At 47.4% G+C, this 84,786-nt stretch carries 80 protein-coding genes and 2 pseudogenes (1 of these 82 only partly in view); 26 read left to right on the forward strand and 56 right to left on the reverse strand.

Translation table 11 applies throughout. The features are described 5' to 3' along the window. A protein-coding gene (locus DFQ01_RS14055; protein WP_110044518.1) for a deoxyribonuclease IV crosses the window boundary here: on the reverse strand, positions 1–38 show its start. The gene continues 1,090 nt to the left of window position 1, outside the view; the window shows 38 of its 1,128 coding nt (coding positions 1–38); it begins with the start codon at positions 36–38; its stop codon lies beyond the left edge, outside the window. Positions 39–241: 203 nt separating this feature from the next. Between DFQ01_RS14055 and DFQ01_RS14060 the strand changes: the two genes are divergently transcribed. From DFQ01_RS14060 to DFQ01_RS14070, 3 genes are all read left to right on the forward strand, one after another. After that, complete coding sequence (locus DFQ01_RS14060; protein WP_110044519.1) at positions 242–676, forward strand: DUF2621 family protein; 435 nt, start codon at positions 242–244, stop codon at positions 674–676. A gap of 70 nt (positions 677–746) precedes the next feature. Further along, a complete protein-coding gene (locus DFQ01_RS14065) occupies positions 747–1,235 on the forward strand; it encodes a hypothetical protein (protein ID WP_110044520.1) in 489 nt (162 codons plus the stop codon). Between the two features lie 75 nt (positions 1,236–1,310). Next, positions 1,311–2,213 carry a TIGR01777 family oxidoreductase gene (locus tag DFQ01_RS14070; protein WP_110044521.1) on the forward strand — a complete coding sequence of 301 codons (903 nt, stop codon included), beginning with the start codon at positions 1,311–1,313 and terminating at the stop codon, positions 2,211–2,213. A 106-nt stretch (positions 2,214–2,319) separates the two neighbouring features. On the opposite strand, the gene DFQ01_RS14075 is transcribed toward DFQ01_RS14070, so the two are convergent. The 10 genes from DFQ01_RS14075 to DFQ01_RS14125 all read right to left on the reverse strand — a co-directional run bounded on the left by DFQ01_RS14075 (position 2,320) and on the right by DFQ01_RS14125 (position 12,559). Further along, on the reverse strand, positions 2,320–4,077 hold the full coding sequence (locus DFQ01_RS14075) for a DUF6382 and FHA domain-containing protein (protein WP_110044522.1): 1,758 nt from the start codon (positions 4,075–4,077) through the stop codon (positions 2,320–2,322). A gap of 32 nt (positions 4,078–4,109) precedes the next feature. Continuing rightward, the gene (locus tag DFQ01_RS14080; protein ID WP_110044523.1) at positions 4,110–4,601 is read right to left on the reverse strand and encodes an A24 family peptidase; all 492 of its coding nucleotides are present in this window, start codon (positions 4,599–4,601) and stop codon (positions 4,110–4,112) included. Between the two features lie 32 nt (positions 4,602–4,633). Then, positions 4,634–5,680, reverse strand: coding sequence for a hypothetical protein (locus tag DFQ01_RS14085; RefSeq protein WP_146216870.1), 1,047 nt, complete (start codon positions 5,678–5,680; stop codon positions 4,634–4,636). After that, positions 5,646–7,955: a TadE/TadG family type IV pilus assembly protein gene (locus DFQ01_RS14090; RefSeq protein ID WP_219993698.1), complete on the reverse strand. Its 2,310-nt coding sequence runs from the start codon at positions 7,953–7,955 to the stop codon at positions 5,646–5,648. The genes DFQ01_RS14085 and DFQ01_RS14090 overlap by 35 nt, the downstream gene beginning before the upstream one ends. A gap of 19 nt (positions 7,956–7,974) precedes the next feature. Further along, on the reverse strand, positions 7,975–8,694 hold the full coding sequence (locus tag DFQ01_RS14095; protein ID WP_110044526.1) for a TadE/TadG family type IV pilus assembly protein: 720 nt from the start codon (positions 8,692–8,694) through the stop codon (positions 7,975–7,977). Further along, positions 8,694–8,918 carry a Flp1 family type IVb pilin gene (locus DFQ01_RS14100; protein ID WP_245946678.1) on the reverse strand — a complete coding sequence of 75 codons (225 nt, stop codon included), beginning with the start codon at positions 8,916–8,918 and terminating at the stop codon, positions 8,694–8,696. Before DFQ01_RS14100 ends, DFQ01_RS14095 begins: the two co-directional genes overlap by 1 nt. 49 nt (positions 8,919–8,967) lie before the next feature. Continuing rightward, complete coding sequence (locus tag DFQ01_RS14105) at positions 8,968–9,921, reverse strand: type II secretion system F family protein (RefSeq protein WP_110044527.1); 954 nt, start codon at positions 9,919–9,921, stop codon at positions 8,968–8,970. A 41-nt stretch (positions 9,922–9,962) separates the two neighbouring features. Then, positions 9,963–10,835, reverse strand: a complete 873-nt coding sequence (locus DFQ01_RS14110) for a type II secretion system F family protein (protein ID WP_245946679.1) — start codon at positions 10,833–10,835, stop codon at positions 9,963–9,965. Next, positions 10,807–11,226 (reverse strand): ATPase, T2SS/T4P/T4SS family, encoded by a 420-nt coding sequence (locus tag DFQ01_RS14115; RefSeq protein WP_425452394.1) that lies wholly within the window; start codon positions 11,224–11,226, stop codon positions 10,807–10,809. The genes DFQ01_RS14110 and DFQ01_RS14115 overlap by 29 nt, the downstream gene beginning before the upstream one ends. 499 nt (positions 11,227–11,725) lie before the next feature. Then, a complete protein-coding gene (locus DFQ01_RS14125) occupies positions 11,726–12,559 on the reverse strand; it encodes a hypothetical protein (protein WP_110044530.1) in 834 nt (277 codons plus the stop codon). Positions 12,560–12,718: 159 nt separating this feature from the next. On the opposite strand from DFQ01_RS14125, the gene DFQ01_RS14130 reads away from it, so the two are divergent. Continuing rightward, on the forward strand, positions 12,719–13,054 hold the full coding sequence (locus tag DFQ01_RS14130; protein ID WP_110044531.1) for a helix-turn-helix domain-containing protein: 336 nt from the start codon (positions 12,719–12,721) through the stop codon (positions 13,052–13,054). A gap of 144 nt (positions 13,055–13,198) precedes the next feature. On the opposite strand, the gene DFQ01_RS14135 is transcribed toward DFQ01_RS14130, so the two are convergent. Together DFQ01_RS14135 and DFQ01_RS14140 are read right to left on the reverse strand one after the other, a co-directional pair. Further along, positions 13,199–13,480, reverse strand: coding sequence for a hypothetical protein (locus DFQ01_RS14135; protein WP_110044532.1), 282 nt, complete (start codon positions 13,478–13,480; stop codon positions 13,199–13,201). Positions 13,481–13,618: 138 nt separating this feature from the next. Continuing rightward, positions 13,619–14,194, reverse strand: coding sequence for a recombinase family protein (locus DFQ01_RS14140; RefSeq protein WP_110044533.1), 576 nt, complete (start codon positions 14,192–14,194; stop codon positions 13,619–13,621). Between the two features lie 263 nt (positions 14,195–14,457). Between DFQ01_RS14140 and DFQ01_RS14145 the strand changes: the two genes are divergently transcribed. After that, complete coding sequence (locus DFQ01_RS14145) at positions 14,458–15,003, forward strand: hypothetical protein (RefSeq protein ID WP_110044534.1); 546 nt, start codon at positions 14,458–14,460, stop codon at positions 15,001–15,003. 1,029 nt (positions 15,004–16,032) lie between these two features. Here the strand turns inward: DFQ01_RS14145 and DFQ01_RS14155 are convergent. Then, entirely contained in the window at positions 16,033–16,734 is a 702-nt protein-coding gene (locus tag DFQ01_RS14155) for a hypothetical protein (RefSeq protein WP_110044536.1), read from the reverse strand. An 82-nt stretch (positions 16,735–16,816) separates the two neighbouring features. Further along, positions 16,817–17,527 carry a stalk domain-containing protein gene (locus DFQ01_RS14160; protein ID WP_110044537.1) on the reverse strand — a complete coding sequence of 237 codons (711 nt, stop codon included), beginning with the start codon at positions 17,525–17,527 and terminating at the stop codon, positions 16,817–16,819. A gap of 147 nt (positions 17,528–17,674) precedes the next feature. Here DFQ01_RS14160 and DFQ01_RS14165 point away from each other — a divergent pair, with 147 nt between their 5' ends. Next, positions 17,675–18,853 (forward strand): teicoplanin resistance protein VanZ, encoded by a 1,179-nt coding sequence (locus DFQ01_RS14165; RefSeq protein ID WP_110044538.1) that lies wholly within the window; start codon positions 17,675–17,677, stop codon positions 18,851–18,853. Positions 18,854–19,264: 411 nt separating this feature from the next. Here DFQ01_RS14165 and DFQ01_RS14170 read toward each other — a convergent pair whose 3' ends face one another. Then, a complete protein-coding gene (locus DFQ01_RS14170) occupies positions 19,265–21,118 on the reverse strand; it encodes an NACHT domain-containing protein (RefSeq protein WP_110044539.1) in 1,854 nt (617 codons plus the stop codon). 203 nt (positions 21,119–21,321) lie between these two features. Here DFQ01_RS14170 and DFQ01_RS14175 point away from each other — a divergent pair, with 203 nt between their 5' ends. After that, a complete protein-coding gene (locus tag DFQ01_RS14175) occupies positions 21,322–22,101 on the forward strand; it encodes a restriction endonuclease (protein ID WP_110044540.1) in 780 nt (259 codons plus the stop codon). A gap of 43 nt (positions 22,102–22,144) precedes the next feature. After that, complete coding sequence (locus tag DFQ01_RS14180; protein ID WP_110044541.1) at positions 22,145–22,438, forward strand: hypothetical protein; 294 nt, start codon at positions 22,145–22,147, stop codon at positions 22,436–22,438. A gap of 860 nt (positions 22,439–23,298) precedes the next feature. Here the strand turns inward: DFQ01_RS14180 and DFQ01_RS14185 are convergent. After that, the gene (locus DFQ01_RS14185; protein WP_219993699.1) at positions 23,299–23,505 is read right to left on the reverse strand and encodes a helix-turn-helix domain-containing protein; all 207 of its coding nucleotides are present in this window, start codon (positions 23,503–23,505) and stop codon (positions 23,299–23,301) included. A 135-nt stretch (positions 23,506–23,640) separates the two neighbouring features. Here DFQ01_RS14185 and DFQ01_RS14190 point away from each other — a divergent pair, with 135 nt between their 5' ends. After that, positions 23,641–23,979: a hypothetical protein gene (locus tag DFQ01_RS14190; RefSeq protein ID WP_110044543.1), complete on the forward strand. Its 339-nt coding sequence runs from the start codon at positions 23,641–23,643 to the stop codon at positions 23,977–23,979. Between the two features lie 217 nt (positions 23,980–24,196). Here the strand turns inward: DFQ01_RS14190 and DFQ01_RS14195 are convergent, their stop codons facing one another. Then, complete coding sequence (locus DFQ01_RS14195) at positions 24,197–25,039, reverse strand: hypothetical protein (RefSeq protein ID WP_146216871.1); 843 nt, start codon at positions 25,037–25,039, stop codon at positions 24,197–24,199. A gap of 821 nt (positions 25,040–25,860) precedes the next feature. Between DFQ01_RS14195 and DFQ01_RS14205 the strand changes: the two genes are divergently transcribed. Next, positions 25,861–26,607, forward strand: a complete 747-nt coding sequence (locus DFQ01_RS14205; RefSeq protein ID WP_110044546.1) for a hypothetical protein — start codon at positions 25,861–25,863, stop codon at positions 26,605–26,607. A 278-nt stretch (positions 26,608–26,885) separates the two neighbouring features. Here DFQ01_RS14205 and DFQ01_RS14210 read toward each other — a convergent pair whose 3' ends face one another. The 6 genes from DFQ01_RS14210 to DFQ01_RS14240 all read right to left on the reverse strand — a co-directional run bounded on the left by DFQ01_RS14210 (position 26,886) and on the right by DFQ01_RS14240 (position 30,722). Further along, positions 26,886–27,842, reverse strand: a complete 957-nt coding sequence (locus DFQ01_RS14210; RefSeq protein ID WP_110044547.1) for a hypothetical protein — start codon at positions 27,840–27,842, stop codon at positions 26,886–26,888. A 278-nt stretch (positions 27,843–28,120) separates the two neighbouring features. After that, positions 28,121–28,576: a hypothetical protein gene (locus tag DFQ01_RS14220; RefSeq protein WP_110044549.1), complete on the reverse strand. Its 456-nt coding sequence runs from the start codon at positions 28,574–28,576 to the stop codon at positions 28,121–28,123. Continuing rightward, positions 28,573–29,190: an Ntn hydrolase family protein gene (locus DFQ01_RS14225; protein WP_110044550.1), complete on the reverse strand. Its 618-nt coding sequence runs from the start codon at positions 29,188–29,190 to the stop codon at positions 28,573–28,575. The genes DFQ01_RS14220 and DFQ01_RS14225 overlap by 4 nt, the downstream gene beginning before the upstream one ends. Then, positions 29,187–29,375, reverse strand: coding sequence for a helix-turn-helix domain-containing protein (locus DFQ01_RS31935; protein WP_110044614.1), 189 nt, complete (start codon positions 29,373–29,375; stop codon positions 29,187–29,189). Before DFQ01_RS31935 ends, DFQ01_RS14225 begins: the two co-directional genes overlap by 4 nt. 214 nt (positions 29,376–29,589) lie before the next feature. Then, positions 29,590–30,006 (reverse strand): hypothetical protein, encoded by a 417-nt coding sequence (locus DFQ01_RS14235; RefSeq protein ID WP_110044551.1) that lies wholly within the window; start codon positions 30,004–30,006, stop codon positions 29,590–29,592. A gap of 29 nt (positions 30,007–30,035) precedes the next feature. Beyond that, positions 30,036–30,722 carry a helix-turn-helix domain-containing protein gene (locus DFQ01_RS14240; protein ID WP_110044552.1) on the reverse strand — a complete coding sequence of 229 codons (687 nt, stop codon included), beginning with the start codon at positions 30,720–30,722 and terminating at the stop codon, positions 30,036–30,038. Between the two features lie 200 nt (positions 30,723–30,922). Here DFQ01_RS14240 and DFQ01_RS14245 point away from each other — a divergent pair, with 200 nt between their 5' ends. Continuing rightward, complete coding sequence (locus DFQ01_RS14245; RefSeq protein WP_174812814.1) at positions 30,923–32,764, forward strand: recombinase family protein; 1,842 nt, start codon at positions 30,923–30,925, stop codon at positions 32,762–32,764. A gap of 29 nt (positions 32,765–32,793) precedes the next feature. Here the strand turns inward: DFQ01_RS14245 and DFQ01_RS14250 are convergent. From DFQ01_RS14250 to DFQ01_RS14290, 8 genes and pseudogenes are all read right to left on the reverse strand, one after another. Further along, positions 32,794–33,657, reverse strand: a pseudogene (locus DFQ01_RS14250) (TadA family conjugal transfer-associated ATPase); the annotation flags it as partial. After that, the gene (locus DFQ01_RS14255) at positions 33,657–34,832 is read right to left on the reverse strand and encodes a P-loop NTPase family protein (RefSeq protein WP_110044555.1); all 1,176 of its coding nucleotides are present in this window, start codon (positions 34,830–34,832) and stop codon (positions 33,657–33,659) included. The gene DFQ01_RS14255 and the pseudogene DFQ01_RS14250, both read right to left, overlap by 1 nt. Positions 34,833–35,049: 217 nt before the next feature. Then, entirely contained in the window at positions 35,050–36,711 is a 1,662-nt protein-coding gene (locus tag DFQ01_RS14260) for a DUF3502 domain-containing protein (RefSeq protein WP_110044556.1), read from the reverse strand. A 76-nt stretch (positions 36,712–36,787) separates the two neighbouring features. Continuing rightward, on the reverse strand, positions 36,788–37,687 hold the full coding sequence (locus tag DFQ01_RS14265; protein ID WP_110044557.1) for a carbohydrate ABC transporter permease: 900 nt from the start codon (positions 37,685–37,687) through the stop codon (positions 36,788–36,790). A gap of 43 nt (positions 37,688–37,730) precedes the next feature. Beyond that, positions 37,731–38,633 carry an ABC transporter permease gene (locus tag DFQ01_RS14270; RefSeq protein ID WP_110044558.1) on the reverse strand — a complete coding sequence of 301 codons (903 nt, stop codon included), beginning with the start codon at positions 38,631–38,633 and terminating at the stop codon, positions 37,731–37,733. A 635-nt stretch (positions 38,634–39,268) separates the two neighbouring features. Beyond that, positions 39,269–40,834, reverse strand: a complete 1,566-nt coding sequence (locus DFQ01_RS14280; RefSeq protein WP_110044560.1) for an extracellular solute-binding protein — start codon at positions 40,832–40,834, stop codon at positions 39,269–39,271. Positions 40,835–40,857: 23 nt separating this feature from the next. Beyond that, positions 40,858–42,648 carry a cache domain-containing sensor histidine kinase gene (locus tag DFQ01_RS14285; RefSeq protein WP_110044561.1) on the reverse strand — a complete coding sequence of 597 codons (1,791 nt, stop codon included), beginning with the start codon at positions 42,646–42,648 and terminating at the stop codon, positions 40,858–40,860. Next, positions 42,645–44,237: a response regulator gene (locus tag DFQ01_RS14290; RefSeq protein ID WP_110044562.1), complete on the reverse strand. Its 1,593-nt coding sequence runs from the start codon at positions 44,235–44,237 to the stop codon at positions 42,645–42,647. The genes DFQ01_RS14285 and DFQ01_RS14290 overlap by 4 nt, the downstream gene beginning before the upstream one ends. A 589-nt stretch (positions 44,238–44,826) precedes the next feature. Between DFQ01_RS14290 and DFQ01_RS14295 the strand changes: the two genes are divergently transcribed. After that, positions 44,827–45,900 carry a hypothetical protein gene (locus DFQ01_RS14295; RefSeq protein WP_110044563.1) on the forward strand — a complete coding sequence of 358 codons (1,074 nt, stop codon included), beginning with the start codon at positions 44,827–44,829 and terminating at the stop codon, positions 45,898–45,900. A gap of 233 nt (positions 45,901–46,133) precedes the next feature. On the opposite strand, the gene fsa is transcribed toward DFQ01_RS14295, so the two are convergent. The 6 genes from fsa to DFQ01_RS14325 all read right to left on the reverse strand — a co-directional run bounded on the left by fsa (position 46,134) and on the right by DFQ01_RS14325 (position 51,055). Continuing rightward, complete coding sequence (fsa, locus tag DFQ01_RS14300) at positions 46,134–46,778, reverse strand: fructose-6-phosphate aldolase (protein ID WP_110044564.1); 645 nt, start codon at positions 46,776–46,778, stop codon at positions 46,134–46,136. A 29-nt stretch (positions 46,779–46,807) separates the two neighbouring features. Then, positions 46,808–47,221 (reverse strand): nucleoside-diphosphate kinase, encoded by a 414-nt coding sequence (gene ndk, locus DFQ01_RS14305; RefSeq protein WP_110044565.1) that lies wholly within the window; start codon positions 47,219–47,221, stop codon positions 46,808–46,810. A gap of 131 nt (positions 47,222–47,352) precedes the next feature. Next, positions 47,353–48,321, reverse strand: a complete 969-nt coding sequence (gene glpX / locus DFQ01_RS14310; RefSeq protein WP_110044566.1) for a class II fructose-bisphosphatase — start codon at positions 48,319–48,321, stop codon at positions 47,353–47,355. A gap of 47 nt (positions 48,322–48,368) precedes the next feature. Further along, the gene (locus DFQ01_RS14315; RefSeq protein WP_110044567.1) at positions 48,369–49,193 is read right to left on the reverse strand and encodes a pyruvate, water dikinase regulatory protein; all 825 of its coding nucleotides are present in this window, start codon (positions 49,191–49,193) and stop codon (positions 48,369–48,371) included. A gap of 17 nt (positions 49,194–49,210) precedes the next feature. Next, positions 49,211–49,822, reverse strand: coding sequence for a helix-turn-helix transcriptional regulator (locus DFQ01_RS14320; RefSeq protein ID WP_110044568.1), 612 nt, complete (start codon positions 49,820–49,822; stop codon positions 49,211–49,213). A 627-nt stretch (positions 49,823–50,449) separates the two neighbouring features. Beyond that, positions 50,450–51,055: a TetR/AcrR family transcriptional regulator gene (locus DFQ01_RS14325; protein WP_110044569.1), complete on the reverse strand. Its 606-nt coding sequence runs from the start codon at positions 51,053–51,055 to the stop codon at positions 50,450–50,452. Positions 51,056–51,283: 228 nt separating this feature from the next. Here DFQ01_RS14325 and DFQ01_RS14330 point away from each other — a divergent pair, with 228 nt between their 5' ends. Then, positions 51,284–52,174, forward strand: a complete 891-nt coding sequence (locus DFQ01_RS14330; RefSeq protein ID WP_110044570.1) for an ABC transporter ATP-binding protein — start codon at positions 51,284–51,286, stop codon at positions 52,172–52,174. Then, complete coding sequence (locus tag DFQ01_RS14335) at positions 52,171–52,983, forward strand: ABC transporter permease subunit (RefSeq protein ID WP_110044571.1); 813 nt, start codon at positions 52,171–52,173, stop codon at positions 52,981–52,983. The genes DFQ01_RS14330 and DFQ01_RS14335 overlap by 4 nt, the downstream gene beginning before the upstream one ends. A gap of 296 nt (positions 52,984–53,279) precedes the next feature. Here the strand turns inward: DFQ01_RS14335 and DFQ01_RS14340 are convergent, their stop codons facing one another. The 3 genes from DFQ01_RS14340 to DFQ01_RS14350 all read right to left on the reverse strand — a co-directional run bounded on the left by DFQ01_RS14340 (position 53,280) and on the right by DFQ01_RS14350 (position 55,176). Next, positions 53,280–53,849 carry a hypothetical protein gene (locus DFQ01_RS14340; protein WP_110044572.1) on the reverse strand — a complete coding sequence of 190 codons (570 nt, stop codon included), beginning with the start codon at positions 53,847–53,849 and terminating at the stop codon, positions 53,280–53,282. Positions 53,850–53,998: 149 nt separating this feature from the next. Then, the gene (locus DFQ01_RS14345; RefSeq protein WP_110044573.1) at positions 53,999–54,367 is read right to left on the reverse strand and encodes a VOC family protein; all 369 of its coding nucleotides are present in this window, start codon (positions 54,365–54,367) and stop codon (positions 53,999–54,001) included. Between the two features lie 98 nt (positions 54,368–54,465). Continuing rightward, positions 54,466–55,176, reverse strand: coding sequence for an RNA polymerase sigma factor (locus DFQ01_RS14350; RefSeq protein ID WP_110044574.1), 711 nt, complete (start codon positions 55,174–55,176; stop codon positions 54,466–54,468). A 146-nt stretch (positions 55,177–55,322) separates the two neighbouring features. Here DFQ01_RS14350 and DFQ01_RS14355 point away from each other — a divergent pair, with 146 nt between their 5' ends. Next, a complete protein-coding gene (locus DFQ01_RS14355; protein ID WP_174812815.1) occupies positions 55,323–55,880 on the forward strand; it encodes a DUF2569 domain-containing protein in 558 nt (185 codons plus the stop codon). Between the two features lie 119 nt (positions 55,881–55,999). On the opposite strand, the gene DFQ01_RS14360 is transcribed toward DFQ01_RS14355, so the two are convergent. Further along, positions 56,000–57,808: a M3 family oligoendopeptidase gene (locus DFQ01_RS14360; protein WP_110044576.1), complete on the reverse strand. Its 1,809-nt coding sequence runs from the start codon at positions 57,806–57,808 to the stop codon at positions 56,000–56,002. 153 nt (positions 57,809–57,961) lie between these two features. On the opposite strand from DFQ01_RS14360, the gene DFQ01_RS14365 reads away from it, so the two are divergent. Further along, a complete protein-coding gene (locus tag DFQ01_RS14365) occupies positions 57,962–58,150 on the forward strand; it encodes a YycC family protein (RefSeq protein ID WP_110044577.1) in 189 nt (62 codons plus the stop codon). After that, positions 58,147–58,377, forward strand: coding sequence for a hypothetical protein (locus DFQ01_RS14370; RefSeq protein ID WP_110044578.1), 231 nt, complete (start codon positions 58,147–58,149; stop codon positions 58,375–58,377). Before DFQ01_RS14365 ends, DFQ01_RS14370 begins: the two co-directional genes overlap by 4 nt. Positions 58,378–58,493: 116 nt before the next feature. Here the strand turns inward: DFQ01_RS14370 and DFQ01_RS14375 are convergent, their stop codons facing one another. Continuing rightward, on the reverse strand, positions 58,494–59,171 hold the full coding sequence (locus tag DFQ01_RS14375; RefSeq protein ID WP_110044579.1) for a DUF2225 domain-containing protein: 678 nt from the start codon (positions 59,169–59,171) through the stop codon (positions 58,494–58,496). 21 nt (positions 59,172–59,192) lie between these two features. After that, positions 59,193–59,573 (reverse strand): globin domain-containing protein, encoded by a 381-nt coding sequence (locus DFQ01_RS14380; protein ID WP_425452396.1) that lies wholly within the window; start codon positions 59,571–59,573, stop codon positions 59,193–59,195. Positions 59,574–60,103: 530 nt separating this feature from the next. Between DFQ01_RS14380 and ylbJ the strand changes: the two genes are divergently transcribed. Next, positions 60,104–61,162, forward strand: a complete 1,059-nt coding sequence (gene ylbJ, locus DFQ01_RS14385; protein ID WP_110044581.1) for a sporulation integral membrane protein YlbJ — start codon at positions 60,104–60,106, stop codon at positions 61,160–61,162. Positions 61,163–61,246: 84 nt separating this feature from the next. Next, the gene (locus DFQ01_RS14390; protein WP_110044582.1) at positions 61,247–62,044 is read left to right on the forward strand and encodes an NAD kinase; all 798 of its coding nucleotides are present in this window, start codon (positions 61,247–61,249) and stop codon (positions 62,042–62,044) included. 590 nt (positions 62,045–62,634) lie between these two features. Here DFQ01_RS14390 and DFQ01_RS31645 read toward each other — a convergent pair. Both DFQ01_RS31645 and lipA read right to left on the reverse strand, forming a co-directional pair. Further along, positions 62,635–63,717, reverse strand: coding sequence for a YutD family protein (locus DFQ01_RS31645; protein WP_245946680.1), 1,083 nt, complete (start codon positions 63,715–63,717; stop codon positions 62,635–62,637). Positions 63,718–63,745: 28 nt separating this feature from the next. Further along, positions 63,746–64,645 (reverse strand): lipoyl synthase, encoded by a 900-nt coding sequence (gene lipA / locus DFQ01_RS14400; protein WP_110044583.1) that lies wholly within the window; start codon positions 64,643–64,645, stop codon positions 63,746–63,748. Between the two features lie 151 nt (positions 64,646–64,796). Here lipA and DFQ01_RS14405 point away from each other — a divergent pair, with 151 nt between their 5' ends. Then, the gene (locus DFQ01_RS14405) at positions 64,797–65,897 is read left to right on the forward strand and encodes a M23 family metallopeptidase (RefSeq protein ID WP_110044584.1); all 1,101 of its coding nucleotides are present in this window, start codon (positions 64,797–64,799) and stop codon (positions 65,895–65,897) included. 51 nt (positions 65,898–65,948) lie between these two features. On the opposite strand, the gene yunB is transcribed toward DFQ01_RS14405, so the two are convergent. Further along, entirely contained in the window at positions 65,949–67,004 is a 1,056-nt protein-coding gene (gene yunB / locus DFQ01_RS14410; protein WP_245946681.1) for a sporulation protein YunB, read from the reverse strand. A 347-nt stretch (positions 67,005–67,351) separates the two neighbouring features. Here yunB and DFQ01_RS14415 point away from each other — a divergent pair, with 347 nt between their 5' ends. Further along, positions 67,352–67,915 carry a guanylate kinase gene (locus DFQ01_RS14415; protein ID WP_174812816.1) on the forward strand — a complete coding sequence of 188 codons (564 nt, stop codon included), beginning with the start codon at positions 67,352–67,354 and terminating at the stop codon, positions 67,913–67,915. Positions 67,916–68,005: 90 nt separating this feature from the next. Here the strand turns inward: DFQ01_RS14415 and DFQ01_RS14420 are convergent, their stop codons facing one another. The 6 genes from DFQ01_RS14420 to DFQ01_RS14445 form a co-directional block, all read right to left on the reverse strand. Beyond that, a complete protein-coding gene (locus tag DFQ01_RS14420) occupies positions 68,006–68,929 on the reverse strand; it encodes a carbohydrate ABC transporter permease (protein ID WP_110044587.1) in 924 nt (307 codons plus the stop codon). Positions 68,930–68,941: 12 nt separating this feature from the next. Beyond that, positions 68,942–69,565 (reverse strand): ABC transporter permease subunit, encoded by a 624-nt coding sequence (locus DFQ01_RS32170; RefSeq protein WP_425452400.1) that lies wholly within the window; start codon positions 69,563–69,565, stop codon positions 68,942–68,944. A 431-nt stretch (positions 69,566–69,996) separates the two neighbouring features. After that, positions 69,997–71,697: a type 2 periplasmic-binding domain-containing protein gene (locus tag DFQ01_RS14430; RefSeq protein WP_110044588.1), complete on the reverse strand. Its 1,701-nt coding sequence runs from the start codon at positions 71,695–71,697 to the stop codon at positions 69,997–69,999. Between the two features lie 132 nt (positions 71,698–71,829). Then, positions 71,830–73,281 carry a response regulator transcription factor gene (locus tag DFQ01_RS14435; RefSeq protein WP_110044589.1) on the reverse strand — a complete coding sequence of 484 codons (1,452 nt, stop codon included), beginning with the start codon at positions 73,279–73,281 and terminating at the stop codon, positions 71,830–71,832. A gap of 16 nt (positions 73,282–73,297) precedes the next feature. After that, on the reverse strand, positions 73,298–75,046 hold the full coding sequence (locus tag DFQ01_RS14440) for a cache domain-containing sensor histidine kinase (protein WP_174812817.1): 1,749 nt from the start codon (positions 75,044–75,046) through the stop codon (positions 73,298–73,300). Positions 75,047–75,136: 90 nt separating this feature from the next. Then, positions 75,137–76,078 carry a glycoside hydrolase family 43 protein gene (locus DFQ01_RS14445; protein ID WP_110044591.1) on the reverse strand — a complete coding sequence of 314 codons (942 nt, stop codon included), beginning with the start codon at positions 76,076–76,078 and terminating at the stop codon, positions 75,137–75,139. 195 nt (positions 76,079–76,273) lie between these two features. Between DFQ01_RS14445 and DFQ01_RS14450 the strand changes: the two genes are divergently transcribed. The 5 genes and pseudogenes from DFQ01_RS14450 to DFQ01_RS14470 all read left to right on the forward strand — a co-directional run bounded on the left by DFQ01_RS14450 (position 76,274) and on the right by DFQ01_RS14470 (position 79,628). Beyond that, complete coding sequence (locus DFQ01_RS14450) at positions 76,274–76,960, forward strand: YjjG family noncanonical pyrimidine nucleotidase (protein ID WP_110044592.1); 687 nt, start codon at positions 76,274–76,276, stop codon at positions 76,958–76,960. A gap of 157 nt (positions 76,961–77,117) precedes the next feature. After that, a pseudogene (locus DFQ01_RS32175) lies at positions 77,118–77,312 on the forward strand (zinc-ribbon domain-containing protein); the annotation flags it as partial. A gap of 278 nt (positions 77,313–77,590) precedes the next feature. Further along, on the forward strand, positions 77,591–78,142 hold the full coding sequence (locus DFQ01_RS14460) for a hypothetical protein (RefSeq protein ID WP_110044594.1): 552 nt from the start codon (positions 77,591–77,593) through the stop codon (positions 78,140–78,142). Between the two features lie 71 nt (positions 78,143–78,213). Then, on the forward strand, positions 78,214–78,747 hold the full coding sequence (locus DFQ01_RS14465; protein ID WP_110044595.1) for a hypothetical protein: 534 nt from the start codon (positions 78,214–78,216) through the stop codon (positions 78,745–78,747). 350 nt (positions 78,748–79,097) lie between these two features. Beyond that, on the forward strand, positions 79,098–79,628 hold the full coding sequence (locus DFQ01_RS14470) for a hypothetical protein (protein ID WP_110044596.1): 531 nt from the start codon (positions 79,098–79,100) through the stop codon (positions 79,626–79,628). 130 nt (positions 79,629–79,758) lie between these two features. Here DFQ01_RS14470 and DFQ01_RS31100 read toward each other — a convergent pair whose 3' ends face one another. The 3 genes from DFQ01_RS31100 to DFQ01_RS14480 all read right to left on the reverse strand — a co-directional run bounded on the left by DFQ01_RS31100 (position 79,759) and on the right by DFQ01_RS14480 (position 84,547). Further along, positions 79,759–79,929 carry a hypothetical protein gene (locus tag DFQ01_RS31100; protein ID WP_174812818.1) on the reverse strand — a complete coding sequence of 57 codons (171 nt, stop codon included), beginning with the start codon at positions 79,927–79,929 and terminating at the stop codon, positions 79,759–79,761. A gap of 284 nt (positions 79,930–80,213) precedes the next feature. Beyond that, positions 80,214–82,316 (reverse strand): glycosyl hydrolase 115 family protein, encoded by a 2,103-nt coding sequence (locus DFQ01_RS14475; protein ID WP_110044597.1) that lies wholly within the window; start codon positions 82,314–82,316, stop codon positions 80,214–80,216. Positions 82,317–82,372: 56 nt separating this feature from the next. Beyond that, positions 82,373–84,547: a helix-turn-helix domain-containing protein gene (locus tag DFQ01_RS14480; protein WP_245946683.1), complete on the reverse strand. Its 2,175-nt coding sequence runs from the start codon at positions 84,545–84,547 to the stop codon at positions 82,373–82,375. Positions 84,548–84,786 lie beyond the last annotated feature (239 nt).

Consider the following 84,786-nt stretch of genomic DNA (forward strand, 5'->3'; position numbering starts at 1 on the left):
TTGTCGGAAAACGAAACATGGGAGCCTATTTTCAACATATAGATTGTACGCCCCTTTCTTAAATATAAGACTTTATAAGTTTCATACGTAATACGTAAGCTCATATTTCTCCGGAATGAAACGCACAGCGCCGTTTAAAGAACGGCACAGCCGTTTCACCTTGAATCACCCCTTATTGTACAAGCAATATCGAAATAAAGCTAGGAATACGGTATAATTCATCAAGAGGTGAATGCTAACCATGAGTGGACAAAGTTGGTTCATGTATTTCATTATTTTCTGGGTTGTCGTCATGATCGGATTCATGTCGATCGGCGGCTTCATGATGTTCCGTAAATTCCTAAAAGTACTGCCAAAGCGAGACGGCAAATCGAAGCTCGATTGGCAAAATTATTGGGTCGACCGCAGCCGCGGCATGTGGAGCGACGATTCCAAATCGTTTCTAGAAGAGCTCGTATCACCAGTACCGAGCGCCTTCCGCGATATTGCACGGCATTCGATTGCTGCACGAATCGCGCAGGTTGCCATTGAGAAGGGCGACGCGGAAGTATCCCGTGATCACTGCATTGAAGGCTACATTCGGGCAACACCAAAGCGCGATTATCGAAGTCTCGTCAGCTTCTTGAATAAACGAGGCATCGACTATTCCGCGTTCACGCATCTGCTGAACAAGTAAGGCTTGCGATTAGTCCGGGCCCCAGCAGGGTAATACATACAAGAATCGAACGGCCAGGAGGTATAACCAGATGAAAGAATTGATTCGTGAGAGAAAAAGTCGTACCGTACGCACCATTGCAGCTTCTATCCTACTTGCAGCGCTGATGACAACTGCAGCATGCAGCGATAAATCCAAATCGCTGGACAACGGCAGTGGCGTTGAAAGTACGACGAATGGAAGCGACTCAACAGGTGTTGTAGAGACGGGCACTGCACCCGCGGATTCCGATTCGGGATCTGGCGATCAGTCGACCCAGGCTGGTAGTGGCGATAGTGGCAATGTGGATGATACCGCTTCTGCTTCGGACAACGAAGTCAAAGAAGCGACAGGCACTTACAATGGACTTGCAGATTCCCACTCTGCCGAGATCGAGACAGACGATGGTATATTCGTCTATCAACTAACGGAACAAGCAGAGCAGCAGGCTTCGGCGATCCAGAGTAATGCAAAAGTGAAGATCGAATATACCGAAAGCGACGGCACACGTCAGTTGACGAAGATTGAGGTTGTGCAATAACACATAAGGTAAGATCATCAATTCCAGAAAATGATCGTTCATCGATCATCGATGTTGTCGGGAGTGTGTATACGGATGCGTATTGCAATTACAGGCGGGACAGGCTATATCGGAAACGCGCTCGTTGATGCGCTCGTCGCTCGGGGCGATGAAGTCGTCATCATTACTAGACGCGTACCGCCTGCGGAGAAGCAGCGTCCAGATGCAGCCTATGCTACATGGGAAGAAGCAGCCCAGCCAGGAATGATCGGGCAAGTAGACGCCGTCGTCAATCTCGCGGGAGAATCGATCAACCAGCGGTGGACTGCAGCGGGCAAGGCGCGCATCGTCGATTCGCGAGTTCGAGCGGCAGCTGGTACAGCGGCGCTGATAGCAGCACAGCCTGAGAAGCCTCGCGTTGTCGTACAAGCATCCGGCATCTCCGTATACGGCTCCTCCGAGACAGCTGTATTCGATGAAACGAGCGTTCCGCAGCCAAGTGCAGATGATTTTCTCGCGCACGTCGTGCTCAAATGGGAAGAAGCCGCGAAGGCAATCGATGCCGAACGTGTGGTCAAGCTGCGGATCGGGGTTGTCATTGATGGCCTCGGCGGAGCTTTTCCGCTCATGGCGCTGCCCTACAAGCTGTTCGTTGGCGGTCGGATCGGCAATGGCCGCCAATGGCTGCCTTGGATTCACCTGGAGGATATGGTAAGGCTGATTCTGTTCAGCCTAGATACCGAAGGCTTAGCCGGCGTCATTAATGCTTGCGCGCCTGAGGCAGCCACGAACGACCAATTTGGACGAGCCATTGCCCGCGCATTCCGGCGTCCTCATTGGATCCCGCTTCCGGCATTCGTCTTTCAGACTGCTTTCGGAGAGATGTCTGCCCTGCTTCTCAAAGGCCAGCATGTCGTGCCTCAGCGGGCATTGGAAGCCGGCTTCCAATATCGTTATCCTACCGTAGACGAGGCGCTGCAAGCGATAGCTCGGCAATAAGCATTCATCTCGTATGCAAAAGCACCGTTGAAAGATAGGCAGGCAATGCTGGCGCCTATTCATTCAACGGTGCTTTTTGGTATGCATCGCATACATCCTTACCTGTTTATCCAACCTGCCGAACGGTATAGATCGGACCCGCGTTTCCAGCAAGCTGCAGCTGATCCCCGTTGTTCAGCTTATAGCTTTTGTACGCGATCATCGGGCTGCCGTTCAATGTCGTTCCATTCCGTGATCCCATATCCTTCGCTGAACAGCCATCTTCAGAGCGGCCGAACTCCACGTGAACGCGCGAGATGCCTGGGTGTTCATCCGCAATATCAACCTTCTCAGAGAATCTACCAATAACGAGGACAGCAGACGAAGGATGATCGGAGGGCAGCAAATACTGATCACTCTTCCCCTTCCACGTTCGTTCAAGTCCCCATCTCGGCTGCTTCATCCCTTTTCCTTCTATTAAATTGTCAGCTCCTATATTCTGAGTAGCTGCACTGCCGCCCATCCATACCGTAGCATCGGATGAAACGGAAGGATGGTTAGCCGCTTCACGCTGTGCCGACATGACCGTTCCACGAGAAAGGGAGTTCCCTGTTGATGGAGCAGGAGACGATTGACCTACTTCGCCAGAGCTCAATCTTTCTTCTAATAATCGTGATTCCGGCCAATAGTTTAAGTCTGCTGCGTCGTTTGCTTGCCCTTTGGCAGCAACGGATAAATGCTGCGGTGGCTGACCCAGGACGTCATGATTCTTCTGTCTCTTCAGCAGGTAGAACAAGACCGCAGCCATACACAGTGATGCGCCAACCGCTACCAACAAATTACTAGACGATGGACGATCCGCATAGGTATATCTCCAGATTAACGCGATAACGATCGCAGCACCGCAAATCATCAACCATTTGTTACGAGACTGCTGCTGCGAAACCGCCCCATCTTCTTCTCCCAGTGTACTCAGCTGCAGCTCGTGCTGCTGCTGTATTGCAAATGATGGCTGTTCCGCTGGCGATGGAATGGATGGAACCAATTGGTTTACCTTAGCGGCCTCCAACGCTGGATAAACAGGTGCCTGCATGTCTTTGCTGCCATTGCCCATCCCAATCGATTGAGGCTGCTTGGCTGTTGAGGCTTGCTGCCATGACTGCTGCTGTACTAGTGCTTTACTAACGCTTGGAACGCCTGCTGCAGTAATTGGCGAAATCCGTTCAAGCTCGTTCCATTGGTTCATCCCCACCATCGTCTGATCCATACCAGCAGTAGATAGAGAGGCTGTTGTAGAATGCGGCGACTCCCCATTCTCTCCACCTATTAATTGAAGCAATGTACGAATAAGAGCAGGACGAACACTGCGGTGATCATTGACTTGTCTAAGAATCGTCTGCAGCCCAACGCCATCCAGCTGCTGCACATGTGCCGCAAGCCGCATCACTAATGGAACGAAGGCGGCCAGTTCGTCAGCTGCCTGCTCCTTATTCCGAAACGGAACATATAAGAGCGACACATCATCCCACCGCTCGCCTACGAAAATATACATTTCTTCAAGCATGCAGCATTCCGGTCTTAGCAAATACGATTTACATGCATCCAGCGCTTCGGTAATCGACAGCAGACACATATAAAACTGCTGCATCGTTATAGCTTGCAGCTGCAGCTGATGCGACAGCATCCTTCTACCCTCGATGCTGTATCGGAATGTGACACAGCCGTCGATCTCTATCCACTCAACCGGCAGCAGAAACGGCACTTGATTGCTGCGCAGCATTTGCAGCTCCATCGCATCAAGCTCTTCTCGCTTAATTGGCTGCTCTCGGTCGAGAATCAGCTCATGACCTCGATTCATAGCGAAATCCACACGAAATGCTTCCATTCATTCCCCTCTCCCCGCGACTCAATAGTCTATTAAAGCCAAATCATATACCAGCACGTTACAGCAGCCGGCGCAACAGCAATCATGAACGGAAATCTGACCGGGCTGCGACGTTTCTTGACGTTGTCCTGATTGGTAGAAGACTCTCGATTTAGCAGCCGCTCCGGCCATGCCCATAGCCGACAGACGGCTAGAAGCAGAAGACCAATCGCTCCCGCATATAAAATGGAATACATCATTAGATTCAAAACCTGCTGCGTGCCCAGCCACGCACCTAGTGCGCCAAACAGCTTCACGTCTCCTGCCCCTATGCCTCTGACTGCATACATAGCCAACATCGGCACAAATCCTGCTGCCGCTCCGATTATCGATACAAGCAGCCCGTGGCCGCCCGATGCGATAACCCCGTATAACAGGGCAGCAGCGAATGCTCCAGCACATAGAACATTCGGGATCCGCATGCTGCGGACATCCGTCAGCAAGGCACAAGCAATGAGTACCGATGCCCCCCAGTAAGCGATCATCTCACGTCTCCCCTTTTAACTTGCGCATACCTCTAAGACTGTGACTTCTCGACAGCCAGCGTTCTTCCCGCAGAAGTGCCATCAGCCGCTGTCACATCCAGTCGCCAAATACCCGGTGTCGTATTGCCGCCAACCAACCATGTCCACTGTACATAGCCATTAGCATCGGAGGTAGCCGGTCCAACATTCTTCGCTTGACTGTAGCCGCTCTTATATTGAATAGATAGATTCAGCTCCGTATTCGGATTGGTCCGAACGACAACTGTCGCTTTGCGTCCAGGACGAACGGGATCGGGTTGTACGGAAACAATTTGAATCGAGATTGCATCATTATTCGCCGTATATTGTGCCGGAACCGGATCCGGTTGCCATGCCCGCTCTACTGCCTTCTCACGAAGTACAAACGATTGGTTGCTGAACGGAATACGAATCGGAAACGGATACTCCGCTTCGATTTCTACATATTCATTGCTTCCACCTGAAAGGGATGGGAGTAACGCTTTGTGCAGCTCTAGTTGATCCTGCTCTAACACTGCTTGATCTGCTAGCTCGCGAAGAACAGGCGTTAGTACAGATCGACCCGCTTGCGAGACCGCAAAGTCCTCAATTGTATTCCAATCGCCCCGAAGCGCGGCAGATGAGAGCGTACCCATCGGCTCCGGCAGCTTAGCTGCAGTATCCGCGGCAATTTCTCTCCATCCTGACAGCTTCTGAGATGTTGAATCAGCTGCATCCGTTGATGCTGCCGAACTACCCGATGTAGTAGTCGACTCTGCATTGGCAAGCGAATCACTTGCTAATACAATTGGCCTCCAGTGTGTTGCAACCTGCTTCGCAAGCTGGACAGATGAAGATTGCAGCGCCATCTGGACAGAGGTCGTCCGAATGAGAATAATGAGCGCGATAACAAACATGAGGAATAACGGCACCACGATGGAAGCTTCAAGCACAATGCTTCCCGCTTCATGATCCTGCTGTCGTCTAGTCCTCCCGCTGCGATTCCGCAGCCTTCTATTCGCCGGTATTACATACGGAAGACTCTGCTTAATACGCCATTCCAGCCAGCTTAGTCGTCTCATAGCGATTGCCCGTCACCCTTCCTTGCAGCAAACCGAACGTCCCCAATACGCTCATCGCACCAGGTAGAAACAGCAGCTTTATCGATACATCAGCCGATGCCGACACAGCGGCAGGCGTGCGCGATAGATCGGTACCGGTATTCGTTTCAATAACAGCAGCAATACGAGATAAGCGTTTATCGCCTCCACTATGCAAAAGCATAAACAGCCGTAAATAATCTTTATATTGGACATCGACATCCGCAAATTTGGACAGCTTAGTTGCGCCTCGCTGCATTAAATCTTTCATATCTAACGCTGAATTACGCGCAGCGTACAGCAGAGCGCCCGACAACACAAGCAGCGGGTGTCCGAGTGATCGGCACTCGATGAAGCCCTCCATTAGTCGAATGGCAAACCGCACACCGAATATTTCCGCGATCGCAGCCGCCGCATTAGCACCTGGCTGGTCGAAACCATAAAGGATGTACTCCGCCTCTTGGTTAGCAAATGCCGTTGCATTTCCAACCGTATTACTGCCACTGCCCCCTGCTGAAGAAGCTTGCAGTTGTGCTGCATAGGTTTGGAACCGATGAAGGACGTACTCCCCTGTATAGAGCGTATCTCGCGTGCCAGAGAGCATATCTGCTAATCCGTTGAACAAAGAACCCATCATTGCATTCGAGCTCTCCTGCTGACCTTCCACATTATCCGCCCACTGTGCCGCCAGCTCTGCCGCCTCGTCAGCAGCCGAATTGAACAGCCGATTCGCATCATATCTGGCTTGTACCTGCTTGTATAGATCTCGTTCCTCATCCGTCATTCCATTCGTGGATGAGGATGGCATCAGGTTCTTCGTGTCGTTCATAATCTCCTTGGCCTCTGCCTCATCCTTCTTGCGCTGTTCGTCAACCGCATTCGCCGATTGAATGAGACTCTCCCGCTGCGAAATGACCGATGCTGGCGATATATACCGCTGAGAAAATCGAGTGTAGGCTTGCTTCATACTTGAAGCTTCCGCGGCCAGCGACGCTTCACTGCCGCCTCCTCCAGAGCCTACTTGTTGAGCGCTTGAGGCGAATCGGAAAGCAGCATCAATTACTGCCTTAAGATCAACCGCCTGCTGCTCCACCTCATTGCGAAACGCTGCAAACCACTCATCTTCCAATACAAGCTGCTCGGTGGATTGTCTGATCTTGCGCAGTTCTATGCTATTGCCTGACTGATCCGCATCCTCCGATTGGCTGGAAACCTCATCATAACCAGCGGCCGTTGCCGATTCAGCTTGTGTCACCGCTGTTTGAATTTCCCGATTATAGCCTTCAGCTTGTGCAATGAGTTCAAGTGCTGACTGCTTCAAGGATGGAAGCTCGGATTGCGCTTGCGCGGCCTGCTGATTCAAGCTTGCAGCAATAGAGCGCATGCTCGACTCGTATTGATCCATTTTGTCTTGGTATGCCTGCTTCTGCCGCCTCTTTGAACTGATCGAATCATTAAGCGCTTTTTTCTCACTATCTGATAGATTCGTTCCTGTAGATAATTGAGCTTGGACACGTGATATGGATAGAGAAATGCTCTCGATGGACGTTTTCCAATCATCGTAGCTAGCATACCCTTCTGCGAGTGACGACGCTTGTTCGCCCGTCATTGCACCAGTTGCCAGCTGTGCGATGGCACGCATTTTATCTAGGGCTTCGAGCAGCGCCTTTTGACGCTTATCGTACAATTTCCCTGCGCGCGATAGCGCATCCGAAGTCGTCGATGATTCCTTCATCAGCTGCGACATGGACGTGAATCGTGACCCGATATCGATCATGAAATCAACAGGCGCTTTAATTTTCATTTCCTCCAAAATCTGTCGGTCCAGCACATCGTATCTGCCCAAATACGCAGCATCCTCGACTGTAAACCCATCCACTTGCGGCACCACTGGTCGATAACCGCTGCCACCGCCATCGTACTCAAGCGTCCCCCGCAGGCTTCGTTCGAAAATCGTTTCGCCTGGCGTGCCGCCCCTGCCGAACAACCCATATCGTTCATACAGCGCAGCATCATAAGCAGACAGCACCGAGCGGACTGAAGTGCGAACCGCATGCTCCGTCAAGGTATTGAAAGCAGCGATGCGTGCATAATCGATCAGGATCGTACCGAGCAGCAGGATCATAGCCGTCACGACGATGAAAAATACGGTCACTGCGCCTTCGCTTCGCCGATATAGCCTTCTAACAAACCTATAGGATGTGCAAGGCTGAGGCTGTCGGTTCAACTGCGAGCTATGCGCATTTGGTTGCATCACGCTGTCTCCTTCCTTCGTCTCAACGTTTCGGCTGCGGCGACTTCTCCAGCGTCTTGCTCAGCACCTTGCCCGCTTCCTGCTTCTTGTTCGTATCCGTACCAGTATTCTCGCTTGACCCCAGCTTGCTCGTATAATAGCGAACAAGATCTACTGTCCGAATAAATTCAGCAGGATCCACAATAATTGAAGATGCCATTGACGCTTGCTCGTAATGATCGATCCGGCTGCTCAGTACATTCGACTCCATCGGCGTTCGAAGAGCAGTCTCAACGAATCGACTCGTCAGCTTCCGTTTGTACCGATTCTCGCCTATCATTACGCCTTCCAGATGCTGTGTCGTACGCTTCAACTTGAGCTCCGTGAGTGAGCCTGCATCACTAGTCGAAGAGGTAGGGGCGCTGGAGGCTGAGTCACCGATCGGGATCATCGCGTCCGCTTCATCACCTTCGCTTAGTCCGAACAACGACTGTACAAGCTCATCATCCTTAATGCGCCAATACAAGCCGTCATAATCTCCTTCTCCAGCTAATCCCGTGTTTGCATTGCGATAACTGTTATCCCACAGGAAGGCCGTCTGCTCCGATGTGACAGAAGCGGCGCCATAGAGCACCGCTTTCTCATAGATGTAGCACACGAATAGAATGACGATGACGATAACAAGGAGAAGAATCGGGAATACAAGCGTTGCTTCTAGAGTGAAGCTGCCGGAATCTTCACTAGTAAACTTCTTGCGTTTCATTATTGTGTAAACACGCGTTGTGTCTCTGTGTCAGCCGAATTAAATAATTTTTTAACTAGCGTGGATAACTGCTCCCTGAATATAAGAACTACCGTAACGATTACTGCAACAATCAAAATGATCTCCACCGTGCCCAAACCTTCCTCTGACTTTCTGAATCGAGCAGCACGCGCATTCCATCGCGCTCCCATTTCCATTCCCAAATTAGCTAGTTTTTTCATCATTACAACCATTCCTCTCAAATCTGATTTTGTGGTTTCTCATTCAAGACCCCTATGTCTGCATCATGAGGACGGCAGGCGCACCCACTGCAATCAGCAGCAAGAAGAAGATGCCGACCATCGGAAATAACAGCTTCGATGACGCCTCCTCGCCTCGCATACGCGCGGTGGCCTTGCGCTTCTCCCAGAGCGAGAATGACAATTCGCGCAGCGCCAGCGATAACTGTTCACCTCCCTTCCGATAATGAAGCAGCATAACGGTCGCAAACATCGATACCTCTTGTACCGCACAACGCTTGCTGAATGCTTCAATTGCGCTGGCGAACGAATCTCCATTCTCCAAGGCATGTACCATTCGCAGCCACTCGATTTGAAGCGGAAGCTCGGGAACGGATGGATCTGGCTTGCGCCGCTGCGATTGCAGGAGGCGCGCCTTCATCTCCATCGACTGCACATCAACGCATCTTGCAATCGCACGTTGCACGGTCTCTCCCGCACCGACGAGCAGCATCAGCTTACTGAGCACATCCGGGAGCGCCAGCACCATGTTCTGACGCCGCCGCTCCAGCTGAATCGCCGGATCACGCAGCTTGGATACGGGAAGCAATATACCGATTAACGCACTCAATCCAAGAATCATCTGCTCATGTGCCAGGCCTGCTAGAAGCGCCCCGCCAGTCCATGTCGCCCACCCGATTCCGATCATGTTGGCTGCGAACCGTTCCGTATTGGCATATTGCCAACCACTGCCCCGAAGCACGATTAGCTTGCCATGCAGACTTGCTAGCGGCAGTTGGAGACGCGTTAGCAGGCCTGTTCGGCGTGCTGCCTCAAGTGGCGCATCGATCAACCAGCGTTCCTGCATCGATGCCGAGGATTTTGCTCTCGGCGCCTGCCCTGCTCCAACAGCATCCATCTGTCCCCGATCCTTATTCCAGACAAGCAATACAGTCGCAGCCCATAACAATCCACTGACGACTGCCAATAGCAGCGCCCAATTGACCATATCGAACCACTCTCCGTGTCTGTTTGAAGTACTAGCGACCGTTACATCCGTATGGTCATGATTTTGTTAATCAGCACACCACAACCAGCGAACCCGATCATCAATCCTGTCAGCAATAGATAACCCAGCAGTCCGTTATAAAGCGGCATCATGTAATCAGGCGACATCAGATTCAACCCCGCTACGAATACAAACGGAGCGATAATGATGATGCGAGATTCAAACTTCTTTTGCGCCATCATGACCGTGATCTCTTGATGCGTATCCAGCTTCTCGCCAATCACTTGGGCTGTGCGCCTAATTACCTCCACAAGATCGCCGCCCGTCCGTTTGCATGTAGAGAACACATCTACGAACTGCGTCAAATCTTCGAGCCTCGCGCGATCAGCGAACTGCCGCAGCCCGTTCTCCAGCGTGTCGCCGTTCATCATCCGATAACGAATGGCTGCGAATTCTCTTACGATATCCGCGGACCCGCCAGGATAAAGCAGCTGCAGATCCGCCTCTGCCGCGACGAATGCATTCTCCACCGAACGCCCGGCAGCAAGCGAGGATGTGACGCTGTAGAGCGCATCTTTGAACTGCAATTGCAACCGATCCCGCCGCTTGGCAAGCAAGCTTGCCCGATAGAAGCGAGGCAGTATGACGCCAACAGCAGCGAGAATAATCGCCGCAGCAAGTGACTGATAGAATTCATAGAACAGCACAAACGCAAACCCAATACCAACAGCCATCGAGCCAAAAAACTGTTTAGAAGACAGCTCATACGAGGTGTAATCCGTCATCTGCTGTTGCTGCTGCGACTTCTGAAAGCTCCACCCCAACCAAACCGCTATCTCGTGAAAAGGAATCTTCCGCCCGCTACTTCGCTTCGCCTTCTGCTGCTTAACGGTAACAGATGCCATCGGTTTCATCCGCTCCTCCTTGAACACTGTCGCTGTCAGGCAGCGTGCCCATGCCTGCCATCCGCCACTTGTGATCTCGCAGCAGCGAACGTCCCGTCGGCTCCAAACCACCGATAACCTTGCCCGCTTGCTCGCCGCGCTCTACGAATTGATAAAGCGGCGAAAGCTCGACTTCGCCATCTTTCATGCCAATGACCTCGCAAATCTCCGTCATGCGCCGCGTACGATCCCGAAGCCGTGCCAAATGCACAATGATGTCGATGCCCGAAGCAATCTGCTGGCGGATGACAGGCAGCGGCAGTGCTGCAGCTCCGAGTGCCATCGTCTCCAGCCGGGACAGCATATCCCGAGCGCTATTGGCATGCCCGGTCGACATTGATCCGTCATGACCCGTATTCATTGCCTGTAACACGTTTATAAAATAGGTAATAAAAAGAGTTTGGACGTAATGCTCGTCCAAACTCTTTTTATTAATAATACTTCGAACATAATTTTCATGAGAGTAATAGAGTACTCTTTCCTACTCGCAATACTACATTCCCCTTCAGATAGTGACCCTCTGCAAACGTAACTACATTCTCGTTATAGCTTATCACCTTAGAAACCAAGTCAAGCTCTCCCTGAAACCAGACCTCAACTTCAACACTATTCCCTATACAAACTTCAAGTTGCTGGTTTGTTTCCACGATTACAGTTTCATTCATAAAATATACTCTCCCTTTATACTCGGAATACAAAAAAGCACTCAGCAAACAAAGAGGAATCCTCCTCATTGTTTGCGAGTGCTTCTCGCTATGAACATTGTACCGTATTTTTACATTCTTGAGAAGTATACATTTTATTTTGGGAACTTGGTTCAAATATTCAAGAAAGCGCCGCGTACTCTTTTCTCCTTTTCCTTAATAGTATTCAACTCTGACAACTTGCGCCATAAGCCCTTGATTCTTTTCAAATCTAAACTCTGGAATTACGGCTGTTGTAATTACATTCACATTCCCTTGTTTAAGTTTCTCGAACAAGGCGTTGAAGCTGTCTCTATGGAAGTACAAATACCACCTATCGGAATATGAACCATCTTCAGGAGTTACCCTTACACAAAAGTAGTCCGCTTCCATGTCACTGTCAAAGCCGTAATTATAATAGTCATCCAGTTCGGCAGTACCTGCCAATACAAAGTTTTTATCTAAGTTGTTTACCATATCAAATTGAACATCTTTTGCAGTCAATGAAATGTTATTACTCTTCATATATTTTTCAACTTTCGTTAGAGATTCAGTCTCTTCTCCACTCCCTTGATTCTCAGCCGTTTCTTGTCTAAGTTTGACTAGTGAATCAACTCGAAAGTTTTTAGGGTGTAATGCTTCATTTCCAAATGTAGTAGATATAATTTTCATAGTTTCTTTATAACTTCTACGAGATGCACAATCCTTCCCATCCAACTCTTGGCATAGTTTTTGCATTGCTAAATCATCAACGTACCCGATTATTTCCTTCTCCTCAGATGACAACTTTGAAGACTCTCTCATGGCACTAAGCTTTCCTGATAAAGCAGCCTGTTCACTTAAACTTAGAATATTTTCCCCAGTTTCAGCATCCCGCATATCAATCATCAGCGTGTATTGGATAGCAGCATCCCATACATCTTGACTTATTTCTTCAGGTCTCTCTTTTGCTCCTTCAGAACATCCCCCTAGGGTTACCACAATCAATACCAACAGAATTAACTTCTTCAAATGAAAAACCTCCATCTTCCAGTTTAGACCATTCCATCTATTCATTTTAGCACATAGTGACTAATATATGTATCAAAAGTAATGTTATTATGACTAATATGTCCGTGTGTAGTATCATCCTGTACTTGTCTACACTTTTCATTAAAAGGGGTGTAGCCAGTGAATGATGCTTTAACAAAAGTAGGAAAACGTATTCGAGAGATACGTAAAGCAAAGGGGCTTTCCCAAGAAAAATTAGGTGAAGAATGTGGCTTTACGTTCTCTTATATCGGTGGGATTGAGAGAGCTGAAAATAATGTGTCAATTCGAAATCTGGAGAAGATAGCCAACGCTCTTAATGTTGAACTTTATGAATTCTTTATTGATCTTCGTTCTGAAAGAAAGCTCGCCGCTAAAGCTAAGCAAGTCGATGAAATCGAGGAACTACTTATAAATCTCGACAACAAACAATTGGCTAAAGCAAAGACCATCTTGTTTGAGATATTTAAAAAATAGTTGGAACCAGTGCATCTTCATCTGCACTGGTTCTTTAGTTTATTAATTGAACAAATCTAGCAGCAGCGTTTCAATCCTACGCTCCTCCTGCTGATTTTTACAAGCCAGTAGCTTCTTCATTGCCACTTAAGATTGCTTCATTACCTATAAACTTTCATCTTTAAAATGATACACGGCCTTTCGACCATAACTATTAATAAACACCGTATGTTCTTTTGTACCCGCAGTCACCTCAATAAACTTCATTGCGTTTAACCTTGATATCGTGGTTCTGTATCGTGACTCAGACAAGCAACATTCTTCTTGTAGTTGAGGATTAGACATACTCTTTATTTTGGCAATCGCATCATTTTCTAAAAGAATACGAAGTACACCTAGCTCCTCAGCATTTAGGTTTTCAAGAACGTGAAACCAATAATCCTCCATCTCAAGATCACTCCTTGTTTATAATCGAAGGTCGCTGGTCGGATGTACACAGACCCTGTTTATACAATTTATTACTCGAAAAAAGTAATTACTATGCCCGTACCCCTATACAAAACAAAGAAGCCTTCCCTAAACCCTCTAGGAAGACTTCTCTTGTTGTTCAATCCTCTTGCCCAATTCCCTGTATAGCGTTGGACGAGAGATGCCAGTAAGCTCTGTTATCTCTTTCAGCGTGTATTGCCTACTTTCGTAGAGCTTGATCGCTTGAGCAACCTTCTTAACGTCAGCTGCAGGTCTTCCACCTTTTCGTCCTCTTGCTCTAGCTGCTTCCAATCCTGCCATTGTCCGTTCGCTTATGATGTCTCGTTCAAGCTCTGCAATTACGGCTAACATCCTGAACATAGCCTTGCCAACCGCACTAGTTGTATCAATGTTATCACGAATCGAGATCAACTCAATACCACGTTGCTCTAGCAGCTCACTCAACTCGATAAGTTTCTTTGTCGAACGAGCTAATCTATCCAATTTGTATACGACCAACGCATCGCCCTCACGTAGATAATCAAGAGCCTTGGCTAACTCCTCACGATCATCGTTCTTACCCGAAGCCTTCTCTTGGTATATCTTGATGCATCCTTCCTTGTTGAGCGCATCAATTTGTAGATCAAGCGATTGATCGAGTGTACTCACACGTGAATAGCCGACTTTTGCCATACATTTCCCTCCTTATCGTAAGTGCAGCCCAGACTGTACATCTCAAAAGCTAACTTGTCCAGTCTTTTTTGCTTTTGATAAAGAGAAGAGTTTTGAGACAAAAATCCGCTATAAATATGAAAGAACCGACTCTTGTTTAATAATGTCTCACAAACATTCGTTTATGAGAATATCCGCTCTATGATTAATGAAGGAAAATGAAAAATCTTGCAGAATAAAATATAGTGATACACAAATAAAAAATTCAAAGGAGTAAAATTAGCATGTCATTAACTGTATCTGTTTTATGTATTATCATTAGTTTTATTGTCGGATTCATTGTTTCATCCTTCTACAATAAATATCAAAATGAAAACCGATATGACAATATTAAAAAAATAGCGCATCTAGAGACCAGTGCGACAATAGAAACACAAATAAAAGATGGTGTTCAAGAATACAAACTTACAGAAGAGTTTAATTCGATAAAGGAAATAGAATATCGCAAAGGTATTGAAGAAGGCGAAAAAAGAACATTAAGTAGATTTTCTTTGACATATGAACCATTTGTTGAAGTAAGGGATACTTTATTAAAGAGAACCGCAGAAGTAGGCTACATAATGCAAATGACTTATAGTGGTTTTTTAATTGGCGACCCAATGAAAAGAGTAACCCAACATGAAGAAAAATTTAAAGATGAAAATGTAAAGTATCTTGTTGATTCAGTAAATGGCATATTAAACAATATTATGCTAGTGGCTGATCCGTTAGGTATACCTGTCAAAGTAAATAAAACTCCAAAGATTGAAAAGAAAAAAAAGGGAAAATGAGTTCTGAAGTCCCTAATACAACAAAGTAGCCTACCACTCTATGAAGTGGTAGGCTACTTTTGTCTCACCTGCACGTCCCTTAACAGATAATAAGTTCGTATCTTATTCCACCAATACCTCTTTAAAGAATGATATTTATTGAAATTTCCATTTCAATGTATCTACTGTAGGTTCTTTGCTAAAGAAGGTATTAGTTCCATATTCTAAACAGTATGCTCTTTGACTTTTTGTTGCTTTAAAAGTCTATGTCCTTGTTATGTTTTTCGTTGGCAAGTCCGTTAGAAGTAACACGCGGCGGTCGGAGGAACAAAAAAAGCAGAGCAGCCATTAAGATGTGGCTGCTTTGCCTATACAAATTGGCTGGTCGTATACTAACTCCCAAAACACTTGATTTTTTAAGGATTATGCTTTACCAGCTTCCCATCGGTGACCGCACTTCAAACATGTTACTATTACTTTTTTGCTACCTATTACTCCGCCAAGCAACCCTACAGGTCCTAGTAATATTCCTCCAGTTGCAGCTTTACCTAGACCAAATCCCTTATTACCAGCAGTGATTTGCGTCGATTTACATTTGGCACACATTACTGGTTCTTCTTTTATGGTTCTTATAACCATTACTAGAAAGCTTACTAGCATTCTTCATCTCAATAACTTCTAACATACATTCTCGAATACTTATACAACCATGTGCATGTATATTCAAAACAATCCGAAAGCATTGTTCTCCGATGAAGCTATGTCGCCAAACCCCAATTTGGCGACATTATAATAATCATATGACGCCTATCATCTACTTTTTTTTATGAATAATTATTCATACCTTAATGCTTAATCGACTTACAAAAAACTCAATTCCGCTTTAAGTATCCATCCTCATAAATGAAAGAGCCGATATCCGCATGTTGTAAATGGGATTCGGCTCTTTCTCTGCATAATATAACTTGTGTAGAAGAAGGTACACTAAAACTCATAAACGTTCTTATTATACAAAGCGATTTAATGATCTTCCAACTGATTAAAATGATTCTATTTCCCAACTTTTTTAAGCTCATGGGAAATTTCTTTTAGTATGTCACACAGATTTTCAACTCTATTATTACTGTTAAGAAAGATAAGTCGAATCATTTTTACAACTAAGAACACAAACAACCATAACACCGCACCGATAGCCATGAGCCTCCATACTAAATTGAACGCTTCAGTATAGACACTTTTGTCTTGAATCTCTCTTAACAATCCACTAAATCTAAATCCAACATACTCATTCCAGATTGGCAACCAAAACAATACAAGAATGGAGAAAGGCAATAATCGTTCTAATTTAGACTTTTCGTTCTTGTTATCATACATATTAATAAGATCATCCACGTTTTCAGAACTCTTGTAGCCCGAATTTTTAAGCTCAATCTTCAATAATCTTTTCTGTTCTGCCTTTATTGCATAACCGAGTGGAGAAATTGTCTTTGTACTATCGTGAAAGTTTTTTCGCACATATTTTTTCGCACCAGAATCAAGAAGAAGCGTAAACATATAAAAGTAAATTACGCAAGCAACTCCCCACAAGTCATTATTGCTAACATTGGGATTTCTAATGAAAAAATAAATTCCAATACAGAATACAGGGATTCCAGTCAAGAAGAGATACGTCGTTACCATCTTACTGTAAATCAAGCGATAAGCTGACAAGTCCTCTTTGTAATATTTAAGCACTAACTCCTGCGTGTTCATAGAAATTATTTCTCCCTAGATATGTCTCAAATTATCTTCATTAAATGGATAAATTCTTATAACCAATGTTGGAAATCAGTACTTACTTTGCTACAATATCACCTATGACCACTTTCACTTTGGGGTCATACTTACCACTTACGGGATGAACAACTACATACACTCGATCTAGTCCTCCAACTGGAACCTCCATCGTTGATGCTTCTCCACCTGTAACGGTAGTTTCTCGCATAACAGTGTTGGATTTATCTACTACGGATACCTTAAACTCATTAGTTTCATTTGCAACAGCAATATTGAATTTAAGTGTTGTGTAGCTATTAAGCAGATTCAACTGAAATGATCTATCCGAATATGCACTCGAAAAGTACAATACGTAGCCACTCTTATATGTAGTTCCATTGACGGTCAGTACTCCAGGGTCAAACGTTCTATATTGATATTCCGTAGGGGATTCATATTCATTAAACGCCTTTGCCTTGATTAAGTCTGTATACTCAGATTTCTCACCAATTACTATTTGTTTTTTTACACCATCATAAGTCACAGCAGTATCTAAAGCTTCTCCTAACGCTTTCAATGGCACGTATGCCGTGCCATCATATATAATTGGTTTTAGCTCGTTTCCTTTTGAATCTCTTAGCGCGAACTGCTTTCCGTTTAGCACCAATGTGATTCCATAATTTATTTGGGCTTTAATAGTTTTAATCACCGATTCCGCATCTACACTAGTGGTACTTATAAGTAGTGCTGCGCCCAATAAGGGAATTGCTATTTTCTGAAGTTTCATCATTATTTGACACTCCTTCTCGTTATTCTTCTACTTTCAACACAAACAGACAATATCCCTTCTAAAATCCTAGAAAATACATCCTTCATTCCTAATGTACACTACCCTAAATAATTATTTGTAAGATTTCAATCAAGGAGGAGTAAACACATGCAAGTTGTAATTAATCACAGAGAAAATCAGAACCTTACTCCATACCAATTACCAAACAAGGAACTATACCATCGTGACCTATTCAATATTGAAGGTAGTTGGACAGGGCGGATGGATGCTCAAATTGCAAATACTTTTATACATGAGGCTGTTCAGTTAATTGCCAACGCAATTCGTGTATATGAGTTTGGCTACTTTGATTGTGCGTATTACTCTTTACGACAATCTATTGAGGTATCAACATCAATTGTTTATCTTATGGAATTAGAAGGAGATAAGCGAGAAGAAGCGTTGATGAAGTGGCGAGCACAAAGTGATTTCCCAATGTTCAATGGAATGATAAAGTTCTTAAATAAAAACGCTAGAACTTTCGCAGACATAAGGAACAATATGGCCAGTTACTTCGAAGAACTTCAAGAGGTAAAGGAAAGACTCAACAAACTTGTACATAAGTTGGGGTTTAATACCTTTTATGTTTCAAGGAATCATCCGTTGAACAAATACAAAGACATGACTCCTTATCATGATGAGTTTATCTATCTTCTAGAAAGGTGTATTGGTGCTGTCTCAATTCTCCGTCTTGCAATTGACCCTTTTCCAGTTTTATTGATGGATGAAGAAATCTATATGCGAGCTGGGGATACATTGACTGAACCTTATACCGAAGAATTTGTTGTAAAATATATTGGTTCAGAAAATATTGAGGCCTACAAACGCACTGAATTATATTCAACTATACATCAAGCTATTATGAAAGAAACAAAGATGCTCCCCGCTGTAGTTGATGTAGTTAAGAACCACTATGTAGACAGAGAAATCGCAAACGAAATCCTATCTCAATCTGATTTACTAGGATATATGGACATGTTTGTTGTTCTGGCATTTGGACTTTCTAATAAGATCGCTATAATTTACGCGTATGATGGAATGAGATCATACTTTTCAAACATTAAAACCGTCAGGCAGCATATTGGCTACAATTCTCTCACATTCAAAGAAATCAAGCGTTCGAATAAACATTATAATGTTATGTTCGAAGAAGCATTCTTATCTTACATAAATGCAAATGGTGAAGACCTATATTTAGAGCATAATGAACCTTTCGACGAGGAGGAATACTCGTATATAGTGAAAATGCTCACTGATCTGAATACTCCTGTTGAAAAGGACTATTAATCAGATAATTTGTTTGTTAAAGGTTAGATAAAATTATGGTTTTATGTAAGCACTACAACGATGAACTTCCCTAATTCCGTTTCTGAAAAGTCGTTGTCTACTTTTTAAAGAAGTCCGTTAGAAGTTTAACGCTATATGTAACACATCGCGTTCGGAGGAATAGAACAGGCCCCTCGTATGAGGGGCCTGCATAATTCATTCAATCATAAACAACATACTCGACAATTCATCCATTCTAGAATGAAATAACTTATTGAACACATCTAACCTTTTTGTAGGCAAATGACTGGCATAGATAAAATTCTTAAAGGGATTATACGGAAAGTTATGTCTTTAGATTTTTGTTATCGAGTGTCGTTCATATCGTTTCTAACGACCATTCTATTAATACTTTACAACCGACCGAGTCACCTATTTATTCTTCTTTTCCAGCAATAAATTACGCAGAGATTTACTATTTTCAATAGAACTTTTAATTTTTTCATAAATCTGTTCTATACACTCTAGTTGCCAAGATAAATGTCTCGATCTTCTTAATACAATTTCAAATAACTCAGGGATAGATTTAGCCGTGTCTAAAGTCACTTTGAAACAACCCATTTGTATCTCTTCTTCAGTGCTCTCATGATACTGTTTAATAATGCTGACATCTACCGCTTCTCTGTGGTACTCCCCTTTCTCAGGTAATTTTATTATTTTAGAGTAATTATTGATTAAAAAATCAAAAAGCATACGATATTTCAAACCTTCTACTGTAAACGAAAATGCAATAGCATTTGACTCATCTTCTACCCCCTCTTCATCCATGAGTCCATAATCAAGCTCAAATGAACTAAAATGTAGTTGGTTGAAATTATAAAGCTTTTCTTCTTTTGTAGGAGCCTCTATTCTTGAAAACAGATTATCAAGTAGTTTAATAAACAAACTACGTTCGAGAATTGCACGATTCATATCAAACAACGTGACAAAAACCATATCCTGCTCTATACTATGCGGCTTTTCCTCAAAGATTTTTTCTAGAATTCCCATTCTACTATCATCATCTAAACTTGCAATGCACTTTGCAGTGAAATACTCTTGAAATGATCTATGAGAATATTTATAACTAAAGCCCTCTTCAATAAAAATACATACTGATTTCACTAAATCTTCTTTATATCCGTCCTCATCAAACGTGAGTTCTTCAATGTTCTTAGCAAAAGAAATATACTCGATTAATGTAGTGCTATTAAATTCAATTGCATTATCTAGATAGCTAGATAACGAAACATAATTCAATATTTTTTTAAACTCTGTTGAAGACAAGTTCGTATACTTTTCTCTTTTAAAGCCTTTAGTAGCATCGTGTTTGGAGTATAGCACCTCAAAGGCAGCTTCATAAAATTCATACTTCTTTTCTGGTATTTCTGCATATTGGTTATAAGTTAAAAACATTATCGTTAATAACAATGGGTTCGAAGCAAAGGACAAATGATCTTCATATAAATTTTCATCTAACGCAATCAAGAATGCTTCTTTTGTTTGTTTGTCATACTCTAATTTTTCAATCATCATTTTTGCTTGTGCAAGTGTCAATCCGTTTATATCTAACTCTCTAAAGTTTGTCCAACCACTAAACTCTGTACTTTTTCTTGATGATACGATGTAATAGTTCTCGTTATATAAGTCAGTTAAATCGATTAATTCCGATTTCATTTTATCGCGCTTATTTAGATCAACTTCATCAAATCCATCAAAAAACAATATAAACTTACCTAACTCTAAAGCTCTATGAAGATAATCTTGGGTTAAATTAAAACCCAGTTTAAAAAGAGATTTATAAATAGTATCTAGCAAACTCATTTCTGTACCATTTATATCCCTAAGTTCCACAAACAATGGTATTCGATCACTTTCTGAAAAGACATTCAAGAACATATTCTTAAGAAAAGATGTTTTCCCCATACCACCTGCTCCAGTAATCAAAAGGCACTTCCCAATTCTTAAAATATTATCTATCCTATCAGAAGCAATTACATTCTCCTTAAAACATAAACTCTGGCTTATATAGAATTTTTTTAAGAACTCTGCTTCCTTATTATAGAGTAATGTTTTTACTTTACTATATTTCGAATAGGCGTTAGTTAAATATTCTTGAAATGCTTTACCACTATTAACTTCACCTCTATTTAAACCATCTCTAGATAATTTAAAAACTCCTGTTACAATTCTCTCTATGTTTCTTTCAAATATTTCCACACCCACTTTGATTACCTCTGCATCCATCCTGTCATCCCCCTTTTATTATCTAATCTTACAACTGAGTTATTCTTACTTTGTCTTAATATAGTAATTAAATACTACCTTAGAACCTTCCTCTTAATATAGCTATTTATAACTGGCGAAAAGATGCTTCTCGTATATGTATTTACTAGTTATAATGACCTAAGTACATCCTAACATATTCCAACAGAATCGAGGTACAGATTTTGGCACGCAGACGTAAGAAAGAACCTACATTTGTTGATCTGGCAATGCAGCTCGCAGTTGGCTGTGCATTTCTATTAGCCTTTAACATCACCTTTAGCAATTATGGAGCATCAATTGGCGGTGCTTGGCTGAATCCCCTTCTGGTTGTCATCATCTTAGTCCTTACTACGAGCATTGGTTTTCGCATTTACTACGTTCAAGAGAAGCTAAAGAAAGCCAATATCCAAGAGATTGATAAAATGAGTGGTACGATGTTCGAACGCTATCTTGAGCAGTTCTTTAAGCGTAAAGGCTGGCAGGTTAAGCGTACTGGCGGCAAGGGAGACTATGGAGCTGACCTTATATTAATTTCAACTACTAAGAAGGTTGTCATTCAAGCGAAGCGCTGGAAGAAGAACGTAGGCTATGAAGCGATACAGCAAGCCTACACGAGCAAAGATGTATATAGCTGCCATGAAGCATGGGTCGTGACCAACAGTGGCTTTACAGAGCAAGCACGTGACGGAGCCAAACGTCTTGGGGTTAAGCTATGGGATAGAGAGATTTTGATCGAGCAGATGGCGAATATCAATGCAGCACAGACTATCACTGTTAAGGAAACAGAGCAGATTGATGAAAATGCTACTGAACATCTTCATGATACTCGTAAACAAGACGATGATCTATTCATTTGTGCAAGATGCGGTAAGCCTGTTACCAACAAGGTAAAGGATTATTGTCTAGCGAATCCCAAACGCTTTAATGGACGCATCTACTGCTATGATCATCAGAGATCATAGCGATAAATAAATGCACAAGCTTTTATCTTAGGAGGTACGGTAGTTGAGGAATTTCTTTAAGCACCCTATTGTAGCAGGAACAACAACGGCATTTATCACACTGGCAATAACTACACCGATTGTCGCATATACGAGATCACTTTCATTTTTGAAATCCTTACAAGCAATATGGAACTGGCTTGTAAGCATACTAACTTTTGATATCCCTATCTGGTATGTTTTACTTGCAATTGTTATTATTCTTACTATAAGACGGATCGTCCGTTCAATTCCAGTGAGTGAAATTAAACCAGCATTCCTAAATTACACAAACGACGTAATCGAAGGGGTGACGTAATCGAAGGGGTTAAGTGGGAGTGGCGATTCAATACCTACGGCGGTCAAATAGACTTCTATGTTAATTCACCAGTGCCAATATGCAATAACTGCGATGGTTACTTGGTATTAAATGAAAGAGAATATAACGTTTTGAAGCTTGAATGTGAACATTGTTCATATAAAAAGCAGTTGCCTGAGTGGGATTTCCCTAGCTATCAAGAAAAAATAAAACGCGAGATACTAAGGAGAATCAGAACAAACAGTTGGAATAACTAAACACTCAATTGTATATCTCTATGATACATAACATTCAGATTTTATCTAAGGCACATGACACTAGCTACCGTTAAGGAGCTAACGTGAATGTGCCTTATTTATTTGGTCTTTGCAGAGTAAAATATCATTATTCCTAACGCAAAAATTAACAGATAACGGACTGTTGATGTATCTGAACTCGATATTATTATTCCTATATGCTGGACTATTCAATCCACATGTGTTATTATGTATGGTGCATCATTTCGGATAAATGGGTCGTTACTCCCACTATAAGGAGGGGAGGTCGATCTTTCTGACAGATTTCTCAATTGAAGTGCATATTTCTTTATATTCACTAATTGCACTTGTAGTATTTTTGATTTCACGAACGATAGAATTAAAAGTTAAAACTTCACCATTTTTGATTGTTCTAAAGATTAGACAGAAAAGACGATCAAGCTCAAAGAAACCTTAATTAAATAACGCGTAATAGCCATTTATCCGAGTGCACTTCTTCTTCAAGGGAGGAGTGTACTCGGTTCAAAACCAAAATATGTATTCTCACAATAAAAAACCATCCACTTTATCGCGGATGGTTTTTTATTTATCCAGACTACCACATCACTTCTCAAATTGTATAAGCTCAGAAATGTCCTCAATCTTCAAAGCTGATGCAATCCTCTCAAGTATCCCGATGTTCAATTCCTTCATGTTATTGTTGCAAAGATTCGATATTTTAGATTGCGTTACGTTTGCGAGCGCCGACAACTCCATTTGAGTCATGCCTCTATCAACAAGGATTTCCTTAAGTTTGATACGAAGTCTCATCAGAATTGATCTCCCTAATTTTTTGATTATATTAGCTTGACAATATATCGATATCGGTATATTGTAGCAGCCAGCCTAGAGTATAACTTCTCTAAGGATACATTTCAACATTCACATAAATTAGGAGTGATCTCAATGAACTTCGCTTCCCGAGACTTGAAACGCAACTTAAGCTACGACCACGAACAAATGATTTCCGCTTACGCTCACGAAGGTCTAGACCGCATTCTGAAACATAACAATGTCGTGATTCGTGCAAGAAGCCTAACTCTCACGTTTGAGCAAACTGAGCCAACCCTGGATGGTTATCGGTTGGCAAGCGGAGAAGAACTAAACTGGTGGGCTTGCGTTAGCAATGAAATACCAAAGGATAAGTGTGTTCTATGTAGTGATGGAATTTTTATTTGGAGAGTTGTCGGAGAGTGCTCTTCCGAAGGATATAGTATTTCTGGTATAGGTTATGTGAAGATTTGAGGATGGATAGCTGCTTTCAAAATCGTTTCGTTACCCATTCATGTAGTGTTCGCTAATCTGGTCGAGCATTCTCTCACATTTCGAAGGGTTTTAGTAAGCTTGAAAGAGCCGCTCGAACGACTGGTATAAAAGGGAAGAAAGGGGGATTGATTAATCATTTCCCCCTTGTCAGATAAGTAATAAAAGAACCCTGAAGACTTTGACTCAGTAAGTTTATCTACTCTTCATGAAGTGCTTCATTTAGAACTATCCTCTTAAATTGTACGTTTTCATCTTCAGGATTGATAAATCTATACTCAGACTTAAACGTGAACTCCTCAATATTTATAGGTACTACAATGAAATTGTTGTTGTAAGTATCCACGACAGCATATAAAGAATTATCAATTTCGGCTGTCCAAAAAGCTGTCTCATTTGAAGCATTATTCATACCTAAAGTGTAAGCCTGCGAGTAGGAAGATAGTATGACCGCTACAACTACAATTGCAACAATGAACTTCATGCCATAAGTTAAATCTTTAATTCCAATGAGTCGATTGGATGTCCATCTGCTGAATATGAACTTATCACCTAAAAAAAGAATAAATAAAATAAGCACTAAATATACAAAAAGCGCTGCTACAACGATCAGCATCACAACAGTAAAGGGTACACTAGGTCTGATAAGCGTAAGAGTGTTTATTTCTATTAACTTATCAGGGATATGATAGAATGCCTTCATACCTGCTTCAAAACGATATGCCACAAGATAATAAAATACCGTGAAGATCAAGATCAGCATTGTAACATTAAATATTATACCTTTAAGGATGTTCTTATTATCCGCACTATCATCCGACATTCTCCCATCTCCCACCAGTGAAAAATTATCAATAATCATCTCATTTCGACAGCTAACGACACTTCCCCTTCCGAATGATATTACAAACCTACCAGGAGAATTGGACACTTGGCATCTCCTCATCAAATTTGCAATAACAGAAATATCCTCCATCCGAAAAGTCCCTTCCCTTTCCTCTCCAGATCCAAATGCCCATCCCCTTGATGCTGTTTGCTGCACAAACTAGATATTTTGTTTTAGTCTGGTTGCAAGCACCGAAAATAAGCTTACTCCGCAGAAGACAGTCCCTCCCCTTACTGATATCTTAGGCAAGCACAAAGGACTAGGGAATTTCGCCAGTATCCCTTTGTACTCCATTTGAACTTTTTCAATATTTCACATCTAATCTCAAGGGTTTTAGTGGATATTTTTGTGTAAGGCCCTTTGATTTAAGAATGATAAACCTATATTTTATGTTTATCAAACGATATACCATCATGTAATTTGCAATGTTCATGAATATTGTCAGATCTTCTCTCATATGATTTTTATGTAGGGAGAATCTTAATGAGAAAGGAGAATCGATAAGCGATGGGAATATTCGTGGGCATTTCACTCATTGTTTTAAAAGCTTCTGTTGTGCATTGTAGTATTCAGATAAACATCTTCATGCCTAATCGTAACTATTCCATCACCAGTTGTAAGAAGAAAAAGTAGTAGTAGTTGCTCAGCGAAAATCGAGTCTATTCTCTTCCTCTTTTTTTCTAAAATATCGAAAGAGGAAGAGAACACCTTTAAATATAAATTATCAAAGAACAATGAAGACAGATTAGGAAACCAAAGAAAGTACACTTCTACCTTTTCCATCGGTGTGGAGGTGATATAGGGATAAAAATAAAATATCAGAATGAAATGAAACAGCCATTCGTTCATAGCGGATGGCTGTTCAATTTTTCAGCATTTCCCTTCCCTGTCACTCCTTCTAAAATGGCTATACAAAGTTATAGGACAATTTTACCACTTCATATATTTGAATAACCAGACCATAAAGGGGATTGTCTATGCCTGACTTAAACTATAAGTGCCAAGACATTCGTTTAAACTTAATCGAACCCCTTTATACAGAAACCACTACAAAGAAGGGATTACTCACAAAGTGCAAACTGATTCGTCAGGGAAGGTTACTTGAACTCCCTCTAGTTATTCAGAAGGATATGACACAAGATATTTACTGGTTGGTTGCTGGCTACCCTGAGTTTGAAGCGTATAAGGAATGTTCAGTCGATATTGTGCCTGTTCGAGTTCAACCACTTTCAGACGTTATAGAACAAAGGCTAGTACTATTGTCTCGCATGTTTCACCATGAACGAAATACTTGGATTGATAGGCATAAACAAATAAATGAACTAGTATCAAATGGAATCAGCGAAAAGGACATAGCAAAAAGACTCGGATGTACAGAAAGCGATATTATGCATTACCTCATTCATCCTGATATTCCTGAAGAAATAGTACGATTGGCTTTTGAACGAAAACGCAGCTTCCCCAATATAGAAGACATCCGTAAGCTGGAGTTACACAAATTCGTTAAAGATAGACTTTATACAGCATTAGTTGATGGTCAATTGAGTGGTGATAAACTTCAGAAGCTTAAATGGTTATTATCGATTAGTCTTTTCAAATTTCTTAATTGGAAAGAGCAATGGGAATGCATCCAGGAGTTTGTGATTCATTATAAAGAATATCTCTTGTCCAAATGGACGCAACAACTCGAAGATCGCTTGAATGTGTTTACACAAGCAAATTAGTAACATCGAAACGCATGGCAACTCATTAAACACTTGCTGTTTATGTAGGAGTGCCGCTAACGGCACGACAGGAGCGAAGCGACATCTTACAAAAAAAAGGGTTTTAAAGACCTATGTTACAATGAAGAACAAAACTTGTTAAAATAAACAGGTATGATATTCGGGGTTAATTAAATACTGGTTGATATACTGTTGCTCTGTTCATGAATTAATCAGTGGTCTATATATGTATTTTATTAACCCCGTAATTCATACCTGTTTAATTCTTCGAGTTTTCTTTAAAAGGGTAGCGCCTCTAGTTCGTCAACCTTTATTGCCTTTATTGCCTTTTTATCACCGTTTTTTTCGTTGTACGTTTCTAAACTCAAGATTGCCCGCGGCTTACGTGTATACCATCTAGCCCCGAATTGATTGTAGTGATTTACAGAGTAAACATTAGCTTCTCTAAGATGCTCTGGTAAGTCAAATACAAAATCTTGACCATCTACATCAATCATATTGTACTTCTCTAGTGCCTTGAGGTAGATATTAAGAGACGTTTCCTTGACACCTGACTCTCCTACAAATCTTCCTCTTGAGTATTGTGCCTTTCCATAAAGGTCACATTTATGCGAAAGAAATGAATAAAGGTAAAAACCAATTGTACCTAGATCATCCTTCGACATGCAATACAGGAATACCTCAAACGGAACATGGTGGGTATTGCCAACCTCATAAAAAGTTCCATCAAGATCCCCAACATTTAGTGACTCCGTGGTTCTGTGGAAAGCTTTTAAGGGATACTTGATACAAAAATTACGATCATTGTGGCTCTTATCTACATACCCACTTTTCTTTAGATCCCCAATCGTTATGAAGTCTAAGTAGCCATCCTCATACGTGTATTCAACTGGATAATCTGTCGTCTTCAATGTGTACCCCAATTGATCAATTACACCATTCTCTTTTATGATCGGCAACAATGTCTTGTTGTCTCTTGAATACCCCAATATTTGTTTAAGGTCATCTTGAGTAATCTTGTAATCCGCATTCCATTTACACGTCCAATACAACCAGTGACAAAGATAAGTATAGGAATACGCAACTGATAATTTATCGCTTGATTTCTTCCCCTGAGTTAACTCATCACAATAAATAAGATCACTAAAAATCTCATTAGGCATGTATATCTTCGCTAGTGATTTCTCACCTTGATAAGATACACTAAGCAACTTTTCCAATTCAATCATCTTCATAATTCTCAATCCCCTTCTATTTTTTATCAACTTAGAAAAAAAAACAAAAGAGCGTTAACGTGTAACGCTCTTACTTCAATCCGTTGTTTCTATATTCTCGCAATGCGTCCTTCAATGGTTCATCACTTCTAAAAAGCCAAAACTGCTGAAACGACCTTTCGTGTAATGCTGTGCAAATGTAATTTATCTTCTTCACCATTTTCAAGAACCTAAATAGGTTCGTAGAATAGCAATAGAAATACTCCTGATTATTGTTTGTCATGAATTCTCTTCCTCTCTTATCCAAACGTAGCTGTTAAGCCTATCATATTAGCTTCACTAAAATCCCATGTACCAAGTGGAACTGCAATATTTGTCGCCCCTGAAAACCGTAGATGCTCACTTCCTAGATGTATTAATGAGGCATAGTCAATACCGTTATATATCGTAAAGTAGTTTTGGCCTTTATAGTGAAGCTGTAGATCACCAAGCTGACCACCCACCCTGACAAAATTACTAGGAAAACCTTGCTGGTAGATCTGCTCAGCAGAGAGGTTGGTTGTATTGATAAAACTGGCATCAATCTTTCCAGCTATAATTTGATCAGCTGTAATTGTCCCCGTATAAACTCCATTAGCATCGATGTGTGTTAGCCTAGTTGAGTTAGCCATCAATCCTCCTAATGTAGCTGCGGTGGGCTGGTTTGTCACTTGTGACCAGCTTAATGAAGCATTAGCACCCATTTTTACATTCATGTCTTCATCTCCTGTACATACTCATCAATTCCATCTTCACTTATCACATGAACTGCTATCGTCCCACCAACTCGACCGTCAAGCGACTCTATATGGTTGAAGGCTCCCAGAATGCTCTGTATCGATTCTGACGGGTTAAAATGCTTAGGCAGGTAATCTATTACATCTTCTTGTCGTAGCCCTCTTGCCGTCATCTTAGAGATTTTCGTGAAATGAGGTAAGAATCCATCGCTATGACAATACTCAATAAAGCCACTCTCTTTCTTCTTGGTGTCAAAGAATGCTACAACGGTAGCAAGAGCTGCTCCTTTTGGATTTAATTCGTAGAACATCGGACAAATACCAATGAACTCATCATGTATAACCTTGCTTTCGCTTTGTACAATTTTCGCTACTTCATCAATGGTTGTTTGTTCATTCACTTTACAAGCAATTCTGAAACGAAGAACCTCACAATAGCTTTGTACTCCTGATATGAATATAGAGATGTGTTCGGTTAGCCTGGTCAGTTTTTGATGATTGTTACTTACTACTTGACTTCCCTTTATCGTTCGTCCATCTCCAGCAATGATGACAAAATTACTGGGATTGTTGACGGCAATACATAGGCTCATTTCGCAGCACACACCTTCTCATTGATATAACTTCGATACATCGACACCTTTTCTTCACTCATACCATTTCTGTTGTTCTCGTAGTTGCTAATGTGTGACTTGTGACAATTCAACAAAGCTGCAAGTTCCTTTAACCGAATCCGTTTCTTGATTCTCAGTAATCTAAATTCATCTCTATCTAGCATTTCTTCTAACCCCACTTCTAAATTTGAGTAACGCAAAGAAGAGAGGATTCTATGAAAGAACCCTCTCTCTAATATGAATAAACACAAAAAAGAGCGCACCAAGTCTAGCGCCCCTCTTTATGACCATACTATTATTATATCATATTTGTAATACTTTGTCAAACAATATTATTTATGAGTTGTTTTCCGTATTTTTAATTACCATATTAACCCGTCAAACGACATCTTTGTGAATCATAATCTTATCTTCCTCTTCTTGAAAACTCGTTGGAAGTTGATATTTAACAATAGTATCCTCATCAAGTTTAAATTCACGTAATCTCTCATTACTAGGTTCAATAATTTCTTCCAGCGTAGAATGCTTGAGCCATTCATTGAGTACATCATTCATCTTTTCATGGATCAAACGTTTTCTAAACTGAATTGAAACCACCTTCTGTTCTAACTTACTTTTCTCCACTACCAGTCTTAGTAACGTGCTCTCAGCATTCTCATCGAGTTGAGGGCCAAGTATCCCAGTATCACGAAGTACATACTTTATCGCATGATTGTAGTTCTTAATTCGTTTTGCTAGAACTTTTTCTGTCTTTGTAAGTTTTGAATATTCTCTTTTCATTTCCTTCGAGGTCATTGTGTACGCTCCATTCAAATATTAGTTGGTTACATTACCCCATGCTTTATTAGTAAGTCCTTAAAATCACTATAAAATGATAATTGTTTTTCATTTGGGAACATCTCCTGGGTATACCACTTCTTACGATCAACACCATCGTAGAGATTAAAATAAGTCACAATGCTATCCAGAGTATTAATACCTTTGACATTAAATTTCTGGAGAAAGTCAAGATATGAATTCAACTTAGTTAAAATATGCTCTTCTGCACTTCTATCTTGGAACTCCGTTTGTTGATTTTCTTTGTCTAATCCTTTCAATAGTTCAATCAAAGAACTGATACGGTTCTGATATGAATCAACTTGTAAGGTTTTATTCAACTCTTTGTAGAGATAAGCAAGTTCATTCTCGTAGTCATCAACATATTCGTCTATGAGTAGGTCATCGTAATCTACTCCATTAGGAACAATAAACGGCTCATGACGATCTTCGAATTCCATTGTTTCAATTCGGTGAATTCGAATTTTCAATTCATCCACATATGTGAGTTCTTTCTGGAAATACTCTGAAGAAATCCCTCTGAATATTTTAGATAGTATTGGCAGGTACTTTGAAGGTATATCCCTTGTTCCCTTTAGCCAACTACTTATATTAGGCGCTGCGATTTTTAACTTTTCCGCTATTTCCTTCTGGTCTTTTTTATGTACCTTACAAATAAACTCCAATCCAATCATTGTGAATGAACACTCTCCTTTTGATTTTTCATCTTTATAAATTTAATTTATGTTAATTCGAGATAATTGTAAAGACTTTTGTTTAATTTTGTTTTATAATTAACAAATCCCGTCCTAGATTGAATTATACACATTACTTCATTTTAAGTGCTTCTGATCTCTGATTAGGCAACTAACATTTCTTAAAGGTGGTCTTGCGTTTGAGAGCAACATTTTACGCTAGAGTAAGCTCTGATACAGAAGAACAAAGAAGTTCAATTGATTCCCAAGTAAAGTTTTTTCAAGACTATATCAAAGAACATAAACATCAAAAAGCAGTCGGTGGAATATTTTGTAAGAGAGACGGAAGTGCCGAAGCAACTGATGGCTATTATGTTGATGAAGGTTTTTCAGGTGCAAAGTCGTTTAAATACAGAAGAGCATTCCAACAAATGATTCAAGATGCTAAAGCTAGAAAATTTGATATGATCTTCGTGAAAGATATCAAGAGATTTGGACGAAACGCTCAGGAAACCCTTAAATACATTAGCGATCTCAAAGAAGTTAATGTAGGCGTTTATTTTGACAATATCAAAGCTAACACACTTAGCAGAAACGATGATTTCCGCATTCAACTTTTTGCTTCTTTAGCCGAAGAAGAATCCACTTCGAAAAGCAAAAGTGTACAGTGGGGAAAAATGGTGAAATATAAACAAGGCATTTGGGGTGGTCGAGAGCCTTATGGTTACAATCTCAAAGAAGGCAAACTAGTCAAGAACGAAGCAGAAGAGAAGATCGTTTTGGAAGTATTCCACCTATTCCTAAACGAGAGCATGGGTCAACGGAACATTGCCAAGACACTTAACGCTAGTGGTGTACCTACAAAAAGCGGTAAGACAATTTGGGATCAAAGTTTAATTTCCAAGATGCTAAAGAATGCGGTCTACACTGGCGAGATACGTTTACATCGAACACAAAAAACAGACATCAACCGTAATCGCTTTAAGAAAATACCTTTAGAAGAACAAATCGTAACTCAAGATGAATCTCTAAGAATGATTGACGATGAAACGTTCCGACTTGTGCAGGATGAAAAGGCAAAACGTTTCGAACAGTTTGGAGACTTCAAATACAAGAACATCACTATTGAAGATGATGATGGAAACGAAGTAACTAAGAAGCAGCGCAGTATTGAACGTGGTTTGAGCAGACATTCCAGCAAGCATCTCTTCTCGAATCTATTGAAGTGTGGGAACTGCGGTGGAAGCCTAAGACGAAAAGTTCAGAAGAACCACAAGAACACGTTCCTATACTGGTTTTGCAGGAACAATGACCAATTTGGAAAACATAAGTGCGGCTACAGAAACCTTCAACATGAGGAAATGTTGATTAAGTTCGTTAAGAAAGAAATTGTAAAGTACCGTAATACCCCTAACAAACGAAAGTACTACCTTCAAACTATCTTAAAAACTAGGTACAATGCTAAAGATATTGTGGATAGGAAGCAACAACTTCAAAATGAGATTGATGAAACTAAAGCGATAAAAAAAGGCATTCTTAAACAAGTAGCATTAGAAAGCATCACCCAAGAGGATTTCGATGAACTAAATAAGGAACTAAGCGCCCAACTCTACGAAGCAGAATCGAAACTTAACCAACTTATCTACATCGACAATGAAATTGAAAAACTACAATTAAGATTCAAGCAGTTCACCACTTTCCTTGATGAACTCGATGTTGATAACTTAACTAATGTTAATCTACGAAAGATCATCCATAGTATTGTTGCTGAAACACATGAAGAAGAGATAGAAGACCCTTTTAGTGGAATGCCATACGAGAAGCATACGTTAAGAATCCATTGGAATTTCATGGGCACGACTGAACGAGAGATTCTAAAAGAAAGCGCTAAAAAAGCTCGTGAGATCATTACTACCAACTCAGCAGACTACAATCTTACGGCTGACATTATTGAAGAGATGGCTGAGAACGCTAGTAGAAGGCCAACAGAAGACGAACTACTGTACTCAATCGAAACATTTTCGGAAATGGAAACTAGCTGAGGTTTCCATTTATTGATTACCTATTTTATAGATATGCCCTGCAGCATATCGAGCGCCTCGGCCCCACGTACCTCGCCGACAATAATTCGATTTGGCCGCATCCGCAGCGACGCTCGAATAAGCTCGCGGATGGAGATTTCACCCTTGCCTTCTGTATTCGCATTGCGAGTTTCAAGGGAAACGAGATTCGGGATGGTTCGGATCTGCAGCTCGGCCGAGTCCTCAATCGTAATGACACGTTCATCCGACGGAATGAATCGAGAGAGCGCATTGAGCAGCGTCGTCTTGCCCGAGCCTGTACCACCGCTGACGAACACGTTGTATTTAGCAGCGACGAGCTGCTTCAGTAACGCCGCCGCCTCAGCGGGCAATGCTCCGAGCTGAATGAGTGATTCAATGTCGAGCGGTTTGTCCGGAAATTTCCGAATCGTCAGCGATGGTCCACCTAGCGCTACTGGCGGGAGCACAACATGCACGCGAGAGCCGTCCTTCAACCGAGCATCTACAATCGGATTAGACTCATTCACGGTACGGTTCACCCCAGCAACAATCGCTTGAATCATATCGTGGAGCCGTTCCTCACTCTCGAACGATGTCGGCCAGCGTGTCAGTTGTCCCTTCCGCTCGACGAAAATTTGCTGATGACCGTTAATCATAATCTCCGTCACTTCTGGATCATCGATGAGCGGCTGCAGCACGTCGAGTCCCCGGAACGAGTGAAACACCCGCCGGACAAGCGACGCTCTGTCCGACGCCGTAACCTGCCGGCCCATGCACCACTCGAATACGGCTTGCTCCGATGCTTGCCGCAGCCGTTCGTCCGAGACGGAACCGTTCATATCGATTCGTTGTCTCACCGATTCCTTCAGCGCCAGCACTAGCTGCTCTGTCATCACAGCGCATGCTCCTTCACGCCGATGCCGACTGCTCCAAGCACTCGTTCTGCCGCACCACGAAGCCGTGAGGACGGCAATAATCGTCCTCCTTCTCGCAGCCGCCACGTCTCAATGAACGGGAGTTCGATTGCAGCAGCATGAGCATGTACGCCGCGGCCTTTTGATGAAATTGCCTGTGCACTGGACTGCTGCACTCCTTCAACCGGTCTCCCAGCTCGCCGTACCATGAGCATCCGCTGCTCCGCTATGCGGAAAGGCTCTCCCCATTTGTTCCTAGCGTAAGCCATGAAACGATCCGTCTTGCGTTCAGAGGATGGCGAACCTTCCTCCACATAGATAAGCTGACTGCATCGCTCGAACACTGCCATATGCAGCTCATCTGCTACGCCGTCCAGGTCTACCACGATCAACTCGTATAATCCACTGCGTGCGATTGTATCAATGATCTGCCGCGCATCAGTCGTACTCAGCGATATTCGATCCTCTGGATTGCGGCACGGTTCAAAATAATCGAACCGCAGCACCACATCCGTCCGGCTGAAGCTGGGAAGCCGCGAAACCGCTTGCTCGAGATCGCTCTGCAGCGTGTACAGCAGCTGTGCAAATCCGTCCATTCCCCCATCGGGCTCCCCTTGTCCACCGAGCCATACGTCCGTTCCGTTCCATGTCTCCAAATTCAAGTAAAAGGTGCGACAGCCGCTAATCGCCGCCTGATGCGCCAGATGAATGGCCAACGTAGTCTTCCCAGCCCCGCCTGCCGCGGAGCATATAGCTGCGACATTCGCCCCCTCGCTTGGCTCAACGCGCCGCCTTGGCATTGATTGCTCCGAATAGATTGCATATAACGCATGAAAAAGCTGCGGCAGCGGTTGAAGCCGCTTCACGGCTTTCACCTCTGGCGGCACCGCCTCGCCCGGCCCATCGCACAGTGCAGCCGTAGGAATGGCTGGCCATTCTCCGGCAGCCGCCAGCTCTGCCCGCATCGTGCCGTCCAATGCAACCATGTCTGCAGGAAAGCTGCTGCGCAAATAATGGCGAAGCGCAGCACTATTGGTGAAGGCGGTCAGCTGCCATCTCGCCGCGAGCGGCGAATCTCTGACAAACTGCACCACTCGATGCACATAGTCAGCGTCTATCGAAGCGAATACGAGTTGAATCGGTTGCTCGTTCATTGCTGCTCCTTCCTTTCGCAACGCAAAAAAAAGCACCGTCAGACGACGCCTACTAAGGCGTTATCTGACGGTGCTTCCGTCACGTTCATCCTATGAAAGATTTGCCATTAATTTATCATACCTGCTAAATACTCGTCAACTATAATAATAGCGAACGATTCTCAACCTAATAGCCGCCTCTAAGCCATTATCAGCGAGAGGCGGCTGTCATTGCGATTTAGCCTTTAGCAGCAAGGAATGCGGAAGCTTGCGTCTCAAGCTCCGTCTTCACTTTGTCCACGCCAGCCGCTTGCATTTTGGACACGAGCGTATCGAACGATGCATTTACGTCTTTCACAGAACCAATCGCGAAAGGCAGGAAGTACTGCGTCGAGACGTTTTTCAAATTCGCAATCTCTGTCTTCACCTTATCCGAGTTGAACGAGAATCCGAGATACGGAATTTGGATCAGGTAATCCTTGACCTTATTATTCAGATCGATATACGAATCCGTCCAGCTTACGCTTGGTTTCAGGAAGTCTTTGTTCACGAACCAGAAGCCTGCAGCGTCCGGTGGATACGTGTTATCAGCTGCTGCAACGCCGTCCGGCAGACCAAGCTTGCCATCGGAAGTCAGAACATAGTTCTTGCCTTCGATACCGTAGTAGTCTGTCATCACATACGATTCGTCCTGCATGAGCAGATCCAACGCTTCCAGTGCGCGCTCCGGGTTCTTCGAACCGGCAGCAATCGCAACACCGTTGTTCAGCCAGCTGTTAGCCGGTGCGTGACCCGACGGCGAGAGAACCGGCATGATGTACGTGTCGATGCCTTTCTCCTTACAAGATGCGAGCGTAGCTTGAATGTCGATCGAGTTACCGAACGCAACGCCTGCTTTGCTCTCGCAGAAGTTGTCTTTGGAGCGTACTTTGTTCGAATACGGGTTTTTGTTCACATAGCCTGCATCGAACCACTGCTTCATGATGCCTGCAGCGTATTTGAACGCGCCTTGCACTGGCTCATCGGTAATGCTGAGCACTTTGCCCGATGGATCCTCAAGGTCCATGTAGTTGCCGACGCCGGACGGATCGCCAGAGTCGCCAGGAGCGCCTGCATAAGCGAATTTCTCCGATACCAACGCACCGAATGGCGCTGGCAGGTCATATTGGGAATCCAAGTTCAGCGGCGTCATGTTCGGATAGTCTTTTTTGATCTCTGCAAAATACGGCTCCAGCTCCGAAATCTTCGTCGGATTCGTCAGACCAGCCTTGTCCATAATATCCTTGCGAAGCACGATCACGTTAACCTTGCGGTCTGGCGTCGTCGTCGGAATCATGTACTGCTTGCCTTGCACTTGGGCAGCCTTGTAAGCGGATGCGTCCTGCTTCTCATAATACTTCGGCATGTACTTCTGGAGCAGATCCGTCGTAATCTCTTTGAAAGAGCCTTTGTTTGCTTCTTGTACGTAGAAGTTCCAGTCTGCTGTGAAGACGAAGTCTACATCTTCACCCGCTGCGAGAATAAGCGGATACTTGGAAGCGATGTCGCCCCAACCGATGTAGTTGATCTCAAGCGTTGCGTTAATGTCCTTTTTCAGCTTCTCGTTCAGCGCAGCCATCACTTCTGGCATGCCCTTGGGCGCTTCGCCGAGCAGGTAGCCGACGAGCTTCACTTCTTTGGAGTGATCAATGCCCGTATCCGTCGCAGCAGCAGTCGACGAATCCTTATCTGTCTTGGCAGCGTCCGTCTTCGAATCTGTATCTGTTGCCTTAGTCGTATCTGTCGTACTGCCGGAAGATTCCGTTTCTTTGTCTTTACTGCTGCCACAAGCGGCGAGCGTGAACGTCAGCATGACGGACAACGCCAGCATCAACCACATTCTTTTTCTGTTTCTTTGCACTTGAATCCCTCCCTTTCGTAGTGGCCAAGCCTAGCAAGCAAATCTATATAAATCCCGAATGATTGCGGAACTTATATCAACCTTTCACGGCGCCAATCGTAACGCCGCTGACAAAATACTTTTGAACGAACGGGAACACGAGCAAAATCGGACCTGTCGCAATAACCGTCATCGCGAGCTTGAACGTCTCCTTCGGCGCGTCCAGGTTCGTCACATGCTGCGACATTGCGGACGACAGATTAACCGAAGAGAGCATTTTGTACAGCAAATATTGCAGTGGAATGAGCGGGTCCTTGGTCGTGAACATCATGGCGGTCCACCAATCATTCCAATAAGCCAGTGCGGTAAACACCCCGATCGAAGCGAGTGCTGGCTTGCTGAGTGGAAGAATCATTTGCAGGAAAATCCGAAGATCTCCCGCTCCGTCGATTCTCGCTGATTCGATCAGCGGTTCCGGAACGGAGGACGATATAAAGCTGCGCAGAATGAGAATGTACATAACGTTGAACATCGGAACCAAGATGAGCACAGCGTACGTATTGCTCAGGTGCAGATTGCGGCTTAACCAAATGTAGTAAGGTGCCAGACCACCGCTGAACAGCGTCGTGAAGAACAGGAAGAACGCGAGCTTATTGCGGTGCTTGAGCTCTTTGCGCCCTAGCACATAAGCAGCCATCGTCGAGCAGAAGAGCGACAATGCCGTTCCGATTACAGCGATTAGAATGGATACCTTGTAAGCGGAGAGCACATCCCCTGGGTAGCGGAAAATGAACTTGAACGCATCCAGCGAGAAATCGCGCGGCCAGAACCAATAGCCATCACTGATGACCGAGCTCTCGGAGGAGAATGCGCCTGCCAGCAGCACCACGAATGGAATTAGACATACAAGTGCGATGATCGAGACGACGGTATAAGCAATCGCCGTGAATACGGGAGCGGAGTTGAGCTTACGGTTTGAAGCAGTCGAACTGCTCATGGTTACACCAGCTTTCTGTAAGGGATGGAGACGGCGACTTGTTCTAGAAGAGCGCATGGTCCCTGTCGTATTTGCGAACAAGCCAGTTGGCCGTAAGGATGATGATCAGCGTCAGCACCGATTGGTACACGCCGACCGACGACGCCATACCGAAGTCGGCAGAGCCCATCAAGGATCGGAACGCTAACGTATCGATGATGTCGGTGGCATCCATGAGCAGCCCGTTGTTGCCGATAAGCTGGTAGAACATATCGAACTCGCCCCGCATAATGCGGCCAAGCCCCAGCAGGATGAGAATAATCATCGTTGGCTTCAGCAGCGGCAGCGTGATGCGCATGATCCGTTGGAACCTGCTCGCTCCGTCGATCGTAGCTGCCTCATAAATTTCCTGGTCGATTCCTACGATTGCAGCCAAGTAGAGGATGCTGCCGTAGCCGACCCATTTCCACACATACAGGAACGGAAGCAGGAAATACCAGTAGCTCGTGTTGGAGTAAATATCGATGCCTTCCATGCCGAAGTAATGCAGAATTTTGTTCACGATGCCGTACTCGTAGTTGAAGAAGTTGTAGACGAATGCAGAGACGGTAACCCATGAGATGAAGTAAGGCAGGAACATGAGCGTCTGCGTCATTTTCTTAAAAAACTTGCTGCGAATCTCTGACATGAACACTGCCGCAATAATGGAGAACACCGTATAGCAGCCGAGAAAAATGACGTTGTAAACGATCGTGTTGCGAGTGACGAGCCACGCTTTTCCCGACGCAAAGAAATAATGGAAATTATCGAACCCGACCCATTTGCTGAAGAACATGCCGCCTGTGCGAGTGTAGGATTCGAACGCCATGACAATGCCCGCCATCGGGATGTAAGCGAATACAATAAAGTAGATGGCGACTGGCAAAAACATCGTGTAGAGCACCCAATGCCTGCGAATATCTTTCATGCAACAACCTCCGTAACAATCTTTCTAGTAGTGCGTGCTCAAAAAACGTGTTCAAAAAGTTCGGTTTCAGCACCTGATGCCGAATACGCTTCTTGTGATGCTTCGTGATCAAAAGCGGAGTTTTTGAACAACCTCTCTAGTTACTATGCTGTAATCGTACTGGAATCCAGAGAAAGTTCCCACACGGCTACTTTACGTTTATCTTTGATAATCCAAGCTTGCGAAGGGACAATTGTACATCCATGTAAAAAAGGCATACCAGCGGAAAGCCTCGACAGTCGCATCGCATCGCCAAATTATCGCTATAACCGCTGCCCCTCACCTTGAACGGCTGCCTGATCGTTATCCTCGTATTGTTACGCTTACGGTTGCAGATGAGCTTATTGACTCCGATATGCACCTTTGCAAGCTGTAACGGTTGCAGGCGAGCTTTTTAGTCCTAATCGAGCCACAACAGCCCGTTTTTGCCACAATACCCGCTCTCGCAACCGTTACGCGCTTTAATGCTGCGTATTAATGGGAATAGCCGCTATGACAACCGTTAGGCCAATCGATGTATCCTTGACCAATCAACACTCAATAGTCCAAATAAAAAGCCCGCCCGGTCATACGCCCGGACAGGCTTTGCTGCAACGCTATTTGCCGTTCTGACTTGCTAAATATAGGTCGCCCTGCTTCTGCACTTCCATCTTAACCTTGTCGATCCCAGCCTTCTTCAGATGGCCGACAAGCGTATCGAAGGCCGCATCCACATCGTCAACCGCGCCGATGTAGAGCGACTGCGCATACTGCGTGGACACGCTCTTCATATTAGCGACCTCCGATTTCACCTCAGCGGAGTTGAAGAAGAAGTTGCGGTATGGAACGGCCTCCACCAGCGGTCGGATTTGTTCTTGCAGTGCCGTATAGGAGTCTGTCCAATTGGCCATCGGCTTGAATAAGCTCTTATTGACGAACCAGAAGCCAGCAGCATCCGGGGGATACGTGTTCGTCTCCGATGTGACGCCTTCCGGCAGCCCGATGCGTCCGTCTGGCGTGAACGCATAATTGACGCCTTCAATGCCGTAATAAGCCAAGTACGCATACGAAGGGTCATCCATCAGTAGATCCAGCGCCTCCATCGCACGTTCTGGATTTTTGGAGGAAGACGCAATTGCCGCCCCGTTGTTCAGTAAGCTCACCTTCGATGCCTTGCCGGAAGGATACAAGAGCGGAAGCGGATAAATATCGATGCCCTGCTCCTTGCAGGTCATAAATACATTTTGCGTATCGATCGAGTTGCCGAATGCGATGCCCGACTTGCCATTGCAGAAATTGTCCTTCGAGCGGATGTTGTTCGCATACGGATTCCGATTCACATAACCTTTGTCATACCAATCCTTCATGATCCGAGCGGCTTCCTTCTGATAGCTGAGAATCGGCTCTTCGACCATACTGTACATCTTGCCTGCCTTGTCTTCCATATCAACGGCGATGCCCTCTGCAAGCGGATCGCCCGAATCGATGGGAGCGCTGGACCAAGCAAACTTCTCGGACAGCAGGTAGCTGAATGGAACGGGCAGGTCATACCGAGAATCGAGATTGAGCGGCGTCATACCGGGGTAGCTCTTCTTAATCTCAGCTAGATAAGGCTCGATATCGGAAAACTTCCTGATCTCCTTCATTCCTGCCTTGTCCATCACGTCCTTGCGGAACAGCGCAACATTGACCATCGTATCCGGCGAGGATGTCGGAATCATATAAGGAGTGCCGTTCACTTTGGCTGCTTCCAGCGCTTCTGGCGGCATCGCCTTCATATGCCGTGGCATGTATTTCTCCAGCAGCTCGCGGCTTAGCGGATAGAGTGAGCCTCGGGTCGCCTCGGAGACGTAGTAGATCCATTCTGCTGCAAAAATAAAATCGACGTCCTGCCCGCTTGCGAGCACTAGCGGGTATTTCGAGGCGGCATCGCCCCAACCGATATAGTTAAGCTCAATCGTCGCGTTAATGTCCTTTTTGAGCTTCTCATTAATCGCCTGCAGCACCTGCGGCATCCCTTTGGGCGCTTCACCGATCAAATAGCCGACGAGCCTGACTTCCTTCTCGTGCGCTTGATCAACAGTTGCAACGTCACTCGTGCTGCCGCCGCATGCCGTCGTCTCCAAGATAAGAAGCAGCATCAGCACGAGCAACAGCGCTCCTCGCAGCATCGTCCGGTTCATAGTGAGCCTCCTCCTTCCTCCCGTCATTCCTCTCGACGTTCAGGCAGCCGCAGCACGACACGCGTCCCTTCGCCTTCCGTGCTGTAATATTTCAATCCATATTGCAAGCCGTATGAAAGCTGCAGTCGCTCCTCGATATTGCGAACGCCATACCCGCCCCTTGTGCCTTCTCCTTCCGGGAGGTGAAGAATAGCGGCCAGCCGCTCTTCATCCATACCAACGCCGTCGTCTGCGATTTCGATGAGCAGATCGCCCTTGTCCGTCCACGCGGATACGCGGACCTCGCCTTCCTCGCTGTCCTTCTCCATAATGCCGTGCAGAATCGCATTCTCCACGAGCGGTTGAAGCAGGATTTTCGGCAGCTGACAGTCGTATAGCTCTCTTGGCACCTCGAACTCCAAACGGACGCTATCGTCGAACCGCATATTTTGAATCCGAACATACGCTTCGATATGCTTCAGTTCACTTTCCAGCGACACATATTCCTTGCCGTTGGACAAGCTGAGCCGATAGAAAACCGTCAGTTCATCCACGACCCGCTTAATGTCCCGCGCATCGGACTCGATGGCCAGAACGTTGATCAGCTCCAGCGTATTGTAGAGGAAGTGCGGGTTAATCTGCGCTTGCAGCGCCTTCAATTCTTTGTCCTTCACCTCTTGGCCTAGCGAAGACCGCTCCTCGATAAGCCCCGAGATGTTCTGAACCATCGTGTTGAAATTATGCGTAAGCTCCCCGATCTCATCCTCGTTCACCGGCAGAGGCGCAAGCTGAAAATGCCCATGCTTCACCTTGCGGACGTGAATGATCAACCGACGAATTCGTCTCGTCGCAGACTCGGCCACGAAGAACGACAGCGGCAGCATTAACGGCACGATGAATAGGAAGATCGAGATAATCCGATTCCTCGCCTTCACCGTCGACTGCAAAATGTCCGAGTAAGGCACGACCAGCGCCACCAGCATGTCGGTATGTGGAATCATCTGGACACCGAGCAATTGCCGATTGCCATTAATCGAGTAATGGTCGTTATAATACGTATCGACTACATCGGATGCCGAGTAGAGCGCTTTGACGTTCTTTACGAGCTGATCCGAATATTCGAATTGGTCCGAGCCGCCTAGAAAATCGCCTTCCGCATTAAACAAGAAAGCTGATGCATTTGGCGTCAGAATCGCATGGTTCAGAACGGACTCCATCGCATCCTGCTTGACCCTTGCTCGTACGATGCCGACGAACTCGCGAACATCGTGGTCGTTTGGTATTTTGCGCAGCACAGTCAATTCTCGGCTATCCGCATTCGCATCCAGCGTACTAGAAGGAAGCCAAGCGACAACCCCATTCGTCTGGGCAAAATGAACATACCACGGCTCCGTCTGCACCTTCTCCATGTTCAGAAACTCTTCATTCTCCGTTGCACCTGCGAGCCCTTGGTTCATATAAATCTGAATCGTCTTAATGTCGTCATTGTAGCGGAATTGATTGATCAGTCTCGACAGCTGCAACGCATCCATATGCCAGAGGTCAATATTCTGATAGGGAGACGAATCTGCGCCGACAGCTTTCTGTACAAGCTCGTTGTACGCGATGAAGTTCAAGACCTCCGTAATAGCCTCGGATTTGTACTCCAGATAGGCTTTCGTCTCATCGAGAATTTTGTGAGAGGAATATACGGCAGCGTCCTTATTCTCTCGTTGTGTCGAATTGATATGGATGAACAATAACAGCACGAACGGAATGAGAATGACGAGCACATACGTCGCGAACAGCTTGTAACGGATGCTAAGGTAAACGGGACGTATCAGCCTTAATCTCATCGAATGGCACGCTCCCTATATTCGGAAGGGGTGCAGCCAGCTTTACGCTTGAAGAAAATCGTAAAGTAATTCGAATCCGAGATGCCGACCCGCATCGCTACCTCGATGATTTTGACCTTCGGATCGCTTAGAAGCTCCTTCGCTTTGTCGATTCTCGTATCCATGATATATTCCTTGATCGTCTGTTTGTGATGCTTCTTAAAGCAGGCGCACAAATACGTCTCGCTCAGCTGGACGTGATCTGCAATCGACCGAATCGTAAACCCCCGCTCGTGAAAATGGGCATGGATATACCGGGTGATCTCTCGGATCTTCCCGCTTCCTACCTCATCATCCGACTTCGCCATCGAATCGAGGAACGACAGCACGTACTGCTCCAGCGCATCAAGGCTGGGAATTCGGTCGATTTCCTTCCACATATAACGACGCTCCGTGTCCTCGGAAATCTCGGCCAGCCCCAGCTGTACGGCTGTCTCCATCGCCGCTGCGAGCAGCTGGAAGTACGTGTCCTTGAGCCGCATAATGTCCAAGTCCATCTGTTTGCGCGCATAAGCGGTCCACTCTAGAACGATTCGCTTCGCATCGTCGACTTGCCCGACCCGAAGATGATCGCGCAGGAGGCGAACCTCCTCCCAGTTCATCATCACGGGAGCATGGTTTCGCAGTGCATCGGAGAAGATCGGCTTCGATCCGCTGCCGTAGTATTGATAAGCACACGCTTGATAAGCAAGACGGTAAGACTGCGGAATGCCCCCACGAGAAGAGGCAGGGGTTCCGATCCCCATCCGCAGATCGATCACTGGACCAGCAATCGTTCTCAGCTCCGCGAGAAGCTCTTCAATGACGGCTCTTCCGTCGCTGTATGCACTTCCGAATGTTCCAGGCATCACCAGCACAAGAAGATTGTTGGAGTCGAAGCCGGCAAGGGACCGCAGCTCTTGTAACCGCGGTTGAACGGAGATCGCCTCCAATATTCGCTGCTGGGTGATGCCGGGATCCTCCAACAGTTCGGATGGATTCCAATAAAGACTGGAAGCAACGACCGTGAATGGTCCTTCGAGCGGCAGCAGGAAGGTTTCCCGACTCTTCAGCGCAGGAACGACATTAGGAGAGTCTGGATCAGAGATGAGCCGCCGTACCATCTCTTGTCTCAAGTACGGGAGGCTGCGATCGAAGCCTTCCTGCAGCTTCAACTCCTCCTCCTTGCGTTTCAGTTCTTCTCGGCGCAGCCAGACAGCTTGCTCGACCGCATCGCGTACTTCGTTCAAATTCACTGGTTTATCAATATAAGTAAACGCTTTCAATTGAATGGCTGATTTCAAATATTCCTTATCCGAGAAGCCGCTCAAGAAGATCAATTGACAGTCCGGATCCGTCTTCCGGTACGCCTGCGCGAATTCAATGCCGCTCATCTTCGGCATTCGGATATCACATAGGATGATATCGGGCTGCAGTGTCGTTGCAAGCTCCAACGCCTGCAGTCCGTTGCGTGCTGTCTCAACTTCCTCGATCCCTATCGCATCCCAAGGAATGTAGTTATGCAGCAATTCCCTCGTACGCCGCTCGTCGTCCACGATTAACAATTTCAAGGCAATCCCCCCTGCGTCACGAGCTCTATGATGGTTAATCTACTACGCACAATGTTGTGTCCTGCACACACGCAAGACTTCGTCACCTCATTATAGAAGATCGAGTTTGCGCTGCATACGGGGTAAATCTATGAATTTCTTAGTTTTCTGCAACTGGAGGATTAGATGCGAGGGGAAGTAAGAGCGGCTCTATTACGCTTAATTGTTCGTGTGAGGGGTTAGCGGGCGTTTAAGGGTGGTTCTACCACTCTTAATCTTGAAACGTGGCCCATTTGCGGGCGGTGGCGAGGTGCTAAGGGTGGTTGCGCTACACTTAATTATTAATGCGCGAGGTTTTCGTACGATTAAGTGCGGCTTAACCACACTTAATCTCGAGATATAGCTCATTAGTCGGCGATGACGAGGTCTAAGTGTGAAAGTACCACACACTTAATTGTTGCTGGGCGGGGTTTGCGTTCGTTTAAGCGTGATGCGAGTACACTTAATTGCTGAGCATCGGTGAAACGTTCAGTATAAGAATGACTCCATTGTAACTTTTATGGAAAAGTTCACGTCCAGTACTCAAACGGTCGAAATGGAGTGTCCTAACTTGAAAAGCACAATCATTATCGCTGCTGCTGCTCTTACCCTCTGTCTGGCTGGCTGCACTAACGCGAAAACCAACTCATCTCAGAACGAACAGCTGACCATTCAACCACCAGCTGCCGACAGTATAAATCCACCTGAAAAAGCCAGCATCCTCAAGCCAGCAACGGACATCTCTCAACCTAACACTGACACAACCAATCAGCCATCCCCGTCCTCGCAACGCCTTACGCAAGAAATTACGATCTACGAGCTAGAGTCTCAAGTATTCGATGCGAAAACAACTGCAATCCCCTCCTATCATAAAGGGAACATCGTCTATTGGTCAGAGGCTGAGGTGAACAGCTTTAATGAAGGGCACAGCGTCACTTGGGGCGATGCACTCGTAAGAACGTTTTTAAGCATAGCGAACCTTATTCCATACGATTACCTACAAGACGAAACCATTGGTGAGCAGTTATCGAAGATCCAAGGCGGCGCAGCCAGCAAGTCCTTCACGTTAACGACCCAGAATGGGGTCATCTTTACAAGTCAGCCCTATGATGCCTCAACAAGAACGACCGTCGTCGATGTTGACGTACCGGATCTAGGGACATATAAGGTCATATCCAAGACAAGTGCAGACTCAGGAATACAAAACATTATGAAGATCACATTCAAGGCTAATCCCACAGCAGCAGCCAAGCATTCGATAACGATCCTCGACCTAGACGACAACTGGCTTGAGACAAAGAGCAGCAAGCTTCCGGTTTACTCGAATGGCGGACTCGCTCGAAGCAGCGATGAATATCCATGGACGACTAACCCACTTGTACAAGCACTCCGCTCCACCCTAAATCTAGTCCCGGGCAATGAAACGAATCTTAAAACCTTGGAGCAGGAGCTCGACGCCATAAAGACAACAAGTGTGACTCTATCCAATCGAATGAAGCTCACTTTAACATCTGCTGATCCCAAGTATCGGCCGGCCACCGTTGAGGTTGATGTTCCAAACTGGGGAACGTATACGATCTCTCTTGCTGCTGCACCTGATGAGCAATGGCTCATTCCGGACAAAATCGTGCTCCACTTCGATTAATGAAAAGGCTGCACCCTAAGCTGAATTGCAACGGCCAACAAAGCAAAGCTCCCAACGACGGGAGCTTTGCTTTTATCGCTAACACATACAATCGTGAGAGCAGCAGGCTGCTTTACGATTTGCTTAGAGAATCCATCCTCTCTACACCACACAAAAAAACACGGCCAGACAGCGCCTCTTCGGCGTCATCTGACCGTGCTCTCATTCCTGTATTGAAGAGGTTTTTTATTTGATTACTTGTTCATTTTGCTCCAGTCAGCAAGGAACTTCTCGATACCGATATCCGTCAGCGGATGCTTCCAAAGCGATGGGAGCAGCGAGCCTGGAATCGTTCCAATGTGTGCGCCTGCGATTGCCGCTTGTTCCACATGCGCAATGCCACGAATGCTTGCCACGATGATCTCCGATTGATAGCCATAGTTCTCGATAACCGTGCGAAGCTCGCGAATGAGCTTCATGCCTTCAACGCCGATATCGTCGAGTCGGCCAACGAATGGGCTGATATACGTCGCACCGGCTTTGGCAGCCATGAGACCTTGTGCAACGGAGAAAATGAGCGTCACGTTCGTCTTGATGCCATTCGACGTCAATTCGTGACATGCGTACAGCCCATCCTCTGTCATCGGCAGTTTAATGACGACATTTGGCGCCCACTTTGCAATTTCGTAGGCTTCCTTCAGCATGTCCTCGGCTTTCGTACCGATAACCTCTGCACTGACAGGACCATTAACAATCGAGCAAATTTCTTGGATAACCGTCTTGAAATCCCGGCCTTCCTTTGCAATAAGTGACGGATTCGTCGTTACGCCATCCGCAAGACCAAGCTTAGCAATTCGTTTAATTTCATCCACATTCGCCGTATCGAGAAAGAACTTCATCAAATAACCCTCCCATTGGTTATGTTCAATTACAGTTCAAATGATTTTCCGAAGAAATTCGTAATTTCTCGCTCTGCGCTCTCGTCCGAATCGGAGCCGTGAACGATGTTGCTTGAAACATCCAACGCATAGTCAGCGCGGATCGTACCTGGTGCGGCTTCTGACGGATTCGTGCGGCCAATAAGCGACCGAGCGTTCTTAACAGCGTCCTGCCCTTCCCATACCATCGCAAATACCGGGCCAGACATAATAAAATCAATCAACTCTTCGAAGAACGGTTTCCCTACGTGCTCAATATAATGCTTCTCCGCAAGCTCGCGGTCAATATTCATCATCTTCGCATTCGTCAGCTTAAGGCCTTTCCGCTCGAATCGCGTCATAATAACACCGATCAAATTACGCGCAACGCCATCAGGTTTAACCATTACGAAAGTACGGTTCATCTCTCCATCAGCTCCAATTGAAGTATTGTGTAAGCAAGATTAAGTCCATTATATTCCAAACGGCTGAGGACGGGGTGTATCGAATATCATAATTGGCGGCGTTAATTTGAACATTCGGTGTCAGGCGCGGTTTAAATCGAGCGAAGCAGCGGCTTATTCGGCAAGTGATGCAGCGATTTCACAAAACGAATCGTACGCGTCTTCGCGCGCATCACGATCGAATGCGTCTCTGCCCGCTGGCCTTCCGTATACCGCACGCCGCCAAGGAACTCGCCTGGCGTTACGCCTGTCGCAGCGAAGATGACATCCTCTGTACCGACCATGTCATCCACGGTCAGCAGCTTGCGAGGATCGCTTAAGCCCATCGCGACGCAGCGTTCAAATTGCTCTTCATTCTCCGGCATCAGCCGGCCTTGAATCTCGCCGCCTAGACATTTCAGCGCCGCTGCTGCCAATACGCCCTCAGGAGCACCGCCGGAGCCAACGTAGATGTCGATTCCCGCTTCCGGGAACGCTGGTGCAATAGCCCCTGCCACGTCACCGTCACTAAGGAACTTAATCCGAACGCCCGTGCTGCGAAGATCCTTGATCATCGTCGCGTGGCGCTCTCGGTCAAGAATGACAACCGTCAAATCCGAGATCGGCTTGCCTAGCGCAAGAGCGGCCTTCTCCACAGTCGTGCGGATCGGATCGTTTAGGCTAAGCTTGCCCGCCAGTGCTGGACCAACTGCCAGCTTCTCCATGTACATATCCGGCGCGTGCAGCAATTGGCCTTTGCCGGCTACAGCGAGTACGGACATCGCATTGTTGAGTCCCTTCGCGACAATCTCGGTTCCTTCGAGTGGATCGACAGCTACATCGACCTCACGTCCTTGCATACTGCCTACTTCTTCACCGATGTACAGCATCGGCGCTTCATCCATCTCGCCCTCGCCAATGACGACCGTACCGCGAATCGATACAGTATCGAACATCAAACGCATCGCTTCTGTTGCAGCGCCATCCGCTGCATTTTTGTCGCCTCGGCCCATCCAAGGTGCAGCTGCTAGCGCTGCAAGCTCCGTTACCCTTACCAATTCAAGCGCAAGCTCACGCTCCATCTCGAATCCCTCCGACAAATGTTATTAGTTTCCAAACGAGTGTTAATTCATTCCAATTCGTTCAACATCCCGATAATGATGCCTGCTGTTTCTTCAATTGCACGATGCGTCACATCGATGATCGGGCAGCCAAGCTGCTCCATCAATCCTTGCGCATAATCCACTTCAGATTGAATCCGCTCAAACGATGCGTAGGCTGCTGCAGGCGGAAGTCCTAGCGACTTGAGGCGCTCAGCGCGAACCTCCTGCATCCGCTCCGGCTGCATCGTCAGACCGACGATTAGTTTGCCTGGCTCAGAACGCAGCTCCATGGGCGGCTTCACCTCAGGGAGCAGCGGGAGATTGGCGACCTTGTACCCTTTGTGCGATAGGAAAATGCTGAGCGGCGTCTTCGATGTACGAGAAACACCAACAAGCACGATCTGCGCCTCCGACAATCCTCTTGCATCCTTGCCATCGTCGTAACGGACGGCGAATTCAATGGCTTCCATCCGCCGGAAGTAGTTCGCGTCCATCGAGTGCAGCAGCCCGGGCTGCCGCTTCGGGAACGTGCCGAACGAATCAATATAAGCCTGCATCATCGGTCCCATTACATCGACGGCGCGTACACCACGTTTCACCGTCTCCTCGCGCATCATCTCGCGAAGCTCCGGCTGGACGAGCGTGTAAGCGATGAAGCCGCCGTATTGCACCGCCTCGTTCACAATCGAGACGATCTCATCCTCGGTTCGCAAATGTCCGTACCGCTTAATGCGGACACCATCAGACGCGAACTGGCGGAGCGTCGCCTTCGCTACTGCCTCTGCCGTTTCACCGACAGCATCCGAGCATACGATAATCATTCCTTGCGTCTGCCATTCAGAATCTCGCATTGCGTAAGCCGCTCCTCCTATTCCGTGTCCGCCGTCAATTCTGCGACGAGGTGCACAACATTCGACTTCGTAATCCACCCGGCAATCTCGGGCTCGCCATTATCATCGGGTACGATGACCGGGAGACAGTCGATCTGATGGGCAAGCATCTTGCGGATCGCGTCAGCAATGGCGTCCTCCGGCTTCGCTGTTACAATATTCGGATAGCGTGTCATTACCATACTGACGGGAATGGTACCTGCGGACGGGTTGCCAAGCGTAACCTTGAGCAAATCCTTCGGCGTTACAATCCCGACGAACTTCTGCCTCGCATTCACGATGAGCAGCGTATCCGCATTCGCCATATACAACGTGACGACTGCATCATGTACCGAGTAAGTCTCCGGCACACTGACCGGCACACCCTGTACTTGTCCAACTGTTAGCTGCTGGAACCGGCTAAGCGAGGTGTTGTCTGTTCGGTAGGCATTGCCGATCGAATAACCAACCTTCGGCTTCGCTTCGAGCATGCCGAGCATGACCAGCAGCGATAAATCCGAGCGCAGCGTCGGTCGGCTCACCCCAAGCATCTCCGCCAGCTGCTCGCCCGTAATCGGCGCGTGCTGTTTGACGAGCTGCACCAGTTCCAACTGTCTTGCTGAGAGATTAATGAAGCTCTCCCCCTCTCTGCATCATTAAGTATCTCGCTGTATCCTTAAGTTGCATTTAATATATCACATTGAACCAATAGTGTGTAATAAATAATATTAATGAGATGTCATAAATAAACTGATAGATGATCAACCCAACCTATATCTTAGGAGTTCTACCCACCTAAATCATTGGTCCTCTACCCACCTAAATCCTCAGGAGTTCTACCCACCTAAATCCTCCCTGCTAGGGAGGACCCCATGGGACTCCCGTCCCCTGGACCCCGGAAGGGGGCGGTGGCGGACAGAGGCGCGTGTGAGATGCTGCTTGCTTGGGGCCGCGTGCCCTATGGGCACAAGCTTTTGTTCGTGTGGGGTAGAACATAGATGTTGCTGTGCAACATCTATGTTCATTCAAGAGCGATATAAGTTATCCAATAAGCCGAACTTATTGCAACATAAAAAGGGCTGTCTCTCTCAGTATCGGTACACTGGGAGAGGCAGCCATTGATTTATATACGACGTACTAATTAATGATTTAATAGTCCTAATAGTTGTCTGATAGCTGCTTTCACTAACGCTTCTTGTAGTGCATGGTGATCAACAGCGGACTTTTTGAACAACCTGTTAAGATTCACTTGGCTCGACGCCGCGAATTCCGTAGAAAAATAGATTAATAATCTCCTCCATAAATTCGCCGCTTCTGCCGCTCTGATGCGCCAATTCCAGCAGCGTGTGAGACTGCATCTTAAGCATGCCGATGTATGCCATAATGGTCGCGGTTGGCATCGACTCCGCTATTTCGCCCTTCTTCTTGCCCTCTTCAATCATGCGAACGAGCATCGGCGCTGCCTGCTCCCGGTACAGCACTTCAATATAGCTGGCAAGCTCCGGATCGGAAGTCAGCATCTGCTGAAACATCGCCGGTGAATACGTCTCGAACGTTTCCTTATCTAATTGAATCGTATATCGGACGATTTCCTTCAACGTCGGATTGCCATCCAAGAACTGCTCGAATCGGGCATAATTCATGTCCATATACCGTTTGATCGACTCACGAATGAGCGCTTCCTTGTTGCCAAAATAGTTATAGATCGTAACTTGAGAAACGTCCGCCTCCGCTGCAATATCGGCAATGCGAATATTCCGCGGTTCGCAGGTTCGCAGCATCTCCAATACCGTGTTCATCATCTTCTCTTTAATTGCAGACTTCCGCCTCTCGAACCCGTTCATTAAGCCCTCCTGTCATCCTTATTTTATGAAATTTTTATGCCTTATTATTTCATAACTCCATTGACTTCTTCAATGGCTAAACCTATCATATATTATGAAATATAACAATAAAATATTTCATATCTAGCATACATTCAAAAAGTACGGTTTTCAGCACCGAGAAGGTTGGATCAAGCGGGAATGAGGACTTTTGGAACTTCCTATACTGTGGACGGGGAGGCAGGGCATATGCTAATCGTTGATGGGCTGACGAAGCAGTTTGCCAGCGGACGAGGCATTATGGACGTTTCGTTCACTGTAAAGCAAGGAGAAGTATTCGGCTTTCTCGGACCGAACGGCGCCGGTAAGTCGACCACGATTCGGCACATCATGGGCTTCATGAAGCCGGATCGAGGCCGCGCAACAATCAATGGTCTCGATTGCTGGAAGGAACAAGGTGCCGTGCAGCGGCTGGTCGGTTATTTGCCTGGTGAGATTGCATTCATTGAAGGAATGACAGGCAGAAGCTTTCTCTCGTTTCTAGCTGACATGCAGCGAGTGGATTCGTCCGTCAAGCGAGCGCGCTTAATCGAAAGGCTGCAATTCGACGACACAACGCCGATACGCAAAATGTCCAAGGGCATGAAACAAAAGGTCGGCATCGTTGCTGCGTTCATGCACGATCCTGCCCTTATCATTCTGGATGAGCCGACGTCCGGCCTCGATCCGCTTATGCAGCAGACGTTCATCGAGCTTGTGCTCGAGGAGAAAGCGAAGGGCACAACGTTCCTCATGTCCTCCCACAGCTTCCCCGAGATTGAGCGGACCTGCGACCGCGCTGCAATCATTAAGGATGGTCGTATCGTAGCCGTAAACGACATACATGAACTCCAATCGCTGCAGCGCAAGCTCGTCGTTATCGTGTTCGAGCGTGCAGAAGATGCGGAGCATTTTGCCAAGTCTGGTCGGATTCCTGTGGAGTCTCGCGATGATCGCTTGGTTACCGTTGCGGTGCAGGGCAATTACAATGAGCTCATTCAAGAAACGGCCAAGTACCCCATTCGTTCTCTCGATATTACCGCTCAAAATCTCGAGCAGGTCTTCATGCATTACTACGATCGGAAGGAGAACGCCCGATGAATGCGCCGCTGTTCAAGCAAATGCTCCAGACCAATATGAAGGGCATCAGTAATTATGCCTTCGGCTCGGCTTTCTATATTCTACTTATGTTCTGGCTCTACCCCCGTATGGCGGCGAATACGGATGCGCTTAATGATCTCCTGAAATCGATGCCCGAAGGCGTCGTCAATGCATTCAACATTCAAGGCGGGTTCGGCAGCATGGAAGCATTCATCTCTGGCGAATATTATGGACTCATTCTTCCGATTCTTCTCTCGATCTTCTCGCTCATAGTTTCGACGGCCTTGCTCGCAAGGCTGGTGGATCAAGGCTCAATGGCATATTTATTGTCTACGCCTACCACTCGTCGGCATATCGCGACGACGCAAGCTGCGGTGCTGACTGTCGGACTGCTGATCATTATGTTGGTGACGACGGCATCGGGTTTTCTAGGCAATGCGTGGTTCATCGGCGACAAATTCGAGTTCGACGGCTCCCGCTTCATTCGACTGAACATTGTTGCGTGGATGCTGTTTACGGCGGTTGGCGGTATCTCGTTCCTCATCTCTGCCGTTGCGAATGATGAGAAGAAGGCGCTCGGTACGTCGGGTACGATCGTATTCGGCATGTTCGGACTTGATATGATCGCCAAGGTGAGCGACAGCGTGGAGTGGCTGAAGTGTGTGTCGGTCTTCTCGCTGTATCGGCCGGGTGAGATTGCCGCTGGTGGAGGTAATCCGTTGGTGGCATCGGTTGTTCTGCTCGGCATCGGGCTGGTATGTTTCATAGCGGGAGTTATTTCATTTAGTCGGCGGGATTTGCCGCTGTGACAGAACAAAATCCCCCTGCAAAATAAACTGCGCAATCGAATGTTCTTCCGATCGCTGTTGTATTCGGATTCCTCTGAACAATGAGGTCCAAGTTGGAATCCGAATACAAAGGCGACCGCTGACGCTTCTCCAGAATCATTCGCCTGCTGCGTTTATTGCTTGGGATTAGATCACAGTACAACAGCAAATAAAATATTTAAAATTAGAACAGCAGAGGGTTTTGAACGCCCTCTGCTGTTTTATTTTAAAGGCCAGTACTTCAGTGCGAGGTGTACTGAGCCCTCTAACTATAAATGCTAGTTACCCTTGGCGATGTTCGTGATAACCCAGTTGCCGTCCTGCTGTTCTAACGTCAGCGACCATTCTTTTGTGAACGATACGACCTCCGTAGATTCATCATGGATGTAGTCGAAGAAGTAGACTTTGATTGGCTCAGACAGGTCCAGCTCTTCGCCTTCGGTGCCGACCGAGGCGTAGAGAAGTAGTTCGTTGTCTGATAGGTCCAAGTCGGCGTAGTCGATGCTGTTCAGAATCTGCTGGCGAACCGGGTCGCCGTAGTCCAGTAGGATCGGGAAGTTTTGTTTGGAAATCGACTTAACTGCATGAAATAAGGAGTTTTCCTTTTCCTGCAGCTTGGCCAATTGATCGACGACAGAATTCGTCTGGCTTGTCGCGTCTTGCAGCTGTCTGATCTGATCGTCCTTCTCCTTCAACTGCTGCTTCAAGGCGGATATTTCATTTTGCAAATCGGAGAGATCTATACTTGCTTCGGTGCTTGGGGCAGCCACTGGCTTAGATTGATCACAACCTAATAGTGCAGTACTGATGGTGAGCAGGGCTACATTTAAACGTACATATCTATTCATTAGAGCCACCTCCGCCATATTAGTCTATGACAAGCATAGTCTCAGACGAAACTCGCTGGATGCATGTTTCATATCTCCAATTATACAAATAAAAACCCGCTAGAGACCACTTTGTTCCAAGTGTCCATCTAACGGGTTATTACTCTTCCCTAATTTACAACGCCATAAAGGTTGCCGTCTGGATCAGTCAACGAGAAGCCCTGCATGCCATCGAAGTCGTGGATGTCGCCGACGGTCGCGCCTTTCTCCTGAAGCATCCGGTGCGCGCCCTGAACGTCTGTCGTGTGGAAGTTATAGTATTGGCCGACGCCGTAATCGTTACGGGGGAACTTCGGCGGTACGATGTCATAGGACTGGACGAGGCAGAACATAATTCGCTCATCATTCATCATCGTTACCGTCGCTTTGGGCTCATCGTTGAACGTGATTTCGAAGCCTAGCATGTTCTTGTACCATTCCGTGGATCGCTTCAAATCGCTGACCGGGACGAAAATCCCGACGCCGTAGAACATTCCCATCGTTATGTACCTCACTCTTCCCCTAGTTTGGAACTACACCTAAATAACGACGAACAACGTCAAAACCTAACAGGTACTCGGATCAAAATGTACCAAATCTACGATTCCGTTATCATAAACCGATTGCCATCGGGATCTTCCATATAAAAAGCTAACTTTCCATTCATCGTCATCAGCTTGCTGATCACGATCCGCTGCTTAACAAGAGCGAGGTAGGCACTGCAGATCGCTCTCGCATCTCGCCTCTTAAAAGCACGTACTAGCTGATCCAGGTCAAAATGTCCATGATGCTCCGATCCGTACAAATCCTCCAGCTTGCTCACTGGCTCTTGGCCGACGGCGGCAAGCTGCGCCAGCTTCTTCAACCGAGCACGTGCACGCCCGAGCGTGACTTGGATCGTGCCTTCGGCAGCCCGTAGAAACTCCGCCGTCTCTCTCGCTGTGAAGGCGAATACGTCCATCAGCAGGACGATGACCATCGCACGCGGCGACAGCCGATGCGCCATTGTTTCCAGCAGCTCACGAGCTGCTAGACTATCATCCTCTACCGTATGCCCTGCTAGAGCATCGTCCGAGACATGAAGATGGCGTTTATCTACCTTCAGCTTGTCCTTCCACGCGTTGCTCGCAATGCGATAAATATAAGCGTTCGAGATGCTCCGGGATGCATCGATCTCAAGCGCGCGTACAATTCGCAGCAGCACCTCCTGCGTGAGATCCTCCGCCTCCCAGCGATCGGCAGTAATGTTCAGACAATACCGATAAGCCTTCTGCTTCAACCGCTCATAATCAAGAGGAAACTCCGTCACGATCCGGCACGCTCCTTCAAACACACGTAAATTTAGTATAATTTTTAACCCTATAATGGAAGGTTTCTCCGATAGTCAGTCGAATTCATACCAGCGACAAACTGCAATATCCATATAATTCTATCTTAATGAAGGATGTGTCGGCAATGTCTAAACCATCGAACAACACAGACAACCAGCCAACTTTCAGCGGTTTCTCAGAAGTAAATGCAAATGAATCATCCGTATCTCACCAAATTTCGGGTCTTGGCGGATGGCTCATCCTTATCCAAATCGGCCTCATCTACTCTTTGCTGAGCGACATCATTCAAGTCATGGGCAACGGGATCTTTAATGCAACAACGTGGGACAAGCTCACCAATACCGCTTACGATTCCTATAATTCCATGTGGAAGCCTGTCCTCATTACGCAGCTCGCCTTCTACTCCGTGTTCACCCTGTTCGTCCTCTTCACGCTCATCTCGTTCTATCGGAAGAAAAGCTATCTACCGAAGCTCATGATTACCTATTATGCGGTTTCATTCCTCTTCTCGGTCGTCAATTTCATTCTCGTGATGCAGATCGACAATCTCAAGACAGCTACGGACGTACCAATCACTCAGACAAGCCTCGTCACTGGTCTCGTGATCAGCGCCATTATATCGGCACTATGGATTGGCTACTTCACCCGTTCCAAACGGGTGCGCAACACGTTCGTTAACTAATCGACTCTCCCCCTACTCGTATGCAAAACAAAGCAAGGGCCGCTCTCGTCCGATACGAAAGCGGCCCTTGCTCGTCGTCATTCATGCTATAGCATATGCAGTGCTTGATCAGGATGTCCCTACTTGGAAGCCGTCATGGACAAAAATTGCTCCACATCCTCTGTTGTGAGCGCAACCGCTTCACGCCAGAAGTCTGGCTGCTCCAGATCGACGCCCAGATGCTTGCGTGCCAGCTCTTCCACAGTCATTCGTCCCGTGTCACGCAGCAGCGCCACATAACGGTCGGCGAATGCCGGACCTTCCTGCAGCGCACGGGCATAGATGCCGCTGCTGAACAGGAAGCCGAACGTATACGGGAAGTTGTAGAACGGTACATCCGTCAGGTAAAAATGCAGCTTCGAAGCCCAGAAGCTCGGATGTACGGCGCCCAGCTGATCCGAGAACGCTTCGCGCTGCGCAGCTTCCATCAGCTCGGACAGCTCCTCTGCTGTTACAAGCCCTTCGCTGCGCTTCGCATAGAATCGCGTCTCGAACAAGAAGCGCGCGTGAATGTTCATGAAGAACGCAACGGCACGCTGGATTTTATCCTCGAGCAGCGCAAGCCTTTCTTCTCCATCCTCGGTCATCTTCACAGCAGCGTCGGACACGAGCATCTCCGCGAACGTCGAAGCCGTCTCCGCCACGTTCATGGCATAATCCTGTGCGAGCGGCGGAAGGTCATTCATCACATGCTGATGATAAGCATGACCCAGCTCATGCGCGAGCGTCGAGACGTTCGATGCCGTACCGGAATACGTCATGAAGATGCGTGTCTGCTCCGACTTCGGCAGTGACGTACAGAAGCCGCCTGGACGCTTGCCTGCACGGTCCTCTGCTTCAATCCAGCCGTCGCGGAATGCCATCTGTGCGAAGTCCGCCATATCTGGACTGAATTGACGGAACCGCTCCACGATGAATGCTGCCGCCTCGTCGTAAGGAACTGTCTTTGCCGCACTGCCGATCGGCGCCTCGACATCATGCCAATCCAACTTCTCGATGCCGAGCAGCTCTGCCTTGCGATTCAAGTAGCGAACAAGCTGCGGCTTGCCTTCTTCAACCGCCGACCACATGGCGTTAAGCGTCGCCTCGGTCATCCGGTTCATCGCAAGCGGCTCCTTCAGTACATTCGCCCAGCCGCGGCGTTCATACAGCTTCAGGCGGAAGCCCGATAGACGATTGAGCGAATCGGCCGTCAGCTCGCCCAGATCCGACCATTCGCGCTCCCATTCCGCCATCGCTGTCTCACGAACCGCACGATCGCCGTCGGACAGACGGTTGTGCATTTGTCCCGCGGACAGCACGCGCGTGGAGCCATCTGGCTCCGTGACCGTAAACTTTGCACGCGATACGATCGTATTGTACAGCTCGCCCCAGCCATGATAGCCATCTACGGCAAGATCGCCAGCGAGCGCTTCAAGCTCTGGCGCCATCTTCTCTTTCGTTGCTTCGCGGCGCTCAGCAAGCGCGAATGCCGCACTTCCAGCAGGACCTTCCGCCAGCCACGTGTTCCACACGTCATCCGCTACCGCAGCGATACTCGCATCGAATTTCGTCAGTGCGCCGAGCAGGCGGGCACTGATTGTTTTAACCCGATCGTTCAAGCCGTTTGCCCCTCCGTCCTTCATGTTCTGCGCCATGAGGCAAGCGACGAATGAATCGGATTCTCGCAGCCGGAGTGTGATCGATTGAATCGCTTCCGTCCAAGCCGTCAACAACGCCTGAATCTGAAACGGCGCTTGCTCCCCTGCCGTCTCCGCCTCGTTCAGCGACTTCGTCAACGCCTCGATGTCCCGCTCCATGCCCGCCAATTCTTCTTTGAAGGCTGTCGAGCTAGAGCCCCCCGGATAGATTGATTCCAGCTCCCATGTCATCGGATATGTATGGCTCATTGATTATTCCACCTCTCACCAACAGATTCTTGTTTGCGCAATTGCAGCATGCAGTGTATAACTTTATTATATCCGATGTGCCGTGCGCTCTGCACATTCGCAATGACGAGTTCATTCTTACGAAGCAAGTCATTAATTTTAGGAGGTACTACGATGTCCCGACCCTTACAGATTTCAGCGGATACCGCTATTAAGCTAGCTGAGCAGCTTAAGGTGCCAGTTGAGCATCTCATGCATATGCCGCGTCATATCCTGCTCCAAAAGATGGCCGAGCTGGCCAATGCCTCTGCAGCAGCACCATCCCCGTCCGGTCAATCGCAAGAAGAGCCAAAGTCCGAATGATTCCATTCGAACGCACCTGGCCGTATGACATTATTCGCGGTGATGTCTACGTGTCCGATTGCCCGTTCTGCGATGCAAGCAACGTGCTTGTACCGCTCAAGCCATCGGAAATACCGAATATCCAGGACGGCAAGAAGAAGCTGCTCATCTTTCCTTGCTGCCATGGCAGAGTGACCGTGCTTAATGTCGATGGCGACTATCTGCTGACCGATACGAAGCTGCGCTAGTACAGCGGAGCGATATGTACTAACATACAAACAGCCTCCACCGATACTCGGCGTTATCTCCGAGAGTTGGTCGAGGCTGTTTGACTATTTTATCTTAAAATGTGTACCGAACTTTATTATGCAGTTTCGTCCGCAATAGTTAGACCTTCAGAGCGAATGAGCTGCCATTGATCGCGGCTTGCCTTAATCATGGCCGAGTCCACGATCCGTTTATCATTGACGACCCGAGAGAACCACCGAACCGCATCATTCGCGTTGCCCGTTCTTCGATTCAATTCACCGATCAAATACATCAGCCTGGCGTTATTGAGCGAGGACCCTTCTGTCTCATATACTTGAATATAGGCTTCAAGCGCAAAGCGTAAGAACCGCGCTTCCTGCTCCTGATTGTTCAATTCCCGATACAACCACGCAATATGATGCAGCACCGATGCCGTCACACGTGCGGACTCATTGATCACTTGCGCGCATAGCAGCGCTAGCTTGTACGTCTCGAGCGCCTGCTGGCCGGTCCGCTCACCGCTATAATCACGGGAACTCCAATGCTTCCCGATCCGCTCCCAATAATCCGAACGCTGCTTCTCAGTCAGCTTACTTGTGCTATTCTCCGTGGAGGCAAATCCACATTCCGGGCAAATACGTACGACATAGTATTCCGGGTTAATCTCTTTGTAATAACCGCAAAAATCGGAGTCCGTCTTGTATTGACGTTTGAAGCTTGGTCTTACGCGCGATGTCATAAAGCTCGTATCACAGCAAGAACAGCTCACCTTTGTTAGATATAACGGCTCCATATGTCCCACGTCTCCTTGTCATCATTGTTCCGTATTTACAAAATGATGCGCAGGTCCGCTTAGCCTCTCCAGTACGACGTCTCTTAGTTCCTCCGGCATGCCGATCTCTTCCAATGCTTCCCGCATGCATCCGAGCCATGCCCCTGCATGTGCCACCGTAATCGGGAAAGGCATATGTCTTGCACGCATCATTGGGTGTCCATATTCGTCTGAATACAGCTGCGGTCCGCCAAAAAACTGCGTTAAGAACAGCATCTGTTTTTCCATGACAGGATGAATATCCTCTGGGAATAAAGGACCAAGCAATGGGTCGCGCTGCACCTTCGGATAAAAAGCTTCGACGATTCGCCGTACACCGGCTGCTTCTCCAATCGCTTCATAAATCGTTATATATGATTTCATCGTCATCCTCCACTCAAAAGTTTAGTTCTTTAGGATCATTTCTTTAAGACTATATAGAAAAAATTTCGTTTCGCAATCCCGATTAACCAAATATGTCTAAAGTCCCAATATTCGTAATCTACTCGTGAATAGCGATGCCCACAGCCTTATTATCGCACATACAAAAAAATGCCCGCAAGCGCGGGCATTGGTCTGATATGAAATTTAGGTCAGGTCAGCGGTCAGCTTTCGTAATCTTCTTCCCCCGGAGCTAACAACGACTCACGAATGACGTAAACGAAAGCGCATACAAGGATACCAGCAATTACACTCACCATTGAGCATCCCTCCAACCATTCCGGAATTAACTTCATTGTAGCACATCCTTTTGTGAATAGCATCCCACTTTGCAAGCGTTTTCGAAATAAATTTTTATAATGTTCTGTCAATTTAAGCGTCATCTTTTTACACCTATTCGCATATAGCTCAAGGAGGAGTTGGACGGGCTGAAGAAAACACGCCTACGCGTTCGGAAGGAGGACTTATCCCCTATGCTTCGAGCTTGGCTACGGCCTGATGCTGCAATCGCTTGGGCAACGATCGGATTATGCCTGCTGCTCATCGCCTTCCCGACGGAAGCGCTCCACTCTTCCGCCCGCGGTCTTGCGGTCTGGTGGGAGGTACTGTTTCCCGCACTGTTTCCTTTCTTCGTATTATCCGAAATCTTACTCGGGTTCGGCATCGTCCACTTTCTCGGCACGCTGCTCGATCCGTTCATGCGGCCGCTGTTCCGTATCCCGGGCTCAGGCGGCTTCGTTGTTGCAATGGGATATGTGTCTGGCTATCCCGTAGGCGCTCGTCTCACCGCAAAGCTGAGAGAGCAGAATCTCGTTACGCGAACCGAAGGCGAACGCCTCGTTGCGTTCACAACAACGTCTGATCCCATCTTCTTAATTGGCGCAGTGTCGATCGGCTTCTTTCATCGCGTTGATTTGGCCCCTATATTAGCCGTTTCCCACTACGGAAGCGGCCTGCTTGTCGGCCTCCTGATGCGATACCATGGCAGGAAGGAGCCTATGAGCGAGTCTCCTACTCAAACGCAGCAGCGCGGCAGCCGGTTGGTACAAGCGCTCCAGGCGATGCACAAAGCTCGGCTTCAGGACGGCAGACCGTTCGGTCGGCTGCTGCAGGAATCCGTACACTCTGCGCTTCGTCTTATGATCGTCGTTGGTGGGCTGGTCGTCTTCTTCTCCACGACGATGGAGATGCTGCGACAATCTGGCGCCATTCATGCGCTGACCGATCTGCTTCAGCTCATGTTCGGTTTGATCGGATTGCCGAAGCCGCTCACTGACGCCGTCGTCTTTGGTCTATTCGAGGTAACGCTTGGTTCTCGCTCTGCCGGAGAGGCTGGCGGCGTGCTTATGCATCAAGCGGCTATTGCAGCTTGGGTGCTGTCTTGGGCTGGTTTATCCGTTCATGCGCAGGTTGCCAGCATTCTGAGCAGCACGGGTCTGCGCTACAGACCATTCGTGCTGGCAAGGCTTATTCACAGCTTACTTGCCGCCCTTTTTGTCTACGCGTTGTGGGGAATTCTCGGTCCTCATTGATGTGGCTGACGTTGTCAAGGCGACTATTTTCAGCTATGATCTAAACAGTTAAGCTGAAAGTGCGGAAGGAGCTGCTTTACCATTTTGAATTATACAGTATTAGATCGCGGGGACGAGCTATCGCGCTCGCTCGCAGCCAAATTTCATGAGTTAGCTGCGAAACGAGGAATGGTGCGCAACGATGATTCGCCCAGTGTCATTATATCCATCGGCGGTGATGGTACGCTGCTGCAAGCCTTCCACACCTACGCCCATCGTGCCGATCTTGTTTCGTTCGTCGGCGTACACACCGGTCATCTAGGCTTCTACGCCGATTGGAAGGCGGATGAACTCGAGGAGCTCGTGCAGGTGATGTCTGAGAAGGAGCCTCGTATTGTCAGCTACCCGCTCGCACAGATCGAGGTGGAGACATCCGAAGGTACTTCCTCCTACATCGCCTTGAATGAATTCACGCTTAAAGGTGTAGATGGTACGCTTGTGGCACAAATCAATATCAATGATGAATCGTTCGAGATGTTCCGCGGCGACGGCATTGTCATTTCGACCCCGTCCGGCAGTACCGCTTATAATAAAAGCTTAGGCGGCGCCATCGTGCATCCGTCCATCGAGTCGCTGCAAATCGCTGAGATCGCATCGATCAACAACCGCGTCTATCGTACGCTTGGTTCATCGGTGCTGCTGCCGAAGCATCATCACTGCGATATTCTCTCGAGTAAAAAGCAGCGCATTATGCTGGCGATCGACCATATTACGATTCTTCGCGATGATATTCGTTCGATCCGATGCGCGGTTGCGAACCGCAAAGTTTCGTTTGCACGCTATCGGCCGTTTACGTTCTGGAATCGCGTGCGCGAGGCCTTTATTGGGTACGACGTACAATAGTTAAGGGGCTCTGCCCCTTGGACCCCGATTATTTCATTACTTAAAAATTTCTACTCACCTAAATCCTCCCTGCTAGGGAGGACCCCATGGGACTCCCGTCCCCTGGACCCCGGAAGGGGTCGTGGGATGCACAAAGGCGGGATCGCGTGCTTGGGTGCTGGGAGTCGCGTGCCTTTGGGCAAGCTTTTGGTTGGTGCGTGGAAGGGCTGTAAAGGAAAGAGCTGTGCGAGTAAGAGCTACAAGGGATAGAGTTGTTCGTGAAAGAACTGTGCGGCGGAAGAACCCAATGAGAATAAGTTGTGTAATAAGCGTTGCGGAGCAGCGCTTATTTTTGTTTTTGGGGAGGTTTGAGGGGATTAAGTGATGTCAATCATTACTTATTTCTTCTGGGAAAGCTGATGCTAGTGCTATGTGGCGCTTTAGGTGCGATTTTGCATTACTTATTGGCTGGCGAAGGTCAGGTTATATGGAATAAGAGAGGTTGTGCCACGCTTAGTCCTCATAAAAGCCTTTACAAAAAAGAAGCTGTACAGTTGTCGACGGTAAACCGACGATTTTGTACAGCTTCTTTATATTTAGAGATACAGATATTAGCTTTCGCCGCCGTTGTCGCCGCCTGTTGGCTTAGGGCGCTGTGTGAGCGCTGCTTCGCTTGTTGCGGCAACTGTCTGCTCACGTGGCGGAATCGGGAGCCGCTTCTGACCTTTGCGATGCTTGATGCGCGCTTGTTGGCGCCCTTCCGCCGGGAAACCGTCTGCAGCCAGCTCGCTGTCAAAGCGCTGCTGACCTCCACGCGGCTGACCGCCGCGCTGCTGCTCGTTCCCGCGTGGGCCGTTGCTGCCGCCCCGTGGTGGCTGGCCTCCGCTGCGCGGTTGACCACCGCGCTGCTCTTGGCCGCGGGATTGCTGCTCCTTGCCACGGGACATCTCGCCGCCGCTCTTCTCATTGCCTCCGCGCTGCTGCTGCTTGCCGCCGCGTGGCTGTTCGCCACCACTGCGCTCATTCCCGCGCGATGAACCATTGCTCGCGCGCTGCTGATCGGAACCGCGGCGTTCGCCCTTCTGGCCGCCGCGCTGATCACTGCCTCGACGATCAAGGCTGCTCTCCATGAAGAACTCATCCGATTCCTTACGATCGCTGCTAATGCGCACGTCCTTGCGCTGCGATTGTGCATTGTTCTTGTTCGGACGACCTGCGCCTTGCTCTTGGCCAGGGCGTTCTGCCCGAACCGGTGCTTCCTTACGTACCGGATGCGGCTTCCGGATATGCTCACGAAGCACGATCGGGTCGCCGTTCTCATCCAGCGCGACTACCGCGTCTTCTCCACCGCCTTCAGTGGATGGCGGCGTGAGCAGCAGGTCTGGTTCATTCATTGCCGCCAGCTCCTGCTCACTCGTCTCATGGCGCTGAATGACGAAGTAAGCGCACCCGAAATTGCAGTACTCATTAATATAATCGACCAGTCCCGAAATAAAGCTATCCTTACTGCCCTTCGGATGATTGTCGCGGAAAAATCCTTTCAGCCGAAGCTGATTATAGCCCCAATCACCGATAATATAATCGTAACGCTCAAGCACGTCGCTGTAGCGATCACGAAATGCGGACGGATTCCAGCCGTTCTTATGGTCTACGATTAGTTCATAACGTTTGCCGCCGATAAGAATGGTCCCCACTCCTTCATGAAGGTCGACTCTTCAGTCTCTAGGTAGCAGCCGTAGCGGTTGTCTGCTCGGCTGACTTCACCTGCTCATGCGCATGATAGGAGCTGCGGACGAGCGGACCTGATTCGACGTGGCTGAAGCCACGCTTCATCCCTTCTTCTTTTAGCTGTTTGAATTCATCGGGATGCACATATCGGTCGATCGCCAGATGGCCCGGCGAAGGCTGCAAATATTGTCCCAATGTCAAAATGTTGCAATCGACGGCACGCAGATCGTCCATCGCTTTCAAAATCTCTTCGTATTGCTCGCCAACGCCGAGCATGATGCTCGACTTGGTCGGAATCGATGGCTGCATTGCTTTCGCTCTGCGAAGCAGCTCGATCGATCTTGCGTACTTCGCCCGTGCCCGTACGCGATTGGACAGTCGTTCAACCGTCTCAATATTATGATTCAGAATATCCGGCTTCGCATCCATTACGATGCGCAGCGAATCTTCGTTGCCGAGGAAGTCCGGAATAAGCACTTCAACGCTGCACAATGGCAAGCGTCGGCGAATAGCCTTAATCGTCTCTGCAAAAATCATGGCGCCGCCATCTGCCAGATCGTCACGCGCTACAGAGGTAACAACGCAGTGGCGCAGTCCCATTTGTTCCGCAGCTTCTGCAACCCGTTCCGGCTCAGCTAAATCCAGCTCGGTTGGCAAACCGGTCTTAACGGCACAGAACCGACATGCCCGTGTACAAATATCGCCTAATATCATAAAGGTGGCTGTGCGATTCGCCCAGCATTCATAGATGTTCGGACAACGCGCTTCCTCGCAGACGGAGTGAAGCGTCTTCGAGCGCATCATATCTTTAATCTCGGCATAGTTGCCGCCAGTCGCTAACTTGATCTTGAGCCATTCCGGCTTCTTCTCGGGTGATTTACGTTTCGTGCTCATGAAGATTCCCTGCTTTCTACGGTCTTCTCCGTTACATTATAGCACGTTTCGAATAAAATCCAATGATTTGCAAACGATAACGGCAAGAACGCCGGGCCCTCTCCGGCAATGCTTTACATCGTTATTATCGTTGGAGGTGGCCGCCTACCCTATGCGACATGTCATTCGAAGCGCGTACCGGCTCGTTGTGATGACCGCGGCCGTCGCCGCTGCCGCTCCTTGTGTCTTGGCGGCCGCTGCTCCTGTACAAGGGGCTATGACAGCCAAGAAACCACATATTGCACAAACCGTCAACACGAGTGGCAGTGAGCAGAAGATGTCTGACGCAGACATCTACAAAGCGCGCAGAGAGCTGTACGACCGAATCAGCCTCGGGACAAACGTGCCGTGGTATCGACTCGCCGCGATCGACCAGTATGAAAGAACGATTACGAAGGCCCGTCCCAAGACAAGAGCCCAGCTAGGCGCTCTTACCGGTATTTTCTTATCGGAGGAGGATTGGGCCGGCGAACTAAATCCGAATCAGCAGGATGTAATTCCCGCCTCGATTCGTTGGTTTGGTGGCAAAGGCAAAGATGGCGACGGAGACGGTGCTGCCGACCGTACGAACGACGTTGATCTGCTGTTCACAAGCGCCTCGCATCTGATGAAATACGGGGATGCGGAAGACGACTTCGCGATTGCGCTCTGGGACTACTACCACAGCTCGCGCGCTGTCCAACGAGTCGTGCAATTCTCTAAAATCTATGCGAAATTCGGCATGCTCGATCTGTTCCAGCATTCGTTTCCAATCCCAGTCGGAAGCAATTACTCCTATCGAAGCACTTGGGGGACGGGACGAAGCTGGGGCGGCAGACGCGTCCATGAAGGAACCGATATTTTCGCCGGCCATGGCGTTCCTGCACGAAGCACCTGCTATGGCATTGTTGAGGTGAAAGGCTGGAATCCTTATGGCGGCTGGCGTATCGGAATTCGAGACTTGAACAATTATTATCATTATTATGCGCATCTGTCCGGCTATACGAAGAACTTGAATCAGGGAGACATCGTAACGCCAGGACAGGTCATTGGCTGGGTGGGCAGCTCGGGGTACGGCAAACCGGGCACATCGGGCAAATTCCCGCCGCATCTGCATTATGGCGTCTATCGGGATCGTGGGCTCATTGAATGGGCGTTCGATCCATATCCGCTGCTGCGCAAATGGGAAATCGATGAGCGGAATCGGATGCGTTCCGCCAATAAGAAGAAATAAGACAAGCCGCACAGGACGATCGATTCGATATCCCGTGCGGCTTTGTTTATCTTATTTGGCTTCCTCTCCTGCTTCATCCGAATTCGACTCATCCACCGATCCGCTTGCTCCGATGGCTGCGTTATCTCCATTTGAACCTGTGCTATTGCCAGACGCCGCATGTGACCCATCATCGCCGCTTCCCGATGCTCCAGTGCCTGCACTAGGAATAGCAATATTCGGTGCCTGCGCAGCGGATTGACCGACCGGCTGGCCTTTGTTGTCATAATAGTACATTGGCACATCGCCAACGACGAGCAAGTAGGAGATCGGAATTTCTGTCGTAACCTTCTCAGGCTGCGTATCAAACGGAATGATAATCGATACTTCCGCTTCAATTCGAATATAGACCTCGACCAATATCATGTTAATGCCGGCATCCTGCTGCCTCGTATTCAAATCCACCTTCACCGTTCCAATCGGCTCAAAATGGACAGGAACGCGTGGTCCATACGACGAGATGAACGTACTGCCGAACGCTTGACCGATCGGGATACGCTCCGGAATGCTGCCCACATCGTCAAGCGTCTGCTGCACCGTGCTGATCGTCTGGCTCGTAATACGCATATGCTCCGCATAGTTCAGCATGAAGCCGGACACCTTGCCGCTGTTGTTCGTCTTCCAATCAATCAGCTGCTCGAAATCCGACTTGCTTGCCACCTGCTCCGATATCGCCTTATTGATCGCCTGCGTCGCAATCTGCTTCACCCGCAGCTCAGCAACGTTCATAAGCGGAGGCCCAAGATGACGATCAATATAGGCTGCTGTAAGAGAACCAGAGGCAATGAATAGACCAAGCAGCAAAAGAATGATCGTACGCTTACGCAGACGGAACCCGCCCGATTGACCGCGCATGCCTCCACCGCTTAACATCGACGTACGCACAGGCTTACTGCCGCTGCTATGCCAACGCTTCGGCCGTGCACTCGGCCTGCTTAAGCTGCTGAATATCGAGGAGTTTCCGCGGAATGGACGGGCTTGCTTCGCAGGCCGCAGCCTGCTGCCAGATTGAAATTTGACGGTCCGAATTCGCCCGCTCCACATCCAGCGCCTTCCCCATCGTGCCACAGATGACCGCCTCCCTCCTGCTGCAGATGTTGTCCCCACTTTAGTACCAGCATATGCCGCAAACATCCAGATCAGAAGAATGATTCCTAGGGCGTGTCTGAAAACCGTTCAAGGGCATCTCTCGCCGCCTTTTCGCCCCATGCTGCGTTGTCTTTCCTTGACGCACCTCCGGTACGCCTGCGAAAAAGCGCCTTGCCTGGAACGAAAATTCGACTAGACCTGCTCCGTTCAGCGTTTTCAGAAACGCCCTAAAGGAATATGCCAAGCAATGTCGAATTTGTATATGGCGACACATCTGAATATTTCGACAATATGAAATTGAGCGAGCGATGAAGGGAGAGAGCGCTATGGCGGGACCGTTTCTATTCATCTTCACAGGTACAGGAGGATCTGGCCGCAAAACAATCGGCAATCGGATCGGCGAGGAGCTTGGACTGTGCCCCGTTCCTTCCTATACGACTAGGCCGCCGCGCGCAAGCGATGCCTCCGGGAGGCCGGATCGAGACTATCATTTCCTTACACGCGAAGCATTCGAAGAGCTCGAGCGTAACGGCGAGTTCGTCGAGACCGTCACAATCAATCATGAGCGATATGGTGTTCGCCGCGCAGATGTGGAGAACGCACTGTACCATGCGAAGCGTAATGCATACGTCATTGTCAATCCCGAGGGGGCTGAAGCACTTAAGAAGCGGTATGGGTCAGCCGTCATCCGGCTATTCCTATATACGGACAAGGCTACGGTAAAAGCAAGGCTAGAAGCCAAGGGAGTATCCTTCGAGATTGCTGACCGCTATTTGAACGTCTATTCCGATGAGGTTATCTACCGCAAGCAGTGCGAGCATGTCATCGAGAACCTCGAGCTGCTGCCTACCTTAGCGCGTATTCGCGAAGCGATTCAAGCACACTTATAATGAGGAAACATTTTCAAATGAATGGAGAATAATAAACAGACCAGGCCCGGAAGTCTTTGATAGGACTTCCGGGCCTGGCCTTTCATGATTTTACCCCTTAACCGAACCTAACAATACGCCTTTCACGAAGAACTTCTGGGCGAACGGATACATGAGGATCATCGGCAATGATGCGATAACCATGGCAGCCAGCTCCACGGTACGAGCCGTAACAGCACCGACCCCTCCGGTCTGGTTGATGAGGCTCTGAACCGCCAAGTTGACGCCGTTGGCAGAGCCCATCATGTTCTCCACCGCTCGGTTAGATTGAATCAACCGAAGGATGACGTATTGAAGCGTCTGCAGGTCCGGTGACTGTGTGAAATACAAGGTGGCACCATAATCGTTCCAAACACCAACCGCGGTAAAGACCGACAGCGCTGCCAATACAGGCTTGGACAGCGGCAGCACGATCTGGAAGAAGATACGATATTCGCTCGCCCCGTCCATTTTGGCAGATTCGAACAGTGCCTCAGGGATGCTCTTAAAGTTGGCGTTGAATATGATAACGTTCCAGAATCCGCCGAACAGCGAAGGAAGGATATACACCCAGAACGTATCATATATGCCAAGCCAGTTCATGAGCATATAGGAAGGAATCAATCCCCCGCTGAAATACATGCTGATAAAGCCAATCGTCGCGTAAAATCCTTTGCGTTTCAAATAAGGCCGTGAAAAAGCGTACGCGAACATCGACGTGTACAGCATAGAGAATACCGTAACAATAACCGTTCGCAGTGCTGTGATTCCTGCGGCATGAAGGATGCCCGGATCGTTCAGAACCGCCTTCCAGCTCGCAGCCGTAAATTCACGAGGCCATAGAAAGACAGGCTCTCGAAGCAGGTCTTCGCCGCTGTTGAATGAACTAATGATGGAGAACCAGAAGGGATACATGGTCACGATCATCAAGAGAATCATGAGCGCGATTGTAAAACCGTTAAAGAAGCGCTCTCCGAAGTGTTTGCCTCCAACCATTATATCTCACCCCTAGAATAAACCCGATTTCGTAATTTTCTTGGATAGTGTATTTGCTCCGAACAGCAGCAGGAGCGCGAATACGGATTTCATTAGACCAATCGCCGTTGCAGATGAGAACTGGAAGTTCAACAGACCAGTTTGGTACACATACGTATCGATGACCTGGCTTGCAGGAAGGTTTAGCGAGTTTTGCAGCACATAGATCTGCGTGAAGTTGTTGTTCAGCATGCCGCTCACGGCGAATATAATCAACACCATTAACGTCGGCAGTATCCCCGGAATCGTAATGTGAAGCATTCGCTTAAAGCGCCCCGCTCCATCGATCGAAGCTGCTTCATGCAAGCTTTGGTCAACACCAGCCATTGCAGCCAAGTAGAGAATCGCGCCCCAACCGATATCTTTAAGCAAGCCCGTTCCGATCGCTACTCCCCAGAAATAGCTGGGATCCGCAAGGAATTGCAGCGGCGAGTCGATGAGATGCAGCCGCCCAAGCATATAGTTAACGATCCCGTCGGAGTTCAGCAGCGTAATGAATAGTCCGCCGAAGATTACCCACGACAGAAAGTGCGGCAAATACGTAATCGTCTGGACGACAGACTTAAACTTGGTACTCCGAATCTCATTAAGCAGCAGCGCAAACAGCAACGTACAGGGAATGCTAACGGCCGCACCAAGGAGGTTGATGCCAAGTGTATTACGAATCATCGGCCAAAATTGAAAGTTCTCAAATACGCGCTTAAAGTGAGTGAAGTTGTTCCAATCGGATGTAAAAATCCCTTTGACCCCCATCACGGGATCATAGTTCTTGAAAGCCATAATCAATCCAAATAACGGCGTAAAATCAAACAAAAATATGAACAAAACTGCTGGTAGCAGCATCGTTTTCAATTCCAGTTGGGTTCGAAAATCGTACCCAAGCTTAAAGGACTTTAGCTTCCGGGGAGCTTTCCGTTTCTCTACAATCAACTCTTTCTCGGTCATCGCCATGCGGGCCCCCTCCATTCCAGCGAACAGCAGCAGGCTGTCATGCCTGCCGCTCTCCGCTCCTCGTCTGTCGCTTAGACTTAGGAATTAATCCCTTTCACTTCAATCCCGTATTCCTTGCTCTTCTCTTGCACGTACTTATTACGCTCTGCATCAAGCTTCTCGAGACCAAGCTTCTTGAGCTGCGCAATCATTTCTTCATACAACGAGTTAAATTCGTCGTCGCTTTTTGCCATAATCATTTTGGCGATTTGTGCTTCCTTGTACGTTTTAACCTGTGTCTCGATGTTCGCGTTGTCGCTATCTGCAGCGAAATAGTCCGCAGGCAGGTTCAGCGCATCATTGGTGTATATTTGAGTTGCAGAATCCTTGCCATAAGCAGACTGTGCCTGTACCGCAATAACCGAGGCTTTATCCGTTTCCATCGTAGGAGGCTGCTGAATGGAATAAGAGAACGTTGTGTGATGAAACGGCCAGAATGCACTAAGTCCGGTGTTCATATAATCCGTTGCGTTCTTGAGTCCTTCTTCTGTTTTGACAAGCAAGCCTTTATCGTCAAAGTTGTAATCTTTACCCTCGAATCCATAGATATGGAGCAGCATGCCTTCTTTGCTCGTCATGAAGCTGATCCATTTCGCAAGCTTCTCTGGGTACTTCGTATCTTTGGAGATGAGCGTTTTCATCCAGCCTCCGCCTGCCCGCTTCGATTTCTCTAGCGTAGGTGTCTTGCCGCTGTCGGACAGAATCGGTCCGGAAGAAGTCCAGTAATCATTCAGGTTAAATGATGTATCCGCCGTGTTGCCGATGAAGGTAAATACGCGGCCTGAAGCGATATCCGCTTTGACTGCTGCATTATCGACTGTCATTTGACCCGGTTCGAAATATCCGCCCTTCATCGATTTGTACAAGAAACCGATTGCGTCTTTCGTCTCCGGCGCGAGCAGCAAGTCGCGATAGCTGCCGTTCTTGTCCACTTTCATGGCACCGAAGGTAGCTTGCAGGAAGGAGAGCGTAGTGTTCTGATACCCTTTGCCATCCACCAATAGAGGAATGACCGCTGCACCATTGACCTTCACTGCTTTAGCCTTTTCATAGGCGTTCAGCAGCCCTTGCTCGGTTTTGATGTCATCCAAGGTCATACCTATTTCCTTCAAAATATTCGTGTTAACGAGCATCCCACCATTGGAAGCATAGTCGACGGTATCGATATAAAACTGCCCGGACGGCGGATAAACCTTACGTGCATCTTCGGAGTTAATGTGGCTCGGATAAGCATAAAACCCGCCATCGCGCTCTTCGATGACCGCTTTGACATCGGCAGGGAAATCTTTCAGGATGTGAGAGTCTGGATCATACTTCTTCAGAAACTCTTCGAGATCCCAAACCTTGCCCGACTGGATCAACTTCTTGACCATGACGTCGTTCGTAATCGTCAGCACGTCTGGAAACTCCTTGTTGGACAACAGCATCAGGTTCAGTTTCGTATCTCCGTCCTGCGCCGGAATATTGAATTCGAACGTCAACCCCGTCTTGGCAGTAATAGCCCCTTCCACCGAATTCGGATCCGTGTTCCACTTCGCCGGCGGATTCCAGAAGTCGACCGATGAGAACCACACCGCTTTGTCCGGTTGTCCGGAACCACTTGCTGTGGAATCCGCGGTCGTTGAAGGGGTCGTCGAGTCGGAAGCGTTTTCATCACTACTGCCAGAACCGCCGCAAGCGGTCAATGCCATCGACAAAGCCAACGTAACGCCAAGCACGAAACTTCTCTTTCTTTTCATCTCTTTAACCCTCCTCGAATGAGTGCCTGCTGCTCCTTACCCTTCAAATTGTAAACGCTCTATCGATTCGGCCATATGGCTCCAGTTTGTTGTTTTAGTGTTCTGTTCACGGAAATAAAGTCGTACACGCATCTACAATTTCCGGTACTTGCTCGGCGTGATGCCGTAATGCTTCTTGAACAGCTTGTTGAAATGAAAGTAATCCTTATACCCGATTCGCTGCACGATTTCTTGGATAGACAGACTAGAATCAGAGAGCAGGCTGCGGGCCAAATTCAATCGCTTGTCCGCGATATAGTCCGTGTACGTACTGCCCGTCTCTCGCTTAATGAGCGAGCTTACATAACCAAGGCTAATCCGGAATTGGCGTGCGATATCGCTTAGTAGCATGTCCTGCGTGAAGCTCTCGTCAATGTAATCCAAGATTCGTTTCGTTAATCCGCTTGGAACGCCCGAATCACTATCTGTCACGTTCTCCAATGCATCATGGAGATAAGCGAATAGTTGATCAGTGGTATGGTGAAGACGCGCTAGACTCTCGTAAGTCAGCGGCTCAAGCACGGCCACTCCCGAGCGCCCGCCGTATTTGTATTGGAGGGCAACGATTTGGTTGTAAATGACCGCCACTTGATCAATGCTGACCTTGTTCTGTTTGCAGCCTTCTTCGAACTTATTAATATAAGAAGCCAATTGTTCCCGGTTCCGTTCTTTAATCGCAACCTCTAGGTGAAGGATATGTTTGCGAAGATCGGGAGAAAGCTCCATCGGCTTATACCGAGCAACCCGCTCCTCGCCGTAAAACTGCGTGCTGTACATGGCGATGTCGGCTTCCTGATACAACCGTGACAACGGCGTGTCCAAATCACCAAGCCCACTAATGCCAATGCTTTGCGCATCTGCGAGATTGTCTGAAATATAGGTTAGAAAATCAAGCGGATCATTCAACTCATCATACATGAGGAGAATCGATTGCTTATTCTGTCCCGTTCGAAACCGAATTTGCTGAAGCTTATCGCGGCCTTTCCTCTCTATTCCTGATCGTGCATTCGTAGACTCTGGGAACAAGCAATTCAAGAACCGATAATGAGGGAACTGGGTGGATAATCCTCGATGATCGAGAAACGTACCAACAGTCATTCGATTATCCGGCTCGAGAAGGTCAAACAAATCATCAAGGAACATGTCCAACTCACGTGAAGCTTGTCCGCTCGACTGAAGATCATTAGCCAGCCTTTGCACGGTCTCTTCCAGTTTGGTTTTCTCGATCTGTTTCAGCAAATACTCGAATGCCCCATAGCGAATCGCTTGTTGTGCGTATACAAAATCAGCATAGCCGCTCACAAGAATGACCTTCGTCGGCAATTGGCTGGTGCAAATTCGCTCCAGCAGCTTAATTCCGTCTAGACCCGGCATGCGGATATCGGAGATGACGAGCTCCGGCCGCTCCCGTTCGATCAGCTCCCAGGCGCTTGTTCCATTGTGGGCTTCCCCGATGACACGGAAACCGAATGATTCCCAATCGATTAAGTTTGCAATACCAAAAGCGATCCAAGGCTCATCATCTACAATAAGTACACGGTACATATCGTCGTCCTCCTTATTAGCACGTCATAATTGCTTCGTCATTCATTAGAATGTTCGCTGGAAAATCCAATGTAATAGTTGTTCCCTCACCAGGGCTGCTCACGATCTCCATGTTTGCTTCCTCACCATAAAACAGCTTCAATCTGCGATAGCTGTTTGCAAGTCCAATGCCATGGCCAGACAAGCCAGAGCGGTATCCCGCTTCATCCTCATGTCGGAACGAGTCCATCAGCCTGCGTATGTCGGAATCCTGCATCCCGATCCCGTTATCGGCAACAATGGCTCTGATGCTGTTGTCGCCCTTTTTACGCAGGATGACGTTCACCTCGCCTTGTTCGACCTTCGGCTCCAACCCATGGAATACGGCATTCTCGACCAATGGCTGCAGCAGTAATTTGACGGTCCTGACCTCCAGCAGCTCTTCATCTGCATCTAAGCGGATACCGATCTTGCCTCGGAATCGAAAATCAATAATGCTTGCATATTCACTCAGATGCGCGAGCTCCTCTCGAATCGTCACGAAGTTATCACCTTTGACCGAATAACGGAACAGCCTTGATAGAGACGAGGTAATCTCCGCGATATCGTTCACTTTGTGATACAACGACAGCGCCCGAATGCTCTCCAGCGTGTTATACAAAAAATGCGGGTTGATCTGGTTACGATAGGCGGCGATCTCCATCTGTTTGCGGTCAAGCTCCGCTTCGTATGTTTTGCGCTGAGCGCTCTGAACCTCTTCGCTTAATTGCTCGATGGAATCCAGCATTCGGTTCAGGCTCGTACCGAGCACCCCGATTTCATTGCGATGAACACTATTGAACCGTGCTTGCCCGCCGCTTCGTGCATACGTGTTGATGAAATCAATTAACGCTCGTACAGGTCTTAACAGCTGGGAGTAGAACAATAGCAGGAACAGCAGGAAGATAAGAAAGATGACGGCATAAGAGATAATGTTCAGCTGTTTTATCCAATCCATGTCATTGAATAATTCCGGACGCAGGATATCGCTCACGATCATCCACCCGTTAGACGCGATCGGCACTTTAAGAACGATATGATTCTTATCGGAGACATGCTTCTCCGCTTCGGATAACGTCTGTGCATTCATACCTTCCGAGCCTGTAATAATACGGTTCTCAGCATCGGTTAGAAACAGCTGCGAGTGCTCCGTAATCTTCGATTTGCTCAGAATGGTGGTAAAATTGTTAACATCCATAAAGAATACGCACATCCCTCTGTAATCCTTCAGAATCCTGTTATTCTGCAGATTATAGACAGGAACCGCTATCGTATAGTAGGTGTCACCCGTCTGACCCGGCGTGCCGAGCGCATATTCGATTTCATCGACCGTTCGTTTCGCAATCGGTGCAAAGGGCTTGCCTACACTTGCTGTCAGTACGCCTTCTTTGTCGTACAACTGGATGCCCATCATGTTCTCTTTGAGCGCTAAGGTGCTTGTGAATTCGGCGATGATTTCCGGATTCATCAGCACTTTGGTCAATGCATCCTCTGTGCTCAAGTAGCTCTGTAGAATGGGACTGTAGAGCAGTGAATACGAGATGCCGTCCATATCTGTGAAGAAGCTGTTCAAAGTCTCTTCGACCTGCAGGACGATTTTGTTGGCCGAACCCGACACCTTCTTCTCGACTGTCCGCTGCGCGACGGCGTTAGATACCGTGAACGACACAAGCACAACGATCAATATGAATACGATCAAATAGAGCAACTTCTTGATCAAACTAATGTTATTTAAAATGTTTCGCATGATGGCCTCCATGAAAGATAGTCAAAAAAAGGCACATTGGAATCAAAACAATGATCCAATGTGCACGGTATACTATATGCCCTATATGGCTTATCCCCACTTCTTCGCCACAGCTTCGTATTCACTCTTCGTAATAGGCAGGATGGAGCCATGCCGCTTCTTCAAATCGCCGAAAGCATACTCGCCCGGCTCTGGCTTACGCCAGCACTCACCTGTCGTATCCCCGATGTCCGTCGTGATGATCGGCAAGTATCCTCCGCTGGTCGCATACTGGTCAACCAGAAGCCCCCACTTCTCTTCCCCGTTAAATTTGAAAAATTGCGGGCCTTCTACGTCCTTCCCTGTCAGCCCTAGGCCAAGCGACTCCAACGTCGAGATGATCTGCCAATCACCGAGAAGGCTGTCGCTTGCTTCGATCGTAATCTGACCATCGCCGGAAGCTCGATAATATTTACTGCCGGCTTTGATGATCGTCGTGTCAATAATCGTACGGGCTTCACCGCGAGTGATGTAAAGCTCAGCTGGTGAGAACGTGCGGAAATCTCTCGTTTTGCTGCAGTAGATGTGTAAGCCTTGTCCTTCTCCGTCTGGCGTATTGAGGCTGGATGCCCAGAAGACAAGATAGTCCCCAGCCTCCTCGTCATAGATGGCCTCCGGTGCCCAAGCACAGCCTGCTTCCGCAGGCGCAACATCAACGATTCGCGGCTCCGACCAGTCGATGAGATTGCTGGATTCCCAGATGACGAGTGAGCGGCTGCCCGTCGTTGTCGCTGCAGCATTGTGCCAGCCTCCCCGCCGATTAATGCACAGATCCGTCGCCAATAGGTAGAAGCTGCTGCCGTCAGCACTCCGCAGCAAGTAAGGATCTCTCACCCCTTGCTCTCCGACGTTGGACAGCAGGATCGGCTGCTTGTCATGAAGGTCCTGCCAATGCATCCCGTCCCGGCTAAGCGCCATATAGATTTGTTCGCCCTTCTCGCTCTCGCCTATGAAATGAACAAAGAGATAACCGTATAAGGAATCGTTATTCATAATGTTGACCTCCGCAATGTGTATTACAGATTAGTATAACCGCGGTAAAAGCGTTTTCATATGTTTGAGCTTTCTTTATTTTGGTGTTTTGTTCACAAAAAGCGGCGATTAGGTTGGGTTCTTAACGCCATCGTGTTTTAATAAAGGATTAGACCGTGGAAACCGAAAAGTTCAATATAAACTTTGGAGGACGAAATGAAGAATTACGATATTATTTTTTTCGATGTGGACGACACCCTATTTGATTTTACTAAATCGGAGCAAGAAGCTTTTAGTAAAGTCATTGAGAAATATGATTTAGTTAACGGCATACATCAATACAAGAAGAGTTACAAAGAAATTAGTAAAGTGTTATGGAGTGACTTGGAAAATGGGAAAATGAGCATCTCTAAACTAGGTTCAGAGCGATTTAGAAGATTATTTGTAGAGCATAAACTTGAAATTGACGCAGTTGCATTCAATCGCGATTATTTAGGGTTTCTTGGTCAACAAACATTCCTCGTCCAAGGAGCCGAAATGGTCATCGCCGCTCTCTCGCATAAACGCTTAGCAATCATTACGAACGGTTTCGCCGAAGTGCAAACATCAAGAATAAATAATTCCCTGTTAAAAGGTAGATTTGAACATGTGATTATCTCCGAATTTACTGGATTCCAAAAACCCCAGACAGGGATTTTCGATTATGCTTTTGAGAAGCTGCAAATAACCGATAAATCTAGCGTATTGATCGTGGGTGATTCGTTAACATCAGATATTCAAGGCGGAATTAACTACGGTATAGATACTTGTTGGTTTAATCCTCAGCACAAGGACAATAACACACGGATACAACCTACTTACGAAATAAAAGAATTAGAAAGCCTGATTCATATCATACAATAAGTGCGTTACATCATACCGTGAAAAAGAGGGCACTGCTGCCTTTAATCTTAAGGCGCGCAACTTTAGACTGCTTTCCTACGTCATAACAGTAAAATGAACCCACTAATCCAAATATGTGGTAGCCACACTTAACTGTTATGAAAGGTGGGATTGCGTAATGGCCGTAAAGGTATGTACCAATTGTGGGGAATCCAACTCCGAAGGATCGTTATTATGTGTGGTTTGCGGCAGCTCGCTTAAAGATGCACAAGTTGAAGGAACGCCAAACGCGGATAAGGTTTATTCAGCAAAATCAAGCCCCACAATATGCCAGCACTGTAATGAACATTTAGTGCCCGGATCATTAACGTGCAAATATTGCGGGACCGTCGTAACGAGAACAAGTCCCCCCTATTATAGTGAACATACTTCGTCAAACGATGGAGGATCAACGGGTATGGAAACGTTCGGCAGAGGTTGTCTTTGGCTTATTCTTGGCTTCATCGGATTATCTATATTGGCTTTTATCACCCATAGCACGATTAACATTCCATGGATCATTTTAATCCCCATCGTCATTATCGTGTTCTGGCTGGCTTCAAAGAAAAGCGGGAAATGAGATCATGATCGACCAGAAGGAGATAGATTTCGTTGAAGAAGAAAGTCGTCTGGCTAGTCATAATCGGAGTCTTTCTAACAGCTCTAACTGCTGGCATTTGGCTGTACACACCGCGTGATGTCGATGTACGACTGGAAGGGGTTAAATACCGTCTGGGCACGAACAACACATCTGAGATCGAATCCGCCACCATTCATATCGAAGGTACCATCCGTCGAGCACTGAATGGGCATCGATTGTTTCGAGGAACAGTAGAAATGGAAGGCGAGTCAATGCCAGTGCCGAAGGAACAAATGACAAACCACACCTTTAGCGCTCGTAAGGGAGAAGGTTTCTTATTAGTGTATCAATGGGTTGAGAAAGGAACCATTGGCAGCTTTTCATTAGGCCAGCTTTATGCGGATGATGACTTCTCCCATATTACACTTACACTTATGGAGCATGGGGAAGATGGCCGGTCTGGCTATTGGGGTGGTAATGATGGTCTGATGCTGACAGCCCCAGCGAAGGATCGAACGGAAGCGATTCATTTGGCCAACAAACTGATGGCGCATACCTTAAAGGGACTTACGCCATTGAAATAACGAGGAACGTTCACGGGCGCAGTCGAGTCCGCATACAGTATTCCATCCTGCATTGGAAGGGGAATGCCGGAATGCCGACATTAGGAAAGCCGCGCAAGCGGCATCGCACGAAGCTGTCCGTTAAGAGACGACCACGCTCGGCAGCTTGCTTCAGATCGAGTAAACGGACCGAGATCGTAACCGAGCTTGCTCCGATTACGATTCCTCCGACGAATATCGTGCGCTCGCATGCTTTTTCTGTTGCCTTACCTGACAATAAGCAGCTGTTGACGGCAAGTGGAGTCGTAGACCTTGGTCTGAACGCGGTCTCACGCGAAGACGAGCTTGTCATCGTTCCCGTGGAGTTCACCATCCAGCAGGACAGGGTAGAGCTGTTGTTCGGCCTTGATGCAACGCTTAGCAATTCCACCCTATTAATAGCTCCGAACTCAATCAATACGTTCAACCGGAATCCGAGTGAGGTAGCACTTATTAACGGTGAGGTACGGCTTCTGCCGACGCCAGACGAAACCGCGAAGCATCTGTTCGTAACGGCTGTCGCTCGCGTACGCGGTGCAAGCATGGGGCGGTTCGGTTATACGATATCGGCGCTGATTATAGGTTAACTAGATATGATATTTGCAACAAACAGCGGCAGTCTAGGACTTTATCAGTCCAAGGCTGCCGCTGTTCTATATTAGTTCTCTTCCACCCACACGCGCATTTCTCCCGCTTCATGCGCAGGCAGCATGGCGTCACGCCACTGGAGTATTTGACACAATTTCGAATCAAGCAGGCAAGAAGGTGGCGTAGTCGTCAGAGTTAATTGGCGGCACGCCTTTTTTGTATCTAAAAACAACTTGCTCAAATTGAGCTATTACTACCGGAGATGTCCATGCTATGGATGGTACGGGTTGGAGGAGATGAAATTATAGTATTTGAAAAAAAAAAAAGAGCATCAGAGGAGGAATTCTAAATGATCTACAATGAAATGGTGGTTCAAGCTTTCTTCGAGATCGCAGTTAGTTTGTTATTTTCTTTTCCGTTATGGGGAGTATTGATGGTTCTACTTACTGAAACGAATATCATTGAAAATACTTTGGCCGCTTGGGGAATTGGTAGTGGTACAGAGGCTCCCCATGTACGCCAATTCAAAAGGGTCCAGAATGCATGCTTAGTTTATATGCTCGTTATTAGTATAATAGCTAAACGCATAGACGGCAGTGTCCTTTGGTATGATCCATTTCAAATCGTCCATCTGTTAATCGCAACGAAAGTGTTGATCATTTTTATAACCCATGCAGCCAGTTGGTATTTCATTAGTAGAACACCTCTAGAAAAAGCCAGCTTTATCGTACTAGCAGCGTTTTCGTTGGTGTGGCTTGTTATGGATACAATTAACAACACAGAACAATACCTGCTTCCTGTCCTGATAAGTTTGGCAGTGATCCTAATAATGTTCATGCGAAACTGGTTGAGTGCAGTATCTTCCACGAGAAGCCAATGACAAGACCCTTATGGCTGAAATGTAGTACTCCTAAAAGGCTGCCGAGAATGTCTCGACAGCCTTAGCCTCATATGCGGCATTGTAGTGTTCATAGTACGTTCATTAGTACGAATAGTGTAGGGTACGATGATTAGATTTCGGCATTTTTCAGCGCATGCTCCCAGCTTGGGAAATAAAACAACGCATTACGCATCAACTCCGGATTGTTCTGCTTCACTTGCTTCTTATTGACTGAGCTGCCACTTGATTGGAGTTTTCTAATGAGCTGCAGAACCTCATCTGCTCCCAACGTCGTATCCATTTCTTCTCACTCCTTTCGAATTTAGGCACAGTCTTCATTGTTCACCTCCGAAAACCAAGTTATACCGTATGAATAAGAAGTTGAGAATTATTGTCACCTAGTAGCAAGCAGCAAGACGTCCGACAAAACCTGTCCCGCGCTCATCCGTCTCCATGGCTAGCCGACAATTGAAATACATGCACGAAATGCAGCTTCTCTCTCTCGCTTATCAGCATGAGCGCTGCTATATACAAAAAAAGCTGCCCCTAGCATCTATCTTCAGATGCTTCAAGAGCAGCTCCGGTTTAAAATGAACTGTTGAAAAATTCACCCAGCCGTTTCGCCAGCTCGTCGTCCGACAGCGGGTTGCGATGCGTGTTCTCCAGATAGATGTATTTCTCGGTTACAGGCATGAGATATTCCTTGTACCACAGGAAGAAGTCCGGGCTGTCGCCAAACATGCGAATGAACCGTCTCAGCGTATCGACATTGTGGACTGTGCTCTCTATATTGGTCAGCCAGTCTGCCTCGTAGAAGTGCTCCCACTTGTCATGCTCGGATTGACGCAGAACCTTGAGCCCTTCCTGGTAGCACCACATCGATTGCGAGGCACAGACGAACGCTTGCGCATAGCGCTGCTGGCGGAAATCATCATAGGCACGGCACAGCCAGTAGAAGCCTTCGCACCCGGACAGATGGATCGCGCCTTGAAAACGGAGCTGGTCGATCGCTCTCTTCCGATCATCCTCTCCGAGCTTCGCGAGTACTTCATCGCAGCGGTCGAGCCATGCCTTCCACTGCTGCATGCCAGAAGCAAGCCGTGTCTCGAATCCCTTGACCTGCGCATCGAACGGAACTTCCCCCACAGCCCAGAACAGCCTTGGATCTGGTTGATCCACCTTTCCTTGCAGCCAGTGGCCGATCATCTGTCTTGCTGGATGATGATAATATTCGTCGCCCGCTAGATCATCCGCGTTTAGTCCGTACTGCAGCGCAGCTTCCGAATAGGTGCGATACAGCTCGGCAAGCTCGCGGTAGTGATCCGTGTCCGAATAATAGCTGCTGACGAATCGCTGCAAATGCTGCTCGATGTCAATCTCACCGATCGTCCACAGCTCTCGAATGATATCAAGCGAATACAGGTGCATGCGGATGTTGCCGCAGTTGAGCAGCAAATATTGGTCCGCTCCTGCATCGAAGGCTGCTTCGATCTCCTGCTTCAAGAATGCCGCTGATCCTGGGAACAGTGTCAAATGGTTGGAAGCCTGCAGGTCATGGAACGTTGTGTGGTAGTACAAACCATGCTCGCCTTGATCACCAGCCGTCGGAAGCGACGGGACGCGAAGATTGAGATTGCCATGACGACGGGAAACCATGCGGCCGTAGCCATTATCCGCCCATACTTTGATGACGTCATCCGGCAGGTCGATGTACCCGCCTTTATATAATTCGGAGATTTCGCCATACAAAGCAACGCAGCACACTGGATTAGCAACGGCGCTGCCGATCATGTCATACTGCTTGCGTATAACCTTGCTGATCATCGCCCCGCGCTTCTCGGATGTATCAAAGGCCGGATCGTCGATCCAGAACGGCTTGTCGCCCTGTCCACGGAAGGATAGCACCCACAGGACGTTCATGTCCTTCTGCTCTTCAATCGCTTCCTCCCATAGCCGTTCGAACAGCTCCGGCGCTTCATGATAGCTGGCGTTACGTCCCGGATAGGCGCGCAGGAACATCTCGGCGCCAAGCGGCTCCGCATGATGATGCGTCACCCACAGCCCCATCTCGGACGCCAGCTTGTAGTGGATGCCGTCGCGAGGCAGGTCTGTACCCGGAATGACCATGTTGCCGCCGCAGCGCAGCAGCGCTTCGAATACAGGCTCCCACACTTCGGGTGACGGCGGATATGGTTTCTTCCAGCCGATCAGGCACACCTCATCGTTAACGAACCAGCCCCGATAGCGAACCTTCGCTTCAGGCGAATCATAGCTCTCGCAAGGAATACGGATCTCGCTGCGTTGTTCGATTGCCTGATCCGCCCAGAACCAGAACGGCTGAATGCCAAGATAGATACGGCTGAATTCCAATAGGCCATAAACAAGTCCAAGCGTATCGTGGCCAACAATGTGCATAGAAGTAGATGGCGATGTCGTACCGCTGTCTTGCGCGTAGAAACGGAAGCCGAACGCTTCCGCACGCTGCGGGCAATGATCCTGCTCCGCGGCGAAGCGGATGCACAGCTCTGCCGCCTCACTATTCGATACGAGCTCAGGCTTACTGCCCAGCACCGTCTCGAAGTCTCTTGTCAGCATGCGAAGCGCATATTGTACGGCTGATGGAAGCTGCTCCGCCGTATGGATGTGTACGGTGCCTTTCAGTTGAAGCTGATTATTCCGATCTAGCATCACTTATTCAACCCTCTCTCATGGACGTCGCCTGGCTGATGAGGCGCATGATGGATTTACATACGCTCAAGCCGCTCCTGCTCCTCTTGACCGCTGCCGCGGGCTGCAGTCTTCGTCAACGATTCCCGATACTGCCCCGGCGACAAACCAACGATCTTCTTGAATACGCGAATGAACGACGTCGGATTGCTGTACCCCATCTGATCTGAGATAGCCTGCACCGCCGTATCCGTTTCCCGCAGGAGCCGCTTCGCATTATCGATCCGCAGCCCGATCAAGAAGTCGCTGAAGTTCTCGCCGATGCTCTCCTTGAACAGCTGACTTAAGTACTTCGAGCTAATCTGGAACCGATCGCTTAACATTGTCAGCGACAGGTTCGGGTCCATATAGTGCTCTGCGACATAATCGCGAATCTCTCGCATGAGCGTATTGTGGCGCCGGCTCTGCGACAGTTCGCAGATATGCGATGCCAGCTGCGTAAGCGCAGCTTGGAAGTCCAGCTCCAATTGACGCAGCGTATCGGAATGCTCCACAGCTGCCGCCAGCGCTGGCTTGACCCCCTCCTGCCACGGCTTAACCACCTCTGGCAAAGCCCCATCCAACTCATACTCCAGATGGAAAATCAAATAGTGGAGCAGCCGGTCGACATCCCCTTTGCGCAGACGATGAACGGCCATTTCGCCGAACAGCTGCTTGAGCTCGTTCTGCCAATCCTGTTCCGACATGCGAAGCTGACGCACAATGGTGCGAATCATCTCCAGATAGTCGAACCATTCGCCATCCTGTCTGCCTCTCACTTCGACGGCATCGATAATCTGATTGGAGCCGAGCGACACCTTGCGGCTGACCGCCGCCTCTGCATCCTCGTACGATCGCGCGATTGCCGTTTCATCATCAGCTGGCATGCCGATCCCGATCGTAACGGTGAAGTCGAGATGGCCCTCCACCCATGCGCGAATCTGCTCCGACAATTGCAAGATTTGATGCTCAAGCAAGCTCGATTCGCCCGAGATGAGAAGCATAACAAGCTGGTTCTTCGCAATCCATTCGACGACGACGCGAAGGCCGTTTTGCTCCGCCGTCTCCACCGCCACGCTGCTAATGATGAACTTGAACAGCGATTGATCATTCGGGTTGTACTTCAGGCCAAACTGCACATAGCTGTCCAGCTCCAGCACACCAACAATGTAATGGCCGGCTGATAGGCCAAAATGCTGCCACTCCTGCTCCCATGCCCCGCGATCGTCGCCGAATTCACCCTTCAGCAGCTGCTGTAGAAACTGCTGACGTCGTATAACGAGATGCTCCTGCTGCTGCTCTTGGAACGACATATTGTTCGTAATTAATCGTTCGATCGCCTGATCGATAAAGGCGAACTCGTTCGACTTCGCCTTCGCATCCCCGGTCTTCACTAACGACGAGAACCGTTCGATCCGGTGCAAAATCGATTCAATCGGCTTGTAGTTTCTTCGCGTCACATAGAAGGTCGAGCCGATGGCCATCACAATGGCGCTTAATCCGAGTAAAATCCACAGCGTGCTGCCATGGAACAGGAAGTCGAGCAGCTGCCCGCCTTTAATGCTGATTCGATATGTCCAGCCCGTATAGTTCGAGACGACATCGGCGCTCAGCCGATCCGAAGACGAGACCGATCGATCCTCGTTGAAGAACGAGGTGCCCTGCGCGTCGTACAGCTGGGCGGTCGTGATCGTATGGTCGATCATCTGATCGATGTAGGACTTCAGGGCGTCATTTTTCACATTAATAATCAAATAACCCAGACTGCCGGAATCGCGCGGAATTTTCAGACCAAGCGACGTGACAGGCACGCTCGTTGGCGAACCTAAACCTCCACTAATACGTTCACGCGGCGATGACCACACGCCTGTATAAGGCTTATCAAGGGTGCTTCGAATAAAGCTCTCATCAGGAAATTGGCTCAGCGGACGGATCGTGCTCTGATCGAGCACCTTGCCATCCTTCGCACGGTATAGATAAACCGAATCTATGAGCCCATAACGGACCATAAGGCTGCTCAGCATATTGGAAATATCGAACTCCAGCGCCTTGTCCGAAGGCGCATCGAGAAACTTCTGAAGCGTCCCTCCGGTTTCGACCAGCTTCTGCGCATCGATCGAGATGTTCTTCAGCGAGCTGTCTACCATATTGGTCACATACTTGGCGGTCAGGTTATTCGCTTGAATCGCATTGCGTACGTTGAGCTGGTTCATAATCGAGAACGAGATGAAGATTAGAATGCTAATAGTAATAAAAAGAATGGGAAGATACGATAGAAGTGGTATTATCCCCTTACGGTAGACAGTGAAAAAAGAATCCATGATATCATGGACTTAATCACTGTTGACCGGAGGGGATTTTTCATGGCGAAAAAGGGACAAACGTTTACTCGATATGATGAGGCAACAAAGCTGGAGGCGGTTAGACTTCGCTTAGAGGAACAATGGAGTTA

The sequence above is a fragment of the Paenibacillus cellulosilyticus genome (assembly GCF_003182255.1).
In the GTDB taxonomy this organism is placed as follows: Bacteria; Bacillota; Bacilli; order Paenibacillales; family Paenibacillaceae; genus Paenibacillus_T; species Paenibacillus_T cellulosilyticus.

Excerpts from the sequence above, each read along its gene's own strand:
- DFQ01_RS14355 (WP_174812815.1), top strand. The coding sequence starts at position 55,323 with ATGTCTAAACCATCGAACAACACAGACAACCAGCCAACTTTCAGCGGT.
- DFQ01_RS14340 (WP_110044572.1), bottom strand. The coding sequence starts at position 53,849 with ATGAATAGATATGTACGTTTAAATGTAGCCCTGCTCACCATCAGTACT.
- DFQ01_RS14065 (WP_110044520.1), top strand. The coding sequence starts at position 747 with ATGAAAGAATTGATTCGTGAGAGAAAAAGTCGTACCGTACGCACCATT.
- DFQ01_RS14235 (WP_110044551.1), bottom strand. The coding sequence starts at position 30,006 with ATGACCTCGAAGGAAATGAAAAGAGAATATTCAAAACTTACAAAGACA.
- DFQ01_RS14155 (WP_110044536.1), bottom strand. The coding sequence starts at position 16,734 with ATGAACACGCAGGAGTTAGTGCTTAAATATTACAAAGAGGACTTGTCA.
- DFQ01_RS14110 (WP_245946679.1), bottom strand. The coding sequence starts at position 10,835 with ATGAAACCGATGGCATCTGTTACCGTTAAGCAGCAGAAGGCGAAGCGA.
- DFQ01_RS14365 (WP_110044577.1), top strand. The coding sequence starts at position 57,962 with ATGTCCCGACCCTTACAGATTTCAGCGGATACCGCTATTAAGCTAGCT.
- DFQ01_RS14315 (WP_110044567.1), bottom strand. The coding sequence starts at position 49,193 with ATGCGAGATTCTGAATGGCAGACGCAAGGAATGATTATCGTATGCTCG.
- DFQ01_RS14075 (WP_110044522.1), bottom strand. The coding sequence starts at position 4,077 with ATGGAAGCATTTCGTGTGGATTTCGCTATGAATCGAGGTCATGAGCTG.
- DFQ01_RS14285 (WP_110044561.1), bottom strand. The coding sequence starts at position 42,648 with ATGAGATTAAGGCTGATACGTCCCGTTTACCTTAGCATCCGTTACAAG.
- DFQ01_RS14405 (WP_110044584.1), top strand. The coding sequence starts at position 64,797 with ATGCGACATGTCATTCGAAGCGCGTACCGGCTCGTTGTGATGACCGCG.
- DFQ01_RS14085 (WP_146216870.1), bottom strand. The coding sequence starts at position 5,680 with ATGAGACGACTAAGCTGGCTGGAATGGCGTATTAAGCAGAGTCTTCCG.
- DFQ01_RS14080 (WP_110044523.1), bottom strand. The coding sequence starts at position 4,601 with ATGATCGCTTACTGGGGGGCATCGGTACTCATTGCTTGTGCCTTGCTG.
- DFQ01_RS14190 (WP_110044543.1), top strand. The coding sequence starts at position 23,641 with ATGAACTTCGCTTCCCGAGACTTGAAACGCAACTTAAGCTACGACCAC.
- DFQ01_RS14185 (WP_219993699.1), bottom strand. The coding sequence starts at position 23,505 with ATGAGACTTCGTATCAAACTTAAGGAAATCCTTGTTGATAGAGGCATG.
- DFQ01_RS14205 (WP_110044546.1), top strand. The coding sequence starts at position 25,861 with ATGCCTGACTTAAACTATAAGTGCCAAGACATTCGTTTAAACTTAATC.
- DFQ01_RS14255 (WP_110044555.1), bottom strand. The coding sequence starts at position 34,832 with ATGAACGAGCAACCGATTCAACTCGTATTCGCTTCGATAGACGCTGAC.
- DFQ01_RS14345 (WP_110044573.1), bottom strand. The coding sequence starts at position 54,367 with ATGGGAATGTTCTACGGCGTCGGGATTTTCGTCCCGGTCAGCGATTTG.
- DFQ01_RS14470 (WP_110044596.1), top strand. The coding sequence starts at position 79,098 with ATGATCTACAATGAAATGGTGGTTCAAGCTTTCTTCGAGATCGCAGTT.
- DFQ01_RS14475 (WP_110044597.1), bottom strand. The coding sequence starts at position 82,316 with ATGCTAGATCGGAATAATCAGCTTCAACTGAAAGGCACCGTACACATC.
- DFQ01_RS14380 (WP_425452396.1), bottom strand. The coding sequence starts at position 59,573 with ATGAAATCATATATAACGATTTATGAAGCGATTGGAGAAGCAGCCGGT.
- DFQ01_RS14220 (WP_110044549.1), bottom strand. The coding sequence starts at position 28,576 with ATGAATGTAAAAATGGGTGCTAATGCTTCATTAAGCTGGTCACAAGTG.
- DFQ01_RS14160 (WP_110044537.1), bottom strand. The coding sequence starts at position 17,527 with ATGATGAAACTTCAGAAAATAGCAATTCCCTTATTGGGCGCAGCACTA.
- DFQ01_RS14145 (WP_110044534.1), top strand. The coding sequence starts at position 14,458 with ATGTCATTAACTGTATCTGTTTTATGTATTATCATTAGTTTTATTGTC.
- DFQ01_RS14420 (WP_110044587.1), bottom strand. The coding sequence starts at position 68,929 with ATGGTTGGAGGCAAACACTTCGGAGAGCGCTTCTTTAACGGTTTTACA.
- DFQ01_RS31100 (WP_174812818.1), bottom strand. The coding sequence starts at position 79,929 with ATGGATACGACGTTGGGAGCAGATGAGGTTCTGCAGCTCATTAGAAAA.
- DFQ01_RS14140 (WP_110044533.1), bottom strand. The coding sequence starts at position 14,194 with ATGGCAAAAGTCGGCTATTCACGTGTGAGTACACTCGATCAATCGCTT.
- DFQ01_RS14375 (WP_110044579.1), bottom strand. The coding sequence starts at position 59,171 with ATGGAGCCGTTATATCTAACAAAGGTGAGCTGTTCTTGCTGTGATACG.
- DFQ01_RS14370 (WP_110044578.1), top strand. The coding sequence starts at position 58,147 with ATGATTCCATTCGAACGCACCTGGCCGTATGACATTATTCGCGGTGAT.
- DFQ01_RS14240 (WP_110044552.1), bottom strand. The coding sequence starts at position 30,722 with ATGATTGGATTGGAGTTTATTTGTAAGGTACATAAAAAAGACCAGAAG.
- DFQ01_RS14440 (WP_174812817.1), bottom strand. The coding sequence starts at position 75,046 with ATGCGAAACATTTTAAATAACATTAGTTTGATCAAGAAGTTGCTCTAT.
- DFQ01_RS14360 (WP_110044576.1), bottom strand. The coding sequence starts at position 57,808 with ATGAGCCATACATATCCGATGACATGGGAGCTGGAATCAATCTATCCG.
- DFQ01_RS14270 (WP_110044558.1), bottom strand. The coding sequence starts at position 38,633 with ATGAAAGATATTCGCAGGCATTGGGTGCTCTACACGATGTTTTTGCCA.
- DFQ01_RS31935 (WP_110044614.1), bottom strand. The coding sequence starts at position 29,375 with ATGCTAGATAGAGATGAATTTAGATTACTGAGAATCAAGAAACGGATT.
- DFQ01_RS14465 (WP_110044595.1), top strand. The coding sequence starts at position 78,214 with ATGCCGACATTAGGAAAGCCGCGCAAGCGGCATCGCACGAAGCTGTCC.
- DFQ01_RS14170 (WP_110044539.1), bottom strand. The coding sequence starts at position 21,118 with ATGGATGCAGAGGTAATCAAAGTGGGTGTGGAAATATTTGAAAGAAAC.
- DFQ01_RS14225 (WP_110044550.1), bottom strand. The coding sequence starts at position 29,190 with ATGAGCCTATGTATTGCCGTCAACAATCCCAGTAATTTTGTCATCATT.
- glpX (WP_110044566.1), bottom strand. The coding sequence starts at position 48,321 with ATGGAGCGTGAGCTTGCGCTTGAATTGGTAAGGGTAACGGAGCTTGCA.
- DFQ01_RS14435 (WP_110044589.1), bottom strand. The coding sequence starts at position 73,281 with ATGTACCGTGTACTTATTGTAGATGATGAGCCTTGGATCGCTTTTGGT.
- DFQ01_RS14450 (WP_110044592.1), top strand. The coding sequence starts at position 76,274 with ATGAAGAATTACGATATTATTTTTTTCGATGTGGACGACACCCTATTT.
- DFQ01_RS14325 (WP_110044569.1), bottom strand. The coding sequence starts at position 51,055 with ATGAACGGGTTCGAGAGGCGGAAGTCTGCAATTAAAGAGAAGATGATG.
- DFQ01_RS14095 (WP_110044526.1), bottom strand. The coding sequence starts at position 8,694 with ATGAAACGCAAGAAGTTTACTAGTGAAGATTCCGGCAGCTTCACTCTA.
- DFQ01_RS14100 (WP_245946678.1), bottom strand. The coding sequence starts at position 8,918 with ATGATGAAAAAACTAGCTAATTTGGGAATGGAAATGGGAGCGCGATGG.
- DFQ01_RS14265 (WP_110044557.1), bottom strand. The coding sequence starts at position 37,687 with ATGAGCAGTTCGACTGCTTCAAACCGTAAGCTCAACTCCGCTCCCGTA.
- ndk (WP_110044565.1), bottom strand. The coding sequence starts at position 47,221 with ATGAACCGTACTTTCGTAATGGTTAAACCTGATGGCGTTGCGCGTAAT.
- DFQ01_RS14445 (WP_110044591.1), bottom strand. The coding sequence starts at position 76,078 with ATGAATAACGATTCCTTATACGGTTATCTCTTTGTTCATTTCATAGGC.
- lipA (WP_110044583.1), bottom strand. The coding sequence starts at position 64,645 with ATGAGCACGAAACGTAAATCACCCGAGAAGAAGCCGGAATGGCTCAAG.
- DFQ01_RS14135 (WP_110044532.1), bottom strand. The coding sequence starts at position 13,480 with ATGGAGGATTATTGGTTTCACGTTCTTGAAAACCTAAATGCTGAGGAG.
- DFQ01_RS14210 (WP_110044547.1), bottom strand. The coding sequence starts at position 27,842 with ATGAAGATGATTGAATTGGAAAAGTTGCTTAGTGTATCTTATCAAGGT.
- DFQ01_RS14430 (WP_110044588.1), bottom strand. The coding sequence starts at position 71,697 with ATGAAAAGAAAGAGAAGTTTCGTGCTTGGCGTTACGTTGGCTTTGTCG.
- DFQ01_RS14115 (WP_425452394.1), bottom strand. The coding sequence starts at position 11,226 with ATGAATACGGGTCATGACGGATCAATGTCGACCGGGCATGCCAATAGC.
- DFQ01_RS14105 (WP_110044527.1), bottom strand. The coding sequence starts at position 9,921 with ATGGTCAATTGGGCGCTGCTATTGGCAGTCGTCAGTGGATTGTTATGG.
- DFQ01_RS14165 (WP_110044538.1), top strand. The coding sequence starts at position 17,675 with ATGCAAGTTGTAATTAATCACAGAGAAAATCAGAACCTTACTCCATAC.
- DFQ01_RS14330 (WP_110044570.1), top strand. The coding sequence starts at position 51,284 with ATGCTAATCGTTGATGGGCTGACGAAGCAGTTTGCCAGCGGACGAGGC.
- DFQ01_RS14060 (WP_110044519.1), top strand. The coding sequence starts at position 242 with ATGAGTGGACAAAGTTGGTTCATGTATTTCATTATTTTCTGGGTTGTC.
- DFQ01_RS14070 (WP_110044521.1), top strand. The coding sequence starts at position 1,311 with ATGCGTATTGCAATTACAGGCGGGACAGGCTATATCGGAAACGCGCTC.
- ylbJ (WP_110044581.1), top strand. The coding sequence starts at position 60,104 with ATGCTTCGAGCTTGGCTACGGCCTGATGCTGCAATCGCTTGGGCAACG.
- DFQ01_RS14335 (WP_110044571.1), top strand. The coding sequence starts at position 52,171 with ATGAATGCGCCGCTGTTCAAGCAAATGCTCCAGACCAATATGAAGGGC.
- DFQ01_RS14415 (WP_174812816.1), top strand. The coding sequence starts at position 67,352 with ATGGCGGGACCGTTTCTATTCATCTTCACAGGTACAGGAGGATCTGGC.
- DFQ01_RS14280 (WP_110044560.1), bottom strand. The coding sequence starts at position 40,834 with ATGAACCGGACGATGCTGCGAGGAGCGCTGTTGCTCGTGCTGATGCTG.
- DFQ01_RS14480 (WP_245946683.1), bottom strand. The coding sequence starts at position 84,547 with ATGAACCAGCTCAACGTACGCAATGCGATTCAAGCGAATAACCTGACC.
- fsa (WP_110044564.1), bottom strand. The coding sequence starts at position 46,778 with ATGAAGTTCTTTCTCGATACGGCGAATGTGGATGAAATTAAACGAATT.